This is a genomic window from Prevotella sp. KH2C16, assembly GCF_900113305.1.
GTDB lineage: Bacteria > Bacteroidota > Bacteroidia > Bacteroidales > Bacteroidaceae > Prevotella.
The window spans coordinates 1-115,343 of record NZ_FOOW01000003.1; the positions used below are offsets into that span (position 1 = coordinate 1).

A 115,343-nucleotide genomic window follows, 5' to 3' on the forward strand; every position below is an offset into this window, starting at 1 on the left:
TGCCGTCCTGCCTGAAGGACTTCACGGCGAATATCGTGTTGCCGGCCTTGCCCAGGGAGAGGTTACCGGAGGTGTAGGTCTTCTTCCTGACCTCGAGCTCGGCGATGCTCATCTGCCTGCGTACCTTGAGGTTGTCGACCTCGAGCGTGCCCGTGCCGTCCTCGCTCTCGTAGAGGGAGTAGCCCAGACCCTCGTCGCCAGCCGTGTAGCGGCTGCTCGTTACGGAGCTTGCCACAACACGGAAGAGCCGTGCGAAGCCGTCCGCGTCGAGGTAGTATTTCCCGTCCTCGCTGCCGAGGGCGATGCCCTCCAGGAAGGTTATCAGCCTCTGGGCCGTGTCGGGGATGTCCTTGCGGAGTGCATGGTCGTTGGTATAGGTCTCGGCAGCGTCCAGCGTCGCCGCATCCTTGCCATCGATGGTGTCCCAGTCCGACGAGTCCTGCGTGAGGTTGCGCGCCTTGTCCGCCCTGTCGGCGGTGGCGGCGCGACCGGCCTCCTTGGCATACTCCGCCGTGGATACCGTACCGACCTCACCGCCGGAACCCTGTACGAAGACCCCGGATATTGACGAGGTCGCGCCCTTCGGTATGTCTATCTTCCTTATCTTCATTTCTTCTCGATTAATACGATGTCCTGAACATCCCTCTTGTAGTCGACGCTATAGGTGTCGACGATGAACTTCCTCCCCGGCAGATGCGGGTCGGTATACAGGCCGTACGGCTTGTTGTCGTTACGCAGGGACAGGCAGAGCTTGACGGACGGCGTGGCATACTGGTTGCTGAGCCGATATACGAGGTGCTCCTCCTGACGGAGACCCGATGAGGCTTCCGGCGCGTCGTCGTCGGAGCCGCTCCACTCCTGCTCACCCTGATAGCACGCCCTGTTATAGGTTTTGTCAAGAAAATACATATCCGAGCCGTCAGAGTACGCCACGCACGAGTAGTTCGGGCTCTTGTCGTCCCATGTGCATATCTTGAAGGAGATGTCCTCCAGCTCCACGACATTATCGGCGGCGATGATGTTGGTATAGGCGGTGTCGCTGTCCATGTCCCTGCTGTAGGTGGGGTCGGCGATGCCCGCCTTGATGGCGAAGTCCTTGATAAACACATGTTCGGCATTGTAGTCGTGTGAGAACCTGTGCAGGTGGTACAGGGTGAATTCCGGCATGCCGCTCATCACGGGACCGTCGGCAGGTAGCGGTATCATATATCCCGCGTCGTCGGCACCGAGCCGCCATGAAACCGTATTCGGTATCTGGTGCGCCTTGAAGTACACATTGCGGACGAGGTCGTCCTGAAGGAGGAACGGTATGCGGAAGGTGGACTGCGCGGTCGACCACCGTGCGCCGTCCCAGTACTTCCCGCCCCATTTCAGCTCGGCCTCGAGATAGGCCTCGGAGGCATACGACTTGTCGTCGTTGGAGGCGATGAAGTGCTTGCCGTAGTCGCCCTCCGGGATGGGATAGAACGCCTTGTGCTCCTCGTGGACGATGACATCCCCGGAGATGACCAGGTACGCGTTCTCGCCACCGAAGAGGGCGGTGTTGTCCGCGTCGTAGTTCGTCGAGAACATCTTCAGGCGGCCGCCGCCGTCCTCGTTGACGGCGTCGCGGACGAGGTGCCCGTCGTAGTCCACCTGCGAGAGCATCATGAAGTTGGACAGGGACACCGACGACTTAGGGCTGCCCTGCCCAAAGTCGGAGAGCATCAGGTCGAAGACCTCCGCAGAGGTCAGCGTGCGCCCGTATGCCTTCTCGAACATCTCCTTTATCTTCGGGAATGAAAACAGGGACAGGATACCCGCCCCGATGTTCTTGCACTCGCACATTATCAGCGACGCGCCGACGACATCCTGGGATTTTCCGTAGTCGAGGCTGTCCGTGGAGTACTCGACGAACTTCCGCTGCGTCGTGTCGTATCGGTACAGGTATGTCCGTATGAGCGGGTTGCGGAAGTACTTCATGAACACGGAGAACACGAACGCGTCCTCCTGTCCCAGCATGCACTCCATGTGCACATTATCCCGGTTCGCGCCCTGACTGATGTCCGACTCCACGAACTCCTTGTAGGTGATGTCGCCGCGCGTCCCCACGGCTCTGTCGGGGTGCGTGTCGCTGCCTGCCGTAATGTTCTCGAGGAGCGACTTGTCGAACATGTCCGGAAAGACATCCTCGAAAGTGTACAGGTCGTCCTTGACGGTAATCTTGTTGTAGACCTCCGTCATGGAGAGCGTAGCCCCGGTGCCCGAGTAGTCGGTGCCGGAGACGGCCTTCTTGAATGCCGCCTCAACGCGCTGCCCTGACAATGCGCCTATGTCGTACCTGTAATATGTGTTCTGCCCGGCCCCGATGGCGTCGTAATCGAGAAAGTACACCTCGTCCCCGACGGCGGTGCACGACACGCCCATGTACCGGCATATCTCGTCGAGAACCTCGCGGTCTGTCCACGCCACATCGGTGTCGACATTACCGGCCTCTTTCTTTTTGAAAAACAGCTTTTCCGACAGGAACAGCCGCTCCAGCACGGGTTCCGTGGCATCCTTCCCCGTCAGCTGCGTGTTGTCGGGGAAGTAGAAGCGGGTGTAGCACCCGCACGCCGAGAGCACCCTGTTGAGCACCTCGAGAAACGACACGACGCGCTTCTCCTCGCACTCGTACTTGATGTAGGACAGCGTGGCGAGGCCGTCTATGCACTCCACCTGTATCGTCTCCCGGTCGTGGACATACGGCATGCTGTACAGGTTCGGCGTGGCGTAGCCCGTCCACACGACATCGTCGCCGCGGAGGAGCTCCACCCGCGTGCCCTGTGCCCGCTTGGAGTACACATCAAAGGCGTAGCCGCCGACGCGTATCTCCACCGTCGCACCGGTACACTTGCATGGCGCGTAGATGGTGTCCTTGCCGTCGTCCATGCGCGTACAGAACGGCGACGCGCCGAGGGTAACCTCCTGTATGCCGTCGCCCGTCTCCGTGGTAATCACCACCCTGTAGCGCGAGCGGCCGTGGATGTCGCTGAATTCTCCGGTGTATATCATCTTATCTTTCCTGTCTTAGAGTTCTGGTTCCTGAGCACGCCGACGAGCTTCGTTCCCTCTATCTCGAAGCGCACATCGCCGTTGATGCCGCCGCCGAGGGCATTGCTCTTGATGGCGCGGAACAGGTTCGCCGACTGCGCCGTCGTCAGCACCATCTCGCCGGAGTTGAGCATCGCCGGGACATGGTCGCCCGTATACGACGACCCCTGCACGACGCCGCCCGTGTTGAAGCTCTCGATGGTGGAAATGGCGACGGATGCCGCCGCAAGGCCTGCACCGAGAAATGCCAGCCAAGCATACGGGTTATGAGCTGCGGCCTGTGCCGACGCCGAGGCAAAACCGAGGATTATCTGGCCGATGGCAGCCATCACGGCACCCGCCTTGGCTATCGCGCCGTTGCTCCCGAGCTGGCGCAGCGAGTCGCCGAGCACCACGAGGCCGGATGCCGCGTTCGTCAGCGTGTCCCTGCTACTCTTCATCGTCTTGGCGAGTGCTATCCATGTGCCGGTGATGGCCGTGGCGTCGCCGCCGAGGTTGTCCTTGAAGCCGCGGATGGACTCCTGAAGGTCGTTCCATGCCTCCGCCTGCCGGTTCGTCTCCTCGCGGATGGCGTCCGTGATGTCGTTGAGCTTTCCCAGGTCAAAAGCGGGCACGGAGAGCGTGCCGATGTCGGACGGCTGCAGGCCGCCCATATCCTTCAGGACGGACTGCCGCTGCTTCCACGCGCTGTCGTCGATGATGCCCTGCACCTGCTTGCGGAACGCCTCCACCTCCTTCAGTTCCTTGTCGAGGCTCAGCTTCTTGTGGATGTCGGGCGTCTTGGCTATCGCCGCGTTGAGGCTCTCTATGAGGGCGTCGGCCTCGGCGAGGGTGCGTATACTGTCGGTGGCGTCCTTCTTCGTCCCGGACGCCTTTTCCTTCTTGGTTTTCTTCTTTTCGGCCTTGATTTCCTTGCCGGAGAGGCTGTCGAGGCGGTTCTGCGCGTCCACCTGGTCCCGTGTGATGGACAGCAGCTCCTTGCGCAGGTCGCGCTCAGCCTTGCCCAGCAGGTAGGCGTTGCGGGCACGCGCACCCTCTTCCGTCCAGTGCACGGTCTCACTGCCGCGCTCGCGGCCGATGTAGCCCTTGCCGTACAGCTCGCGACGCTGCTCTTTGGTAAACTCCTCGCCTATCTCCTGCCCGGCAATCACGGATTTTCCCTTCAGGGCGTCCATGTACTTCTGCTGCGCAAGGGCGGCCTTGGCGGCTGCCACGGAGCGGTCTATGAGGGCTTTCACGACCGCCCCGGAGTTGCTCACGAAGAGGCGCTCGGCGTCCGCGATGTCGTTGATGCGGATGCCCAGCTCCTTGAAGGCGGACTGGTTCTCCTTTATCCAAGCGGTCTTGGAGTGCTCGTCCCGGAGGACGCGGTACTGCGCCTGAAGGGCGAAGTACTTGCCGGTAACCTTGCCGACCTCCTCGCTGAGGCTGTCCAGACGCGACCGCATGGCCTCCGCATGCTTCGCGGCCTCCTCCTCCGCGGTCTTGTATCTCTGATACGCCTTGTATATGGCCACGCCGACGGCGGCGATGCCTGCCGCGGCGATGCCCCAGACGCCGCCCTTGGAGACCGCACGGAGTGCCACCTGTGCCGCCGTGGCACCCTTGGTGGCCTTGGCGAGGCCGTTCGTGGCCACCGTGGCGACCACCTCCCCCGCCGCCTGTGCATGCGCCGCACCGGCGATGGCGTTCTTGACGAGCAGGTAGCCCTTTCCGATAATCGTCGATTTCGAGGTGATGTCGGTGCCGAGCTTCTGCACCACATTGAGCAGCTGCTGCGCCGCCATCATCTTCTGGATGGCCTTGGCGGCCGTCTCGTTACTGCCCCCGAAGAGGCTCATCGCGCTCTGGTAGCCCTGTAGAAGGCTGATGCCGTCGCCGAAGGCTCCGAAGGCGAGCGTCATATTGCGAGTGTCGTTCGCCTGTGCCCGTATCTCCTCGTCGACATCCGCCATCGCGTCGCGGAGCTGGCCGGCACGCGCAGCCAGCTTGCGGTACTCGTCCGCCGTGGGGCTCACGCCGTTCGCGAGCATCGACGACATCGCGTTCTGTATCTGGCGGAGCTCGCGGCGCACGGGCATGCCGGTTCTCTTCACGGCATCGGCGACCTGCCGCGCGCTTCTCTCCGCGAGGCTCGCCGCGTCGCTGACCTCCTTCTTGAAGCCCGACGCGTTCGCGCTGATGTTCAATCTTGCATCCTTATCCATTGCCAGATATAGTCTTTTCCATGTTCCTCGCGGCCTCCGTCAGGCGGCGGCGTTCGTCAGCACTCACGCTGGTGTCTGCATCCTCGTCCCACGGGAACCGCATCCTGAAGGTGCCCTTGAAGAGGGCGTTGTGTATGTAGTTGCACACGAGCCGGGTCTGCTCCCAGCTCTCCCTGTCCCGGAGATACGCCTTGTCTATGAGCGGCTGCATCTCGTAGACCTGCATCTCGTCAAGGACATATCCAGGACTGAGGCCGAGCTCGCAGACAAGCACCTGATAGGCCTCAGTCCAGCTTAGTTTTTTCCGGAATCCTCCGTCTTCTTGTCGCCGAGGAGGCTGCGCTCCGCGTCGATGGCCGACTGCATGAACTCCGTGTACTGCACGAACAGCCCGGGCTCCTCGTCAAGGCAGTCAAGGAAGCGGTCGTAGCCGGGCACGCCGTCGCCGGAACCGGCAATCAGCATGCTGTAGAAGTATACGGTCTGGTCGGTGATGGTGTTCAGGTTCCACATCTTCCCCGTGATGGACTCGAAGATGATTCGGGCGCGGATGCAGTGCTTCAGGGTGTATTCCTTTCCGTCTATCTTGATGGTCTTTTTCATACTTTCGTGGCTTTAGGTTACCGGCACCCCGTGGGGATGCCGGTATGGTTTCCGGGCTTACGCGCCCGTCTTCTTGATGTGCTTCACATCCCCTGTGATGGTGAAGTCGGCCGTGAAGGTCGCCGTCTCGCCGTTCGGGGCGTTCGTGTCGAGCGAGGTCAGGAAGCACTTTCCGGAGAGGTAGTCGTCTATGGCGGCGCTCTCCTCCCACCCGTTCGCGGGAGCCACGCCGTCCTCGGTGGGCGTCGCGTCCTGATAGGTGAAGTCGATGGGCGTCTTCGCCTTCATCAGGTCGAAGAGGTCGAAGTACCCGAGACCCTTCACGGAGTCCCCGACCGTGAACATGTTCTCGGTGTGCAGGGTTCCGGAAATCGTCGTTACCTCGATGTCCGTCATCCCGTCCGCCGTATCCTTGTTCGTAACCTCCGTGGTGTTCGCGCTGAACGAATTCGTACAGGTGGTAGCTGCTGCGATGCTCTTACCATTGATAAAAAGCATCAGGTTCTTTCCTTTCTTGTAACTCATTTTTTATCTTATTTTTAAATTAAAAACCAAGGCCTGTGCATAGGTGCCGTTGATGTAGTCCTCCGTCTTCGAGTCGAACTCGATGGAGTCGATGTCGATGCCCTCGACGCTCGCGCCGTCGGGCTTCGCCAGCGCACGGAGAACATCCGTGGCGAGGGTGATTCCGCCCGCATACTTGTCCGTGCACACCACCACGCCCATCTGGGCGCGCTGGCTGTAGAAGTACGAGTCCTTGTCGCTGGCGGAGGTTAGGGACATGCAGGTGTATGTGATGTACGGGAATTCCGTGTTCTCCGGGGCTATGATGGGGTATATGCGCCCGTTCACGGCCTCGCTGACCGCCGTGCTGTCTGCAAGCAGCCGGCGGACGGCCTTCCCGATGTCTATGTTCTGTACTCTCATTGTCCAAGCTTTTTACCGAACTGCTCGAAGATGGCGTTACGCAGCATGTCGAAGACGACGGGCTCTACCTCCGCCTTGGCGGCCTGCATGAAGAACAGGCCGGAGATGCGGCCGCGGTACAGGCCTTCCTTGGTCTTGCGCTCCTTGCTCCCGGCGTTGAAGATATACAGCCATATGTGCGAGTCGAGGTAGGTCGTGAAGCCCACGCCGTAGGAAAACGGTTTCGACTTCACGCCGCGGACGGCGAGACGCGTGAGGCTCCCGTTGTACGGGTCCCGGTCAGCGACATTGCGCCGCACGGCGTTCTCGACGAAGGTCATCGCGCCGCGCATGGCGGGGGCTATGTCGGCCTTGATGTCGAGGTATCCTATCTGCCGGAGCGTGGGCGAGATGGTGTCCTTAATCTCGACCTTCACTGCATGGTTGTTGACGGTAATCCTGTTCTCCTGTGCCATTATTCGTTCACTCTTCTGACATTGATTGCAAGCTCGTTCCGCCGCGGGTTCCCCGCGATGGATGTGATGGCGTACAGATGACCGTCCCACCGCAGCAGGAAGGTCTCGTCTATCCTCGGCCTCATGAAGTAGTAGCAATAGAATGTCGCCTCGTAGGTCTGCACGATTTCATGCCGTTCCTCGCTCTTCGCGCCGCGCAGGGCGTCGACCTTCATGCGCAGGCGCATGACCTCTTCGTAGTCATGCTCCTCCTCGCCGAACTCGTTCCGCGTGCTGACGGCACGCAGCAGGACGACCTCCTCACGCAATTCTCCGCTGTTCATACTGACCAGGGCTTGTATTGGTATATCAGCCTCCGGAAGGCCTTGGTCTCCTGTGTGTTCGCGTAGACCTCGCTCTCCCTGTTGTTGTAAAGCGTGCCGACGAGCAGCAGGAGCCCCTCCTTCACCTGAGGCTTCTCCAGTATCTCCTCCCTCCTCGCGACCGTGGCGGCATCCGTACCGTCCAGCTCAAGGAGGGTGGCGGCGTATGCCTCCGCCACCGCTCCGAGGTGGACCAGGTACTCGTCATCCTCCGCGTAGTCCGCTGGGATGTTGAGATGCTTCTTCAGTATCGAGAGGTTCAGAGTCATTTCAGGATGATTTTCTCGAAAGGTACGATGCCGTCGCCCTTCTTGTCGTAGCCGCGGCGTACGAAGTAGTCGAAGTAGGCGTTGACGATGAGGCGTACTGTGCCGTTCAAAGCCTGAGTGTACGGGTCGACGGTAACCTCTATGCCGCCCCACTGGCCGATGGTCAGCTCGGAAAAGTCGCCGAGGATGAGACCTTTCGATGCGACATTGTTGCTGCCGTAGACGGGTCTGCCGTCGATGAGGCCGCCCTCGTAGAGGTATACGGGTTGTCCGGCCACCTTCTCGGTTTTCTTCAGGATGCCGAGGGCGTCATAGGCACCGACCCAATTCAGGCTCCTGAAGTTGTTCTTGTAGAGCACGGTCTCTGCGTCCACGAGCAGCCCGTAGGTAGGTGCTGCCGTCTGTGCCACCACGCCGTTGAGCAGACCGGCGGGCTTGTTGTCCGCAGCGTCGTCCGCGCTGAACATGGTACCCTCGAGGGTCTGCCGTACGGCCTCCACGAGGGAGCTCTGGATGTACGCCTCTATGCTGTCGTTGCTCTGGATGAGCAGCTGGCGACTGAGGTCTACATACCCCGTGATGCGTTTCGGCGACAGGGTCTTCTTCTTGAACTTGCCCGAGCCGTCGGCAGCAGCCTCCACCTCGCCTGCCCATCCGGCGGTGGTGCCGGTGTAGAACGGGATGTCGATGTTGCCCTGAAGGCCGGCGAGGAATGTAGCACCCGCACGGGCTGCGATGAGCTCGTTCTCCAGCGGAGTTACGAGGTCGAGAAGGTCGGTTGCAACATCCTCGATGCCCTGCTCCGCGAGCGTGGCCTGAAGGGCGGCGCGCTTCTCCATGGGAATGAACAGCGAGCGACCCTCGCCGGTGCGTACGGAAGACCGTGCGCCGACCTTGGAGACCTCTGCCTCCGGGGCTTCGAACTCACGGTTCTCGACGAGCGAGCGGATGGCCTGCACATAAGAGAACTTGCGGGAGGTCTTCTTCTGAGGCTTCTGCTTCGAGAGGAAGTCCTCGAGCTGGTCTATCCTGTCGGTCCACATGCGGACCTCTTCCTTCAGGCTCTCGAACTCGGCGGTCTCGTCGGCGTTCAGGGCCCTGCTTTCCTTCTTCGCGCCATTAAGCAGCTCCTCCATCTTCTTCTGGGCGGCTGCGCGCTTTTCTTTCATTTCAAGTGTAGTCATTTTTTTTCGTGATTGATTAGTAAATATTTTTTTTCAAATTCTCGTAGTATGCCTCGTCAGGGGCGGCGGGCGGGTTCACCGCCTTCAGACCTTCCAGCTTGTTCACCTCCACCGAGGTGGCGTCGTATGCCGGTGTTACCACCAGCGATACATCATACAGCTGCTCCACTTGGTCGATGGTGCGGACATAGCGGTCGTCGTCGGTATGTTCCCAGGTATCCTTGGACACCGTAAACGCAAAGGACATCCCGCGGATGTCGCCGCGGCGCACGGATTCCAGCATGTCGTCGCCGAGACGGGTGTGCGGGGCGTCGAACTCACAGCGCAGGCCTTTGTCGTCGACGGTGAGCCGCAGCGTCCCGTCGCCGTTCACCGACCGTGCCAGCACGCCCGGTTCCTCGCTGTGGTTGTACAGCGCGACCACATCCGACCGCTCTATCACGCCGTCGAAACAGCCGCTCGCAAGCCGCTCGGTAAATCCCATGTCTACGGAGTCGCTGTCGAAGACGGCGGCATATCCGGTGATGGTACGGCTCTCCTCGGAGCCCTCGGCGGCGCGTACCTCAAGGGGGACGCCGCAGTATCTCTTCTCTATCTTCGTAGTTTCCATATGCCTTTTCTTATAATACACGGTCGTCTATATTAGGAAACCGCATATATTTCCCATAAATCGCTTGAAATAAAAGATTTACGATAAAATTTTTATCCTTATTTAGACAGAATCTAAATAATTTTACTATATTTGCAGTAGGATACGAAAAATACGCGGATATGAAGAAGACCTATCAGACCATGCTCGACCCGCACGAGGCGCGGCTCGTGGAAGAGATTAGCCGGAAGACGGGGTGCTCGGCCTCCGCCGTCATCAGGTATGCCGCCAAGGACTTGTGCGACCGGTATGACAAGACGAGGAGATGAGCGATGCGCCGAACTGATGACGCAGCACTACAGGGAGCTCGCCTATCTGGCGGACATGGACGCGGACATCTTTCAGGACACCTACCTGTGGATGGCCGCCCATCCCAGTCATACCCGCGACTTCGTGCGGGAGTTCCGCATGCGCTTCCACTTCCTCAGGAGGAGTGCCGCGCACGGTGCCTTCTGCACCGGCACGCCGGACATCCCAGACGACCAAGAGCCGTACGCAGAAGAGTGTTCAGGAGAGATGGAAGAGGATTTCATAAAAAAAATAAAGGATGCCGTATATCAGGAGACACACGCCAAGAGAAGGGCGAAGAGAAAGGGAGCTCGCCGACATTAAGCGGCGGAAGAGACGGAAGGTGTACGCCTCGGCGCGGTGGAGGCGGATGAGCGCGGCCTACCTGCTGCGCCATCCCCTGTGCGAGCAGTGCATGCAGCGGGGGCTTACCGTCCCCGCCGTCGATGTGCACCACAGGGTGTCCTTCACCGCTTTCGACGGCATGCAGATGCTCGCCGTCGCCTATAATCCGGATAACCTCGTGGCGCTCTGTAAGGAGTGCCACACGAAAATACATTTACATGCAAAAGAAAAAGACGCTGTTTGATATGCCACGCGGCCTCAGCGAGCCGGTCATAGCATACATGACGGATGTGGTGGGCTATCTCGAAGCCAACGGAAAGTACTCAAGAATCGACGATGCCAGCCTGCACATGCTGGCACGGCAGCTCGATGTGTTCTATTGTGCGGCCGCCGCCGTCAATGTCGAGGGGCTGATGGTATACGACGACAAGCAGAAGCTCATCGCCAATCCGAAGATATTCATCATGAACCAGGCGGAGACGATGTGCGTGAAGGTGATGAAGGAATACGGCCTGATGGCTAAGGCGCGCAAGGAGCTCGGCGGCATGGCGGCGAGCATGAAGAAGTCGCCCCTCGAGCAGTTCATGGACAAGTAATGGCGAAGGCGCGTCCGTACATAGCATACGCAAGGGATGTCGTCTCGGGGAAACAGCCCGCCGGGACGCTCATCAAGCTGGCGTGCCGGCGGTTCCTCGACGACATGAAGCGGAAAGACCTCGTCTTCAGGCGGAGCGAGGTGGACAGGTGCATCGCCTTCATCGGCCTGCTCAGGCACACCACGGGCAAGTTCTCGGGGAAGCCGTTCGTCATGCAGCCGTGGCAGCAGTGGGTCGTGGCGAACATCGTTGGGCTGTATAAAAAATCCACGGGGACGCGGAAGTACACGCAGTCGTATATCGAGATGTGCAGGAAACAGGGGAAGACCGCCATGCTCGCCGCCCTGTCGCTGTACTTTCTCATCGCCGACGGCGAGGATGCCGCGGAGGTAGACCTCGCCGCAAATTCAAAAGAACAGGCGAAGATAGCCTTTCGCCACTCCAAGATGTTCTGCAAGAGCATAGACCCGGAGAAGAAGATGCTGCTCCCCTACCGCGACACCATCCGCTTCGACTCCACCGACAGCATCATGAATGTCTTCGCCTCAGACGACTCCACCCTCGACGGATACAACGCCTCGTTCGGCGTCATCGACGAATACCACTCCGCGCCGGACTCCTCGGTGCGCGATGTCATCAAGTCGTCCATGGGCATGCGCACGAACCCGCACCTGTGCACCATCACCACGGCGGGATTCGACAAGTCGCTGCCGTGCTACGAGCTGCGGACATACGGCGTGGAGGTGCTCAACAGACTGAAGAATGACGACGACTTCTTCGTCGCCATCTACGAGATGGACGAGGACGACGACTGGCGCGACGAGGCGAACTGGATAAAGTGCGCGCCCAACCTCGATGTTACCGTTACCAGGGAGTGGCTGCGCGCCGAGGTCAACACCGCCGTGAACTCGCCGCGCGAGGAGGTCAATGTCAAGACCAAGAACCTGAACATCTGGTGCGACACCGCGAAGGTCTGGATACCTGAGTCGAAGATTATAAAGTGCTCCCGTCCCATAGACTGGACGGAATTCAATCCGGACGAAGACCTGTGCTATGTCGGCGTAGACCTCTCCGCCGTCAGCGACCTCACCGCCGTCGCATACCTCATCATCCACGACGGGAAGTACTATGTGTATGTCGACTACTACTGTCCGCAGGAAGCCCTCGAGACCAAGACCGACAAGGACAAGTACCGGCTGTGGCACCAGCTCCACGAGCTGCATGTTACACCCGGCAATGTTACCGACTACGACTACATCACGCAGGACATCATCCGCCACAATCAGTTCGTAACGATCGTGAAGATAGGCTATGACAAGTGGAACGCCACCCAGTGGGCGATAGACTGCACGAACCTCGGCATGCCGCTCGAGGAGTATCCCCAGACCCTCGGCAACTTCAACAGGCCGACGCGGGAGCTCGAGAGGCTGATGCTGAAGGGCGACATCATCCTCGACGACAACGAAATCAACCGCTTCTGCTTCCGCAATGTGGAGCTCAAGAGCGACTGGAACGGCAATGTCAAGCCGATAAAGGATGTCAACAAGAAGAAGATTGACGGTGTCATCGCCATTATCGAGGCACTCGGCTGCATGCTCCTCAACCCGCGCCATGTCGGGCCGCTGCTGACGACATGACGGGTGCGCCCCATGGCAGCGATGTACATCCGCACTCACAGGTATTTCTTTTTTCGAGACAAAGAGGCTACGGTCAGCCTCTTACCCTATAATTTTCCTTTTGGGACAATTTGGGGACACCAAAAAAACCTATTTTCCATTTGTAAAATATTTTTAACCATGGAAAACTACCATCTTACCACCCCCCCCCTATATATATATATACTATACTTATCGCCCCCCTCTATCTATCTATAAATAGATAGAGGGGGGCAGCTTAATATATATATAGGGGGGTAGATATGGTAAGGGCGACGGTGTAAAGAAAACAGAAAATCATAATATAGCGAATCGTGTATTATAGAAAAAGACCATGCCGAATATTTTCAAGAGGCTATTCAGCCGCAAGTCAGAGAACAGGAGCAGCGACGGCACCACCACGGTGTCCTTCACGAACGGAATGCTGGGGGCGTTCACCGAGAACAGGAGCCTCCAGCTGTCAACGGTATACAGGTGCGTGGACTGCATCAGCGATGCGGTGGCACAGCTGCCTATAGAGATTATGAGGGTAAACAGTAACGGATACAAGCGTAACGCCTACGACCACCCGGCCTACTACCTCATCGCCAAGGAGCCGAACCGCCGCATGTCCCGGTACATGATGATGAAGGCTGCCGTGTCGGCGATGATACTCAAGGGCAACGCGTATATCTATATCAGCAGGGACGATGCGGGCAACGCTATAGGTCTCGAGTTCCTGAAGCCCGGGACGGTTACCGTCATCGACGACGAGCACGGGCACATCATGGCGTACGGCCATCCCGCCTACGGGTGGATAGAGCCCGACAACATGATTCACCTGATCAACTTCAGCACCGACGGCGAGCATGGCATGAGCACCATCAGCTATGCCGCGCAGGCCATAGAGCTTGCAGTCGATTCCGAGAACCATGCGAAGGGGTTCTTCAAGGGCGGTGCGAACCTCTCCGGCGTCGTTACCGTGAACAGCGTGCTGACGCAGAAGCAGAAGAAGGACTTCCTCGCCTCGTGGTATCAGAACTTCGACCCGAACACCGGACACCCGAACGGCGTCGCCATCATGGAGGCGGACATGGACTTCAAGCCCATCACCGTGAACCCCGCCGACGCGCAGCTCCTCGAGACGCGCAAGTACAATGTAGAAGACATCTGCCGCTTCTTCGGCGTGTCGCCCGTGAAGGCCTACGACCTCAGCAAGTCGAGCTATTCCACCATCGAGGCCACGCAGCTGGCGTTTCTCACCGACACCCTGCAGCCCCTTCTCGAGAAGATAGAGCTCGAGTTCGAGCGCAAGGTCTTCGTCCCTTCCGAACGGTTCCTCTATGATGTGCGCTTCGATACCTCGTCCCTCATCAGGACGGACAAGAACGCCCTCGCGGAATATTACACGAAGCTCTTCCAGCTCGGCGTGTTCACCACGAACGACATACGCCGCCAGCTCGACCTCGAGCCAGTCGAGGCCGGTAATCAGGCATTCATCCAGTCCAACCTCGTGCCCATAGACCGGCCGCTCGGAGCCACGCAGGCGCAGCAGCAGCCGGGCAACACCGTGAACGGCAGCAACAACCAGGACGAGGACGACATCTCCAGTCAGGGCGGGCAGGGATAGCCGTGTCCGTTAACAAAATCCACCCCCAAAATAGCCCCGTGCGCGAAAGCAACAGTTCCACGCGGTTTCGGGCGTGCCGCCCGCAGAATCCTGGGCCTATGGGGTCTGTCCCCTCACGCCGTTGAGATAGTCTATCACCTTCCTGTTGGCCTCGTCGATTTTTTTGTTGTCGAAGTCGATATAGATGTCCGCGGTCATGCTGTCCGCGTGTCCGAGAGCCTTTGCTATGGTATCCCGCGGTATGTCCAGCTTTGCCGCCGTCGTCGCCCATGTATGCCGTGCCCAGTATGTCGTGAGCTCCGGGAACAGCGGCGACCTTTCCACCTTCCTCATCTTCCCGCACTTGTCCTTGATTATCCGTGCCGGTCCGATTTTCTTCAGGGCTTCGTCCATCTGGTGCATGTATGTGCGGTACTGTCTTCCGTCGTCGAGGCATGCCAGCAGCCAGTGCCGTCCCTTGTATCTGTCTATTATCTCCTTTGCTTCCGGCTGTACGGCGATGTCATAGAGGCGTCCCGTCTTCTGTCGGTGGTATACGCAGCGTCCGTCCGTCAGTCCCCTGAGCTGTAGCAGGTCTGCCCCGTTGATGCCGATGAGGTACACCATCAGCACGAAGATGTCGCGGTACTGTACCTGCCACGGCTCGCACGGGTAGTCGCGCAGCGTGGCAAACTGTTCCGGCGTAAGTGCCCTCTTCCGTGTTGTCTCCGTCTTTATGCGATAGTGTCGGAACGGGTACCGTGTCGTCAGTTCCTTGTCTATCGCCCAGTTGAATACCGCCCGTATGTTCCGCAGCACTATTGATATGCCGTTCGTGTGCATGCCTGTCGTCCGGCAGTACTGTTCTAGCCGTGCGAGCCAGTCGGCATCCACGCTATTGAATGTCGCCGTCGCGTCGAACCTCCCTACCTTCCGTGCCGTCTGCTTGTACAGGTCTCGCGTACCTGGTGCCGTGCGTGTATTCCCGAACTCCTGTATATAGTCCGTTAGCCTCTTCGTGCGCGGCCTTCCGTGTATCTCGGCGAGGATGTATTCCTTCATCATGTGCGGTGGCAGGTCAGGGTTCCGCAGTCCTATCTCCTCAATCTTCAGCCATATCGCCATCAGGCGTGATGTCTTCGCCTGACTGTTCGGTATGCTATTCGGGAAGGCGGTACCGCTGAACTTCGTCGGCGACGACAGTCCCGTATTGACATAGAACCGCTTGCCGTTGTGGTTGACGGATATGTATACGCCGTATTCTCCGTGTCCGTTCTTTCTCGAGCCGTCCACATATACTTGCATTTTCATGAGCTGCTTGCGTTTTTACTTGCATTTTTGCATACTAATAAGTGCCGAAAAGCGGCAATAATGCGTATGTGTGCAAAGTGTATTGGTTGTTTTGTTTGTACCTGTCGGTTGTCGTGGTTTTCTGTAGTCCCTTTGTTTATCGTGGTTTCAGGGTGTTGAGCGGAATACGGGAGTCGAACCCGCCTCCCAGGCTTGGGAAGCCCGTGCACTACCGATGTGCTAATTCCGCGAATATGCCGTGTGTTTAAGCCGACCTTCAGAGCCGATACCGGGACTCGAACCCGGGACCTACGCATTACGAATGCGTTGCTCTACCAACTGAGCCATATCGGCGAATGCGGTTGCAAAGATAGCTATTTTTTTCTGTAGTAAAAAACAAAACCAGATATTTTTTTCTTTCCCGCCATTCTTTTATGGAATTTTTCCATTCTCATTCAACAAGGTTCCACCTATCTCACAGCATGATTCATGCGTCTATATAATATAATGTAGCAACTATCAGAAGAACATTTTACGATAAAAAATAAATTCAAAAAAAACGGGGAAATATTTGGTAGTTCTCTCAAATAGTAGTACCTTTGCACACGCAATTCGGAAACTGCGTTTCGAGGAACAACGACAGAATGCACCCTTAGCTCAGTTGGTAGAGCAACTGACTCTTAATCAGTGGGTCTAGGGTTCGAATCCCTAAGGGTGTACCACAACTGTCAAGACACAAGACCATTACGAGCACCCTTAGCTCAGTTGGTAGAGCAACTGACTCTTAATCAGTGGGTCTAGGGTTCGAATCCCTAAGGGTGTACACAGGCAAAGGCAATCGGGATATCCCGGTTGCCTTTGCTTTTTAGTTATTTTTGGCACAACTTTTGCCTATATTATTCAGGAAATAATTATATTTGCAATAACGATATCATAAAAAGAAAGGATAAAAGAGAGATATGACCAGTCAATTTTCACCTAAAGTTTCCGAAATCCTTGCGTTTTCGCGTGAAGAGGCAACAAGATTGGCCAGTCGGTCAGTCGGGCCGGAACATCTGCTGCTCGGAATTCTGAGAGAAAGAACAGGTATCATCCCCGGCCTCTTCGCCTGCATGAATGTAAATGTTCAGTCGGTCAAGACAGAGCTCGAGTTGCGCGTGCGCGAGGACGAGATTAACGAGCCTATTGTTACAGCGGAGCTTGTGCTTAACGAAAAGGCCAGCAACATTCTTAAACTGGCCGTCTTGGAGGCCCGGGTACAGCATACCCAGATGGTGGATGTCCACCACCTTCTCCTTGCAATCCTGCATGATCAGGTAAATAACGGTGCAAAGGAAATACTTGAGTTCAACAATATAAACTACGAGGACACCCTTGCGTATCTGCAAAAGCAGACGAGCACTCATGACGGAATTGGCTTGCCGGACGATGACGAGATGGACGAAGACGATAGATCTGCCGATAACGGCAAGACCCAACAGCGACAAACTGTCACACAAACAGGCCGACAAAATGGCAAGACCCCTGTATTGGACAACTTTTCTACCGATCTCACGCTGGCTGCCGAGCAAGATAAACTCGACCCTGTGGTGGGCCGCGAGAAAGAGATTCAACGGGTCATTGAGATTATCGGCCGTCGGAAGAAGAACAATCCGATTCTCATTGGTGAGCCAGGAGTCGGCAAGAGTGCCATCGTAGAGGGACTGGCTCAGCTTATAGCCAAGAAGAAGACTTCTCCAGCCTTGTTCAATAAGCGGTTGGTCAGCCTCGACATGACCGCCATCGTTGCGGGAACCAAGTATCGTGGCCAGTTCGAAGAGCGCATTCGTGCCCTGCTCAAAGAGCTGGAACAGAATCCTGACATTATCATCTTTATCGACGAGATTCACACTTTGATCGGTGCGGGAAGCACTCCGGGCAGCATGGATGCCGCCAACATCATGAAGCCGGCATTGGCACGGGGAACCATCCAATGCATCGGCGCGACTACTTTGGACGAATACCGCAATTCCATAGAGAGAGACGGAGCTCTGGAGAGGCGGTTTCAAAAGGTGCTCGTAGAGCCTGCTACGGCCGAAGAAACCTTACAGATACTCCGCAACATCAAAGACCGCTATGAGGGTCATCATCATGTGAGCTATACGGACGAGGCGTTGCAAGCCTGCGTGAAGCTTACAGACCGATATGTCAACGACCGCTTCTTCCCCGATAAGGCCATCGACGCAATGGACGAGGTCGGCTCCAGGATACACCTCCAGAATGCCGTTATTCCACCGGAAATTACGGAGAAGGAGAAGCAAATAGAGGATTTGAAACAGAAAAAGCAGCAAGCTGTAAAGAATCAGAACTTCGAACTTGCGGCGGGCTTCCGCGACAAACAGCTTGAATCCGAGGCCGAATTGGCCGAACTGCAGCAGCAATGGAAAAACGGAGATACGGCTAATCGTGTTGAAATCACGGACAAGGAAGTTGCTGATGTCGTCTCGATGATGACCGGCGTGCCTGTTCAGAAAATGGCACAAGCCGAAGGAATCCGTCTGAAGGGCATGGCCGATGAGCTTAAGAAAGCCGTGATAGCTCAAGACACGGCCATCGACAAGATGGTTAAGGCTATTCAGCGCAATCGTGTGGGACTGAAAGAACCGAATCATCCCATCGGCGCTTTCATGTTTCTGGGCCCCACGGGAGTCGGAAAAACCTACCTCGCAAAAAAGCTTGCAGAGTTCATGTTCGGTTCTCCTGACGCTCTCATCCGCATTGATATGAGCGAGTATACAGAGAGCTTCAATGTCTCGAGGCTCATCGGAGCACCTCCGGGATATGTCGGATATGAAGAGGGAGGCCAGCTTACGGAAAGAGTTCGCCGCCATCCCTACTCCATCGTGCTCCTTGATGAGATTGAGAAAGCACACGGAAATGTGTTCAACCTCTTGCTGCAGGTGCTCGACGAAGGTCGTCTCACCGACGGAAACGGTCGTTTAATTGACTTCCGCAACACGGTTATCATCATGACCTCAAACGCAGGAACCCGCCAACTGAAAGAATTCGGGCATGGAATCGGATTCAATGCGAGCGGTTCCACCGGTCTTAGTGTCAACGAGGAGGACAAGCAATATGCCCGCTCCATCATCCAGAAGAGCCTGAGTAAGCAGTTTGCACCGGAGTTTCTCAATCGTCTCGATGAGATTATTACCTTCGACCAGCTGGATATCAATGCCATCAAGCAGATTATAGATGTCGACTTGAGGGATCTCTTCAAGCGAGTTGAGGAAATGGGCTATCATCTCCAGATTACTGACAAGGCGAAGGAATTCGTGGCCTCAAAGGGCTATGATGTGCAGTTTGGAGCCCGTCCGTTGAAGAGAGCCATTCAGAACTATATCGAAGACGGACTCTCGGAACTCATCCTCTCAGGCGAGCTCAAGCCCGGGGACACGATATCCATCGGCAAGAATCCCAACAAGGAAGAGCTTACCTTCAAGTAAGCTGTCGTTTCAAGTATAGTTACGGGATATTTCTAAATAGATTACCAGTCGTTGGCAATGGTATTACAAGCAGCTTGTAACACCGTTACCAGCGGCTGGTAATTCTGTTACAAGCCGTTTGTAATTGCGCCGCGGGCATTCGTTCTTTCTCCTCAAGCTTTCTTCATTTGCTACTGTAGGTAGCCCCGATGCATCCGTCCGTTACCTTCAGCTTATACTGCCCGTTAGGCTTGGTTCTCTTCAAAGTGATGACGAGTTTCCCCTTAAACAGCTTCATCCGTGGCTTCGTGAAGGATTCCAGACTCGTGGCATCGCCGTTGCATACGGCCTTGAACTCTGCGTTGCCACTCACAAGGAAGCTTAAGTCATTGTCGGCTTCAGGTACTTCAATACCATTCTTGTCTATTGCACTGACCGTAAGATATATCAGGTCGCTGCCATTGTATGACGAAAGCTCTCGGGAAGCATCTATGCGATACCCTGCGACGGTGCCTGCGGTGCGGCGCACATCCTCGCCAATCTTGTTCCCATCAGAGTCATAGACCACGACGCGCAGTTCGCCGGGCTCATAGCGCACATTGTTCCAACGCAGGCGATACCTGTCCAGCAACGGCTGGACATTCACGCTGTCAGGCTCTATGTCCCATGCGTGCTTGGAAAAGTCTTTCTTGACCCGTCCCTGCGACTTGCCGTTGATGAACAATTCGCCCTCTACCCCATCCGTATAGCAATATACCGGCGTAACCTTTCCTTCCCTTCCCGGCCATGTCCAATGGGGAAGCAGGTGGACGGTATGGCTCTTCTTGTTCCATTGCGAGCGATAGAGGTAATACCTGTCCTTGGGAATCCCTGCCAAATCGCAGATTCCGAAATAGCTGGAACGCGACGGCCAATACTTGTCGTAGGGGGTAGGCTCTCCCAGATAGTCGAATCCCGTCCACACAAACTGCCCTATCGTCCATGGATAATCGTCCTGCATCATGAAGTCGGTCTCCGGCAGATTGCTCCACGGACAATACTGATTGTCATATCCGTTCACCTGTCCGTCAGGATAGGTTACATCAGCGTTTACCGCAACGGGGAACTTGTATACTCCCCGACTGCTGATCGTAGAGGCAGTTTCGGAGCCAAGGAGGAATCCTTGCGGCAGCATTTCATGCCCTTTGCCGTATCGGTGTACCCGATAGTTGAAGCCGGGCACATCCATCACTTGTGCAAATCCCGACTTCAAGGCGTTGTCCACCTGGTCTAATCCCTGGGTTACCATGTGCGCGGAATCCAGCTTGTGGCAGAGTTCCTGCAAATGCCGTGCATACTTCACACCTTCTTCGCTCCCTTGTTCCGGTATCTCGTTTCCGATACTGTACATTATCAGGGAGGCATGATTGCGATGATTCAGCACGAGGTTGGTAATGTCCTTATCAGCCCAATCCTTGAAAAAGCGTGCGTAGCCGTTCTTGCACTTCGGATAGATCCACATGTCGAAGCTCTCGGCCATGACCATCATACCCAGCGAATCATAGACTTCCATCTGCATCGTAGAGGGCATGTTGTGCGCTGTTCGTATGGCATCGCAACCCATCTCCTTTAGAATCTTCACCTGCCGAATGAGTGCGTCCTTATTGACAGCCGCCCCCAAGGGTCCCAAATCATGGTGCAGGCAGACGCCCTGGAGCTTCCGCGGCACCCCGTTCAATTGGAATTCCCGCTCCCGGTCAATCTTCACGGTGCGCACGCCCACTTTCTTCACCAGCTCGTCAAACAGGGTATTATCACAATAGAGCTGGCAGACAAGGGTATACAGGTTAGGAGTCTCTGGAGACCATAGCCGTGGGCTTGGCAACTTTATCCGTGTACCAGCCTTGTCTTTCTTGTCTAATGGTACATCCTGCAAAGCCACCTCCCGCCCCTTCTCGTCTAAAAGCATGAACCTGACAAACGCGGGCATGTCTTCAAACTGCAAGGCATTGACGGCCTGTATATCGACTGCCACGACCGCCTCGCTGGCATTCTGGCTTACGGTACGGAAATAAACGGACCAGTCATCCAGACGACAATTACTCGAGCTGACCAGCTGCACGGGGCGATAGAGTCCGGCTCCGGGATACCAGCGACTGCTTTCCTCCATGTTCCGCAAATGCACGAGCACCTCGTTCTTTTCCCCCGGCTTATTTAAATAAGGTGAGATGTCAATGCGGAAAGCATTATATCCATAAGGCCAATATCCCGCGCGCATGCCGTTCACATAAACTATGGGCTCGGACATGGCACCATCGAACCAAAGCTCCGTGTGTGCTCTGAAATCATAGACATCGTCATCTGCCGGTGGAATGACTACCGAGGTCCTATACCAGCCTTCTCCTATCCAGGGAAGAGCCCCCGAACGGCCGCTCTTCTCCGTGGCCACCGACTCTCCATTCTGGGTTATCGCCACCTTCTGCAAGTCCCATTTCTTGTCAAACGGGCCGTTGATTGCCCAGTCATGGGGCACTTTCACTGATTCCCAATGCAGACTGTCGCGGGAGAATTCCCAGTCCGCAAGATTTGCATTCCACCTTACCTGGGCTGAAACCGTGAGCCTGGAAACGGCAAGGCAAAAACCAAGTACTCCAACTTTAAAAATCTTCTTCATTCTTCTCAAAATATCTATATAGCGACAAAAATATAAAAAAAATAACGATTATTATTACTTCCATGAAGAATTGCACAAACAAAAAGCTGTTGTGCGGGCACACAGCTTGAATTTTCAAAAAAGTTTCTTTAAAAATTTGGAATTTTCAGAAAAACATATTACTTTTGTTCTCGTTATCCTGAAAACAATCTTTTTACCTTAAAGAAAGCTAATACCTATTGAATGTGGAGCGATTGACTGTGAAGTTCATCGCTTTTTTGTTTTCCCCCATTTTCATGAATCTGCGAAATGTCTGAACCTCTTCGGTTTCAGCTCTATCGGCTGTCTTCTGATGTTACGACAACTAACGCATTCGTCATTAAGTACATTCCCTTTTACAAAATCGCCGAAATCATTCGACAAAATCGCCGATTTTGTTCGACAACTTCGCCGATTTTGTCGCACTTTAAACGGCCTTTTACATGACTGCCTGATTTCCTTACCCCCGAGAATCATCACAAATCAGAGACGAAATCGATATGTTAATCTGTCTTAAAATTAAGAATTCTGATTAGCCGTCTCATCCTACTTTCAACTTTTATTATTAATTTTGCATCCGATTTAGTCCGTTTGGGCTCGAACAAGTGCCGACATAAGGTCGGACGCCTTGCGGAAAAACCCGTTTATAAAATTAAAATGTACGCAATTGTAGAAATTAACGGTCAGCAGTTCAAGGCTGAGGAAGGCAAGAAGCTCTTCGTGCATCACATTAAAGATGTTGAGGCTGGCAAGACTGTTGAATTTGACAAAGTTCTCCTCTTGGACAATGAGGGAACTGTCAAAGTAGGCGCCCCCACAGTAGAAGGCGCAAAAGTTGTAGTAGAAGTGGTGAACCCTCTCGTCAAGGGAGACAAGGTTATCGTCTTCAAGATGAAGCGTCGCAAGGACTATCGCAAGAAGAACGGTCATCGCGCTCAGTTCACTGAAGTTGAAGTTAAACAAGTAATCGCTTAAATCAAGGAGGATTAGAAATGGCACATAAAAAAGGTGTAGGTAGTTCTAAGAACGGACGCGAGTCAGCTTCTCAGAGATTAGGCGTTAAGATTTGGGGTGGTCAGAAGATCGTGGCTGGCAACATTATCGTTCGCCAGCGCGGCAACAAGCACTTCCCGGGAGAAAATGTAGCCCAGGGCAAAGATGATACCCTCTATGCTCTTGCCGATGGTGTGGTTTACTTCCACAGAGGTCGCAGAAACAAGAGCACGGTTTCAGTTCTCTCACCGGAGGCTTACGCCGAGAAAACCAAGAAAGCTGAAGCTTAACACAACAAACAAAATTTATTCCAAACAAACGAATAGGATGCCAATCTTCGACTCGAGGATTGGCATCCTTCATTGATAGATATTCCCCCAAGAAACTTTAAAGGAAACAAAAAATATTCATTATGGTTTTAAATATTATTTGTTATTTTGTTTGAAATATATTTTGTATCTTTGCAAAAATAAAAAGAATCTTATAAAATATAGCGACATGCTTACATTGAAACTCATCAGTGAGGAAACTGAACGCGTTATCCAAGGTCTGGAAAAGAAACACTTCGACGATGCCCGTGGTGCCGTAGAAAAAGTCTTGGAATATGACAAGCTCCGCCGCCTGACGCAGCAGAAGCTGGATGCCAATAAGCAACAGCAGAATCAACTCTCACGGCAGATTGGCAGCTTGATGAAGGATGGTAAAAAAGATGAAGCAAACGAGATAAAGAATCAAGTGGCAGACCTGAAGTCGGCCGACAAAGCCCTTCAGGAAATCATGGAGAAGGCGCAACAGGATATGACAGAAGTACTGCTCACCATCCCGAATATTCCCAATGAGGATGTTCCTGAGGGGAAAGACGCGACGGATAATGTGGTTGTAAAAGAAGGAGGCGCGATTCCCGACCTTGGTCCTGAACCTCTCTGCCACTGGGATCTCCTGAAAAAGTATAATCTGGTAGACTTCGACCTTGGCGTTAAGATCACAGGTGCGGGATTTCCGGTCTATATCGGTAAGATGGCGCGCTTCCAGCGTGCCTTAGAAGCGTTCTTCTTAGAGGAGGCTCGCAAGTCGGGATATCTCGAAATTCAGCCTCCCTATGTAGTAAACCAGGCCTCAGGACTGGGCACGGGGCAGCTTCCAGACAAGGAGGGACAGATGTATCACGCTAATCTTGACGACCTCTACCTCATCCCGACGGCAGAAGTTCCTGTTACAAATATATTCCGCGATGTAATCCTCGACGAAAAAGACCTGCCGATCAAGCGATGCGCCTATTCTGCATGTTTTCGTCGCGAGGCCGGCAGCTATGGCAAGGATGTAAGAGGACTGAACCGTCTCCACCAGTTCGACAAGGTTGAAATTGTGCGCATCGACAAACCGGAACATTCCTATGAAAGCCTGCGGGAAATGCTCGTACATGTGGAGGGATTGCTTCAGAAACTTGAACTACCCTATCACATTCTGAAGCTTTGCGGAGGAGACATGAGCTTTACCTCGGCAATCTGCTATGATTTCGAAACTTATAGTGCCGCCCAGAAGCGTTGGTTAGAGGTTTCCTCTGTAAGTAATTTCGAAAGCTATCAGGCCAACCGGTTGCATTGTCGCTATCGCCATACAGACGACAAGAAGATAGAACTCTGCCATACCTTGAACGGATCGGCACTGGCGCTCCCCCGTATCGTCGCTACCATCATCGAGAACAATCAGACGCCGGAAGGAATCCGCGTGCCCAAGGTGCTCGTTCCGTATTGCGGTTTTGAGATTCTTGACGACAAGAATTCTTGAGTATTTCGATAAGCTCTCTTCACTCTTTTATATAAGGTGAAGAGAGCTTATTATATTTTACAAAGACATTAATCTTTATATCATGTATAGAATCGTTTCCAAAAAGCAATATTCAGAGAAAGTTTTCAATATAGAGGTTGAGGCACCGCTGATAGCTAAGAGTTGCAAGCCAGGCAACTTTATCATCGTCCGTGTTGACCACAATAGTGAACGAGTTCCCTATACCATTGCCAAGTCTGATGCGGAGAAAGGTACACTCAGTCTGGTAATTCAAGAAGTAGGACTTTCTTCTACTAAATTCTGCAGTCTGAATGTCGGCGACGAGGTAAAGGACATTGTGGGACCTCTGGGCAATCCCTCAAGAATTGAGAACTATGGAACGGTTCTATGTGCCGGCGGCGGTATCGGAATTGCCGCCATCCTCCCTATTCTAACGGCTCTGAAACAAGCGGGCAACCGCATCATTTCCATTCTTGCCGGCCGCACGAAAGAACTTGTCATCATGGTAGATGGTGTAAGAAGGTATTCCGATGAGGTTGTCATTATGACAGACGACGGTTCTTGGGGAGAAAAGGGTGTCATTACGGTTGGCATGGAGAAAGTGATTAATCGGGAGCATATAGACAAGGTACTTGCCATCGGGCCTCCTATCATGATGAAATTCTGTTCTTTACTTGCCAAGAAATACAATATCCCTAATGATGTATCCTTAAATACCATCATGGTAGACGGTACCGGCATGTGCGGGGCATGCAGGCTCACCATCGGTGGAAAGACCAAGTTTGTGTGCATTGACGGTCCGGAATTTGACGGAGACTTGGTTGATTGGGACGAGATGTTCAAGCGCATGGGTACATTCAAAAGTGTAGAGCGCAACGAGATGGAACATTATGCGGAACACACAGCGAAGATAAGTTCTGAAGCTTCAAAGCCTCAAAAGGATGCAGAAGGAAAGATAAAAGTAACAGATTCTATTGCACAATTAACGGATCGTAACGCTCAGTGGCGCAAAAACTTGCGGACTTCCATGAAACCAAAGGAACGGATGGCCATTGAGCGCGTTAAGATGCCCGAGCTCGATCCAGCCTATCGTGCAACTACACGGCTGGAAGAAGTAAACAAAGGACTCACGGAGGAAATGGCCGTTATGGAAGCGAAGCGCTGTCTCGACTGTGCAAAGCCAACCTGTGTAGAGGGTTGTCCCGTGAACATCAATATACCTTCGTTCATTAAGAACATTGAGCGTGGGGATTTTCTGGCCGCTGCCAAGGTCTTGAAGAGCACCTCTGCCCTTCCGGCTGTATGCGGCCGTGTCTGTCCGCAGGAAAAACAATGTGAAAGCCAATGTATTCACCTTAAGATGAATGAGCCTGCGGTTGCTATTGGGCACCTTGAAAGATTTGCTGCTGATTATGAACGAGAAAGTGGAAGCATTTCGCTGCCAGAAATGGAACCTGCTAATCGCATCAAGGTTGCCGCTATAGGTTCTGGGCCAGCTGGGCTAAGCTTTGCCGGCGATATGGCAAAACACGGATTCGATGTTTATGTTTTTGAGGCTTTGCATGAAATTGGTGGAGTCTTGAAATATGGCATTCCCGAATTCCGTCTTCCCAACTATATTGTTGATGTCGAGATAGAAAACCTGAAGAAGATGGGAGTTCATTTCCAGACCGATTGCATTGTCGGAAAGACCATTACCATTGATGAACTTGAGCAAAAAGGGTTTAAGGGCATCTTCGTTGGTTCGGGAGCAGGACTTCCAAACTTCATGAACATTCCCGGCGAGAATCTCATCAACATCATGAGTTCCAACGAGTATCTCACTCGTGTGAATCTCATGGATGCTGCAAATCCGAAAACCGACACTCCCATCATACTTGGGAAAAAAGTCTTAGTAGTAGGTGGTGGCAACACGGCCATGGACTCTTGCCGCACAGCCAAGCGCCTCGGCGCCGATGTTACTTTGGTCTATCGTCGCTCAGAGGCAGAGATGCCCGCTCGTCTGGAGGAAGTCAAGCATGCAAAAGAGGAAGGCATCAAGTTCCTAACCTTGCACAATCCCAAGGAATATATCTCTGACAAAGACGGCAGGGTTGCTGCAGCAGTTCTCGATGTAATGAAGCTTGGAGAGCCTGACGCAAGTGGGCGTCGCAGACCAGAAGTTACCGGACAGACGCTTACTGTGGAATGCGACCAAGTGATCGTTGCAGTCGGGGTCAGTCCTAACCCATTGGTTCCAAAGTCAATTCCTGGCCTGGAACTCGGACGAAAGAACACGATCGTTGTCAATGACGAAATGCAAAGTTCACAGGCCAATATCTTTGCAGGAGGAGACATTGTCCGCGGTGGCGCAACAGTAATCCTTGCCATGGGAGACGGGCGACGCGCGGCAACCAACATGGCAAAAAAACTCCTGCACTCATGAATGGATTGTATACCATATTACTGCTTTTGCTTAGCAATGTCTTTATGACATTTGCATGGTATGGACACTTGCGCCTCCAGCAGGCGGGACTTTCCCGAGACTGGCCAATCCTCGGCATTATCCTGTTTTCATGGGAATAGCTTTTTTTGAATACTGCTGTCAGGTTCCTGCAAACAGAATCGGATTCTCCGGTAACGGCGGTCCATTCTCATTGGTGCAATTAAAAGTGATCCAGGAGTGTGCAAGTCTCGCCATATTTGCCATTATCACGAATATCATGTTTCAAGGGCAGAGCCTGCATTGGAACCATGTTCTGGCCTTCTTTCTACTCATCTGCGCAGTATATTTGGTTTTCATGAAATAGACTTTTCACATCCCAGATTTTGTAATATAAGATATTATTGCTATCTTTGCCGAATATGAAAAAAGTGAACATCGTTTTACTATTGCTTGTATTTTTCCTAATCAGTGCGTCGGCGCAAAGGAGAAAGGCAAGGGTAATGCCTAAGCCTGTTGTGAAGCAAGAGTCTCCACAGGATAAGCTATATAAGTCGATGCTGCCATCAACGGCAAAGGTGATGTTTATTGACAGCCTTGTTGTTGACAAGGACTCCTTCCTGACAAGGATTCCTCTTAATCGGGAGTCCGGTTACCTTTATGCAACCAAAGACGGTATCAATGGCTATACAAATGAGTTTGAGAATCGCACCTATTACTCTGCGGAGAAAGATTCAGCACGCTATCTCTACTCTGCCGACAAATTAGGGAAAGACTGGGGAAAGGGAACCATGCTTGATGGCATTGGAGACGATTATAGCACGCAGGACTTTCCCTTCCTTATGTCAGATGGTATCACTCTGTTCTTTGCAGCCAAGGGAAAATATAGTTTGGGAGGATACGACATCTTCACCACTATGTTTGACAGCCAGTCCGGCCAATTCTATGAGCCGCAGAACTACGGCCTTCCTTTCAATTCCCGTGCCAACGACTATCTGCTTGCCATTGATGAAGTAGATACCCTTGGCTGGCTTGTCAGCGATCGCTTCCAACCCGAAGGAAAAGTCTGCATCTATACCTTTGTCCCCACCACCCCACGGCAGAGCTTTGAGGACGAAGACATTACAAATGAAGAAATCTCTAAATATGCGAACCTGAATGCCATTGATGATACCTGGGAGTTTGGCAACCACAAGACGGCCATTGCCAGACTTGAGAGCATGAAGGCTCGAGAAGGGAAAAAGCATAATGCAAACGCAATTGACTTCGCCATAAATGATGATACGGTATATCATGACATCCATGACTTCAAGTCTGCGAGCAATCGGCAACTGTTCCTCGAGTGGAAAGGCCAGAAGGGCTTGATGACAAGTGAGGAAGAAAAACTTCATAAGCTGCGGGAAGCCTATGCCAAAGGGAGTGAGTCTATACGGCAACAACTTCAACAAGAAATCATCCGTACAGAAGAGAATATTGGACAGCTAAGGCAATCCCTCCATCAAATGGAGAAGAAAATCAGGAATAATGAAATTAGCATACTAAAATAACTAAAACCAGATGCCATATGAACAAGTATTTTGCTCCATCAGAGTTGATTATTAATGAGGACGGAAGCTGCTTCCATCTCCATTTGAAGCCAGAACAATTGGCTGACAAGGTAATCTTAGTCGGTGATCCTGACAGAGTATCTCTGATTGCCTCTCATTTTGAGAACATTGAAAACACTGTTCAGAGCCGCGAGTTTCATTCTGTTACTGGGACATATAAGGGTAAGCGCATCACGGCGCAAAGTACAGGTATAGGGTGCGACAACATTGATATTGTGATGAATGAGTTAGATGCCCTTGCCAATATTGATTTCAAGACCCGTACGGAGAAAGCTAAGCACCGTACACTATCTGTCTGCCGCATAGGGACTTGTGGCGGTCTGCAGCCTAACACCCCTGTCGGCACATATATTGCCAGTGTAAAGAGTATAGGCTTTGACGGCCTCATTAACTTTTATGCGAATCGCAATGGAATCTGCGACTTGGATTTCGAACACGAATTCAGAAACCAAGTCAAATGGAATGACCAACTTGGGAATCCGTATGTCGTAGATGCAGACAAGGAACTCATTAAGCGTATTGCAGGCGAGGAAATGGTATATGGTGTTACAATTGCATGCGGTGGCTTCTATGGTCCACAGGGGCGTGTGCTTCGTGTTCCATTAGCAGATCCTAATCTTAATGAGAAGATTGAGAGCTTTGAATACAAAGGTTTGAGAATCACAAACTTTGAAATGGAAAGCAGTGCCCTTGCCGGCCTTGCCAAGTTGATGGGACACAAGGCGATGACATGCTGTATGGTAATTGCTAATCGCCGTATTCTCGAGGCCAATACAGGCTACAAAAACAGTATTGATGGACTAATCAAATTAGTCCTTGAAAGAATTTAAACTGATTTAATGATACAAAATCCTCAAGATACTATTGCAGCAATGGCGACACCTGCGGGTGGCGCCATTGGTGTTATTAGAGTCTCCGGCTCTGAAGCAATTACTATTACCTCTAAACTTTTCAGTAAAAACCTTGCCGCCTCAAAGGCCAATAGTCTCCATTATGGAAACTTTCACACCCTACAGGGCGAGTTACTGGATGATGTTATAATAAGCGTCTATCGTGCGCCTCACTCTTATACTGGAGAAGATGCAACGGAAATTAGCTGCCATGGCTCTCGGTATATTATGCAGAGAATTCTTCAATCTCTTGTTGATGCCGGATGTCGGCAAGCTATGCCGGGCGAATATACAGAGCGCGCTTACCTAAACAACAAAATGGATTTAAGTCAGGCGGAAGCTATAGCAGATTTGGTATCTTCGACCAATCGTGCCTCACATAAATTAGCACTAAGCCAACTTCGCGGGCACTTCAGTAGTGAGCTTGGTCAACTTCGAGAACAGTTACTAAAGATAACTTCACTCTTGGAATTAGAGCTCGACTTCAGTGATCATGAAGAGTTGGAATTTGCCGACCGCACAGAACTGTTAGAACTGACGGATAAAATTCTAAATCACATCAATGCGCTAATTCATTCCTTTGAGACCGGGAACGCCCTGAAGAACGGCATACCGGTTGCTATTATCGGTAAGACCAATGTTGGTAAGAGCACACTGCTGAACAAGCTCCTTCACGAAGAAAAGGCCATTGTGAGCGATATCCATGGTACGACGCGGGATGTCATCGAGGACACCACGGAAATAGACGGAATAACTTTCCGTTTCATCGACACGGCTGGTATACGCAACACGCAGGATAAGGTTGAACAGCTCGGTATAGAGCGAACTTACCAGAAATTGGATGAAGCCATCATCGTTTTATGGATTATAGACAGAAGCACAACGGACGCTGAAGTTAACGAGATGAAGAAAAAGTGCAAAAACAAGAAACTTATCCTTGTGCGCAACAAGATAGACTTAGAACAAGAACACATGGATCCCATCGACTATAACCCCCTTGTTGAGATTAGTGCAAAATACGGCCAAGGTATTGCAGATTTAGAAACGGCATTGGTCAATAGTGCCGATATCCCGGAAATCAATGAGAACAGCGTTATTGTTACCAATGTGCGACATTATGAAGCCCTGACTAAGGCCCGCGAAAGTATTCTGAGAGTCATTGAATCTATGCAAATGGGAGTGAGTGGCGACCTCATTTCAGAAGATCTCCGCATTTGCATTGAGCAACTTGCAGAAATTACCGGTACGCCAATTACACCTAATGAAGTCCTCGGTAACATTTTCAAACACTTTTGCGTGGGAAAATAGATTTTGCATGGGAAGGAGTCAGCATAAGCTGATGCAAAAGCCCTTCGAGCATCGAAAATGACTCGAAGGGGCTGCTTACAATTTTAGTTAATCCCACTGCCCTATTCTATCATGTCATCCTTCCTGGATGTCGTCAGGCCACCAGAACTGTTGCAGTTCGTGGATGATGTCATCCCAATCTTTCATGGTGAACATACCTTCGCCTCTCATCATGATTGTCATGGTGATGTCGTTATAAGTGCGATAGAGTTTTGTGTCCCTAAATCCATTACGGATGTAGAACGCTTGGCGTTGTTTTCGTTGCTCCAGGTTATCGCAAACTTGGGTGGTACTCTCCATGTCCAAAATGAAAGGTTGACCCTTATATCGTTCAATCAGCTGAGTGAGAATCTGCTGGCCATAGTCTTTCCCTCGCAGTTCCTTACTGACAGCGAAGTACCAAAACCAGTTGAATTTCTTACATGGATAGACGATGGTGAAGCCGATGAAGGTTTGACCATCGTAGTAGGCGGTGAAATCCAGCGGCATTTCCCCAACAAGGCGCATCAGATCTACCCATGGAATCTGCTCTCCTTCGGGGAATGCCGTTTCATAGAGCTGTTTTATCTTTTCATCAGCATTGGCTGATGTTATCTGGATGGTTTGCATTATTTCTTCTTATATTTGGCTTTTACTATCTCATATGAGTTTCGAGTCAGTTCCTGTAGGAGTTCATCTGGAGCATTGCCTGGATCTATACCAATCCAATGCTTAGGTGCCATGTTATATGGTTTGCCGATGCAACTATGATTTGCACAGAGTTCTTCGATGCGGTCTGGTTGACATTTCAGTATAATGATGCAGAAATCATCGCAATCGAAGAATGAAAACATGTGGTCATGAATGTAGAAGACCAACACGCTACTGGCATGATGAAACGCTGTGAAAGGCAGCTTCTCTTCCACATCTTCGCCCAAAGAAAGACAATACTCACGATAGTCTTCTATGTTCATTCCGTTCTTTTATTTGCTTAATCGCTCCAATGCCGTAGCGTCAAGTCGGTAAATTGTCCATTCCTTCATGGGCACGGCTCAAAGTGAGAGATAGAAGTCGATGCTGAGCTGGTTCCAGTTGAGACATGTCCATTCCATGCGTCCGCAATGATGCTCGCGCGCTATCCTGACCAGATGCAGCAGGAGAGCCTTGCCATAACCCTTTCCTCGCTCTTCCGGCCATACGAACAGGTCTTCCAGATACAGCCCGGAGTGTCCGATGAATGTCGAGAAATTGTAGAAGTAGAGTGCGAAGCCCACTTCCCGGCCATCCACTACGGCAAACACAGCCTCCGCCCTGTGTTCATCGAACATTTCACGATCCAGCACTTCTCGCGAAGCAATCACCTCGTTCTCCATCTTCTCATACCGGGCTATACCTCGTATGAAATCCAGTAACAGCGGCACATCCTGCCGTTCTGCCCTACGAATCAATATATTGTCTTTAGTCATGCTATTCCCAACAACTCAATTTCAAATATCAATGTCGAACCACCGGGGATGCCTGGCTGGGAGAATTTTCCATAGCCCATGTCGGCTGGGATATAGACTTCCCATTTGTCGCCAATGTACATCTGCTGCATGGCGATGATCCAGCCCTCTATGAGGTCACAGAGCCTGCAAACTAATGGCACACCACCACGACTGCTGTCAAACATTTTGCCGTCGATAGTCTTGCCCGTATAGTGAGCCGTCACAATACTTCTTACACTGGGTGTCGCACTCTGGGCATTACCCTCTGCCAACACCTTATAGTAAATTCCCTTTGGAAGAGCCTTTATGCCTTCCTCCTGTGTGATTTGACTACCAGCCAATCCTTATTTTCTTGTATATATGCTCTCTTGTTCATATTTCTGATGTTCGCTAAATTGGAATTTACTTAATAAAGGATACAGGGATGAGTTCTGACCTTACGCTATGTTCTGGAGCCTCCAAAGACGGGCTTACCCGATGCCATGTAATCACGAAACTCTTGTATTGTCATTCTCAACAGAATTCAATAATAGCACTTACATCTTCTCCTATTGATAGGGAAACTATAATGTCATGAACCGCTTCTTGTTTACGACTATTTGTCTTTAATACACTCTGCCATTCTCTTTCCTGCATCGAATGCCTTCTGCAAGTCCTCCTCCCAATGTTCCTCACGATACTTCCGCTTGTCTGGTTCTGAGAAACCGCGCAACTCGTAGTTGTCGTAGTTCTTCACCTGATAGGTGTTGTAGGCAATCAGCTTCTCAGGTTCTCCGAGGGCTTGGGTGATGCTGTATTCCATCGTGCCGTAGCCGTTGCAGTTATTGAACTCCTTTGTGCCGTTCTGTGTCTCTACAAGCACCACCGGCATGCGTTTCGGTGCTGTCAAACTGTGGTCGTTGTAAGAGAGCCAGGCAAAGGCCAGCCGTTCCAGGAATGCACGCATCTGTGCCGTGATCTCTCCGAAATAGTTGGGTGACCCCAGCACCAGTCCGTCGGCTTCTGCCACTTCCTGCAGCACAGGAGTTAGGGCATCCTTGAACTTGCAAACATTCGAAACCTTGCCTCTGATCTTACAGACCATACACGACATGCAGCCCTTGTAGTCAAGGCCATACAAGCGCACGGTCTTTACTTCGATTTGGTCACTTACTGAAGTAGCACCTTCGGCGAACTTCTTCAGCATAGAGGCCGTATTGAATGTCTTTCTTGGGCCTCCGTCGATAATCATAATCTTTTTCATCGTATTTAATCTTCAATAATGTATGCAGAAACAATTTCTCCGTAATAGCAGAAGTGGTCGCCTGTTTCCATCGTATAGAACTGGCGGGTAATCTCGTCGTTGAACTTGTATGATTCCTGCTCTTGGCTATAGAGCACACGGCACTCCAATGTCAGGGGCAGTTCCTTGATGCCTGGCGTGTTGATGACCTCGGGGTCCACAGGCGTAAGCCCTGCCACTTCAATCTTATCCATATCCCGACCGCTCTTTGAGCCGCATATGCCCAAAATTTTCCTTCGATATTCACCAACAGGCACATTAATAGTAAATTCGCGGCACTTGTCAAGCATCTCCCTAGTATAACGCTGATGTCTCACATATGCCACAAATATAGGTCGCTCCCAAATGATGCCAAGTGTTCCCCAGCCGATGGTCATTGAATTAACCTTGTCACCAACCTTTGTGGTAAGTAGGATTCCTGGTCTCATGGCCTTGATAATCTCGCCCGCATAGTCGCGGATGTCAATCTTCTTCTTTGTCATGGCTTCTTTTTTTATAAGTGATTCTACTTTTATAAAGGTAACCTAACACCCACTTCCATCAATACTGCAAGAGGCACCGATGTTTTCGTCAGGCATCGGCTCCAAGCCTGCATCTTTGGAAGACAGGGTTACCGTTCCATCCTCCAGTACATAGCAAGGAATACCCACATCACCAATCTTTTTAGCTTCGTCGAAAGCAGGATGATTATCTCTCAAATCAAGGAACTGTTTCAGATTACGCACATGTTTACTTATATCTATCACCTCAAAATGAGGATTACCTTCAACCTGCTTCTCTATATACTCACAATACGGGCAGGTCTGCATTACAAACATCTTAATCATTGTATCTATTATTTTGTTTAACTTATATCTACTCAAAATTGACTTTGCCTGAACCAATCTCAAAGTGGTATTTGACAATGCCTAAATCTATCTGTGTGTAGCCAATCAGGGAAAATCCTTTCTTGGCTCGTACCCGATGACGATTGTTACTCATGTCGACATACTCAAACGAGAACTTTTGCTGGTTCACGGCTGTAGGAGCAAATAATGCTGCCTCCACTCCTTTCTTGAACCACGACGGAGTGATGTCAGACGCATTGCTCACTTGCTCTACGGTCTTGATCTTATGCCCGACACCTTGTGTCTCACCATAGCCGATGGCAATGTAACAGGCAATCTTTTCGCCCTCTTCAAGCACATATGTTCCTGGCACTTTCGAGTAGCTGAGTCCAACCCAGCAGGTGTTCAAACCAAGTGTTTGGGCGAGTAAGACGAGATGCTCGCCGTAGTAGCCTACACGCTCGTCTAAGTCATCGGATTTCTTTCCAGCCATGACAAGATAGTTGTTGGCATTGCGGAACTTCCCGTATTTGGCCATAGTCCCTTGGAATGCCTTTGGCTCATTGCATACCAACTGAATGTGAAGTTGGCCCTCATTGTTCAACTTCACAATTTCATCTTCAAGCAATTTGACGATTTCCTCGCTCAATGGCTGGTCTTTGTAAGCCCTCACACTATGCCGGGCTTCTATGGCTTCCTGTATTGTCATATTTTAGATGATATATTACTATTCAATTATTATATGTCTTCTTTGCTACATTAAGATACATACCGCTACATTTTCGCTATATTGAATCATTGTCGTTATAGCATGTTAGTCGTTGTGTATCAGTCCCGCTACATCATGCTATGTGTTTTCCTTTATTGAAGCGATCGTTGGAATACCTGTTCAAACACATCCACTTCTCGCTTGGCTATACCCAGGCGAGTGGCTATGGACTTCCAATGCTTCACACCAGCCTTCACTTCATCGATGATACGCACGGCTTCGTCTTTGCCTATCATATACTCCTCCGAGGAATCAAGCAACACCTGAAGGTCCGCATGATTCGTTGTGGAGTTGATGAGCAAAGACTGGTATTCATTCAGAGTCGGATTCATATCGTATGCCGGTGATAGCGTCCAGCCCCGTGGAGTCAGCAGGAATCCGTGGTTGCGGAAATGGTCATCGCTATTGCCGATGGCTATATTGAATGCCACTCGACGATAGAGCTGACGAAGGTTCTGCTCCACGTCACAACAGTTCTGGAGGATGAAGTCCACGATGTCCAGATAGCCGTTACCCGTTTTGGCATCACAGCCATCAGTCAAGCCCAGCAGGGTCATGGCTGATGCGAAATGCTTTCTTCGACCATCGGCTGTCCTGTCGAAACGCCTGGAAAGTAAGGCATGGTATTTCCCACCTGTCTCAATGACACTAGTCTCTGCAGCTATGACTCCAGCCTCTTTCGCCAACAGATGACTGTGGTGTTCCCAAAGACCTACATCATAGTCATCGTTCCTTGACGGGAACTTGGCTACGCAAAGCCGGCCTTCATCATTAATCACACCAGCCTTGGGACGGGCACCGCCAAGCGAAGTGCCAGGATGAACGAGTTGCAAGAGCCATTTCTTCTCAGGCAACTGGTTCTGCTCCTCACTCTTCTCTATCTCCATACTGGCTGCCACCAATGCCCGTATGTCGGTCAAAGGGGGAATACGAAGCGATTCCTCACAATTGATGTACTCTCCATCTTGTTTTTCCTTAAAGCGGAAACCACCCATGCGGGAGTAGTCATCGATACCCATGAGGTAATCAAACGACGAAAGCTTACGTACCGGGCGTTTCTCTTCCGTAGCAAGGATTTGTTCGCGACGGTTAAGCAGTAATCTTCCCCAACGGTCAGGCAAGGCATCGCTGAAGCAGCTGAAGATGTCCCTGTCCGGCTGGGTATATTGCTGACCAGGATAGTTGTTGATGTCGGCACTCAGAAAGAGGCTGCCATACTGACGGAGCCAGTCGTTATCATACTTGAACGAATAGGAGTCTGAGCCACGGAGGGATTCATAGCCAAGTTCACCGACCAGCATTGGTTCGTCAAGCCAGTCAAAATCCGCATATACATACAGTGTCTTCATACCTTATTGCTTTTTTGAAGCACGTTCACGATGTTTCAGTGCAAGATCCTGTAAGGCCCTTCCCATTTCATCGTTCTTCGCCAACAACAGGATGTCATCATCAAGCTGGAGGGCATAGAGCACACGGAGATAGATACCAATCGCTACTGTCGGAGTTCCTTTTTCTATCCTCGAAACGGTCAGAGGAGAACAAGTAGCCCGTTCTGCCACCTGCACTACACTAAGATTACGACGCAGGCGAGCCAGCTTTATTTGCTCACCTACCGTCTGCATCTTCTGTTCCAGTTTTCGGGGCAACTTATTGCCCATTGTTGTCTTGCTCATATTGTTGCTCAACTTATATTTACGAGCATAAAGATACAACAAATACTTTATTTTATGATATGTTATAACAATAAATATAGTTATTCAAGGCATTTTTAACAATTCAAGTCATCTTTTGGAACCAAAAGCATACTCCTGAGATAGAATATCGCATGGACATTGGGAATACCCAGTCAATGACAAAAATCGGCGATTTTGTCGCGCTGACAACGGCTTCTTACCTTACTGGGCGGAAGCAGCATGGCAAAATGCGACTTCCTTGTAATTCTCCAAGGGCTTACCGGAAGTTGCTCCTTTTCCACCTATTAGTCTTTTAATATATGTTTTCAAGTAGTGGGACATAATAGAAATTGTATATTTTTTAGAAATTCCCATCCCGCACAAACAGAAGGGATCATCTGTGAACTCTCAGATAAGTTGAACTTATGTAATTTGCCCAATATTCATTATGCAATTTTAAAAGTGCTACTAATTCTTGTATTTCCACTTGACAATGTGTTATATCCACATGATTGAGAATTTCAATATAAGACACAAAATCAAGATATGTTTGGGGATAGCGACCATTAGAGCATGCATGGAGAATGCTCTCTAATGTCTCTTTTTGTTTCATCGGGTCATGGAAAGAAGCTAATATCGTCCGTTGTTTAGAGCCGACTAATGACTTCTGTACTTTGTCATAATAATCAAAGGTTACGGAAAAATCATCCCATGTTGATTGGTCATAGGTTGCCCTCTTATACCTATACCAGTTCTGCAGTTTCACATCATAAGAATAGAAATCATATACAGCCTTAACCGTTCCCCCTGTTGTCATGTGTAAATATTTGATAATAATTCCTTGTTGGGGAGATATATAGGTTAGCTCTCCTCCCATTGACTCATCAAGGTCAGCATTGTCTGTGAAAGATAAAACCACCTTATTCCCCAATCGTATCTTTCCTTTTACATAGACCTCTGATGCATGCCAGTCATTACGATTCTCTTCGTCTCTGTAGAAAATAGTCTTATGAACTATAGACATCTTGTCAGCAAGATTATCCATGTCAAAGAGTCCTTCTATTGTCTGGTATTCTGTTTCAACACGCTGTGCATAGCATGGTACAGCTAACATTGTTAGAACAAAATATATAAATATGTATTTAAGATTTTCCATTATTATACTTGTTTTAATTGTTTTAATCTCTCTCGAGCACGGCGGATTCCATAAGCAAGTGCAAAGTTACGCTATTTTTTCTTTAATCATGTTTTTTGGCTTGCAAAATCCGTTTTTCTTTCTTGGCCTGTTGTTTAATTTTTCAATTATGTTCCTGATATACAGCCTTGATATACCCCTGAAGTCCGTCTTCTTCGGAATGTGTTGCCTGATGAGACCGTTCATGTTCTCGATGGCTCCTTTTTCCCACGAGCAGTACTAATCATTTGGAAAGAATAGATAACACTTTCAATATATCTAAAGGTCGCCTTTATATTTTTATAAACAAATATCATAATAACTCGAATATTTTTTATTTTTTCCTATATATTTTTTAATTATTAGCGTCTTTATTTTATACATTAACTAAAGAACCAATTGTATGAATCTTAAGATCTTACCCTGTTACAATTATTGGTATTACCACAATACAAAGATACAATATACTATCTCAATATCCTGCATTTCTCTGATATAATAAAGGGCTTCGTGAGTCGCAGTGATAATAAAATAATCAACCAACAGATAAATCTATATTTTTAAGTTATGATAAGAATTATAATCTTGACATTGGCTTTTTCACTTGCAACGGTAATTTCCGTAGCAAGTGAACCTCTCAAAGTTCTGGCCTTAGGTAACAGCTTCTCACAAGACGCAATAGAACAATATCTTCATGAACTTGCCCAAGCTGATGGTAAGGAACTAATTATTGGAAATATGTATATCGGGGGTTGTTCACTGGAGAGACATTATAACAATATGCTTAATAACACCGCAGACTATGCATACCGAAAAATAGGCCTTGACGGAGTGAAACATGAGACGGTCAATATGACAATTGATAATGCACTCATCGATGAGCAATGGAATTATATCAGTCTGCAGCAAGTGAGCGGTTTGTCTGGTGACTACAACACATACAACCCTTATCTACCCGCACTTATTGCATATATCAGGGCTAAGCTTCCATCTGTAAAGCTTATTCTTCACCAGACTTGGGCATATTCTATGAACTCCACACACAGTGACTTCAAACGCTACGATAATAGTCAGATAAAAATGTATCACAGCATCATTGAGGCTACAACCAAAGCCTTCAATGAAAATGCCATGGATTTACTTGTTCCTTGTGGAACAGCCATTCAGAATGCACGAACTACATTTATTGGCGACTATATGAATCGTGATGGTTATCACCTTAATGTCATTTATGGGCGCTATACCGCTGCTTGCACATGGTACGAAGCTTTATTCAAAACTAATGTAGTAGGTAATACATATTCTCCTGAAGGCATGAATGAATCTCTGAAACTCGCAACCCAGACTTCTGCACACGAGGCTGTAAAAAATCCCTATACAGTCACCGACTTGAGTTTCATACAAAATTCGGTAAATTCACATAAGTATTTTATCAATATAAAGGGTAAAGGTAAAAGAAATGGAAGCAGTTGGGATGACGCAATGTCATTCGACGATTTTTACGCCGATGTAAACCGTTTCGACGATGGCGACCAATTTTTCTTTACCGGAGGAGTTTACAAGCCTAATCAAATTACTGAGATTACGAAAGGTTATACTTTTGTTGGAGGATTTTCTCCAGAACTTACCGGAATGGATACTACCTTGCCAATTTATCCGTCGTCAACCCCTACGATTTTTTCAGGCGACAAGAATAACAATGAGATTGCTGACAATGGTGATGCTGTAGCTATTCTCAATTTCTCAACATCTACCGAGGATGGATCTATGCTTAAAGCTGTAACACTACACGGATTAGAATTTACTTGTGCTTACGATGCTACAGATGGAGAAAATCATGGAGCTTTATGGCTTAAACACTGTGGTTTTGTTAACATAAAGGACTGCCGTTTCTATGGCAATGTTGGTAAAGGTAAGCTTGGTGGTATGGCCATCACCTCACAGTATAGTCATCTTGTAGCAACCAACTGTCAATTTTTTGATAACGAAGCAAAAAGCCGAGGAGCAGCATTACGCTTCTCCTCAAACGATAAAAATCGTGGGGTAGGCATCATCAACCGTTGTGCTATATATAATAATAAGGTAGAAGACGGTGTGGGGAGTGCCATCCTCGTACAACATGGCAAGGCTCTATATGTTGTCAATTCCACCATAACAGGAAATAGTACAAAAACACAGTCTGGAGCAATTTACTCTAATGGATCTGGAACATATTCTAATAAGGTGATAGTCATAGGCTCCACCATATCAGGAAACCAAGGTGGTCCGCAAATACAAATAGCCGCGAATGCTGATTTGAGTATTGCGAACTCCATTGTCGTAGGCGATAAATTTCCGGCTTTTACCCTTGCTTCAGTTAAGAACTTTCTTTCTGGTGGTTTTAACTTAACTAGTGATACAACTCAAGAATGGATTTTCAGCGATGATGCCGATGAGCAGAACGATTTTAGCAAAATCTATGGCAATGTTCAGATTAATGAAAACTACCTTCTCGTACCACAAATAACAGAAGGAAAATATAACATGGAAACACTGGGCGACGCTGTCTCAACATGGAATATTCCTGTTGATATTACGGTTGACCAGACTGGCACTGTACGCACAAACAAGTCGCTTCCTGGTGCATATGCTTCTGTCTTAACTTCGGGTATAAAGCAAGTGAATCGGAACATGTCGATTAATAAGGTACAATATGGTATTGACGGAGTGCGTATAGGCGGTATTCATCATGGAATAAGCATTATCAACGGAAAAAAAATAATCAACAGATAAATATCAATGAAAGCAAAACAAACGACTCACAGCAGGTAAACGATAAGGAACAGGGTATGTCGTATATGCACAGTAAAACACCCCCATGCCCTTCGAATATTACATTTAACTCGAAGGGCTGTTTTCTATAGAGTTACTATCGATATCAGACAAAGCAGAAGTTTCACCTTTCTATGCGTAAGTACCTGTTTTTATATTACTGTTCAGATTCTAAAAGAAAAAAGCTGCGCCAATCAGTATGTATTGGACGCAGCTCTTTTATATCAAGGCTATTGGGAATCAGTCTTCAGGACTGAAATCCTCTTTCCCGACACCGCATTCCGGGCATACCCAGTCTTCGGGTAAGTCCTCGAATGCTGTTCCGGGCTGAATGCCGTTATCCGGGTCTCCTACTTCCGGGTCATAAACCCATCCGCAAACATTACATACATACTTCTTCATGATGTCCTTGTTTTAATAATTAGAAAAAATTAATCTACTACTATCTTTTCAGAATATATATTCCGACGATTTTTAGATTTGTCTACAAAAATAATAAATAATATCAAATAAGACAGGGTTTTTATATATAATTTTTATTAAAAGCTTTGTTATATGCTTCGCTTGAGAGAAAGAAGAAAATTGATTAATAAATCTTGAATGGCAGAACTTCGGAGGAAGTTTCTCAAAGAAAAATTTGGATTCCGCAAATGAATTTGCTATATTTGCATGCGTTTGGACATTATCATTGGGAAATATAGAATGGGGTAAGATGTTTTTATGTGTATGCGTTCTCTGTAGTTGTCAACATAACTACATCAAAGATAAAACAGAGACCTGCAATGACTCTCTCATTCAGGTCAAGTTTAATTTATCCCCTGAAAGATATCAAAAGAAAGGACTTTTCTTTGTTCTTGATAATGATACTGTCCATGTCTATAATAGATATTTCTCTGATAAGGGAAAGAACCGGCTGGTTTTACAATTCAGCATTTCCCTCGATTCTATCATTATACATGAATATCAGACCTGCGGAATAAAGTCTTTGCTGTCAAAATATTGCGAGATCATACAATATGATAAGAATACAGCAGACACCGTCCTCCGCAACCAAAAGGATTTTAATCGCAAATGGACAATAATCTATGTTTTATCTAAACATAATCTCAAATATTTCAAACATGACTTAACTGGGTATGAAGTATTCAGATATACTCATAATGCAGATCTGCATGAGGACAAGTAAAGACATGTAATTCGGAAATCCCCTGATAAAATAACTTCTTTGCATCACAAAAAAATAGACAATAGGCCTGTTGCACATAGTTTGGTCAAGCCTATTGTGCTATTAATTTCCCGCAAGGATATATGGGGCAAGAATCTACCATGCTCCTGCTATTACAATGTCAAAGGCTCATAAGTTAAGCCAAACACATCTGCTATGGCTTTAAAGACAACTTTTCCGCCAACGATGTTCAGACCTTTATATAGAGCAGCATCTTCCTTGCAAGCTTGCTTCCATCCTTTATCTGCCAGTTTCAGGGCATAACGAAGCGTGGCGTTCGTAAGAGCGATGGTTGAGGTGTTCGGGACAGCTCCTGGAATATTGGCAACCGCATAATGAACAATACCATCCACGGTATAAATCGGATTGCTATGGGTCGTCGGATGCGAGGTCTCGAAACACCCGCCTTGGTCTATTGCTACATCAACTAACACCGTTCCCGGTTCCATGAGTTTCAGCATATCTCGGGTAATAAGATGGGGAGCTTTATCCCCCGGGACAAGTACGGAGCCAACAACAATATCGACATCACTTAACTCTCGCTGTATATTATGAACTGAGGAATAGAGCGTATGTACATTCACGGGCAACTCCAGCTGCAACTGGCGCAATCTGGACAGGTTGATGTCCGTGATATATACTTCAGCTCCCATACCGGCAGCCATACGCGCTGCAGCCTCTCCTACTGTACCACCACCAAGCACAAGCACCTTGGCCGGCTTCACTCCGGGAACACCACTAATAAGCTTGCCCTTACCGCCATGCGTTTTCTGCAGATAGTAGGCACCTTCCATAACTCCCATTCGTCCTGCAACCTCGCTCATTGGGACAAGAAGGGGCAAACGGCCATCTGAAGTCTGAACCGTCTCATAAGCTAAACATACGGCTCCACTCTTTAGCATGGCATCTGTCAGCGGACGATCACATGCGAAATGGAAGTAAGTAAAGATTAGTTGTCCATCACGGACCAGTGAGTATTCTGGCATAATAGGCTCCTTTACTTTCAGAACCATGTCAGCTATAGCATATACATCTTCTATGCTCGGGAGTATTCTGGCTCCCACCTTCTCGTACATTTCATCAGTAAAGCCGCTCCCCTCTCCTGCCGTATGTTGTACATACACTTCATGGCCATGGCGGATCAATTCAGATACTCCCGCCGGGGTCATACCCACGCGATTCTCATTGTCTTTGATCTCTTTTGGAATACTAATTCTCATGATAGAATGATTTAAGAAGTTAAAAATTATCTGCGGTAAATATACAAAAAAATCCTATACAGTGTACAGGATTTAAATATTTTTTATCATTCGTAGTCGTCTATCACTGAATTTATGATGTCCATCATGGGTTTAGCTATCTTGAAGTAGTCTGTAATCTTCTTTATCCAGCCATCACCTTCAAAGAACTCCTCTGATACTATATGCCATGCAGCATAGTCTTTCATCTTCAGGTAGTCGAGAAATTCATAGTCAGAGGGAAATCCCTTAGGCGCGGTACGGAGAAAAGAAATGCCGAATCCTTTTTCAGAAATAGTCCCATCCTCTTCCCAATATCCTTTGCCTGGATAGCCATAGAGCTTTATGAACTTCCCGTTTTCTACCGCGTGTCGCCATCCGTCAATATTCCCCATTATCTCGTTTCGGCATGAAGTGAGGATGTTTGTTGGAAGCCAATAATTCCCAGTGCAAACGAAACATTGGCCTGGTTGGATATGAATATAATAACCACCACGCAATGCCTTACGCCCGTGGGAGCAGATAAAGGCTCCAAAATGTCTTTTATAAGGCGACTTGTCTTTTGAGAAACGGATATCCCGATAAAATCGGTAACAGCAGTCCTTGGCCGTAAGATGGGATATCTCCGGATCAAACTTGGATATTTCGGCTATCAGCCTCCCCACCCCGTCTTCAAAATCAGCCTTACACGCCTCGTATTCAGCCTTATGTTCTTGAAACCATGGGCGATTATTATTAGCTGCAATATCTGAGAGAAACTTCAATATTCTCTGTATGTCCATAATCTTTGATCTTTATAATTTGGAATTTTCCAATAGCTTCGGGCAAATTTCGTCAAAAGGACATGCTGCACATTTGGGGCGAGTGCTCTGGCAAATATAACGACCATGTAGCAAAAGCCAGTGATGCGCACTGGGAACATCACTCTCTGGGATATTCTTCATTAACTCCTGTTCTACTTTCAATGGAGTATTGGCTGCCTGAGAGACAAGTCCTAAGCGATGGCTTACCCGATAGACATGAGTATCAACTGCCATGGCTGCCCTTCCAAACCATACGGCTTGAAGCACATTCGCGGTCTTGCGACCAACTCCAGGAAGTTTAATCAGGTCTTCCATTACAGAAGGCACCTCACCTGCAAAATCATTTACTATCATACGGGACATCTCAACCAAATGACGCGACTTAGCGTTGGGATAACTTACCGACCGCACAAATTCAAAAACATCTTCCGGTTCCGCCTTTGCCATCTCTTCTGCTGTCGGATAGCGGCGAAAGAGTTCTGGGGTAACCTGATTGATACGCTTGTCGGTACACTGGGCACTAAGCACCGTAGCACAAAGCAACTGGAAAGCATTGGAGAACTGGAGTTCCGTAGTTACAATCGGTTCCTTTTCACGAAAGTATTCAAGTATGTATTGATAGCGTTGCTGACGGGTCATATAAGAATAAGAATAAGATTAAGGTACGCATACAATAATATATCTGGAAAATCCCTGTCTTCCTTTCGAAAGAGCAGGGACTTAAATCTACAAAGCCACGACAGATACTACTTTTTCTTTGCAGGAGCATTATTTTCTTCTACAGAAGTTTCCTTTTTAGCAGGAGCACCTCTATAAGCCTTATTCAGACCTGTAACAACTTCGTCGGTAATATTAAAAGCCTTATCAGCATAAAGGAGGTTATCTCCAGACTTGCTCAGAATGAGACTGTATTTCTTGTCTGCATTATACTTTGCGAGGAAATGTTGAATGGAATCCCTAAGAGCCTCGTTATATTTTTCTGTTTCTGCCTGAAACTCATTAGTAAGACGCTGGTTTAATGCCTGAAGGTCATTACCCTGCTTTTGAAGATTAGCCTGAATACCCTCAGCTTGTTCACGAGTATAGGCATTTTGCTGAAGCTTCTGCTGGAAATTGGCTGCAGCTGCTTGCAGTTGTTGTTGCTTGGCAGTTAGTGTATTTTGTATATTGTTACCCTTCTTCTCGAGAATCTTGGCATATTCCTTACAGAAGGCATATTGCGTCATGATAGAGTCCACCTCTACATAGGCAATCTTTAAATCTGAAGGAGCACTCTGTCCCGGAGTCTTTTGATCTACTTGTGGATTACTTTGGTTACATGATGCTACGGCACAAGCTATTGTTGCGACTGCCATTGCTTTGAAAATCATTTTTTTCATAATCTAATATTTTATTTTTTCAAATTCCGGTTCTTCCCTCTCTCCTCTCGATCCTGATCAATTACGCAATGAATACCGAGTTTACGGAGCGCAGGATTATCGTGAACATGCTGCGAAGAGAATCTTCCATTCTTTCTAACAATCACCTTTACGCAAAGTAAAGCAACTGCTATAGCAATTATTAACACGCTTAATAGCAATGTTCCAATCATTTTTGTTAAATTTGCAATGTCAACAATGACGATTATCGGAACAAAGGTAACATTTTAATATCAAAAGACAAAATAAAATATCACAAAAATGAGTAATGTAGAGTTAAAACCTGCTCGCGTCTTTGAGCAATTCGCAAAAATTAATCAGATTCCCCGTCCTTCGAAGCACGAAGAAAAGATGATTGACTATCTAAAAACTTTTGGGAAAAGTCATGGCCTTGAGACAAAAGTCGACGAGACGGGAAATGTACTTATAAAGAAGCCAGCAACTCCAGGTTATGAAAATTGCAAGACCACGATTCTTCAAAGCCATATGGATATGGTGTGCGATAAACTGGTAGATGTTGATTTTAACTTTGAAACCGACCCGATTCAGACTTATATAGATGGAGAATGGATGCATGCTAAAGGCACCACCTTGGGTGCTGATGACGGCATTGGTGTTGCCATCGAACTTGCCATACTCGATTCTGACGATATTGAGCATGGTCCCTTAGAGTGTATGTTCACGCGTGATGAAGAGACAGGACTTACAGGAGCCTTTGGGATGAAGCCCGGATTCATGAGTGGAGACTATCTCATTAATCTTGACTCGGAAGATGAAGGTGAAATCTTCATCTCGTGTGCCGGAGGTATCAATACCGCAGCTACACTCACATATACACGCGAATCTGCACCAGAGAATTATTTCTTTATGCTCGCATCCCTAAAGGGGCTGAATGGCGGCCATTCGGGGGATGACATTGAGAAGAAGCGGGCCAATGCCATCAAGATTCTGTCTCGATTCCTGTATAATGAATCCCAGAAAACTGACCTTCGCCTTGCACAATGGAATTCTGGACGAATGCATAATGCAATTCCCCGGGACGGAAAGATTATCTTCGCTGTCCCATTTGACAAGAAAGAAGAAATCAAGGCCGATTGGAATCAGTTTACGGTAGCGGTTGAAGATGAATACCATGTTACTGATGCAACAATGGTATGGACTCTCGAAAGTACCGATGTACAAACCGTCATGCCCAAGACAACAAGCGAAAAACTGATTCTTGCACTTCAGGCACTTGATAACGGTGTGTTTGCAATGTGCCAGGACGAAGCACTTGCATGGATGGTAGAGACATCCAGTAATGTGGCAAGCGTACAGAGCTCAGAAGATAAAGTTGTTGTCGTAACCAGCCAGCGTTCTAATGTTATGAGCAACCTCCGCAATATGGCCAATACCATCAAAGCTACATTTCAGTTAGCTGGTGCAGATGTTGTCCAGAATGATGGTTATCCAGCCTGGAAGATGCGTACCGACTCTAAACTTCAGGAAATCACAATTGAGGCCTATAAAAAACTTTTTGGCAAAGAACCTAAAGTCCTGGGAATCCATGCCGGGCTTGAATGTGGACTTTTCTCTGAAAAATATCCCAACCTCGACATGGTAAGCTTCGGCCCAACTCTTCGTAATGTGCATACTCCGGACGAGAAGCTTCTTATCCCCACAGTACAAATGGTGTGGAATCATTTATTGGAAATTCTGAAGAATATACCTAAATAAATGAAGCACAGTTTTGTTATTCTCATGTTTCTATCCGCAGCCATTTTTACAGGCTGCGGACAGAAACATTATGCCAAACAACTTATCTCTGACTTTCTTGACAAAAACCTGAACGATCCGAATATCGGAAGTATGTCGTATGGTGAGCTTGATTCAACAATCTACATTACCGACAGTATAATTCAAGTCATGCATCAACAGGCAGACACGATGAAGGCTTTCAGGCCGAAGATTCAATATAATGCAAAAGACAAACTTGCCGAGAAACTGCTTTTCATGACTGTGAAATTCAAGCAAGACAACGAAAAGCATACATATACATTCTACTTTGACTACGGACTTCAGGAGATTTTGGCTTTTAAGAGAAACTGAAATAGCATAACCTCATTATATTAAAAAGAGTTATAGCTATATATCAACATGTCTTTTTTACTTAAAAAGTAGTCTATTTAGTACATTTTAAAAATAAAAAACTCCAAAAGATTGGAGATTTCTATATTTGTCGTATATTTGCAACATAGTATTAGGGTAAGAAAAGATCAGCCTGTCCAGTCTGGTGGATTCCTTCTCATGTGAATGACGAGTTTCTCTGCTAAATTTATGTATTCCCTTTTAGTTGACTGTCCAACTGGTTATATTCAACTTACCCATGTAAATTATACTTTCATTTAAAGCAATTTAATAATCCTCAGCAAGTGATTTGTAGAGGATTATTTTTCATATGTCCTATTCATGGAGATGAAAGATAGATAATTTAAATGCTTAGCCAATAAAAAAAGAAAGGCCTCCAATTCAGGAGGCCTCACTTTTCAAATTCACTCTTTCCGCCTAAGGAAAAACAGAAAGGGCTTATTCATCTATTGGCTCAGCATCATCAAAACTTACAAGTGGAGCCTGGTTATCAGAAGAATTGTCTTCCAAGGCGTCAATCTCGTCGTCAGGTACTGTCGCAGAGGTGTTGTCGCTCTTGATTTCCCCGCTCTTCTTTGCCCACTCGGCACGACTTTCTTCTTCGACCGTAGCCTCGAGTTCAGAACTCATGACCTTGCAAACACTTGCAATTACATCATTCTTCTTGGCAAGGTTGATGAGCCGGACGCCCTGAGTATTCCGGCCCATTACACGAACATCGGCAACGGCAAGTCGGATTGCAATACCACTCTTGTTGATAATCATCAGGTCGTTTTCATCCGTAACAATCTTGATGGCAACGAGCTCGCCCGTCTTTTCCGTAACATTCAAGGTGCGCACCCCTTTGGAGCCGCGGTGAGTCTTGCGATACTCTACTACCTGAGAACGCTTGCCATATCCTTCTTCACTCACTACCATCACGGTTTCCTCATCCGGTTTGTTGACAACCACCATTCCTATCACGGCGTCGTCAGCGCCGTCAAGGGTCATTCCCTTAACACCGGTGGCAGTACGCCCCATAGTGCGCACCTCTGTCTCATCAAAGCGGCAGGCACGACCGTGCTTGTCGGCAAGAATCAACTCGTTCTCACCATTGGTCAGACGAACATCTACCACCTCGTCGCCTTCGGCAATGTTAATGGCAATCACACCCTTGGAGCGTGGGTTAGAATAAGCCTTCAGGGAGGTTTTCTTGACGGTGCCGTCCTTGGTTGCAAAGACTACATAATGACTATTCACGAATTCCTCGTCCTCCAAGCCACGGCCGCGAAGACGAAGGAAAGCGTTTACGGCATCATCGGCCTCTATGTTCAGCAAGTTCTGAATGGCACGCCCCTTGGAAGTCTTGTCGCCCTCAGGGATATTGTAGCACTTGAGCCAGTAGCAGCGTCCCTTCTTCGTGAAGAAAAGCAATGTCTGGTGCATGGTCGCGGGATAGATATACTCCGTGAAGTCGGTGTCCCGCGTATGGGCTCCCTTACTCCCGACGCCGCCTCGGGCCTGCTCACGGAAGTCCGCCAAGGGAGTGCGTTTGATATAGCCCAAATGACTCACCGTAATAACCACGGGATCGTTCGGATAGAAATCCTCGGCGTTAAACTCGTGTTCGGCGGGGATAATCTCTGTGCGTCGTGCGTCGCCGTATTTCTCCTTTACCTCGTTGAGTTCGTCCTTCATTACCTTCTTGCAGAGTTCCGGATCATCGAGAATAGACTGCAGATAGACAATCTGAGCCTGCAACTCGTCAAATTCTGCATGCAACTGATCCATGCGCAGGCCTGTAAGCTGCGAGAGGCGCATGTCTACAATGGCCTTACTCTGCAAACTGTCGAGTTCAAAACGCTGCTCCAAGTTTGTCTGGGCTTCTGCCGGCGTCTTGGAAGCACGGATAATGTGCACCACCTCGTCAATGTTGTCGCAGGCAATAATCAGCCCCTCGAGGATATGAGCACGCTCCTGGGCTTTCTTCAAGTCGAATTTCGTGCGGCGGATGGTTACATCATGGCGATGCTCTACGAAGTATTTGATGCACTCCCGCAAGCTAAGCAAGCGAGGACGGCCCTTTACGAGGGCGATGCAGTTGACGGAGAACGAACTCTGAAGTGCCGTCATCTTGAAGAGCTTGTTCAAAATCACATTGGCATTGGCATCTCTCTTCACATCGACAACGATACGCATGCCTTGCCGGCCGGTCTCGTCGTTGACATTGGAGATACCGTCGAGCTTGCCTTCCTTCACCAAGTCGGCAACATACTCTATGAGCTGCTGCTTGTTCACGCCGTAGGGAATCTCCGTAACGACGATCTTGTCGTGGTTGTCGCCGGCCTCGATTTCTGCCTTCGCACGCATTACGATGCGACCGCGACCCGTCTCATAAGCCTGCCGGACACCTTCCAGACCATAGATATACGCTCCCGTGGGGAAATCCGGAGCAGGAATATACTCCATCAGGCCGTCTATGTCAATCTCCGGATTATCAATATAGGCGCAGCAACCGTCAATGACCTCACCCAGGTTATGGGTCGGGATGTTGGTTGCCATACCCACTGCGATACCATTGCCGCCGTTTACCAGCAGGTTTGGAATCTTCGTGGGCATTACGACGGGCTCCTGAAGCGTGTCGTCGAAGTTGTTCGTCATGTCGACGGTATCCTTCTCCAGGTCGTCCATGATATGCTCGCCCATGCGGGAGAGGCGGCACTCAGTATAACGCATGGCCGCAGGGGAGTCTCCGTCAACGGAGCCGAAGTTACCCTGCCCGTCGACAAGTTTGTAGCGCATGTTCCAGTCCTGTCCCATACGCACCAGCGCCCCGTACACCGAACTGTCGCCATGAGGATGATACTTACCTAATACCTCGCCTACTACGCGGGCGCATTTCTTATAAGGGGTGTTACTGGTGTTTCCGATTCCAAGCATTCCGTAGAGAATTCGGCGGTGCACCGGCTTGAACCCATCACGAACATCCGGAAGGGCGCGAGCTACGATTACCGACATACTATAGTCGATGTAGGAGCTCTTCATCTCTTCCTCGATGTTAATCTTTTTGATCCTGTCCTGATCAATCGTCAGATCTTCATCCATTTTTCTTAATATTTATTTTTCTGATTAATTATAATCGTTTACTCTGCAGTTTAGAAACCTCGAAATCGCCACAGAGCCCCTTTAAACGCCCCAGAATCGATTTTCGCGTTTTCTAACAAGGTTCAAAATTACAAAAAAAAATCGACATGCGAAAACTTTTCAAGCTGTTTTTAGGGCATATATCACTACTTCGCCCACCTTTTTTAATAGATAGTTTAGGCAGAGGCCGCTTACTGCACGACAAAATCGGCGAAATCGTGGGACAAAATCGGCGATTTTGTAGTATAATCTCGCCGATTTTGTCAGGCTCGCAACGGCTTTTTATACTTGTCATTATATGTAGCTGTCAAACAAGAACTCGTCTCTGCCGATTCGATTCCTATTAAAAGGCACGATATACATACTTTTTATATAAAATAAAACGGGCATAAGGAGAAAGTCAAAAAAAAGTAGTATCTTTGCCATCGTAATCCAAATACCGGAAAGATGAATGTGTTCCCAATGGCAATCGGCATAGACGATGCGGGCTGCGCCCTACTCGTCTTAGTCCGATTCCTATACGACAACGAAAAACAAGCATACCTATGAACAAGAAGACTATCATTGCTACCCTGTTGGTTCTCAACAGCCTTAACCTTTGTGCTCAACAACCCGGAAGACTGTCGGCCTATGTGAACCCGATGATCGGCACGGGAGGCATGGGACATACCTTCCCCGGAGCCTGTGCACCGTTCGGCATCGTACAGCTAAGTCCCGAGACCGATACCATTCCACAGAACCTAAACGGCAAATACCAGCCGAAGGTCTATTCCTATTGCGCCGGCTATCAGTATGACGACACCTCTATCGTAGGCTTCTCGCACACGCACCTGAGCGGAACGGGGCACAGCGACCTCGGCGATATCATGGTGATGCCGCAGACCGGGAAGCTGGTTTTGAACCCCGGCACCAAAGACAATCCCGATGGCGGCTATCGGTGCCGTTATTCACACTCCACGGAGAAGGCTTTCCCCGGCTACTACGAAGTAACGCTAAGCGACAACCAGGTGCGCTGCCAGTTCACGGCCACTCCACGAGTAGGCATTCACAAATACACCTTCCCGAAAGATACGGAAGAACGACTTATCATCGACCTCCTGCATGGAATCTACAACTACGACGGCAAGGTTTTGTGGAGTTCCCTGCGGGTGGAGAACGACACCTTGCTCACCGGTATGCGCCTGACTAACGGATGGTCGCGCGGCAACTATACCTACTTTGCCATCTCCCTTTCAAAACCGATTAGGGATTATGGGTATAAAGACATGAGAGAGCCGAAATACAAAGGCTTCTGGAGGAAGTTCGACACCCATCACAACTTCCCCGAAATGGCGGGGCAAAGCATCGTAACTTACTTCAATTTTGAGAACGACGGACAGCCTCTCATCCTGAAAGTCGCGCTTTCCGGAGTAAGCACAGACGGGGCTTTAAAGAACTTGAAGTCAGAAGTTTCCGGAAAGCCTTTCGAGCAAATAGTCAGAGAAACCAATGATTCATGGGAACGGGAGCTAAGCATATTGGAATGCAAGGGAACCTCAGACCAGAAGACGATGCTCTACACCTCGCTCTATCACACCATGATCAATCCGTCGATTTACATGGATGTCGACCGCAAATACCGTGGCGTGGACGGCAATATACACACGGCAGAAGACTTCGACAACTATACCATCTTCTCCGTATGGGACACCTATCGCGCCGAACACCCGCTGCTCGGGTTGCTGAAGACCTCGCGCAACACCAATATGGTCAAGTCGATGATCAAGCACCAGCAACAGGAACGGCTCCACATGCTTCCCGTATGGAGCCTCATGGGCAACGAGGGCTGGTGCATGACGGGGTATCATGCCGTAACCGTAGTAGCAGACGCACTGGTCAACGGGGCTGCCCTTGACACGGAAGAAGCCCTGAAGGCCATGGTGGAAACCTCTAACTGCAAGTATTTTCCAAGTGTTGAGAAGTATCGCAAGCTGGGCTATGCCCCCTATGACAAGGATGCTACCGCAGCCTCCAATACCCTTGAATACTCACTTGACGACTTTACCATCTACGCAGCGGCACATAAGCTCGGCAATAAAACCGTCTCGGACGAATATGCCAAGCGCGCCCTGTTCTATCGGAACACATTTGACCGCAAGGCCGGATTCGCCTCTCCCCGTTACGAGAACGGCAAGTTCAAGGACAATCTGGACCCCTATCAGACCTATGACGAAGGTTTCATCGAAGGCAATTCCTGGAATTTCTCCTTCTCTGCACCGCAAGATGTCAAAGGCCTGATGAATGAATTCGGCGGCGAGAAGACCTTCCAGAAGAAGTTAGACCAGCTCTTCGAGATGAACCTTCCTGCCAAATACTATGAAGACAATGAGGACATAGAGGCGGAATGCTTGGTCGGAGGCTATGTACACGGCAATGAGCCGAGCCACCACATACCTTATTTATATGCATGGACATCGGCTCCGTGGAAGACGCAGAAATGGATGCGCACCATCATGAACCAGATGTACAGGAACGATATACGAGGACTGGGAGGCAACGATGACTGTGGCCAGATGTCGGCATGGTACATATTCTCAGCCATGGGCTTCTATCCAGTCTGCCCGGCTACCGGCCAGTATGTACTCGGGGCTCCCTACCTTCCCTATGCCAAGGTTGCGCTGGAGAACGGAAAGACGATAACCGTCATTGCAAAAGGCGTCAGCGACAAGAATCGCTATGTAAGGAGCGTGAAGCTAAACGGCCGTCCTTACAGCAAGCTCTACATCACTTATGAAGACTTGACAAAGGACTGTACGATAGAATTCACCATGGGGAGCAAGCCCAACAAGGACCGGGGCTTGAATCCGGAGGACAAACCTTTCTCGCTGGAGAAATAAAAAATAAAGGAAAAAAGAAATGAGGAAGACTGTTTTTTTATTGCTGTTGACCGTCGCCTTGTGTACACAAGCCCGACAAATAAAAGTATTGGCCATTGGCAACAGCTTCTCCGAAGATGCCGTGGAGCAGTATCTTTGGCAACTGGCAGCCGCCCAAGGTGATACCCTCGTCATCGGGAACGCCTATATTCCGGGGTGTCCGATTGAGCGGCACTATAATAACATCCTTGTCGACAAGAAGGAATATGAGTATCGGAAAGTGGTGGATGGCAAGAAAACCAATACCAAGAAGACAGGACTTAGACAGATTATCGAGGACGAAGCATGGGAAATCATCTCCTTACAACAGGCAAGCCACTTCTCCGGAGTGCCCCAGACTTATGAACATCTGCAAGGACTAAAGGCAGAAGTATTAAAGTTTACAACCAATCCAAAGGCTGAAATCATATGGCATCTCACATGGGCCTATGCCCATGATGCCACACATGAAGGCTTTAAGAGTTACGGCCGCAACCAGCGAAACATGTATGAGGCCATTCTGAATGCGGTACGCCGGGAACTTCCGAAAGCCGGAATCCGGCACCTTATCCCGTCGGGCATCGCCATTCAGAACGCCCGCAAAAAGATAGGCGACTACCTAAACCGGGATGGATTCCATCTTTCTTACTCTCTGGGGAGATACACGGCGGCATGCACTTGGTGTGAGTTTCTTACGGGAAAATCAGTTGTCGGAAACCCTTACCACCCAGAAACCTTCTACAGGAAAGAAGCCCGGACTGCCCAGAAAGCTGCTCATAAAGCCTTCAAGACTAAGGTGCTATAACGGCAGAAATCCCCTTTTTCGCTTTTGGAAGAAGGGGATTCCTGTTTTATTCATGCCCTCAATGTACGCATGGCATTGAGAACCGCCAAAACCATCACCCCCACATCGGCAAACACGGCCATGCCCATGGTGGCCAGTCCGAAAGTGGCAAGGATGAGTACAGCCACTTTTACAGAGATGGCAAACGCGACATTCTGGCGCGCGATGCCAATTGTCCGGCGCGCAATTTTTATCGCCGTAGCCAACTTGGACGGTTTGTCATCCATCAAAACCACATCGGCAGCCTCGATCGCGGCATCAGAACCTAAGCCTCCCATGGCTATTCCCACATCCGCACGCGCCAAGACAGGGGCGTCATTGATGCCGTCGCCGACAAAGACAAGGCTTTGGCCGGCCGGCTTTGAACGCAAGATTTCCTCAACCTTGGAAACCTTTTCCGTAGGAAGTAGCTCTGCCTGATACTCATCGAGCCCGAGCTGGCCGGCAACGGAGGCACCCACCTCTCGCCGGTCGCCGGTGAGCATAATCACTTTCTCTACCCCCAGGCCTTTCAGGCGGGAAATCACCTCACGGGAGTCAGCCTTTATCTCGTCGGATATTACGATGTGCCCGGCATATTCACCGTCAATAGAGACATGAATCGTCGTCCCAGTCTGTTCCTTACACTGCTCACACTCGTGGATTTGAACGCCCTGAGCCGCCATCAGCTTCGCATTTCCCACACCTACCAGCTTCCCGTTAATCATGGCGTGGATACCGTTTCCGGCAACTTCCTCGACATCCTCGACCGAGCAGTTGTCTGGCTCGTCCGGGTAAGCCTGGCGCAATGCTGCGGCAATGGGATGAGTGGAATATCGCTCTACATGCGCTGCCATATGCAAGAGTTCGGTGTCAGAGATTCTTTCGGGATGCACGGCGTTGACCGAGAAAACACCCTTGGTGAGCGTTCCCGTCTTGTCAAAGACCACGATGCCGGCCTTGGCAAGCGTATCCATATAATTGCCTCCTTTGACCAAGATGCCGCGACGGGCAGCCCCACCAATTCCCCCGAAAAAGGTGAGGGGCACCGAAATGACCAAGGCGCACGGACAGGAAACGACCAGGAAAGTCAATGCCCGATATAGCCAGACGGAGAAAGACTCGGTGTAACTGTCGGCAAAGAAGGGTGGAATGAATGCCAACGCAAGGGCAAGAAACACTACGATGGGTGTATAGACACGGGCAAAGCGAGTGATAAAGCTTTCGCTCTTCGATTTGTTTTTTCCTGCATTCTCCACAAGGGAGATGATTTTAGAGGCCGTGGACTCATTGAAGACCTTGGTAGTCTGGACTTTAAGCACTCCCGAAATGTTCACGCACCCGGACACAACCTCATCTCCCACGCTGACATCTCGCGGCAAGCTCTCACCCGTCAAGGCAACCGTATTCAGACTCGAACGACCCTCTATGACAACTCCGTCCAATGGAATACGCTCCCCTGGACGGACGATGATGCACTCTCCCACCCCAACCGTCTCCGGAGAAACCGACAATACCTCGCCGTTACGCTCCACATTGGCGGTGTCGGGGCGAATGTCCATCAGGTCGGAAATCGAACCGCGGCTTTTGTCTTCGGCATAGTCTTCGAACAGTTCGCCCACCTGGAAGAACAACATCACAAACACCGCTTCGAGGAACTGGTTTTCTGCACCGGGCAGAAAACCAATCAGCAATGCTCCCAAAGTGGCTATCGACATCAGGAAGTCTTCGTCGAAAGGGTCGCCCTTGCATATTCCCTCCCATGCCTCAGCCAGCACATCGTAGCTTATCAGCAAATAAGGGACGAGATAAACCATGAGTATCCCCCACATTGGAAAATTCAGATGTTCCTCCACAAGCCAAGCTCCGAAAAGGAGTATGGCCGTGAGAATAATTCGTAATAGCTTTTTGTTCATATCCTTTAGTTTTATTCTTTTTCCGATGCAAAGATACGAACTAAAAGATGCAACTCGGTTGCAAAGTCATCCATAGATCTGCCCGTAATTGATATTGGCCATCCTACCCCAACCTCCCAAAATGACTGTCTTAGTGTGCCCGTTATTAGGAGATTAGAAAGAGTATGAGAATCCAATTGACATATACTCTTTCAGCTGCCAATAGCCATGGTTGCCTATACGGGCAACGCCATCGTCAAAGCGGGGATAGACAAACAGCTTGGTCGAAATCCACTTGTTGAACTGGAAGGTAAAGGTGTTCTCCCATTCCAGTTCCGCACGCTCATAGGTTGTATATCCATAAAGGCGGGTCTTCCAACTGATGTTGTCGCTGAACTTCCAGTTTAGGTCTATCGTGAACTGCGAACCGAAATCGTGCAGCTGGTGCTTGTTCTCCTCTATGCCATAGCGGGTGGCAAGGATAGTCCTTTTTACATACTTAAAGTTATAAGCGATGGGGGCAAGGTGAATGGTTCCCGTGAGCCGCTTTTTCAGCCACAACACATTATAGTCCATACCGAGGGAGATGTTCATCACAAAGGGTCCCAAGAACTCAGTGGTAAGCTCGTCGGAATTGCTCTTCCACTGTCTCATGAATTGGGTATACCCCATCACCTGAGCAGTATAATACCATTTCTTTGAGGCCTGCAACCCGAGCTTGCTGGTAAGTCGGAGCAAGTTCTCACTGGTGCGGAAGCTGTGTCTGGTGTCCTCGCGCGATGTCTGAAAGCCGAGTTTCATTTCCAGCCGGTTGTCCCATTTCACTTTCTGCTTGTTGTTATAGTCGGCATTCAAAGTGATTGCTCCCACCATGGAATAGTTGCTCTCACCACCTTGGTACCAGTTCGACGAGACATAGTTCTGCAGGAATTGCAGATAATAATCTCCTGTGAATGCCCAGAAGTTCGGCTTCAGGATTACCACATCTACCGGCGCAACATCAGGCTCAATAGCCTTGGGAGCTACCTGATCTACGATTTCCGGAGCATGGTCTATGCGAATAGGCTCTGCATCGACCGTGCCCCCGATTCTTTCAAGTTGTGTCTCAGTCCTCACAACAAGGTCCGGACGACTCAGATAAAGGTTCAGCATGGCCTTGTCGAGCAGGGTCGGAGTCTTGTCCAAGGAGAAGTTCTTACGGGAAACGCTCTTATAGAAAGTAGGTGGGAGGAAGATGGAATTATATTCTATGCCCGGTTCGGATTCACCCAGCCTTTCCCGTAAAAGCCGCCGTTTGGCAGCACCTGAAAGCTCTGAATCTGCAAGCAGACTGTCTAATTTCTGTCGGAAAATATTGAGGGAGTCCTCGTATTGGAGCAAACGGAGATGATGCCTTTCCCTGCCAAAAGAGGATTGCGCAGAAACCGTAGAAACTCCAAAACACAGACTTAAAAATAGTAAATATTTAAACTTCATACAGTAAACTCAAAATTACGATTGCAAAGTTAAGAAAAAAAATGGAAGAATGAGCAAAAGCGGGGATTAAAAAACAGAAATAGCTTGTTCTTTTCATATTTTTATAGTATCTTTGCAACCTGAATTAAATATTTAAATATTGTGGCAGAAACAAAGTATATCTTCGTTACTGGCGGAGTGGTTTCGTCTCTTGGCAAGGGAATCATTTCCTCTTCTATCGGTAAGTTGCTTCAGGCAAGGGGTTATAATATTACCATTCAGAAATTCGACCCGTATATCAATATCGACCCGGGCACGCTGAATCCTTATGAGCACGGCGAGTGCTATGTTACGGCGGACGGTATGGAGACCGACTTAGACCTTGGACACTATGAGCGCTTTACGGGTATCCAGACCACTAAAGCAAATTCCATGACGACGGGAAGAATTTATAAAAGCGTTATTGACAAGGAGCGTCGTGGAGATTATCTCGGCAAAACAATCCAAGTGGTTCCACATATTACAGACGAAATCAAGCGTAACATCAAATTGCTCGGCCAGAAATATCATTACGATTTTGTGATTACTGAGATTGGAGGCACTATCGGAGATATTGAGAGTGCACCTTTCATGGAGGCCATCCGACAGATGAAATGGGAACTGGGAAAGAACGCTGTTAATGTACACCTCACTTATGTACCTTATCTCAAGGCTGCCGGCGAGCTGAAGACAAAGCCCACCCAGCATAGCGTCAAGGAATTGCAAAGCGTGGGTATTCAACCAGACATACTGATTCTCAGGACGGAAAGGCATCTTGAGGAGAATGTCCGCCGCAAAGTTGCGGCATTCTGTAATGTGGACTTTGACTGTGTCATCCAGAGCGAAGACCTCCCGAGTATCTATGAGGTACCCGTGAACATGCAGGATCAAGGGCTCGATGCGGCCATCCTAAGAAAGATGGGAGAACCCGTAGGCCCTACTCCTGAGTTAGGACCTTGGAAAGCCTTCCTTGAAAGGAGGAATAAGGCATCAGAGATTGTATGCATCGCATTAGTCGGGAAATACGATTTGCAAGACGCCTACAAAAGTATTCGGGAAAGCCTCTCACATGCCGCAACCTATAATGACCACAAAGTGAAGATTACTTTTGTAAATTCTGAAGAGATAACAGAAGAGAATGTTGCGGAAAAGCTCAAGGGACATGATGGAGTTGTCATATGTCCTGGATTCGGACAGCGAGGTATAGAAGGCAAAATCGTTGCCGCTCACTACACCCGCACCCATGATATTCCAACTTTTGGAATATGTCTCGGCATGCAAATGATGGTTATTGAATTCGCGCGGAATGTACTTGGATACAAGGATGCGAACTCCCGGGAAATGGATGAAAAGACTCCGCATAATGTCATTGACATCATGGAGGAACAGAAAAACATCACAAATATGGGAGGGACTATGCGCCTTGGCCAGTATGAATGTATATTAAAACAAGGGGCAAGGGTATTTGAGATTTATAAGAAAGAAAATGTTCGTGAACGCCACCGCCATCGTTATGAATTCAATAGTAACTATGAGCACGAGTTCGAGCGCAATGGTATGATGTGTGTTGGCCGTAATCCGGAAAGTGATTTAGTGGAAATCGTTGAGATTCCCGGGCTAAAATGGTACATAGGAACACAGTTCCATCCGGAATATCAGAGCACGGTGCTGAAGCCCCACCCACTTTTCGTAAACTTCATTGAAACAGCTATAAAGAATCACAAATAACAAATGGACAAGAATACCATTATCGGCATCATCCTGATAGCCGTAGTATTGATAGGCTTCAGCTGGTGGAATCAGCCTTCTGAAGAAGAGATCAAGGCTCAACAGGAACAGTTGGCTAAAGAAAAAGCAGCAAAAGCCAAAGCCGCCAAAACGGCGCAACTCCAAGCAAAGCAACAGCAAAAGACCAGACAAAAGGTGGAAGAAGATACCACCTCGCTTTTTCATCATGCACTGAAAGGCACTGCTCAAGACATCGTTCTTAAGAATGGGAAAGTAGAACTTACACTAAGTACGAAAGGGGCTACGGTCGAAAAGGTCATCATCAAAAACTATATTTCCCATGAGAAAACCATTAAAACAAAAAGTAATGATGATGACAAGATGGATGTTACTCTTTTCGAGGAGAAAGATCAATCCCTGAATTATACCTTTGCAACAAAGGAAGCCAACATATCCACACAAGATTTATTCTTCCAGCCATCAGAAGTAACCGACACAACGGTTCTCTTTACTGCTCAGGCAGGTGCTGATAAAACCATCCAGCTAAAGTATGTGCTCGGCAAAGACTACATGCTTCACCTGAAGATGAATGTCAAGAATATGGGTGATTTGTTTGCCCCAAACACATCTACGATGTTTGTAGACTGGTATGACAAATGCCGGCAGCAGGAAAAAGGATTTACATTTGAAAACCGCTATGCCACCCTCACCTATCATCAGACTTCCGGCGGTACGGATTATCTAAGTGAGACTTCGGAGAAAGTTGACGAGATGATTGATGATAAAATTGACTGGGTGGCCTTTAAGAACCAATTCTTTTCGGCAGTAATGATAGCCAAGAACGACTTTGCGGAAAAGTCGCTTATGACCTCAATCCCGCAAGAAAAGGAATCGGGGTATTTAAAAAGCTATCGGGCCAAGATGAACACCTTCTTCGATCCGACCGGCAAAACCCCGTCTGAATTTGATTTCTATTATGGTCCTAACGATTTCCGCCTCTTGCAGAAAGTTGAAAACGAAAGCACATTTGGGAAAAATCTGCAGATGCAACGCCTGGTTTATCTCGGCTGGCCGTTGTTCCGCATCATCAACCGGTGGTTCACCATCTATGTATTTGACTGGTTAAGCAAGATTTTCCCGATGGGCGTGGTGCTCATCCTTATCACGCTGCTCCTCAAGGCCATCACCTACCCCATGGTAAAAAAGAGCTACATGAGTTCCGCGAAAATGCGTGTCTTGAAGCCAAAACTCGACGAGGCGACCAGACAATATGACAAACCAGAGGATCAGATGCAAAAACAACAGGCCATGATGAGTGAATATGCCAAGTATGGTGTCTCGCCATTAAGCGGTTGCTTGCCGATGCTCATTCAAATGCCAATCTGGATAGCCATGTTCAATTTTGTCCCGAATGCCATCCAACTGCGTGGACAAAGCTTCCTGTGGATGGAAGATCTGAGCACTTACGACCCCATTTTTGAGTGGGGAAAGAATATTCCGCTGATCGGAGACCACTTAAGTCTTACCTGCATCCTTTTCTGCATTGCCCAGATTCTGTACTCTTGGATGACGATGCGGCAGCAAAAAGACCAGATGGTTGGGGCACAGGCCGACCAAATGAAGATGATGCAATGGATGATGTACTTAATGCCCCTGATGTTTTTCTTCATCTTCAACGATTATTCATCCGGACTTAACTTCTATTATTTCATAAGCCTCTTCTTCAGCGCTGCCATTATGTGGATTCTGCGCAAAACGACCAATGATGAAAAACTATTGGCTATCCTGGAAGCTAAATATAAGGAAAACCAGAATAATCCGCAGAAAATGAAGGGACTCGCAGCCAGAATGCAAGCCATGCAACAGCAGCAACTTGACATGCAAAGAAAGAGAGAAGAACTTGAACGCAAAAAGAGCAAGCTTTATGGCAAATAAAATCATAACGCTGTTCGCGGCTCTCCTATTGGGCTGCAGCAGCATGCAAGCACAGACAATGATAGGCAAAAACAATATTAAACTCTCGTCAGACCTTATGTCGCCGGAGGCATTGTGGGCTATGGGGAGAATCGGCGGAGCACAAGTTTCGCCCGATGGGAAGCATGTGGTTTATCAAGTTTCCTATTATAGCGTAAAGGAAAACAAGAGCCATACCATGCTTTTCATTCAGTCAACAAAGGCTGGCAAGCAAATCTCCAAACCTACTCAGCTTACTGTAGACGCAAAGAACGAGACAGATGCGGCATGGATTGAAGGAGGAGAAAAGATTGCCTTTCTCCGCGAAGGGCAGCTTTGGAAGATGAATCCTGACGGAACCGGCAGAGTGAAGCTCACTTCTTCCAAGATAGACATTGAGGGATTCAAGTTCTCTCCTGATGGAAAACGGGTACTCCTCATCAAAAGTCTGGAATCCCATCAATCCATCCAGAAGAATCCGGAAGACCTCCCGAAGGCAACGGGAAGGGTCGTTACCGACCTCAACTACCGGCATTGGGACCACTATGTAGAATCGGTGGCACATCCATTTATCGCAGAGGTTACAGGAAACAAGGTCGACGATGGAATTGATCTTCTGGAGGGAGAGCCCTATGAGTCTCCCACGGCTCCTTTCGGGGGTATCGAACAGTTTGACTGGAGCAGAGATTCCAAAGAGGTGGCCTACACCTGCCGCAAGAAGACTGGCGTTGACTATGCCGTCTCCACGGATGCAGACATCTACCTATATAATATAGAGACCAAGGTCACAAAGAACCTTTGCAAGCCGGGAAACTATGTAGAGCCAAAGATCGACCCGACCAAGAGCATGCGCAATCAGGCCGTAAACCATCAGTCAGGCGATATGAATGTGGGCTATGATGTCAATCCCAAGTTCTCTCCCGACGGACAATACATCGCGTGGCAGAGCATGGCCCGCAACGGATATGAAAGCGACCGAAACCGCTTGTGTATCTACAATCTGACCACGGGAGAAAAGAAGTATGTAACGGAGAGTTTCGATTCCAATGTAGATGACTATTGCTGGAACAGCGATTCGAAGTCTTTATACTTCATTGGTGTATGGCATGCGGTGGAAATGGTCTACCAAACCAACCTGAACGGAGAAGTAAAACAACTCACCGACGGCTGGTACGACTACGGCTCGGTACAACTATTAGGAAATACCAAGCAACTGCTTGTTACCCGCCATTCATACCTCCACCCGGACGACCTCTTTGTATTAACTCCCAACAAGAAGGAAAAGAAGTCGGAAGTGAGTCAGATTACAGACGAGAACAAGCACATTTTCGACCAGCTCGCAATTCCTACTGTCCAACAACGCTGGGTCAAGACAACCGACGGAAAGCAAGAACTTGTCTGGATAATTCTCCCTCCGCATTTTGACGCAAATAAGAAATATCCAACCTTGCTCTTCTGTGAAGGCGGACCGCAAAGCCCCGTCTCACAGTTCTGGAGCTATCGTTGGAACATGTCGATTATGGCAGCACACGGCTATGTGGTCGTTGCCCCTAACCGCAGAGGCCTTCCGGGATTCGGAATGGAATGGAACGAAGCCGTGAGCCAAGACTGGACCGGGCAGTGCATGGATGACTATCTCTCGGCCATTGACGATGCTGCCGAGAATCTCCCGTTCGTTGACAAGGAACGCCTGGGGGCAGTTGGAGCCTCTTTCGGCGGTTTCTCGGTTTATTATCTTGCCGGGCATCATGACAAGCGCTTCAAGTGCTTTATTGCCCATGACGGAGCGTTCAACCTCGAGTCGATGTATACCGATACCGAAGAGGCATGGTTCTCTAATTGGGAATATGACGATGCCTACTGGAACAAAGACCAGACCGAGGCGGCAAGGCGCACTTACGAGAACTCTCCTCACAAGGCAGTAGATAAGTGGGATACGCCTATCCTGTGCATCCATGGGGAAAAGGATTACCGCATCAATGCCAATCAGGGATTCGGAGCCTTTAATGCCGCACGCATGAGAGGTATTCCTGCCGAACTTCTCATTTATCCTGATGAGAACCACTGGGTATTGAAGCCCCAGAACGGCATCTTGTGGCAACGCACTTTCTTCAACTGGCTCGACCGTTGGCTGAAACAGTAAATTGCGCATGTAACGAATTATCATTTGAGAGAATAAAACATATTAAATATGACAGAACAAATTAAAAAAACACTGAGAGACTCGGCAGCCTTGCGCTGGACAGCCCTTCTCCTTCTGGCACTGGCAATGTTTTGTGCCTACATCTTTATGGATATACTGTCTCCTATCAAGGACTTGATGCTCAGTGAGCGCGGATGGAGTTCCACGGCGTTTGGCACGATGCAAGGGGCAGAGACCTTCCTGAATGTCTTCGTGTTCTTCCTGATTTTTGCGGGTATTATCCTCGATAAGATGGGCGTGCGCTTCACGGCCGTGCTTTCCGGTGTCGTGATGCTTGTGGGAGCTGTCATTAAATATTATGCCATCAGCGAGAACTTTATGGGCAGCGGGCTTGAAGCCTGGTTTACGAACAATCTTAATCATATTCCCGTATTTGAGCAGCTGGGAGTCTCGCCGTTCTACGAAGGCATGCCGGCGTCTGCCAAGCTTGCGGCCTGTGGCTTCATGATTTTCGGCTGCGGTGCAGAGATGGGAGGCATCACGGTTTCCCGAGGAATTGTCAAGTGGTTCAAGGGGCGCGAGATGGCTTTGGCCATGGGTTCAGAAATGGCCTTGGCTCGTCTCGGCGTAGCCACTTGCATGATATTTTCACCCTTCTTTGCAAAACTGGGCGGGCACATCGATGTTTCCCGTTCTGTGGCTTTCGGCGTGGTATTGCTGTGTATTGCCCTGATTATGCTCGTCGTCTACTTCTTCATGGACAAGAAACTGGACTCACAGACTGGTGAGGCAGAGGAGAAAGACGATCCGTTTAAAATCAGTGATATCGGTCAGATTCTCACCAGCAGCGGCTTCTGGCTGGTCTCCCTGCTCTGCGTGCTTTACTATTCCGCCATATTCCCCTTCCAGAAATATGCCGTGAACATGCTGCAGTGCAACCTCACATTCACGGAATTACCCGCGGATTCATTCTGGAACTCTACCTCCGTGACCATTATTCAGTATGTAATCATGCTCATTGTGGCGGTAACCGCCTTCATGTTTAATTTCATGAAGAACAAGGCGACGAAGTACAGTATACTCTGCCTCTCGGTTCTGGCTCTTGTAACTTACTGCTACATGGGCTACATGCGCCAGTCGGCAGAATCCATCTTTGCGGTATTCCCATTGCTCGCCGTGGGCATCACTCCTATTCTGGGCAACTATGTCGATCATAAGGGAAAGGCTGCGTCTATGCTCGTGCTGGGCTCACTGCTGCTGATTGCGTGCCATCTCACCTTCGCCTTTGTCCTGCCTGCGCCTGCGTTTAAGGGAAGTCAGATTGGCGGGGTAATCGTCGCCTATCTGACGATTTTGGTACTTGGTGCATCATTCTCATTGGTACCCGCTTCCTTGTGGCCAAGCGTGCCCAAGCTTGTCGACGCGAAGGTAATCGGGTCGGCCTATGCTCTCATCTTCTGGATTCAGAATATCGGCCTGTGGCTGTTCCCGCTGTTGATTGGCAAGGTCTTAGACAAGACCAACCCCGGCGTAACAGATGCCACCCAGCTCAACTACACGGCTCCCCTGATTATGCTTGCCAGCCTTGGTGTCGCCGCATTGATTATCGGACTGATTCTCAAGGCCGTAGACAAGAAGAAGAAACTTGGTCTTGAAGAGCCGAATATCAAGTAGTTCATTCACAGCATTAAGGCAGAACACGCTCTTTTAAACAGCAACACGAGGATGTGTCAAGGGTCTTTGGCAAAATTACAAGCCGCTTGTAACACGGTTACAAACCGCTTGTAATGCCATTACTCACGGCTTGTAACAGGATTACAAGCCGTGAGTAACAACATTCATAGACCTTCTGGCACATCTTTTTTATTACCATCCAGATTAACTTTTGCATGAAGACCAAGCCTAACGACTCCCCCATCAAGAGATGGGCCGTACTCATCCTCGTGGCCATCGTTATGATGATGGGGTATGTATTCTGGGATATTGTCTCGCCAATATCCACCCAGCTCAAGGCTTCCATCAGCGAAGGCGGCATGGGATGGACGGCTGCCGAATACGGATTCTATGCCGGCAGCTATTCCATCTTTAACATCTTTCTGCTGATGCTGTTCTTCGGCGGCATCATCCTTGACAGGTGTGGCATCCGACTTACCGGCCTGCTCGCAACCGGCATCATGCTCCTCGGAGCACTGATCAACTACTATGCCCTGACGAAGATTTCTCCGGAAACATACACCAATCTGTCCTTCACGCTGTTCGGATTGATTCCGGAACATATTAAGGTGCAGGTGCTCGTCTCTGCCTTGGGGTTCGGACTTTTCGGAATGGGATGCGACATAACGGGCATAACCATATCCAAGATTGTTACCAAATGGTTTACGGGCCACGAATTGGCGTCGGCAATGGGCATACAAGTGGCTTTAGCCCGCCTTGGCACTACCTCGGCCTTAAGCTTCAGCCCGCTCATTGCACAGTCGTTCGGGATTTCTGCGCCGGTCTTAGGCGGAGCACTTCTCCTGTTGTGCGGGTTTTCCCTCTTCGGTATCTATGCCTTTGTTGATAAGAAATTTGACAATTCCCTCTATGAATATGCCGAAGGCAATGAGAAAAAGGATATTACAAGAAGCGAAAGCTTCTCGTTCCGAGACTTTGTCATTGTGCTGAAGAACCCTGGTTTTTGGCTGATAGCCATTCTCTGCGTGTTTTTCTATAGTTCCATTCGCCCGTTTATGAAGTTTGCGACAGACCTGCTGATCAACAAATTCGGAGTCGCTGCTACTTCTGCAGGCTGGATTGTTGCCGCAATTCCATATAGCACAATCATCCTAACTCCTCTGTTTGGAAGCATCTATGACAAAATCGGACACGGCGCAAAGCTGATGCTCACAGGCTGTATCATCATCACGGTTTCACACTTCTGTCTGGCATTACCCGTTATCACCACAAGTTGGTTTGCGTTTGGAGTCATGATTCTCGTGGGCATAGCCTTCTCCATGGTGCCCGGCATCATGTGGCCCAGTCTACCCAAGCTCGTTCCATTAAGGCAGTTAGGGACAGCCTATAGCATCATCTACTATATCCAGAATCTTGGATTAATGCTTGTCCCAATGTGGGTGGGAAACATTATCAATGAGAATACGGATCCCGTTACAGGATATGTAGACTATCTCATGCCCATGCTGGTCTTTGCAGGGCTCGGAGTTGCGGCATGCGTTGTTGCGGCTCTCCTGTTATTTATGGACAAGAAAAAGCATTACGGGTTACAAAAGGCAAATATCAGCGTGAAATAATGCTCCTGTAAACACAACTCCCTGATATCAGATGATATCAGGGAGTCTGTTTTCTATATTGAGAGAGTCTTACTGGGTAACCCGTTCGAGCCACTTCACCATTCCAAGCATTATGCCCATTGAAATGAGGCATACTACAAGGAATACGCTCCAGCACTGCCACAACGGCATCTTGTTATACATCAACGGACCTATCCAGATAAGCAGGTTCCCGACAGCCGTTGCCCCGAGCCACAGCCCCTGGCATACGCCTTGTAAATGCTTGGGGGCCACCTTGGAGACAAAACTCAGGCCAAGCGGGGAGATGAAGAGCTCCGCAACGGTAAGGAAGAAATAGGTAACAATAAGAACCCACGGTCCTGCTTTGAGAGCCTCCTTAGCCGTAACATCCATGGCCTTGAACTCCTCGCCAGAGGGATAGCCGCTGACAGAAGAGTAAATTGCCAGGAACAGATAAGCCAGACCTGCAATAAACATGCCATAGGCAATCTTTCTCGGTGTGGAAATAGCATGCCCTGCCGCCGTCAGTTTAGAGAAAATCCACATGATGATAGGCGTAAGCACTATTACAAAGAATGGATTCACGGCCTGCCATATTTCAGGAGCAATGGAGTCTGTCTTCACAAAATCACGGGCAAAAACAGAAAGAGACTGACCGTTCTGGTGGAATGAGAACCAGAAGAAGATGGCAATGCCAAGCACGGCAAACAAAGCATACATACGCTGCTTGATTTCCTTTGCCATGGCTACTCTCTCTTCAGGGGTATAATTGACTGCTTCAGCCGCAGACTTCTTTGTAGGCGTCGGGAATATTTTCTTATAGCTTATAAAGATCGCAAGCGAGATAAGCATAGCTACTACAGAAGCAATGAACGAATAGTGGACGCCCGTATTGAAGGCCTCCAGATAACTGGTACAAGCATTAGCCATATCACCCACATTACCGCCGACATCAGTCATCAGCTTCGTCAGGTTGGCCGCCTCCTCGCCGCTCATGACCTTTCCTTCAATAAACTTATGGCACAAGGCAGGAAGCTCTGCATTATAAAGCAGGCCCTTGGTTCCCAGCCACCACTGGCGGAGATAAGGTGCTATGAATGGAGCGACAAGACCTCCAATATTAATAAATACATAGAAAATCTGGAAACCGCTATCGCGCTTTCCCTGAACAGCCTTCAAGGCTTCCGGACCTTTCTGCGCAGCCTCGGCTTCAAAGTTGTCGTACATCTGGCCGACAATTGCCTGCAGATTTCCCTTGAACAAACCATTGCCGAAAGCGATAAGCAACAATGCAAAACAGGTAAATGGCAGCAGCCAAGTGATATTGGCAGCCGTAGACATAATGGGGAAAGAAAGCAACACATAACCAGAAGCCATAACGAGAAGTCCCGCCATGATCGTGCCCTTATAATTCTGTGTGCGGTCGGCAATGATACCTCCCACAAGACTTAACACATAGATGAGTGCATAGAACACTGAGTAGATAATACCACTGGTTTCATCACTCAACCCAAACTTTGAGCAAAGAAAAAGCAGCAAGACGGCATTCATGATGTAATACCCGAAGCGCTCGCCCATATTACTGAGGGCTGCAGGAATTAATCCTTTTGGATGACTTTTAAACATAATATTATGATTTTAGTTAATGATTATTCTTCTTTGTCCTCGTGATGTCAAACAGATAAGTCAACTTGACGAGTATGTTCCCGAAATTTGAACTGCCGAAATAATCCTTCTTGGTGTCTCCATAAATGTTTCCCAATCCATAGTAGTAGCGTGCCTCAAGAAGAATGTGGCCAGCTCTGGGTATGCTGTATTCCGTACCAATACCAAGGGCTATACCGTAGTCAAATTTGTTTTCTACGGCCATGGTGTCCTGGGCTACTACCGAGGTTGCCCTATCTGCTATATTCCGTTGGGCAAGGTCGAAATTCATAGAGGTACTCTCGCTAAGATACATGCCGAACTGCGGACCCAGGTTGAGAAAGAAGTTGAATCCTCTATCCTCTTTTCCCCATGCCAGATGAGCCATCACAGGTATCTGAATATAGTTTATCGTGCGGCTATATTTCTCTGCGACTCCGGTGGCCGCATTGATTACGGGCTGGTCTTCCCGTGTCAGGATATTCTCCTTCCAACCTATAGACGCATAGTTCACTTCTGCATATACAGACGCTATAGTCTTAAAATATTTCTCGCAAACATAACGGAAAGAGAGACCACCCGTGATTCCCCCATGCATTTTCTGAGGAACTTCCGGGGTGAAACTGATATTGCTGAGCGCATATCCCCCGTTGACACCTATGGAGAAATCATTCCGATGCTCGCCGATTTGAGCGTTGACTGCCACAGGAAGCAAAAACAAAATATATAGTAATGCTCTTTTCATCTAATAAGTGAGGGATTCTATAGTTTTATTATGCTTATAATGGATAAGCTGAAAAAGCTCATTCTGCATGCCTCCGTTTCCTTGCCTTACAAAATAATACTGTGTCTGCACGGGCGTTGAGGGAGCCCTGCCCTTTTCTCCCTTAAACTCCTTGCCATATTTGTGCAGCCCCTGAAGGAAAAACTGAGCCTGGTCATATCCCGTAAGGGCAAAGCGAGGAATGGCATATTGCATTTCCACACCAAACCATTGATAAAATTTCTTTTCCAGCTGCTGCGTTTTCCATGACATCGGGTTATAATAGAAGGTGGTGGGAATATAAGTATCGAAAGCATAGAAATTATCAAGGTCATACTTTGTATACATCAGCCATTCCGTATATCCGAACATCGAGATTCCGACTTGTGGATTATTAGCCTTGAAACCATTTAATTTCTGAAATGCGATATTTAACTCAGGAGAGCGGCTGGTATTAAGCACTACGACATTAGGCTGAGTGCGAGAGAATGCCTTTGCAAACATTTCTTCAGAAGACTCAAGGTTAGTAATGCTGTATTTTATTCCTTTTTGTTCAAGTTGATTACGCAGACTGAATGTGAAAACTCCTTTTGTTGAATTCTTGTCATTGCAATCTATGAAAACAGGATGACAACTTTTAAAATGTTCCAGAAACGCCTGAATGGCATCATTATTCAGCTTGCTTCCTGTCTGATAAACCTGGAATATATTGGGGTTACGCGTAACCTCATCGCTTGCTATTGAAAATGGGATAACCATTCTAATATCATTCTGAGCACAAAAATCTCCCAATGCCTTTACCTGTGGTGTATAGAGAGGCCCAAAAATAATATCAAGATTCTTGGCCTCCGGATTCAGAAGAGTCTGGCGTATATCTGCATCAGCAGGCACATTCCATGTATGAATCTCCGCAGATATCCCCTGTGCCTTCATGTCTTCAACGGCAAGAAGAAAACCACGATAATACTCCACCATACGGCGGCCATCCCCGTCTACATCGTGTAAAGGGAGCATGATGCCCACACGAATCTCACGATTACGGACATCAGGCTTCACAGCTATAACCGGTATTGGCTTCTGGGACTCCTGCACCTGGGGCTTTGCGAATGGAATAAAGATGGTTTCGCCTTTCTTTAGGTTATAGTCTTCCTTCTTCATTTCTGGATTCGCATTCTTCAATTCATCAAGCGTAATGCCATATTTCTTGGCAATACTGTACATCGTATCTTTTTTCTTTACCTTATATAAATCTTGCCATTGATTGACCTGAGCATAAGCCATGCTACCGATGAATAGCATTACTCCCAATAACATATATTTAATATATCGCATCACCATTTCGTATAGAATTACATATATTCACTTGCAAAAATACAAAAAAATATCTAATCTCTCATCAATAATCAACATTCTTTTAGTAACTTTGCATGAATATATTGAAAGAAAAATAGAAATGAAACGAATATTGGTTTTCTGGATCAGTCTCTTCGCCATAGGAAGCATTGCCGCACAAACCCCAGGCATAGCCCCCTCAGCGACCTTTACCGATTCGGAAGGCAATGAGAGCAGCGACAACAGATTCAGCGGTTCTGCACCTGTAACGGCCCGTTTCTCGGCAAACCCATCTGAGGTAGGAGACTATACTCCCCATTATGAGTGGAGATTCTATACAGAGGGAAAGGCTGACGCCCCCTATCTTGTCCGCTATGAGGAAAACACCAGCTACACTTTCACCCTGTCGGGAGTGCACTATGTGATCTGCTATGCCACCTTCACGAAAGGAACTGACACCATATCCTTCACTCAGGAGTATTGGCAAAACACGGAACCGTTTCAAGTCTCCATTTCCGAAAGCAAGCTTGAAATGCCGAATGCCTTCTCCCCCAACGGCGACGGAATCAATGATATATACAAGGCGAAAAACGGATATCAGAGTATTATCGAATTTCATGGCTATATCTTTAACAGGTGGGGGCAGAAACTGTTTGAATGGACCGATATTAACGGCGGCTGGGATGGCAAGTATAAAGGAAAGGATGCGAAACAAGGAGTGTACTTCTGCCTGGTCAAAGCCAAGGGGGCTGACGGCCGTGAATTTCACATTAGACGAGATGTCAACCTACTCCGAGGATTCACCGAAGGAAGCACGACAAAATACTGAATTGTAAAAGGCGGCTTAAAGCCTTGCTTTTAGCCGTTAAAAGGAGAGTAAATAGCCGTTAGAAGGACGCTAAAAGACGGCCTTTTACTTTTCCAGTTAAGACAAGAGGAAAAATGGAAAGAGAAGACAAGAAGATAAATGTATGGGGAGCCCGTGTGCACAACCTTAAAAATGTAGATGTAGAAATTCCCCGCAACTCACTTACCGTGATAACCGGCCTGTCGGGTTCCGGCAAGTCCTCGCTGGCTTTTGACACAATATTCGCCGAAGGGCAGCGGCGATATATAGAGACTTTCTCGGCTTATGCCCGCAACTTCCTTGGCAATTTGGAGCGCCCGGATGTTGATAAAATCACGGGACTGAGTCCAGTCATCAGCATAGAGCAAAAGACTACGAACAAGAATCCGCGCTCCACCGTGGGGACGACCACGGAGATCTATGACTATCTGCGCCTTCTCTATGCCCGTGCCGGAACGGCATACAGTTATCTGTCGGGTGAGAAAATGGTGAAATATACCGAGGAAAAAGTCCTCGAAATGATTCTCAGCGAATATGCCGAAAAGGCAATCTATATTCTTGCACCGCTTGTCCGCCAGAGGAAAGGCCACTATCGCGAGCTCTTTGAGTCCATGCGCAGAAAGGGTTATCTCTATATCCGGGTGGATGGGGAAATCCTGGAAATCACCCGGGGGATGAAAGTTGATCGCTACAAGAACCACAATATAGAGGTTGTAATCGATAAGCTTAAAGTTCAGGGAAAGGATGACGAGCGCCTGAAGAAGAGTGTACAGATAGCCATGAAGCAAGGCGACGGGGCTCTCATGATTATGGACAAGGACTCCGGCGAAATCAGGAATTTCTCAAAACGGCTGATGGATCCCGCTACGGGAATATCCTATGGCGAGCCCGCCCCTAACATATTCTCCTTTAATTCGCCGGAAGGGGCCTGCCCGTACTGCAAGGGACTGGGCTATGTAAATGAAATAGACCTTAAGAAAGTGATTCCCAACGATGGCCTTGGCATCTACGACGGAGCCATCACGCCATTAGGAAAATACAAGAACCAGATGATTTTCTGGCAGATAGACTCCATCCTCCATAAGTATGAGTTGGACATCAAGACCCCTGTAAAGGACATTCCGAAAGACGCCATGGATGAAATCCTATATGGCTCGCTCGAGAATGTGAGAATCTCAAAAGACCTTATCAAAACCTCCAGCGACTATTTTGTTACTTTCGACGGTGTTGTAAAATATCTGCGCAATGTAATGGAAAGCGACGACTCCGCGTCAGGCCAGAAATGGGCAGAACAGTTTCTGGCCATGACAGAGTGTCCGGAATGCCATGGTAAAAGACTTAAGCGGGAGTCGCTTTCCTACAGGATATGGGATAAGAATATATCAGAAGTAGCCAATCTGGATATGAGCGACCTTAAGGACTGGCTCGACCATGTTGAGGAACACCTCGAAGTGCAGCAACGGAAAATCGCCGCGGAAATCGTGAAAGAACTTCGTTCCCGTGTCGACTTCCTCCTACAGGTCGGGCTGAATTATCTGGCACTCAACCGGCAGTCCGCCTCGCTTTCCGGAGGTGAGAGCCAGCGCATCCGCCTTGCTACCCAAATCGGAAGCCAGCTCGTGAATGTGCTTTATATACTTGACGAGCCTTCCATAGGCTTACATCAACGAGACAATGAGCGGCTGATAAATTCCCTGAAGGAACTCCGCGACATCGGCAACACCGTAATCGTTGTAGAACACGACGAAGACATGATGCGGGCGTCCGACTGGATAGTCGACATTGGCCCGAAAGCCGGCCGCAAAGGCGGGCAAGTCGTATTCCAGGGGAAGCCGGCTGACATGCTTGAGACCTCTACCATTACCGCTCAGTATCTCAATGGGGAGTTGAACATTGCTATTCCGTCGGAACGGAGAAAGGGGAACGGAAAGAGGATTGTACTTTATGGATGCAAAGGCAACAATCTCAAGAATGTCGATGTGGAGTTTCCACTTGGTAAGCTAATCGTAGTTACAGGAGTTTCCGGATCGGGAAAATCCACCTTGATCAACGAGACTCTCCAACCCATACTCTCCCATCATTTCTATCGCTCGCTCAAAAAGCCGATGCCCTATAAATCTATAGAAGGTATCGAAAATATAGATAAGGTAGTGAATGTAGACCAAACCCCGATTGGACGCACTCCCCGGTCTAATCCGGCTACCTATACAGGAGTATTCTCAGACATCCGCAGCCTATATGTGAATCTCCCGGAGGCAAAGATTCGCGGATACAAGCCCGGCCGCTTCTCGTTTAATGTAAAAGGCGGAAGATGTGAGGCCTGTGGGGGAAACGGGTACAAGACAATAGAAATGAATTTCCTGCCTGATGTGATGGTACCTTGCGAAGTCTGCCACGGCAAGCGCTATAACCGGGAAACCCTTGAGGTCAGGTTCAAGGGAAAATCCATTGCCGATGTACTTGACATGACCATCAACCAGGCGGTAGAATTCTTTGAGAATGTACCCAATATCCTTCAGAAGATAAAAACCCTGCAAGATGTTGGCTTGGGATACATCAAACTCGGACAGTCGAGTACGACTCTTTCCGGCGGAGAGAGCCAGCGGGTGAAACTGGCTACCGAACTGGCAAAAAGAGATACTGGCAAAACGCTGTATATTCTTGACGAACCGACCACAGGACTTCACTTTGAAGACATCCGCATCTTGATGGATGTCTTGCAGAAACTTGTAGACAGAGGCAATACCGTTGTCATCATAGAACACAATCTTGATGTGATAAAACTGGCAGATTATATCATTGACATGGGACCGGAAGGAGGGCGCGAAGGTGGCCGGATACTCAGCACAGGCACGCCTGAAGATGTTGCCAAAAGCAAAAAGGGATATACTCCGGAGTTTCTGAAGCGAGCCTTAAAAACAAGAGGACAGGCTCTTGTATAGGGGCATATCAAAGCAATTCAACCTTGCCGCCTATCCTTGCCTCAAAATAAGGAGGCTCATCCCGAAGGGAGATGTCTTCATAAATGAAGTCCGCAACCACCGTATCTTTCCCGTCTGGTATGATCAACCCCATTTTTCCGTTCTTTTCCGCTATAATCGGAAACAACTGGAGGTCGTCAACATATACATAGGGAGTCCGAAGAAAGTCGTAAAGGGCATGTACAAGAATGTTTCCCTCATGGTCTTTCATGCCAAATTTGCCGTTTTCTTCATATATCTCATGATACCGAATATACTTGTCTTTAATACGCCCGAGATAGTAAACCATGCGCTTCTTATCGTTAATAAGTGCTAACATATAGCTGAAGGTATCGCAATAATTGGCAATGGCTCTGGCAAGCACGATTTTAAAATCCAGTCCATCAAGCACTTTGCGATTAAGGTCTATATATAAAGCGATGGCACGCTCTTTCTCTGGCAGCGACAAGTCTTTGAGACGCTCCTCGAAGCGCTCCATGATAAGCTTTGAGCCCGACATACCTTTAATATAGCGATGGATTTGCCGGCTCATCTCCTTACATACGAATTTATCGATTTGCACTTCCTCTATCGGATCCGCAAACTCCTTGTCAAAGTTCTCCTGAGTAATCATAGGCATCCTCCATTTGCCTCAAAGGTAAGGCTTTTCCAAGAACTGACCAAATTATTTCTTCTTTATTTTCAGTTTGGGTATCTTTATTTTCTCTCCTTCTTTTAATTCCTTAGCACCACCATTCACGGCCTCGACATAGCATTCCATTCCCGGGCCAAGATAGTTTCTACTGATTGACTTCAAGGTCTGACCCCTGCGAACAGTAACTATCTGGTCGATCCCTATAATATTATAGGCACCCGTACGAACGCGCGGATCTTGATTGTATTGGGAAGTCCCCAAAGCATCTTCCTTCTCCCCAACAGGTTTTAAGGAGTTTTTTTGATTCTTTGCTGCAGTATTCTTGACTACCGCAGGCTTCTTTGCGGATGCGGTACTTGCTACAGGGGGCTGGGATACAGACTGGTGAGAGGCCTGCACTTCCTTAGACTGACTCGTTGGAGCAGCAGACTCTAACTGTTTTTTCTCCCTTTCAGCTGTCCAAGCGGAGCCATGGGGCTTTACAGAGTTCAAATGTATTTGGGTCAGCAAATGCTCTATTCGATTGTCTCGCTGCTTCAATTGATTAGATACATAGAAAGAAGCACCGATAAACAACAATAACAGGACAGCCGCCGCAATGCCAAAGATATTTGTAAGATGCTTAAACTGCGAGACCTGTTCTCTAAGCAATTCATTCGCAGATGAGAGCACTTTGTTCTCGGCATTCACCCGATCTTCAGTCCACCTTTCATAGATTTTGGATTCTGGCTCTTGTGGCTCCATTTGCTCTTCGGCATCGTTAGTATCGGCAAAATCTAATAGCGGAGTAGCCAGAGCTCTTTCTTCCATGCCCTCCCTATTCTCTTCCAAGACGGGATCTGCCGTTGGACTTACAGTAGCAGCTGGCGAAACATCTTTTTCTACTTGCCCATCAGGAGTATCATCTGGTTCTGATTCTATAATAGTGCTTTCTTTTTCTGCATTGACAGGTAAATTGTCTATCGTTATGATCTCATCGTCCACTTCATCTACAGAGTCTATTATTCCCGCATCAGCTTCATCCAAATCAGACAAGTCGACCTTATCGTCTAATACGATCGTCTCGAATGAGGCAAAAGGCCTGTTCACCAGGTCTCGCATTACTGCATCCGGGGTATAAGAAATCTTCTCGCGGCCTGCAATCTCTATTGGCTCTCCCGTATTCACATCTACACTCTTGCGGGCACTTACGCTCTGAACCTTAAATGTTCCCAGTCCCTTAATCTTCACGAGCTTCTCATAGCGGAGCCCGTCATTAAGAACCTCCAACATCAGAGAGAGAAACCGATCTGCCGCATCTTGACTCAAACTATGCCGCTGTGCAAGGACTGCAGCCAAGTCTTTTAATCCAACCTTACTCATCACTCCCCCCCTTTTGTTTCAGTTTATCCTTAATATAAGTATTCGGCTTGAAATTCAGCACTAACTTTGGGGGCACGAGCATCCGTTTGCCTGTTGAAGGATTGACAACTATCCTCTCAAGACGCTTCCTTACCTCAAATGTTCCAAATTGTGAAAATGACACAGAATTGCCTTCGTCAAAATTTCTCCCCATCTCATCGATAATCGTTGAAATCAGTTTCTGCGTATCTGCCTGCGTATAACCGCTTCTCTGAGACAAGTCGGCTATAAATTCCTTATTGTTCATACTACTTCTCCATATAAGTCGAACTCTTCCGAATCCGTTATTTTTATATTATAAAATGAACCCACACGAAGGGTGCGTGTCGCAGGAATAAGCACCTCTGGGTCGACATCAGGCGAGCAAAACTCCGTACGCCCGATATAATAGTCATCTTCCTTGCGATCGATAATCACTTTCATGATTTTGCCGACTTTAGCAGCTTCTATTTCTGAACTTATTTCCTGCTGAAGTGCCATCAATCGGTCAAGGCGTTCTTGCTTGATATATTGCGGTACATCATCCGGGTAATGCTGCTGACTGTAGGTCCCTTCTTCCTCTGAGTAAGCAAAAGCCCCCATCCGCTCAAACCGCTCATGCCTAATGAAATCCATCAATTCATTAAAGTCTTCATCTGTTTCTCCGGGAAAGCCAACCATCAAGGTCGTCCGCAGATGGATTCCTGGAACCTTCTCGCGAATTTTGGCTATCAAATCAAGCGTTTCCCGTTTGCTGACATGGCGCCGCATACGCTTAAGCATGTGGTCGCTTATATGCTGCAAAGCTATATCCAAATATTTGCAGATATTGTCATGACGAGCCATTACATCAAGTAATTCTATTGGGAACTGGTTTGGATAGGCATAGTGCAATCTAACCCATTTCACTCCTTGGATATTAGATATTTCTTCAATGAGTTCTGCTATATGAGGCTTTCCGTCAAAATCCATCCCATAATAGGTAAGTTCCTGCTCTATCACCTGGAATTCCTTTACCCCATTGGCTACCTGTTCACGGACTTCGGCCAAGATTTCTTCTTTTGGGCGGGATATATGTCTCCCTGTTATCAACGGAATTGCACAATAGGCACAATGGCGGTCGCACCCTTCGGCAATTTTCAAATAAGCATAATGGCGAGGTGTAAAGCGGGCATGTGCGGCGAACCGCTTTTTTCGGTCATCGATGAAACTGCTCTTAGCATCAGGAATATCTTCAAGGAGATCTTTAAAATTGAACTTGCCATAATACTTGTCCACTTCAGGAATTTCATTCTCAAGTTCTTCCTTATAGCGCTGCGACAAGCATCCCATCACATAAAGACGGCTTAGCTGGCCTTTTTCTTTTCGTCTAACAAATTCAAGAATCGTATTGATACTCTCTTCTTTAGCAGCCTCTATAAAGCCACAGGTGTTTATGACCGCAATCTCACCTTCTGGGTGCTGAGAGTCCGGGATACAACGGTAGCCTTTTTCTTCAAATCGCTTTGCAAGCCGCTCTGAATCGACCAGATTTTTAGAGCATCCCATTGTAATGATATCTATTTGATTCTTTCTCATTTCACTAAAAATGATTAGAACTATTTATTGCTAAAAAGAGAGTCTACAAACTCGCGACGATTAAAGAGCTGTAAATCTTCTATCTGCTCTCCGAGTCCTATATATTTCACGGGCACCTTCAACTGGTCGCTGATACCGATTACCACACCTCCTTTTGCAGTCCCGTCAAGCTTTGTAATGGCAAGTGATGTTATCTGCGTAACGGCGGAAAACTGCTTGGCCTGTTCAAATGCGTTTTGCCCAGTTGATCCGTCAAGCACCAGCATTACCTCATCAGGCGCTTCAGGAAGAACTTTTTTCATTACTTCTTTTATTTTCTTCAGCTCATTCATCAACCCGACCTTATTATGTAAGCGCCCAGCCGTATCAATGAGCACTATGTCTGCATTATTAGCCTTGGCACTTTGCAGTGTGTCAAAAGCAACAGAAGCCGGATCGGCACCCATCTGCTGTTTGATTACGGGAACCCCCGCTCGTTCTCCCCATATGGATATCTGCTCTACGGCAGCGGCACGAAAGGTATCTGCAGCACCCAAATAGACTTTTTTGCCAGCGCTCTTAAATTGATAGGCTAGCTTTCCTATGGTCGTAGTCTTTCCCACTCCATTTACCCCCACTACGAGAATCACATAGGGTTTATGATCTGTAGGAAGATCCCAGTTATCGTTATCTTCTGTATTGTTTTCTGCTAATAAAAAAGCTATTTCCTCCCGCAGTATGCTATTCAATTCACTTGTAGATACATATTTATCACGAGCGACACGCTCCTCTATGCGCTCAATAATCTTGATGGTAGTCTCTACCCCTACATCAGAAGTAATAAGAATTTCTTCTAAGTCATCCAAGACCTCGTCATCTACCTTTGACTTTCCTGCAACTGCACGGGAAATCTTATCAAAAACACTTTGCTTGGTTTTTTCCAAGCCATGGTCAAGAGTCTCCTTTTTCTTAGAATTAAATAATCCAAAAATCCCCATACCTATTTTGTTTTTGGCAAAGATATAAAAAAAAAATGAGAAAGTATCGATGAAATGGGCAAAAAACAGAAAACTATATTATTGTATGGATTTGATGGACAAACACATGGGACGACATGTTTAAATCTGCCACTGAATTTGGAAGTATCGAAAAATATAATTATCTTTGTACCCTTAATAATTTATAATATGATGAAAAAGCTACTTATACTTATTATTGGGTTTATGTTCTCTTCTCTATTGAGTGCCCAAGTCTACAAAAATCCCAGCATTCCTGTTAAAGACCGGGTAGAAGATCTGCTCAAACGGATGACGCTTGATGAGAAAATAGGGCAAATGAACCAATTTCTGGGATTGGAATATCTAAAAACCAATCGGGCAAATCTTGACAAAGGAGATGCAAAAAACAAAAATGAAAATGTTTTCTATCCACATACTCCTATTTCCCAAATTGAGGCTTGGACAAAACAAGGTATCATCGGTTCCTATCTAATGGTTTTTACAGCCGAAGAAGCGAACTACTTACAACGGCTTGCCATGCAAAGCAGATTAGGAATTCCTCTGCTCTTCGGCATTGATGCCATACATGGAAATGCAATGTGCGATAACATGACCACATACCCTTCAAATATTAATGCTGGTTGTTCCTTTGATCCCGAATTGACCTATAAGATTGCAAGAGAAACAGCAGAGGAGATGGTAACCGTCGGGATGAGATGGGCCTTCAACCCCAATGTGGAGATTGCTCGTGATGCTCGTTGGGGGCGTGTAGGTGAAACTTTCGGAGAAGATCCCTATTTGGTAAGCGTGATGGGAGAACAAATTGTGAGAGGCCTACAACGGAATCTTAATCAGCCGACCGATGTATTGGCCTGTATCAAACATTTTGTTGCGGGAAGTCAACCTCTTAACGGTAAAAATGTATCGCCAGCAGATATCTCAGAACGCACACTTCGAGAAGTATTCTTCCCACCTTTCAAAGCGGGTACCGATGCAGGAGCTGCAACCCTTATGGTTGCACATAATGAGGTTAATGGAATTCCTTGCCATACTAATCAATGGTTAATGCAAGATGTACTCCGTGGGGAGTGGAAATGGGCAGGATTCATTGTCAGCGACTGGATGGATTTAGAACATGTCTGGGAGGTCCACAAGACAGCATCAAGCATGAAAGAAGCATTCTGTCAAGCCATCAATGCAGGTCTTGACATGCACATGCAGGGAATTCATTGGCAAGACATGGTAAAGGAACTTGTCTTAGAAGGCAGAATTAGCGAGGAGCGCATCAACCAATCAGTACGCCGCATCCTCACCACAAAGTTCCAGTTAGGACTCTTTGAGCATCCATATACTGACGAAAAACTCCGTGGAAAGGTGTGTCAGAGTCAGCAACACATGCAGACTGCTCTTGAAGCTGCTCGCAACAGCATCGTGCTGTTGAAGAACGAAGGCAACCTTTTGCCGCTTTCTGAACAGAAGTACAAAAAAGTGCTGGTAACAGGAGTGAATGCAAACAGCCAGAATATCCTCGGTGATTGGAGTAACTGGATGGGTGATAAGACATCTACAGTACTCAAAGGTTTGGAGGAAGTTGCCAACCACACAGATTTTATATTTGTGGATCAAGGTACCAACCCTCGTTTCATGAAATACGAGAATGTGGCCAAGGCTGTGAATGCTGCTAAAGATTGCGACCTGAATCTCGTTATTGCAGGTGAATATATGCCTCGCAGCGATTGGAACAACCGCACAGACGGCGAGAATCTCGACCGCTCTGATCTCAATCTCGTAGGGTTGCAGGAAGAGTTGATAGAAAAGCTATATGCTACAGGAAAGCCAACCGTAGTGGTATTGATCAATGGTCGCCCATTAAGCACAGAGTGGATTTCTGAACATATTCCAGCTCTCATCGAAGCTTTTGCACCAGGTATTCAAGGAGGAAGGGCTATTGCTGAAATTCTCTATGGCAAGGTGAATCCAAGTGCAAAACTTGCAATTACGATTCCTCGTAATGTTGGACAAACGGTTAAAGTGTATAACGAAAAGCCCTCTGCATCTTTCCATCCCTTTACCTTGACCGACGACTCCCCACTCTATCCTTTCGGCTATGGACTTTCTTATACTAAGTTCAAATATTCAAATATGCATCTTTCAACCTCGGAAACCAGTAGGACAGGAAAGATTGAGGCCTCTATAGATATTTCAAACACAGGCTCTCGTGAAGGAACAGAAGTGGTGCAATTATATATTCGCGACTGCTACAGTAATGTTTCCCGCCCTGTAAAAGAATTGAAAGATTTCCGGAGAATTTTCCTGAAACCAGGAGAATCCCAAACCGTTTCATTCGTTATCCCTGCAGAGAAGCTTGCATATTACAACGAGAAAATGGAGTGGACTGTTGAATCCGGTGAGTTTGAAATCATGATTGGCAGCTCATCAGAAGACAGAGACTTGCTTAAAAAATCTATTATTGTCAAATGAAGGACAATCATCAAAAAAGGAATTTGGCAATTGTCAGAATGCTGGTGTTCTCTAATTAATGTGAGTTCTATGAATTATAATTGCTTGCAAATTTAGTGCTAAGCGGAAATTACTGCGACCTTAAGATGCCGACTTCCAAAGGATCATCACAAAAGGTCGCTATAATCACCCAGAGCAAAGTTACTGAAATATTTTGTATGTCGGATGATTTCTGAAGTTTTTTGATATACTGATGGAAAAATTTATGCCAAACCGGTAACAAGAGGAAATATCACCATGATTTCGCAATATCAAAGGCCGAAATCTCCTCCAATGACTTTTATTGCAGCCCATTGTCTGTTCCCAAAGAATCCGAGCATCAATGCACAAAGGACATTAGCCCACAGCTCGCATTGTTCTAAACTCGGCGAGCTCACATAAATTAATAATGGGATGCATAAATGCACCCCATCACTAATTAAGGATATATTAATGCGACCTCTAATTATTCACCGTACCGCCAATAATATCTAACAATTCACTGGTTATCGCAGCCTGACGACTCTTATTATATTGCAGACTGAGATCACGCAATAAATCGTCAGCATTATCAGTAGCCGTCTGCATAGCTACCATCCGGGCAGCATGTTCAGAAGCATTGCTATCAAGGAGAGCCGTGTAAATCATCAAGTTCAGTAACTTCGGCACCAAGCTTTCCATTACCGTAGCTAAATCCGGTTCCACTATGAAATTGTCATTCAACGGAACAGTAACCTCTTGCTGCCGCTGTTTCTTTTCTGCCTTTTTGCGTAAATACTCTTGCGCTTTGGCGGTAGCAATGTTCGATGTAAGGTCTCTATCATTCATCGCCCCAATACTCTCGGTAGACAAGTCAATAGGAAGAAACTGACGGCGTGTAAGAACCTGGCTGCCGGCACTTTTAAAATGATGGTAGATGAGTTCAACCTTATCTATTTCTCCTCTGGCATAAGCTTCGGTAAGCTTTTTTGAGATTTCAGCACATTCATGAGCGTTTGGCTTCTCCGCAAGCTCAAGGAAATCGCCGCCCGACGGGATTTGTAGCTTGGCGATTTTCTCCGCAACCTTGCGGCCGATAGGGTAAACGATTAGTTCCGTAATACCTTTTTCCTGATATTCATGAATAGCCTGTTCCATCATCTTAAGTATATTCGAATTAAATCCACCACAAAGAGATGAATTACTGGAATATACTACGAGCGCAACACGGCGTATTTCCTTATGAGACTCCTCGAATATAGTCTGCGCCTCGGGGGTTGAGGCCAAAAAAGATTTAAGTATATGCTCAAGAAGATTCTCATAGGGCAGCATGTTCTGAATGGCCACCTGAGCATGGTGAAGTTTAGACGACGCAACCATTTTCATAGCACTCGTAATCTTACGAGTACTATTTACACTGGCTATGCGAGTCTTGATTTCTTTCAGAGAAGCCATACGCTTTTAATTCTTATATTGTCCGACAATATTACCCATTACCTGTTCTATAACTGCCGTGCAATTCTCATCTATCTTGCCAGAAGCGAGAATGTCGAGGATGTCGCCATGCTGCGAACGCATCTGTTCTAAGAATAATTCCTGGCAACCACGCACCTCGCTTACCGGCACATCATGCATCAAGCCATGAACTCCACAATAGAGAATTGCAATCTGCTCGTCTACGGGCATCGGAGAATATTGCGGCTGGATAAGCAACTGGTTATTCTTGCGCCCACGGTCAATTGTCATGGCAGTTACCGGATCCATGTCGCTTGAAAATTTGGAGAAGGCTTCGAGTTCGCGATATTGAGCCATATCTATCTTCAAGGTACCTGCCACTTTTTTCATACTCTTGATCTGGGCACTTCCTCCTACACGAGAAACGGATATACCTACATTGATAGCTGGGCGGAAACCTTGATTGAAAAGATCACTTTCAAGATAAATCTGTCCGTCAGTAATGGAGATTACATTCGTCGGAATATATGCGGAAACATCGCCGGCCTGAGTCTCAATAATAGGGAGTGCCGTGAGTGAGCCTCCTCCCTTCACATGTCCTTTCATGCATTCTGGAAGATCATTCATCTGTTCTGCAACTTCCTGCTGATCATTGATTCGCGCAGCACGTTCAAGAAGGCGGCTATGAAGATAGAATACATCTCCGGGATATGCCTCACGACCAGAAGGACGGCGAAGAATCAGCGAAACCTCGCGATAGGCAACGGCCTGTTTGGAAAGATCATCGTATACAACCAGCGCACTATAGCCACGATCGCGGAAATATTCGCCGATAGCGGCACCTGCAAAGGGGGCATAATACTGCATGGCTGCTGGGTCTGCGGCCGTAGCACTAACAACAACCGTATATGGCAATGCCCCATGCTCTTTCAGGGTCTGCACAAGAGTAGCGACGGTACTTGCCTTTTGCCCAATTGCAACATAAATACAATATACCGGATTTCCCTGTTCGTAGAAGTTTTTTTGATTGATGATCGTATCAACAGCAATAGCCGTTTTACCGGTCTGGCGGTCTCCGATAATTAGCTCGCGCTGGCCACGGCCGATAGGGATCATTGAGTCAACGGCTTTCAATCCCGTTTGCAGCGGTTCTTTTACAGGTTGACGATAGATAACTCCTGGAGCCTTTCTGTCCAACGGCAATTCAAAACTGTCAGAGAGGTCTATATCCCCTCTACCGTCAATAGCCTGTCCAAGAGGATTGACTACGCGCCCGAGGAAATTATCATTCACGCGGATAGAAGCAATGCGATGCGTGCGCTTGACTTTCTGCCCTTCCTTGATTCCTGCCGTAGAGCCAAGAAGGATACAACCCACATTGTCTTCCTCCAGATTCATGACAATTGCCATTGTGCCGTTCTCGAATTCTAACAACTCGTTAGCCTCGGCATTACGAAGTCCATAGATACGGGCGACACCATCACTAACAGTAAGCACCGTACCTACTTCGTCAAACTTTTCACCCGAATTAATGTCCTCAAGTTGTCGTAACAGAACTTCTGAAACCTCACTTGGTTTAATTTTATCTGACATTTGTTCTTTCTTTTTATTTTTTTAATTCTACGAGTATGCTGTGCAATTTTGATTTCACACTGGCATCCATTCTATAAGTATCATACTCAAGGATAAAACCTCCAATAATTTCAGGGGCGACCTCGGTATTAAACTCCACAACCCCTTGAGTCCTACTTTCCACCATCTGCTGCATTTTCACCTCTACTTCACGAGAGACGGGTGTAGCGGTAGTCAGTTTACCGCGAGTGATATTCTTCTGTTTCCTATAGAGAGTTATATAAGAAGCGGCTATGAATTGCAAGGCTTTCTCCCTGCCCTCTTTCAGGACCAAAGCAATAAACTTCCTGGTCAAATCGCTGACATCATTGCCACAAGCCGTCTCCAAGAGCCTCTGTTTCTTGTCATTCGAGAGCATTGGATTCTCTATCGTAGTACGAAACTCGGGTATGTCAAGATAGCTCTCTGAAAGAATTTCCATCTCGGCATATACCTTTCCTTCGTTTTTCTGCACCATGGCACTTTTCAGGAGCGCCCGTGCATACCTGACAGATATTACACCTAAATCCATAACTTTTAATATTCAGTCTCTTTGTCAACAGAAATTTCATCCAGCAATCGGTTTACTAAATCCATCTGCGCCGCATCGTTGTTGAGTTTTCCCTTAAGAATTTTCTCAGCAATCAGAACAGAGAGTTCTGCAACTTGCGAGCGAATATCACGAATTGCATTTTGCTTCTCAATCTCGATTTGTGCCTTAGCCTCTGATATCAGCCGGGCACTTTCTGCCCTTGCCTTATCTTCGGCCTGTGCAACAATCATATCACGAGTTGCGGCAGCCTCCCTCAAAACCTCAGACTGCTGCTCCTGTGCTTTGCGCAGAATGGATTCACCTTCTTTTTGTATATTGGCAAGTCTCTCGTGGGCCTCGTGGGCCTTTTGGAGACTATCGTCTATATAAGCCTTGCGCTCATCCACCATCTTGATAATAGCGGGAAATCCCCACTTCCACAAGATGACGAAGACCAGGATAAAGACAAGAGTCATCCAAAACAACAAGCCACTATCTGGAAGTACCAAATCCATATTCTTCGGTTAATATCGTTTAAATTACTACAGCAAGGAGTGCTACAATAACCGCCAAGAAAGCCACACCTTCAACCAACGCAGCTGCAACGATCATGGAAGAACGAAGGTCGCCCATCTTCTCCGGCTGCCGAGCCATGGCATCCATAGCCTGACCACCAATACGACCGATACCAAGACCTGCACCGATTACTGCAAGACCTGCGCCCAAAGCGCCACCCATTTTCGCAACTTCTGCTGCCAATAACAATGATAACATAATCTTAAATTTTAATTGTTTATAATTTATTTTTTATCTTTCCTTATCAATCTATGCCTTTTGGGGCTCTTCCTTTGCATGAGCCATAGATATAAATATTGCACTCAACATGGTGAACACCATAGCCTGAATGAAGCTGACAAGAATCTCAAGCAGCATCATGAACACACTTAGGGAAACACTTATTACAGACATTCCAGAGCCTGCCAGGTTATTGACGGCATCACTTTCCGTAAGATGAAACGCAATGAAAATCATTCCTGCAAAAGCCAAGGCGATGGCATGTCCAGCCATCATATTGGCAAAGAGTCGGATAATCAATGCCAGGGGCTTCGTGAAAATGCCGACAATCTCAATGACAGGCATCAAGGGAACAGGTACTTTCAACCATGTCGGCACATCCGGCCAGAAAATTTCTTTCCAGTATTCTTTCGTTCCCGTAAGGTTTGTAACCAAGAAAGTGCACACTCCTAAGAAAGTGGTACAAGCAATGTTACCCGTCAGGTTACCTCCCCCAGGAGGGAAAGGTACTATGCCCATGATATTTGCCACGAATATAAAGAAGAAACAGGTAAGCAAATAGGGTGCATACTTAGGTGAATCCTCTTTCATAGCGGGTTGAATAATATCATCATAGACATACATGACGAACATATGCATCAATCCTGTAAAGCCCTTAGGGGCAGGATCGTCTACCTTGTGCCGCCTGCACCATCGAGCCGGCAGCAAGATGCACAGAAGTAAGATGAATGCGTCGATAAACAATACCACGACCGTCTTCGTAATGGATATATCCAACGGACGAACCTCCTGACCACTCACCAATTCGCAAATCTTATTCGGATTAATTTGTACGTCGGCATTCTTAATATAAAGACCATAAGGGCCGGGGCGATTACCCTTTGCATCCTTCTCTTCTGAAAACTGACTGCTGCAAAACAGATGCCACCCGGAGGAGCTTTTCACGATGACGGGAAGATGAATCACAATGGGTTCGCCCCCGATATCAGTAATATGCCATTCATAAGAATCCTTGATATGTCCCCACAAAATTTCCTTCATGTCTATGTCCTGTTTGCCTGCAAACGAAGGCAAGGCCGCCAGGCCCAAGAGCAACACAAGGAGATATTGTTTGATTGATTTCATACCTTTCTCTTATTTATAATTCTTTTTATTTTTCTCAACTCTTGCAAAAAACACGCTGTCGAAGATGAGCAATAGCAAGTAGAAACCCGCGAAAATGCCTACAAATCCCAACAGTTGCGGCTTGGAGGCACGCAATACGACCATTCCGACAAGTATGACAACCAGTGCCAATATCATCTTCAAGGTCGATGCTGCCATATAGAAACGCGTCAGCACATTCGGAGAACGAAGAGCCACGGATTTCCAGCATCTCCCGTAAACGATGGTAACCACAAGTGAATAAGCAGCAGTAAACAGCAAACTCTTCACCAGCCAGAAGCTCGAAACGACTTGTATAGCCAGTAAGCCGATCAACAATGCCGCAGCAATGAGCCATAACGATACCTTATTATATAATCGGTATATGGAGTTTACATTTTCTGGAGTTACCATGGCAAATACTCCCTACATTTCGACACACAGGGAAATCTCGTTCTGTTTCACTTCCACGAAACCACCCAGTATATTCAATTGTTGCTTTCCGCTGGCAGTTGCATAGACCACCCTGCCTTTTTCCAAGGTTGAAATGATTGGCGCATGATCATTGAGAATCTCGAATTCTCCGACCGTGCCAGGCACAAGCACACTTTCCACCTCGCCGCTGAAGAGTATCTTTTCAGGAGATATAATCTTTAAGTTCAACATAATTTGGAATCTTTGAGATTATCCCTTTGCGGCCTCTAACAACTTCTTGCCCTTGGCAATAGCGTCATCAATCGTCCCGACATTCAAGAACGCCTGTTCAGGAAGGTCGTCGACCTCTCCGTCCATAATCATGTTAAAGCCCTTGATGGTGTCTTCTATACTTACCATCACACCCGGAACACCTGTAAATTGCTCCGCAACGGCAAACGGTTGGGAGAGGAAACGCTGCACCCTGCGGGCTCTTGCCACCGTCAGTTTGTCCTCATCGGAAAGCTCGTCCATACCGAGAATGGCAATAATATCCTGTAATTCCGCATAACGCTGCAGCAACTGCTTTACACGCTGGGCGCAATCATAATGTTCTTTGCCTACGATTAACGGGTCGAGAATACGAGAAGTGCTTCCCAGAGGGTCTACCGCTGGATAAATGCCAAGTTCCGTTATCTTACGCGAAAGCTCTGTGGTCGCATCCAAATGAGTGAAAGTGGTCGCAGGAGCTGGGTCTGTCAGGTCATCTGCCGGCACATAGACTGCTTGCACGGAGGTAATGGAGCCTCGCTTTGTCGATGTGATTCGCTCCTGCATGGCACCCATTTCTGATGCCAGGGTAGGCTGATAACCTACGGCTGAAGGCATACGGCCGAGCAGCGCAGAAACCTCGGAACCCGCCTGGGTAAAGCGGAAGATATTATCGATAAAGAACATGATATCGGCCGGTTCGCCGTTTTTGCCTCCATGATCGCGGAACTCTTCTGCGACGGTAAGCCCGGAAAGGGCTACTGAGGCACGAGCCCCGGGAGGTTCGTTCATTTGTCCATAGACCAGTGTAGCCTGACTCTTTGACAATTCCTCCGGGTCGACCAGCGAAAGGTCCCACTTGCCCTCGTCCATGGCTTTTCTGAATTTCTCACCATAACGAATGACGCCTGACTCAAGCATATCCCGAATCAAGTCGTTTCCTTCACGGGTGCGTTCGCCCACGCCGGCAAATACCGAGTATCCTTCGTGGCCTTTGGCGATATTGTTGATAAGCTCCATGATCAGCACGGTCTTCCCCACTCCGGCTCCGCCAAACAGCCCGATCTTGCCACCTTTCATGTAAGGCTCAAGCAGGTCGATGACTTTAATACCCGTGGCCAGCATCTCCTTATGCGTGGAAAGCTCGTCAAACTTCGGTGCTTCACGGTGGATGGGATAAGCCCCCTCCATATTTAAAGGCGACATACCATCTATCGGTGCCCCGATGACATTCATCATGCGCCCCTTGATTTGCTCTCCAGCCGGCATAGTGATCGGACTTCCCATCGGAACGACTTCCAGGTCGCGCTGCAAACCGTCGGTGTTGTCCATTGCCACACAACGCACCGTGTCTTCACCTATGTGCTGCTGCACTTCAATAATCAAGTCGCGGCCGTCAGAGCGTTTCACCTTCAGGGCCTCATAAATCTTTGGGAGCACCTTCTCTGGATCTTCCCCTTTCGTATCGAAGTAAACATCGATGACAGGACCGATAATCTGAGAGATGCGTCCGTTAATTTGTGCCATAAGCTTTATTGTTAATATGTTTGTCTTTTCTATAATTCGTTCGTGGGCTTGCCTGCAAAGATAAAAAAATTAATCCAAGTGAGCAAAACCTTTCTCCACTTTTTCTAAATACTCAATTCATCAAGCACCTTAATCAGTTTTCTGTCAAACGGCTTGTCGGAGCGGATGGCCTCTGAAAGAGGAATGTATACTACCTCATTGTTTCTCACTCCTACCATGATATTGCGCTGTCCCTGGAGAATAGCCTCTATGGCGCCGACTCCTGTGCGGGACGCGAGTATGCGGTCGTGGGCAGACGGACGGCCGCCTCGTTGCAAGTGGCCGAGAATGGAAACTCGAACATCATATTCCGGGAATTCCTTTCTCACGCGGTCGGCATAATAAAGAGCCCCGCATTTGGGACTTTCCGACACGATTACGATACAGGAACGCTTACTCTTACGAATACCGCGCTCCATGAATTGTGCCAATTGGTCGACATCGGTGGAATCCTCCGGGATAATCGCAGCCTCCGCTCCCGACGCGATGGCACTGTTTTGTGCCAGATAGCCGGCATCACGCCCCATGACTTCCACGAAGAAAATACGCTCATGGCTCTGGGCTGTATCGCGAATGCGGTCGACGCATTCCACGATTGTATTCAAGGTGGTATCGTACCCTATGGTCGAATCGGTGCCATAGAGATCGTTGTCTATCGTACCCGGCAGTCCGATGCAACAGGCATCGAACATTGCCGCGAATTCCATCGCACCGGTCAGCGAGCCGTTTCCTCCGATAACTATCAAAGCGTCTATGCCCTCTCGCTGCATGGTGTCATACGCCTTTTGCTTTCCCTCGTCGGTCATGAATTCCTTCGACCGGGCTGTTTTCAGAATCGTACCACCCGACAAGATAATGCCGCTTACATTCTCCGTGGTAAAATCCTTCACTTCGCCATTTATCAATCCATCATAGCCACGATAGATTCCCTTGATCTTGAAGCCATTGCATATACCGGCTCTTGTTACCGCCCTGATGGCAGCATTCATTCCGGGAGCATCGCCTCCAGAGGTAAGAACTCCTATCGTTTTAATCTTTCCCATGTCTTAATCTATGTTTTATAAAATAAAGTACATTGCCAATAGCCCCAGCAGGCCTCCCACGAGGCACTTCTGCCCCACATGCATGAAATACCATCCCACATGCAGACGCTCTACCTTCAATAATGCCAGGCCGCTTATCGAACCGATGCAAAGCACATTTCCACCCATCGCCGAACAATATGCTATGATTTTCCAGTAGTCCGCATTCATCTCCGTAGACGGATTCAGGGTAATAAAGCTCAATGATGCCGCAAAACTATCGAGGACCGACGAGATGCATCCTGCGGCGATGCCGTATATCCAGGAGTTATGTATCTGTGTCTCAAGCTGCGCCCAAAGCCAGTCAACCGCACCGGTTTCATTCACCGCCCCCACGGCCAGCATGATGCCCATCACGAAGAGCATCATCTGGATGATTCCATACTGAAAGACCCTCGGCACCCTGCGTTGTATATTGGCATCAACCGCGAGGAGCTTCCTGTTGACGACTTCATTCACTATCCAGAGTACCGAAAGCACGCATAAGGCGCCGATAAACGGACTCAGTTTGGTGATGCTGTGAAACGACGGAATGAACCACAGGCCGCCAATGCCCACGAAGAGCATCAGCAGACGCTGCCAGATATTCAGCCTTGTGTCGTCCCCACGATAAGGCATCGTGGCAAAATCGGTTTCCACCCGTTCCGGCAGACTGCGCTCGAGCCACCATGTAGGCAACGCCCATGCTATCAGGCAGGGCAGCAAGAGCGACATCGAGAAGTTGGTCGCCGAGACCAGTCCGGAGTTCCACAGCAGCAATCCCGTCGAATCGCCGATAACCGTCAGGGCTCCTCCATAGTTGGCGGCAATCACGATGGCCGAGCCGTAGATCATCCTCTGCCTGCGATTCGGGATGATCCCATGCATGATGGTGAGCATCATCACGGTTGTGGTAAGGTTGTCGAGGTTCGCGGAAATGACAAAGGTAACGATGGCGATCGTCCACAACATCTTCCGGCTCTTTCGCGTCCGCAACAGCTGACGGATAAAATCAAAACAGCCGTTGTTGTCCAGAATCTCGACGATAGACATCGTCGCCAACAGGAAGAGGACGATTTCAGAAGCCTTTCCGACATACTTCAGGAAAACATTCCGCGCTATATATTCTTTGACAGCACTGCTACTGGTAACGGCACCATCCAAGAAACTTGAGTATTCAGAAGCATGCCGGGCCATCACGAAGTCTGTCCCGTAGGCAATATATATCATCCAACACACGGTTCCCGCAAAGATGGCAACGGCGGACTTGTTGATATTGGTAAGCCTCTCCGTGGCTATCAACACGAACGCAAATATCAGGATTGCAGTAATTACGAGTGTTATCATTTTCTATAATTTGCTCACAAAGATATTGAATTATCTTCTAATATGCAAGAGCAAGCCGCTTTTTTTAAACACGATTAACGCAGAGAAGTTTGACCGAACGGGGCTTTGCTGATTCCGACCGCCCCAAACCGGACTGTTACAAGCCGTGTGTAATCCTGTTACACGCTGCTTGTAATCGGATTACACACGGCTTGTAACAATCCTGCCGGCGGTTTTTAGAGATGTCCGATGAGTTTCCGAAGAGTGAAATAGACTTCCTCCTGCAGGCGGAACAATGGCCAGCAAGCGGGATGGCGCAGGGGAATATAACCAAACTTAACCCTGTTTCTGCAAGTGAGACGCCGTGTCTCTATCGACTTCCACGCGTGCTTTATTTCTTGAAGGCCATACTCGTTGTCCGCCTGCGACAACTGGCTCCGATACTTAAAATAAAACATGTAGACTCCTACTACATTCAGCCACCGCTCATTCTCATAAAGATTCAGGATGCGCTCCTCACAGTTCATCTCCTCCAGCATCGTCTTCATGTGGGCGTTCGCTTTCAGATAGTCATATCGGCTGATGTCAATCTTATGAGTGGAGGAATCCGAGTGCTGTCTGTAAAAATATTTACCTCCGCACAGGCGCACCTCTCTCGAGGCCAGATAGTGCAGCCGCGTCGTGTTGTCATCACTATAGTTGCGGCATGTTTCGTCATAAGGATACCGCCTGTGGATATCCGTCCGGACCATATAGACTCCGTGGATGCTCCACGAAAGGCTTTTCTCGAAGGCCTCCTGTCCGGTCATCATCTCGAAGGGAGGCATCGGATAAGCCTCCTGACAGGTCTCTGAATAATAATTAATTACATTAAATAACACACAGTCTGTCAGCAAGTTAGACTTGAGAACATAAATAGCCTGTTGAAGCGCGTCCACAGCCAGCCAGTCATCAGAATCCAAGAAGCATATATACTCGCCCTTCGCCACTTGCAGCCCGGCATTCCGGGCATGCGCCTGCCCCCGGTTTTCGCTCAGGAACAAGGGGCGGACGCAACGGTTTCCGGCAGCATATCGGGCGATGATTTCCCGTGTCCCGTCGGTAGACTTGTCATCAATGACTATCACCTCTATATCCTTCAATGTCTGATTCAGCAAAGAGTCAAGACATTTCGCTATATATTTCTCTGCGTTATAGGCCGCTACGAGTATGGTGCAAACGGGGCGGCTCATCGCTTTATCCTCCTCTTCAACGATTCCCACAAGTGTGTCTTGCTTTTCAATACTATGACGGAATAGCACAGGCTCGCGCCGAACAAAGCCCCTCCGAACAGCCAGTATACGACCGGATTGTCCTGACACACGACGACATACGACATCAGCCCCAACAAGAACTGTATGGAGGCATACTTCAACGCCAGACTCCCCAACCGATAACCATACTTCCAATGCATATAGGCACACAGCACCATAAGCTCGAGAACCGACGCTAAGGTGAGTGCAAGGCCGGCTCCCCAGAGCCCCCAGGCCTTAAATCCACAAATGACAAGCAAGACCACGGAAATGTCGTAGACCGCCTCCATCAGCAGATAAGAGACCGAATCACCTTTTGCCAATGGCAGATAGGCCATCGGGAGAGTGATGGCCCGCAAATACATGGCAAAGATTGCCACCTGTATCATATTCCTTGCGAAGAGAAACTCTCCGCTGTAAAGCAGCGGCAAGAGTATGGGGACGGCTATCATCAATGCCACGAGCAGCGGAGAAACCAGCAGGACGCTCACCTCTATCTGCCTGTTTACGCAGGCATTCAACGAATCCCCCACACTCTGGATAGAGGAAAGACGAGGAAAATAGTCGGTCTCCATCGCCGAGAAAACCATTCCCGCATAGGTCATGATAATCATATACCCCGCATTATAAAGACCCACGGTCTCAAGAGAACCGGCATTATTGAGGAACGAACGGATAATGAACTCCGCACCGCTGCCCATAATCCCTGCCAGGACAAAGGCTCCTCCCAACCGAATCATATTCATGCCTTTCTGCAGAAACTGTCTGCTGAACGACAAACGGGGCGGATAAAGCCTGTAGGAGGCCCCTATGGTAAGGAGCATCTGCACCAATGCCATTATAAAAAGAGAAGGCACTATTCCTGATTCTCCATAGAAATAATAGATGGGAACGCTCGTAAACAAAGCCCCGATGACATTATACACGGAAATCTTGGCAAGGCTTCTCAATTGTCGAAGCCCTTTCAATATGGCGGCTTCGCCTCCCGTTACGGCCATCAGCGCCACGACCGGAGAGAGAAACACGAAGTGCAAGGTGTGATCACCCCAATTGAAAGTCCATCCGTTGAGCAGCGGACTCAACACGACACACAGCACCATGCCAAGCAATGCGGTGAGAAAAGCCCACGAGCGAATCAGGGACACGGAGGTCTCCAGCCGCGCCTTTTCCTCCTGCTGGTCGTAGTTCTCCGAGATTTGCTTCACTCCGCTCATGGCAATACCAAAGTTCGTGGAATCGGAAAGGAGCTTAATCGTGGAATTGAAAAGGGAGACCAGCCCCATTCCGTTTGGTCCTAGAATCATTGCAACAAGCTTGTTACGAATGATTCCGACCATTATATTGACTCCTTCTACACCGCCAAAGATGCCGGTATACTTGAGTATATGGTGATAGCTGGTATCCTTATTCTCCATCTGAGACATCAACGAGGAATTGCATGTTTTATTATAAAAACCGCGAAGTGCACACCATATTCCCAAGATTTTCACTATCTTTGCATATATGAAGCTGACTGTCGTCATACCTGTTTTCAATACTGAGAAAACTCTTCGCCGCTGTGTGGAGAGTGTTCTGGGGCAGAATTATCCCGGCATGGAGGTGATTCTGGTAGACGACGAGTCTCCTGACGCCTGCCCACAGATTTGTAATGACCTCGCGGAAGCCAACGCCGGGATTCGGGTAGTCCACCAGCGCCACGGTGGACTGGGATGCGCCAGAAATACCGGGATTGTCTTAGCTAGGGGGGAATATATCACCTTTGTCGACAGCGACGATGCCCTTGCCCCCGGAACCCTTGCCGGATTAATGAAAATCATCGACACCCATCCGGAATACGATCTGCTCGAGTTTCCCATAGCAGAACGCATTGGGCATCCGAAAAAACAGCGCCTGCTCCGATTTCTCCAACGGGAATACAACGACATGGGAGCCTATTGGCTCAAGGGAAGAGCCTATCTCCATGCCTACGCCTGCAACAAAATATACAGGAGGACGCTGTTTGACGAGGTGAGATTCCCCGAGGGCAGGAACTTTGAGGATATGGCCACCCTGCCCCTGCTGCTGAAGAAATGCAAACTGGTTGCGACTACCCCTGTGGGGCTTTACAACTATTACTATAACGAAAACGGCATCACCGCACAAGCTGCGCCCCAAGACCTTGAAGCCCTCCTGGCTTCGCACAACCGGATACTGTCCCAATGGCACGACGAGGACTATTATGCGCATGTCCTCAACATCGCCTTGGATGTCTATGCGCTGTCGGGAAAAGTGCCCGACATGGTCTCTCTTCCGTATCACGGCAACTTGAAACTGAAACTGAAACAATTAATAGGATTAAAAAATCTATGCAGACTCCACAGAATATTTCAAAAAATCCGCTAATCAGCTTTATTATAACCGATTACAACATACCCGACAAGATGCTCGAGGAATGCCTGCAAAGCATCTTCAGACTCTCTTTAAGTCCTTCTGAAATTGAGGTGGTCCTCGTCGACGACGGGTCGGACATCTCGCCGCTGACCACCTTGGAGGACCTGACTGCCCACAAAAACGAGGTAATCTATATACGCCAGAAGAACCAAGGGCTTTCTGTCGCGCGTAATGTCGGACTCAAGATAGCCTGCGGAAAGTATATCCAATTCATTGACGGAGACGACTATCTGCTCCGCACCCCCTATGAACATTGCCTGGACATAGTGAGATATCACAATCCTGACATCGTTCTTTTCGACGAGACGAGCAAAGAGCTGTCCGAACTTCCGTTTGCCTTCGAGGGACCAGTAACGGGCACCTCCTATCTCCACAACCACAACATGAAAGCGGCAACATGGGGGTATATCTTCAAAAAGGACATTCTCGGCGGGCTTCGCTTTACCCCGAACCTCTTGCATGAGGATGAGGAATTCACCCCTCAGCTCATCCTCCGTGCTGACAAACTCTACAAGGCGGACGCGAAAGCATACTTCTATCGTATACGAAAAGACTCGCTGACCAACACTCAAAACCCTACCGTGAAGAAAAAACGGCTTGACGACACGATGTTGATTATAGCCCGCCTTCAAGAGTTGGCAGAACGACTGCCCTCGAGCGAAAGGATTGCCCTGGAACGAAGAGTTCACCAGTTGTCAATGGATTTGCTGTATAATACGATAAGGAATACCCACTCCGCAAGTCAGCTGGAGCACGCTATCGCCAAACTGCAGGAAAGGGATCTCTTCCCTCTGCCCGACAAGAAATACTCCAAGAAGTATAATACCTTCAGGAAAATGGTAAACTCCAGAGTCGGGAGACGACTCCTTTTAATAGGCATCCGATAAATGAAAATCTTGCTCATAGGCGAATACAGCAATGTGCACTGGACCCTTGCCGAGGGACTCCGAGCATTAGGGCACGAAGTCGTCGTTCTCTCAAACGGCGATTTCTGGAAAAACTATCCGCGCGACTGGAACCTTGAGCGGAGGCACACACCGTTAGGCGGATTAGAATATCTGTACCATCTACTCCGGTATCTGCCGCGGATGCGGGGATTTGATGTGGTCCAACTTATCAATCCCTTGTTTCTCGAGTTGAAAGCAGAACGAATAGTCCCCGTCTACAAATATCTTCGCAGACATAACAAGAGAATCTTCCTGGGGGCATTCGGCATGGATTATTACTGGGTAAACGAATGCTGCACCCGGAAACCTCTCCGCTACAGCGACTTCAACATAGGAGAAGAACTGCGCATGAATACGGATGCCGTGCAAGAGAAGGAAGACTGGATCGGGACTCCGAAGGAATCCCTGAACCGGAATATAGCCAGCGACTGCGACGGCATCATCGCCGGTCTATACGAATACTATGTGTGTTATAAGCCCAATTTCCCGGCAAAGACCACCTTCATTCCCTACCCGATACGATTAGAGAAAATGCCGTCCTTCACCCAACATGACAAGCTGAACCTATTCATCGGCATCAACAAGGGGCGCTCGGAGTACAAGGGAACGGACATCATGCTGAAGGCCGCAAAAGATATTGTTGCCAAATATCCCGACAAAGCAACCCTCAGGATAGCGGAAAGCATACCTTTCAGCGAATATCAGGCCATGATGGACGAGTCGGATGTCATTCTCGACCAACTCTACAGCTACACTCCGGCCATGAATGCTTTGGCTGCGATGGGCAAAGGTATCATCGTGGTGGGTGGCGGAGAGCTGGAGAACTATGAAATCCTACATGAAAAAGAACTCCGCCCGATTGTTAATGTACAGCCTACTTACGAGAGTGTTTTCCATGAGCTGGAGCAACTGGTATTGCACCCGGAATCCATCGTTCCCCTGAAAAAGCAGTCTGTTGAGTACATCCGGCGACACCATGACTACATCAAGGTGGCCAGACAATACATTAAGGCCTATGGCTTGGAAAAGGATTTATATCTGTAAGCAATGCGGATACGAAACGGAAGTCTATGAAGGGAAAGGCCTTTTCGGCCAGCATATCACTCCCATGACCTGTCCGGAATGCCATACTGTCCAGAATATCGTAGTAGGCGGGGTCATCGGAGATGTCGCCCCGTCGTATAGAACGGAGGCGGGCCGGCTCTGCCTGAGATGCGGAAGCGACAAGATCAAGGTCTGGAATCTGCACACATGTCCGAAATGTGGAGGCGAGATGAAGGTTACCAATGAGAAAGAATTCTGGACCTAAGCCAACTCAAGAACAAGTATCGTCCGGGTTTTTGCCGTGATTCGGAAACGGTTGTCCGGCCTTTCATTCACCACCCAGAGAATGTTACCACTTACATCTGTTACCACCAGCTGTTCCCGCTTCGACAAAATATCTTTCTTTAGATCCGTGAGGAAATCACTCACAAGTTTCGTTCCTTGCATCCCGAAGGGCATAAAACGGTCTCCGGCGATGGTATCCCTCACGATAAGAGGAAACTTCACGAGTCCTGCATCCAGCATGGCTACATTCTTCCGTTTGTCTACTTCAAAGCCTGCGGCCTTCTCTACGGAATGAATTTCCAGTTTCAAACCCCTGTTTGGGAGGATATAACAACCCTCTTCGATTATCTTCATAGACAAAGAATCTTGCTTTTTCAGTTCATCGATGATAAAGCCGTCTCTATCGGTAACCACGATATGCGAGTCGGAATGCCATTCCTTGCCACTCTGGGAATCAACGGCTTCAAGCATTTCTTTTATCTGAGATGCGGAGAAACGATAGTCCTTTAATATATACCAAAGGCTAAACTCGGGAGAAGGCATAGTCTTAAGCCGGTCAAAAGACAACTTCTTGCCTTCCAAAAGGTCATTTCTCACGGTACTGAGAGCCACTTTCTCCACCTCCCTTAAATATAAGCTACTTTTATGGATATTCTCCACAGCCTTTGGGTTGATTTCTTTCAAGAGGGGAATCACCTTTAAACGAATCTTGTTCCGCTGGACATCATCTATAAGATTGCTACTGTCCGTTACGAATTTCTGTCCTCTCTGGTTAAGATAATCTTCCAGATCCAGACGGCTGACACAAAGTAACGGACGAACAATATGCCCGTTTCTGGGATCAATACCGGTAAGACCTTGAATGCCCGTGCCCCTCACAAGATTCAGTAGAATCGTCTCCACGCTATCTTCGCGATGATGGGCTACACAGATATCATCGGCCTTTATATCCGCACGAAGTTGCTCAAAATACTTATATCGCAGTTCCCGGGCGGCCATTTCAATACTCACTTTATGTACCTCTGCATAGGTCTTGGTATCAAAATGGACAAGATGGAGCGGGATGCTCTCCTTTGCGCAGAGGTCTATGCAGAACCGTTCGTCCCTATCCGACTCCTCTCCACGGAGATGAAAGTTACAGTGAACGGCCTCAATCTGATAGCCTAAGGATTTTAAAATCAACAGAAGTGATACGCTGTCAGCACCGCCCGAAAGAGCCACGAGATACCTCCCGTCCTTCCGAAGAAGGTCGTTCTGACGAATGTATTTATCTATGATTCTATTCAACATAAAGAACTAAGCCTTTCAAATACTCTCCCTCCGGATGATAAATATTAATAGGATGGTCGGCAGGCTGATGCAACTGGTGCAAGATACGCACTTTCCTGCCTGCCTGAGCGGCAGCCGTAAAGACTGCATTACGGAAATTATCCTTTGTTACCACTTGCGAACAGCTAAAGGTGAAGAGGATTCCACCCGGCTTGATGCGTTCTAATCCTTTGACATTGAGCCGCGTGTATCCCTTCAAGGCATTGTGTAATGCACCTCGGTGCTTGGCAAATGCCGGGGGATCCAAGACCATCAAGTCATACTTGCCGTCATTGGCATCGAGATACTTGAAGGCATCCTCACAGAAGGCCTGATGTCGCTTGTCGTCCGGAAAGTTCAAGGCTATATTTTGTTTGGTGAGTTCTATTGCCTTTGCACTACTGTCTACGGAGTGCACGAGAGTAGCACCTCCACGCATCGCATAGACCGAGAACCCGCCGGTATAGCAGAACATGTTAAGAACAGAGCGGTTTTTGGCATATCTTTCGAGCAATGCCCGGTTTTCCCTTTGGTCTACAAAGAATCCCGTCTTCTGTCCTTTCAGCCAATCCACATGGAACTTAAGTCCGTTTTCCACGGCCACATCATTATTGCTACCGCCGTAAATAAAGCCGTTCTCCTGTCCTAACTCGGCCTTATATGGCAGCGTTGTCTCACTCTTATAATAAACATTCTGAATTCTTTCGCCCATCACTTGCGTCAAGGCATTGCATATTTGCTGACGACAGACATGCATTCCCACACTATGAGCCTGCATTACCGCCGTCTCTCCATAGCAGTCTATCACCAGTCCCGGCAGGTTATCGCCTTCACCGTGAACCAGTCGATAGGTATTGTTCGACGGGTTATCGGCAATACCGATGCCGACTCTCATCCGAAGAGCAGACTTTAGCCGGCTTTCCCAGAAGTCCTGATTGATTTCAATATCACGGAAAGATAAGACGCGTACGGCAATAGAACCGACTTGGTAATGCCCTACTGCGACAAAGTCGCCACGATGAGTAAAGATTCTAACGGGTTCACCTTCCTCTATTCCTTCATCCATTCTCTGGATTGCACCGGAAAAGATCCAAGGATGGAAACGCAACAAACTCTCTTCCTTACCTTTCTTCAATAGAATGGTCTTGTATATGGTCATTTCGCTATACTTTTAGTGTTGCAACTGATTCAGGGACTTTTACGAGTTCGTAGTCTCCCGTTCTTTTCAATCGGAGAATCTCTTCATAGAGATTGATACAGGTCCACGCATCTGTGGCGGCATACTGTTTCTGCTTGTCGCTCAGCACATCCGCCTCCCAGTTAGAAAGTCGTTGGCGCTTGTTTATCTTCTGATGGAAAAGGTTAGCGTAAAGTTTCTGTAAGGACAAGTCTTCTATTCCAAGTTCGCCCACTATGCTCTGAAGGTCTATGAAGTATCCAGGCGTAAACTTCGCCCTTTTATACAAGGCCAGCAAATCATCGTGCCAGGAGAGCCCTATCATAGGGACATCGGTATTCTCAAGTAGCTTTATCATGGCGGGAGTCAGTCCCGTACGGTTTAAGCGGAAAAGGAAACAAGTGTCTCTTGTGGAAACCTGCAGGAGCGATACCTTGAAATTATCTCCTTTCTTAAAGGAGGGACGCGTCTCCGTATCAACCCCCAGAATGTCTTTAGACAAGAGATAATCCACCGCCTTCTGGGTCTCGCCCGGACTTATGATTGTGATTATACGGCCGGGAAATACCACCGTGGGCATCTCTGTAATGGCTTTCTTGTCAAACTTATTATATATTATCTTTCTCATCACTCATCTATAACAATGTGCAAAATTAGAAAAAAGTTACGAAATTATGAACGATTCTAACTTTTTTCCACTATTTTTGCAAGTAAAAAGAATAACATCAAACACATGGCAAGAAAGAAAACTGAGCGTAAGCCGAAAAATGTAGGTGAAGCGGTCGGCTTTAGCAATATATTCAGCAACGAGAAAACTGACTTTATTTTAGGGCTTTTGCTCATGGCATTGGCAATCTATGCCATCATTGCCATGATTTCCTACTTCTCCACCGGACAAGCAGATCAAAGCCTGTTGGAAAGCCTTCGCCCGGGGGAATGGATGAATACGGACAAGACTTTTACGAATTATTGCGGGTCAATAGGAGCTATCATTGCCTACTATCTTATCACCGTGAACTTCGGCTTGTCGGCATTTATGATTCCGGCATTTGCCATTCTGGTATCCCTGAAGCTTATCAAGGCCTATCAGAAGATAAACCTATGGAAGTGGTTCTTCGGCACCATGCTCGTAATGATTTGGTGCTCTATCACATTTGCCAAGTTTCTTACTCCGCTCATGGGCGACCAGGTCTTCAATCCTGGTGGCAATCACGGGCTATTCTGCGTACAGCGGCTTGAGGATATGATTGGTCCCCCGGGACTTACGGCATTGCTCCTTATCGTTGCCATAGCGTTCCTCACCTATCTGAGTGCAGAAACCATAGAGGTCATTCGCAAGGCCTTGAATCCCATCGGATACATTACCTCCAAGATTAAGTTTACGGTTACCAACAACCACGGCAACCAAAACAACGAACCGGAATATGTAGACAGCACCGTGGAAAAAGTCGCCGAGCCAGAACCGGCTTCTTCTGTGATAGACCTTACACCGAATCCTGTCATACAAAAAGAGGATGCGGCAGGCACAAAGGCAAGCCCTGTGCCAACACCCAAGGAGCCACAGGCGGAAAGCGACGATAAGCTTACCGTGGAAGTTGCCAAGAACGAAGAAGGCGTAACGGGAAACCAAGTGGTCTCGGGCATAGACCTCAGCACCCCCATCGACCCTCGTGAGCCTTTCCTAAGATATAAATTTCCCACTCTTGACTTGCTCAAGAAATATGAGGCTGACGGCAAGACACAGGTTGATATGGAAGAAATCAAGGATAACAATGCCCATATCGTGCAAGTCCTGAACAGCTTCGGGGTTACTATCAAAGAAATAAAAGCGACCGTCGGCCCCACCATCACCCTCTATGAGATTACCCCGGGAGAAGGTATGAGAATCTCCAAAATCCGCAATCTGGAGGATGATATCGCCCTAAGTCTCTCGGCTCTTGGCATTCGCATCATAGCTCCCATCCCGGGGAAAGGCACTATTGGTATCGAGGTTCCTAACAAGAAGAAGAACATCGTGTCGATGGAGAGTGTTCTTGGCACCAAGAAATTCAAGGATACCAAAATGGATCTGCCGCTCGCCTTGGGCAAGACTATCACCAATGAGGTTTTCATGGTCGATCTTGCGAAGATTCCTCATCTACTCGTGGCGGGTGCAACGGGTCAGGGTAAGTCTGTCGGCCTGAATGCCATTATCACCTCACTCCTCTACAAGAAACATCCGAATGAGCTGAAGTTCGTCCTCATCGACCCTAAGAAGGTTGAGTTCTCCGTATACAACAAGATAGCTCCCCACTTCATGGCATCACTTCCAGAGAACGAGGAGGAACCCATTATTACGGATGTGCAGAAAGTAGTGCGCACCCTGAACTCACTATGCAAGCTGATGGACTATCGCTACGACCTCCTTAAGATGGCTGGGGTAAACAAGATAAAGGACTATAACGAAAAGTTCCTGAACCATCAGCTCGATCTCACCAAAGGCCATGAATACATGCCATACATAGTCGTCGTCATCGATGAGTTCGGCGACCTGATCATGACTGCAGGAAAGGAGGTTGAGCTTCCTATTGCCCGTATTGCCCAGCTGGCACGCGCCGTGGGCATCCACATGGTAATAGCCACTCAGCGTCCGACGACCACGATCATCACGGGTAATATCAAGGCCAACTTCCCCGGCCGTATGGCCTTCCGGGTTATGGCACAAATCGACTCCCGTACTATCCTCGACACAAAGGGCGCCGACCAGCTGATAGGCCGAGGCGACATGCTCTTCCTGAACGGCGGAGAGCCCGTCCGTGTGCAGTGTGCATTCGTAGACACTCCCGAGATAGCGAGAATTAACAACTTCGTGGCCGACCAGCCCGGACCAATCGAACCAATGGAACTTCCGGAACCGTCGGAAGAAGGGGCTGGCGGCAATGGCGGCGGTGGAGCCAACATGAATAATGTGGATCCTTATTTTGAGGAAGCCGCCCGGGCAATCGTGCTTACCCAACAGGGCTCTACCAGCATGATTCAGCGCCGCCTCGCAATCGGCTACAACCGTGCCGGCCGCCTGATGGATCAATTAGAGGCCGCAGGAATCGTAGGATCTGCCATGGGCAGCAAGCCGCGTGATGTACTTGTACAAGATGAGAACACATTGAATGATATATTAGCAAAATTGAAATCATGATGAAAAAATTAAGTATATGCCTGCTCCTGATGATGGCATGTCTCACCTCGGGAGCACAAAATGCCACCCTGGCACGAAAGGTGCTTGACAAGACGGCCGCTGTCGTCGGCAGTAAGAACGGTGCAAGCGCCAACTTCTCCCTGACAAGCAAGAAATATGGAAGCGTTACCGGTACCATCGCCATTAAGGGCAACATGTTTCATGCGACGACGCCCGAAGCCATCGTATGGTATAACGGCAAGACCCAATGGAGCTATATGAAGAAAACCAACGAGGTGAATGTAAACAATCCCACCGAAGCTCAGCAGATGAGGATGAACCCCTATAAGTTCATTACCATGTATAAGACAGGCTATAACATGGGTATCACCGATAAGGGAAGCAACTACTGGGTGCACCTGATTGCACAAAACAAGTCGAGAACGGTACAAGAACTCTACATCCTCGTCAATAAGAAAAGCTATAAGCCAAGCCAGATCCGCATGCGGCAAGGTTCTGACTGGACGGATATAAGCATCTCTAATTTCAAGACGAAGAAACTGTCGAACAGCCTGTTCACATTCAATGCCAAGGACTTTCCTACCGCGGAAGTAATCGACTTGAGGTAAACGCAACCCTTACTTATCCATGAAGAGGCTGGCATTATTCAAGGAATTGCGCAGACACCGCAAGCTTGCGGAGAAGAGAGCGCTAAGCTATCAGCAGAACAAGGCGGCAAAGGTGATGATTTACATTTCCTCTTCCCTCGTATTCCTGTATCTGATTTTCATCGCGATCATGTTCTCTCTCGCTGCAAACGACAGCACCAGCGTTACGCCGCTGGAGTTCATCTTCGGTCAGGCACCTTTCATCCTCCTCATTGACTTCAGTTTCCGATTCATGGCACAGCAAACGCCGGCACAGCTGGTGAAGCCCTATATTTTGCTGCCCATCCATAAATTTGCCTGTGTCGACACCTTCTTAGGCACATCCATGCTCAACACCAGCAACCTCATCTGGTTTACCTTGCTGATTCCATACGCACTGATGTCGCTCATTTTCAGCTACCCTATCTGGACAGTCCTCATGTTCCTGCTCTTCTGGTGGCTGCTCATTGTTGCCGACAGTCAATGGTATCTGATCTGCCGGACCAAGATAACCGACAGCCTGCTATGGTGGCTGCTGCCCGTCGCGGTATATGCCATCATGGCTGCACCCATTCTCCTGGAACTTGGCAAAGACAAAGGATGGGAAAACTTCTTTGAACTTTATGCCGGCATCGGCACCCTCATGGAACGGGGCAACCCGCTTCCCCTCCTCGGGGTCATCGCCCTGCTTGCCGCCCTTCTCGCCGTCAACAGGAAGCTTCAGTATTCCCATGTATGGAAAGAACTGGCAAAGGTCGAAACCACCAAGCTGCACAGCGTTACCCGATTCTCGTTCCTTGATAAATATGGAGAAATCGGCGAGTACCTGAAACTTGAGATCAAGACCATCCTCAGGAACAAGAATCCGCGGAAAACCTTTATCTCCAATGCAGCCGTCGTTCTCTTTTTCGTCTTGCTGATAGCATTTACAGATATGTATGACGGCGACACCTTTTCCAATGTCTGGTGCATTTACTGCTTCGTCATCTTAGGAACCACGAACATCATCAAGGTGATGTGCAACGAGGGCAACTACATCGACGGCCTCATGGTGCATAAAGAAAACATCCTGAGCCTGCTGAAGGCCAAATACATTTTCAACAGTGCCATGCTGATATTCCCGTTCCTACTGATGCTTCCGACGGTCTTTGCCGGGAAATGGGATATCGCCATGCTGTTTTCCTACGGGGCTTTCACGGCTGGATTCCAGTTCTTCATCCTCTTCCAGATGGCCGTCTACAACAAGCAGACGATGCCCCTGAACGAGAAATTCATTGCCAAAGGTAATGTAGACAATAACTATTTTGCCATAGCTGCATCCATTTCCGCATTCGCCATACCCATGATGCTGATCAGCATCCTCCAGAGTCTGCTCTCCAAGAACATGTCTTATTTCATCATGTTCATGATTGGCCTGATCTTCATTGCGACCAGTGGACTATGGTTGCGCAACATCTACAATCGCCTGATGAAGCGCCGCTATGCCAATATGGAGTCCTTCAGGGCTTCCAGATGAGGGCTTCCTCACCTATCTCGGTCAGAAGCCGGCGAACATAACTCCGCCTCCAGTCATCCTCGTGATACTTCTTGTCGTCGAAATAGAGTATGTCGAGGTCTATGCGCACTATTCCTTTGCCGCGCTCGCCCTTACCGCTTCCCATCGTTTTCTCTATGTGCCGCAACGCCCGGTGTACCTGAACATAGTTATGGACACAGGTTCCCACCGCGATGCAATTAAGAAAGTCGTCCGACTCTATGCCAATCGGCTCAGTGGAGATGACTGTCGAAAAGGTCATTCCGGGAAACAATTTGACCAAATGAATCTTAGCCAAGTCGATATTCGCGCCAGCATCCGTATTAGCTCCAAGAGCTATAATCAATTTATGTTGTTTCATAGCCATGACAGTATGTGCTTTTGGCAAATTTAGCAAAAACATCCAATTATGATACTTTTATTCACATTTTTTAAGTGTAAAGGCAAGATTTTGGAGGTGTTTCAACGACTGAAACAGAATGTTTCAATAGTTGAAGCAAGGTGTTTCTATTACTGAAACAAAGTTTTTCAGCGACAGAGAGTCTCCCAGATGACTACTGTCTCAAATTTAAAATAGCACCTTTTCATAATAAGAATATAGCATTTCATCCTGGGAACCGCTGTTTGTATGGTCACTATCAGCAAAAACTATCGGAGTATGGGCATGGTGCTAATCAGAGAAGATTCCATATAGATTGTTATTATGAGTTAAAAGTAACGAGGTGAACCATGGCTTTTCAACATTATTAAGTAAATTTGCGATAAGAAGCTTAATTCATGAAGAAAGAACTATCTATCGCCTTCCTGGCTATCTGCATAAGCATCCAAGCGCATGCCCAGATGAAATGGAACCAGGCTTACCAGACCTATATCGACCAATATAAAGACCTTGCCATCGAGGAAATGCTGAGGTATGGCATACCGGCAAGCATCACCCTTGCGCAGGGAGTCTTCGAAAGCGGTGCCGGAAAGAGTGATTTGGCCGTCAGGGGCAATAACCATTTCGGCATCAAATGCCATGACTGGACAGGAGCGACGATGTATCACGACGACGACGCGAGGGGCGAATGCTTCCGCGTATACAATAACGCACGGGAAAGCTACACAGATCACAGCCGGTTTCTTGCCAACAACATCCGCTATCGCCGCCTCTTCTCGCTGAAGAGGACGGACTATCAGGGCTGGGCGCGAGGTCTCAAGGAGTGTGGCTACGCCACCAATCCGCAGTATGCGAGCAAGCTGATCCAGCTCATTGAACTCTATCGCCTGCATGAATATGACTACGCAAGGAGCTACGATAAGTTCATGGCAAAGCACACGGAGGACAATCCCGTCTCCAAGGTCCTGGGCCTGCACCCCATCTATCTGTATAACCAGAACTACTATATCTATGCCCGCGAAGGCGACACTTTTAAGGCCATAGGAAAAGAAATAGGAATCAGCTATCGCTCAATAGCCAAATATAATGAGCGCGACCATAAGGATGTGCTCCACGAGGGAGAAATCATCTATCTGAAAAAGAAGCAGAAGAAGGCACTGAAAGAATTCAAGAACCGTCCTCACACCGTGCAACCGGGAGAGAGCATGTATCTCATCGCCCAGAAATACGGCATCCGTCTGAGCAACCTCTACAGGATGAACAAGCTCCCGGAAGACTATGAAATCAAGGTGGGAGACCAGCTTAAAGTTCGCTAACCCCGGAATATAATAAGGTAAAGGCTATGAAAAAAATGATCCTGATGCTGTTCTGTCTGGCATGCGGAGCGGCAAATGCACAGAAATTCGAAGACTATTTCGTGGACAAGACCCTGCGAATCGACTATAACTTCGCGGGAAACAAGCAGGAGCAGGCTATCTCGGTAGACCAGCTGAATGTGTCGCCGCGATGGTATGGAAAGACCCGAAACCTTGCCTCCCTTCCAGTTGAGGGCAACGGGCAGATAACCGTGCGCGATCATAAGACGCAGAAGGTGATTTATCGCAACTCCTTCTCCACCCTCTTCCAAGAATGGCTCTCCTATCCGGAAGCAGCCTCCGGCATCCGCAAGTCGTTTGAGAATGTGTTTCTCGTGCCGTTCCCGAAAGACACCGTTGACATTACCCTCAATCTGAGGAACAACCGCCGTGAGGTCATGGCCTCGCTCACCCACCAGGTCGTGCCCACCGACATTCTGATCCGCCACATCGGCGAGCAGGATGTAACGCCCTATGTAACGCTGCAGCAAGCCAGGGATACCGCCCGCTGCATCCACATTGCATTCCTCGCAGAGGGCTACCGGAAGGACGAGATGCAAACATTCATACAAGACGCGAACATCGCCGTCGAGGCTCTCTTCAGTCATGAGCCTTTCAAAAACAACCGTGAAAAGTTCAATATCATTGCCGTTGAAGCACCCTCAAAGGACAGCGGAACCAGCGAACCGTCGAAAGGAATATGGAAGAACACCGCCCTTCATTCCCACTTCGACACATTCTATAGTGAAAGATACCTCACGACACTGCACCTGAAAGACATGCACGACTGGCTTGCAGGCACCCCATACGAACACATTATCGTACTTGTGAACACAGAAAACTATGGCGGAGGAGGAATCCTGAACAGCTACAACCTCTCCATGACGCACCATCCGGCCTACCGTCCGGTAGTAGTACATGAATTCGGGCATAGCTTCGCCGGGCTCGGCGACGAGTATGCCTATGAGAACGAGCAGATTCCCATGTATCCGACGGATATCGAGCCGTGGGAACCGAACCTGACCACAAAGGTAGACTTTATCGGTAAATGGGAGAATCTGATTGGCAAGAAAGACAAAAAAGTAGGGCTTTATGAAGGTGCGGGATATTCCCTGAAAGGTGTCTACAGAGCCTATCCCGACTGCAGGATGCGCACCAATCAGCATCCGGATTTCTGTCCGGCCTGCCGACAAGCCATCCAAAGGCTCATCGACTTTTATACGAAATAAGGTTGAAAAAGGCTCTGCTCATAGTCATCATTCTTTGTGCTGCACTTGGGAAGCCGCAAGCCCAGACATCAGACAGCGAGAAACTGGGAATGGCACTTGAATACTTCCAGACCGGGAAGTATCACGAATGTATGCTCCTCCTTGAAAAACTCGACAAGCAATATCGCCTGAATCCCCGCTTCAGGGCCTATTTAGGGGTGTGCTACTACTATGAATGGGACTACGAAAAGGCTTACAAGCTGCTTGATGCGTTGATTTCCGAGCTCAGGAACTTCGCCCCCCATGAGCGTTCCGTCTACTACTGGGCCTGTGCTGAGAGCCATTTCAACATGAAGCAATTCGCAGCGGCAATACCCTTATATGGCGATATGCTGAAAGTTTGCCATGAGAACGAGAAGCCCGATGCCCTATACAGGCTGGGATTCTGCCACATGTTTCAGAAGGCTTGGCAACCAGCATACGATTGTTTCAACGGAGCCCTGGCTCTCTATCGCAAGTACAGGCAGGAAGACCAGAAACCACGAATTGCGCAGATAGAGAACATGATGGTAGGTATCAAGGAGCACCTGCCGAAACCAAAGTCAATGGCGGACAATACAAGAGCGGCCCTCTCGCCCCAAATCCTTACCGTTCAGAAAGCCCCGATACCCGCAATGGCAATCCCAAGGTTCTCCATAAAGATGGATAGTATCAAGACAAAGTCAGTGGTAAAGTTTTCTGCAGTAAGAGATACCCTAAAAGGCAAAGAGACGAAAGATATCAATCTTGACAACCTGTTCAAGTCGCGTGTAGAGGTGAAATAAAGCCCTGACGATTTGAAAAACAACCTTCGAGAAAGCCAAGGCAACTGTGGGCAAGAAAAAAGGCCATTAGAAACACAGTCTCTAACGGCCTTTCTGCATTCAATTCAATTTCCCTGTGGAGAGGCTGGTCGGCCTGCAGCCTTCTTGAAGGCCTGCCGATGGAATCTGTTCTCAGCCTTGATGATCTCAAGGACCTTGTTTGCCGGAATCACATTCATGAACTTAAGATGGTATTCCTGCTGAATCATTTTCATCTGAATGTCAATTTCATCCATGCGTTTCACGGCCTTACTACAAGCTTCGACATCGTTCGCGTCAATATGGCGGCACCGCCTCATCTCCTGGAAATACACTCTTTGCTTCTTCTGCATCTCCCGATAGAGAGGGAAAAACTTGCTTGCCTCAACTGGAGTAAGCGCAGCCTGCCGGGTGATATACTGTTCCATCTCGGCCTCAAACTTCTTCGGGTCAAAATGATGTCTGCTTCTCTGCTGTGCACTTAGACTAAGAGTGAACACCAAAAGCATCAATATGGTTACACCTTTCTTCAATTTCCTATACCTTAATTATTATTGATTATCTGAAAGAGACGCATAGATAGCCTCATTGTCCATCATGACATAATCCGCCATCTCATCCATGGTATTGTCAACACTCTCAACGGGAGCACTGGCAAGTGATGCCTGTCGGGAATCCGAAGACCCGAGATAGACACCTATACTGAAAACTACGGCACAGACACAGGCGGCAGCAAACATTGATGCCCGATAGCGATGCCACCATGGACGCATGGAGACCACCTTGGTTTCCTGCGCCGGCAACTGGGCCATCATCCGTTCTGCGAAGTCTTCAAAATAGCCTTCCGGCACCCGAAAGGGTGCTTTGTTGCCGAAGTCTTGCTTCAAAATTTGTTCCTCCTTGTATGTGTTCATCCGTTCCATTTTATCTATTTGACGCTATCAATGCAAAAAGGTTTAATTCTTATGCTTAAAATAGTCAGAAATCTTCTGTACCGCAATATGGTAACTTGCCTTCAGCGAGCCTTCCGAAGTATTAAGAATCCTGCTTATCTCGGAATACTTCATTCCCTCATAATATCTCAAATTGAAGACTGTGCGCTGTACATCAGGAAGATGCGCTATGGCCTCCTGCAACTGTGCCTGCATCTCGTCTCCGTCAAAATATTCATCCGCCATCAGGAGGGTGGAAACTCCTTGTTCTGCATCGGTACTGATTTTATTAACGGCCTTCTGCTTCCTGAGAAAATCCAGAGACTCGTTGATGGCTATTCGATAAAGCCATGTGGAAATCTTCGCATCACCTTTAAAGCCTCCCAAATTAACCCATGCCTTGACAAAAGTGTTCTGAAGAACATCATTTGCATCTTCATGGGTAAGCACGAAATGACGAATTTTCCAATACAGAGGCTCGCTATATTGGCGCACCAGCATCTCAAATCCCCGGCGCGAAGTCGCAGGATCTTTCAGCAGTAACATTATTTGGTCGTCGCCCGTGCTCATCTGTAATTTGCGAAATATCGATAAATCACTTTGTCATAGCCATATACATCACTGAATTCCTCAATCTCTCCATCCTTGTTCGGATAGAGCGTGTAGTATGTAATGAAAACTGGAACCTGAGGTTCTACAGAGACAGAACCTATGACTTTGCGCCTGTCCAGCGTGTCGGGCTGAACTTTATCCTTTCGCCCGTTCATGCCTAAGCCGCTAACATCCGCATGCATCGAATAATGGATGCGTTTGATAATATTTGGATCCTTATCTTCAAGAAGGAATACGGCTAAATCAAACGGCCGCTCTACCCGGACACAACCATGCGAAACCCCTCTGTCTTCACGGGAGAACACTCCTCTGGAGGATGTGTCATGAAGATATATGGAGAAACCGTTATCGAAGCGGAAGATGATTCGTCCCAACGAATTGCCTTCTCCCCCTTCTTGAATAACCAGAAAATTACGGTCTTCCAGAACGGCCCGCGATATTCGATTTGGCGATACGGTCTTGCCCGTGCGCCTGTCTCTGACAAAATAACGATGACGGGCAAAATAACTACTGTCGCCGGCATGGTTAAGAATACTTTTTTCAATGATGCTCCTCGGAATAATCCATTGTGGATTGATATCCATCCGTTTGATGCGGCTGCTCAACAGAGGAGTCTTTGTTTCCAGGGTACCACAACCTATCCTCATGCTCAAAACGGAATCCCCGTCTATCGCCCTAAGCCTGAACGAGGGCACATTTACCAAAACATACTTGGCATATTGCTGCGGATATTCGTTCAGTCGCCATCTGCAACGCTCCATATTCACCATGATCTTAGGTTTCTCCGCCATATTGGTCTCTGGATTATTGAGCCTTGCAAGAAGCCTTTTATACAATGGACTCCGAGGCTGAACGGCATGCAGGAACTCCGAAATGCTGTCATTATAGACCTTTCTAAGGGCACCGTCAAAGAAAGAAGCCTTCGGATGTTGCATGGGAATGGCAAACAGACCGCGATAAGAGACATGGACGCTGTCGCTGTCGTGCACATCCAACTTGTTGAAAATATACTTGGGATTGATGAAACCGAATCTTTGTCCCGTGGCATAACGGAGATATGCCTTCGTCAGATTGTATTCCAAGCGCCCCAAAACTTTATTGATCTCATTATCCATGGTGTCAAAATCCAGATTGCGAAACCGCTGTAAGTCAGCCGATATCTTCTGAACCCTGAACTTTGACTTGGAAAATCCTAATTCATCTACCCTGTCGAGAAAGGAGAGCAAAGTGTCAGCCCTGTGGTCTACGCCCATACGATTGATCCACAGCCATGGTTTTTTGCGAAGATAATAGCTTCGAGCCCTGAAATCGGCAGTAAGACTATCCACATCGGAACGAATCTGCCGGTTGATTTCCTCTTGAATCTTTGTGGAATTCAATTTATATTCCGACACCTTAATATCAGAATAACTGTCAAGCGTGAGACTCTGATAAGGATGGCCGGCATGATCGCGGCATGAGGCAAAAACGGCTGCCACGACAACCATGGGCAGAAAGAACTTTGGTAATTTCAAGGTATTAGCGGATAGACACCTTACGAACCATCTTGCCTACCTTCACGATGTAACAACCCTTAGGCAGATTCAAGTCATAATTCCTCTCGTCGCCGTCGACCTTTACACTCATCACCCTGATTCCTGCAACATTATAAATCTGAAGCGTCTGACCATTGGCGCCACTGACTTTCAACACAGAACCTGACAAAGTTATCGCAATGGTGTTAAAATCATTGTCAACTATCTCAATGGACTGGCTGGCATATACTTCTGTGGGAAGCCCCATTAGGAATGCTACAGAGAAAAGAATAGAAAGTATATATCTTGTCATATGCGCACAATATTAATATTGCAAAAATAAGGAATAATTTCAAAAGAGGTTCCCCGAGATATGCGTTTTATTGCATTTTTAGAGTTATTTAACATCAAAAGTCTTCCCCTCACAAGCCAAATAAGTATTGGGGAACAGAACTTTAGCCTCATTCAGGATCTGCTCCTCGTCATTGTATCTTGCACTAAAATGCCCTAACAGCAACTGTCCGGCACGGGCATCCCGTGCAACCATTGCCGCTTGTTCGGCGGTACTATGATAATAAAGCTTGGCTCTTTCCGCACAAGTCTTGTCATAGGTGCTCTCATGATAGAGCAAGTTTACGCCCTCCACTAACTTATGCAGGGATGGAATATAGCGAGTATCGCTACAATAGGCATAACTGCGCACCGGGCTCGGGTCGGCAGTCAACCGGCTATTGGGTATAACCTGACCGTCGGAAGTCGTCCAATCCATTCCGCTTTTTATATTGTCTATCTGGCTAACAGGAATCTCATAGCAGTCTATCATATCACGAAGGATATGCCTCCTGCCCGGCTTTTCACGAAAGAGAAAGCCGCAACACGGCACCCTGTGCTGAAGGGGAATCGTTTCCACGGCGAGGCTTTTGTCGTCGAAAATCACCTGATTCTTAGTTGTATCAACAGCGTGAAACACCACTTCGAATTCAAGGCCACGACAAAACATTTCCATCTGTGCATGCAGCATAGGTTCTAACTCCTTCGGTGCATAGACATGGAGAGGAACGGTGCGTCCCAACATGCCAAATGTGGAAATCAAACCTATCAGTCCGAAGCAATGATCGCCATGAAGGTGGGAAATAAATACACAGCCGATTTTGGTAAAACGAAGCCGTGTTTTGCGCAACTGGATTTGAGTCCCTTCTCCACAATCCACCATAAAGAGCTTTTCCCGAACCTCCACAACCTGTGAGGAAGAGAAATGTTTTAAAGTCGGCAAGGCGCTTCCGCAGCCGAGGATATGTACTTTAAACGGTTCCATTATCAGAGTTCGAGTATTCTACTTCTGTCGTTTGAATGCAAAGATACCCTGTTTGTTCTCCAAATAAAGACTGTCTGCACCCAATTCATCTATCAGGAAAGTGTCTTTATTCAGTAATAATTGACCATTATAAATCTTCCAGGAGGCCCATGGATTCGTTTCTGCCTTAATGTTAGATTTAACGACTCCTCCCTCTTGAATTTCAAAGTTCTTGTCTATACTCATCCACTTGCCCTGCAGCGTGGTGAGATTGATCACCTTACTGGCAATGTGCTCTTTCTCTCCATTTACATACCCGACAACGGCAAGCCGGTCGCCGGCAAGCAGACCGCCGACCACGAGGTTTTCTTCCGAACCTTCATCCATCACCTCATAAGTGAGAGTATCACCGCCATCAGTAACTAACTCCAGAGAATGCATAGATGTGCCCTCACCGCACACTCCATAGACCGTACTGTCGGGAAGAACCTCTTCTTCCATGGCAACGCTGTCCGTTTCTGCCACCTGATTACTGGTCTTATTACCAAAACAGCTTGCAAACACCATTATGACTGCCATAAAGACAGCTATATATCCAACCTTTTTCATAACTAAAATTTATTTCTTTTCTAAATTCTTTGCTTCATTCCAAAGTTCATCCATATCGCCTAATGTCATATCTTTCAAAGCTTTACCCATTTCTTTTGATTTCTCTTCTACATAATTGAAACGACGGATGAACTTCTGATTCGTATGCTCCAGCGCATTATCTGGGTTCAGATGATACAACCTTGCGGCATTAATGACGCTGAAGATGAAGTCTCCCAATTCTCTTGTTGAATTTTCTTTATCTTCCTTCTTCAGCTCAGCTTCCAGTTCCGCAAGCTCTTCCCTCACCTTGTCCCACACATCTTCTTTCTTCTCCCAGTCAAAACCCACATTACGGGCTTTATCTTGGATACGATAAGCTTTTATCAGAGAAGGCAGTGAATCAGGGACACCGGAGAGAACGGTCCTGTTCCCATCCTTTTCTTTCTGCTTGATTTGTTCCCATGTAACCTCAACGCCAGCCGCATCGTCAGGTGTCTCCTGCAGGTCTGCCTTTGGGTCGTCAGGCCATCCTGTCCAGTCTATGAAAGGATGGCGGAACATGAGCTTCCGGGCTTCCTGATTACAGACATCGGCTATATCGAACTCTTTTTCTTCGCTTCCGAGGATAGAATAGAACACCACATGCTCCATCACATCCCCCAATTCCTTCATCACATCATGCAGATCATGCTTCATCAGGGCGTCTGCCAACTCAAAAACCTCTTCTATCGTGTTCGGGCGAAGACTCTCGAAAGTCTGCTTCCTGTCCCAAGGGCACTCCTTGCGCAATCGATGCTGGACATCGAGCAGGCGGCCGAAAGCTGCCAGTTTTTCCTCTCTTGTGTGCATAACAGCATTTTATTTATTGCAAAAATAATCATTTTCCACGAAAAATTAGTAACTTTGCACTGTTTTTTATAAAATAGAAACTTAACAAGGTAGACAACAGATTTTTACATATATGGAGTTAGCGAGTAAATATGATCCCAAGGAGGTAGAGTCAAAATGGTATCAATATTGGCTTGACAATAAGCTTTTCAGCAGCAAGCCTGATGGCCGTGAACCGTATACGGTGGTGATTCCGCCCCCAAATGTAACCGGTGTCCTACACATGGGACATATGCTCAACAATACCATTCAGGACATCCTTGTACGCCGCGCCCGCATGGAAGGTAAGAATGCG

The 115,343-nt window shown here is 48.1% G+C and carries 104 protein-coding genes, 4 tRNA genes and 3 pseudogenes (1 of these 111 running past the window's edge); 42 read left to right on the plus strand and 69 right to left on the minus strand.

The window, feature by feature from the left end:
- The coding region (locus tag BM114_RS14260; RefSeq protein ID WP_177207026.1) for a hypothetical protein at positions 1 to 568 on the plus strand (568 nt) is incomplete at its 5' end.
- Between the two features lie 38 nt (positions 569 to 606).
- On the opposite strand, the gene BM114_RS02800 is transcribed toward BM114_RS14260, so the two are convergent.
- The 11 genes from BM114_RS02800 to BM114_RS02850 form a co-directional block, all read right to left on the minus strand.
- Positions 607 to 3,033, minus strand: a complete 2,427-nt coding sequence (locus BM114_RS02800) for a hypothetical protein (protein ID WP_092110202.1) — start codon at positions 3,031 to 3,033, stop codon at positions 607 to 609.
- On the minus strand, positions 3,030 to 5,168 hold the full coding sequence (locus BM114_RS02805) for a hypothetical protein (protein WP_143089233.1): 2,139 nt from the start codon (positions 5,166 to 5,168) through the stop codon (positions 3,030 to 3,032). Before BM114_RS02805 ends, BM114_RS02800 begins: the two co-directional genes overlap by 4 nt.
- Positions 5,169 to 5,271: 103 nt before the next feature.
- Entirely contained in the window at positions 5,272 to 5,553 is a 282-nt protein-coding gene (locus BM114_RS02810) for a hypothetical protein (protein WP_092110206.1), read from the minus strand.
- A gap of 20 nt (positions 5,554 to 5,573) precedes the next feature.
- On the minus strand, positions 5,574 to 5,882 hold the full coding sequence (locus BM114_RS02815) for a hypothetical protein (protein WP_092110208.1): 309 nt from the start codon (positions 5,880 to 5,882) through the stop codon (positions 5,574 to 5,576).
- Between the two features lie 57 nt (positions 5,883 to 5,939).
- Positions 5,940 to 6,407, minus strand: a complete 468-nt coding sequence (locus tag BM114_RS02820) for a hypothetical protein (protein ID WP_092110210.1) — start codon at positions 6,405 to 6,407, stop codon at positions 5,940 to 5,942.
- A gap of 3 nt (positions 6,408 to 6,410) precedes the next feature.
- Positions 6,411 to 6,809, minus strand: coding sequence for a tail completion protein gp17 (locus tag BM114_RS02825; protein WP_092110212.1), 399 nt, complete (start codon positions 6,807 to 6,809; stop codon positions 6,411 to 6,413).
- Positions 6,806 to 7,264, minus strand: coding sequence for a hypothetical protein (locus BM114_RS02830; protein ID WP_092110214.1), 459 nt, complete (start codon positions 7,262 to 7,264; stop codon positions 6,806 to 6,808). Before BM114_RS02830 ends, BM114_RS02825 begins: the two co-directional genes overlap by 4 nt.
- Positions 7,264 to 7,587 carry a phage head completion protein gene (locus BM114_RS02835; RefSeq protein ID WP_092110216.1) on the minus strand — a complete coding sequence of 108 codons (324 nt, stop codon included), beginning with the start codon at positions 7,585 to 7,587 and terminating at the stop codon, positions 7,264 to 7,266. The genes BM114_RS02830 and BM114_RS02835 overlap by 1 nt, the downstream gene beginning before the upstream one ends.
- Positions 7,584 to 7,895 carry a head-tail connector protein gene (locus tag BM114_RS02840; RefSeq protein WP_092110218.1) on the minus strand — a complete coding sequence of 104 codons (312 nt, stop codon included), beginning with the start codon at positions 7,893 to 7,895 and terminating at the stop codon, positions 7,584 to 7,586. Before BM114_RS02840 ends, BM114_RS02835 begins: the two co-directional genes overlap by 4 nt.
- Positions 7,892 to 9,079, minus strand: a complete 1,188-nt coding sequence (locus tag BM114_RS02845; protein ID WP_092110220.1) for a phage major capsid protein — start codon at positions 9,077 to 9,079, stop codon at positions 7,892 to 7,894. The genes BM114_RS02840 and BM114_RS02845 overlap by 4 nt, the downstream gene beginning before the upstream one ends.
- Before the next feature lie 16 nt (positions 9,080 to 9,095).
- Entirely contained in the window at positions 9,096 to 9,689 is a 594-nt protein-coding gene (locus BM114_RS02850; RefSeq protein WP_092110601.1) for an HK97 family phage prohead protease, read from the minus strand.
- Between the two features lie 161 nt (positions 9,690 to 9,850).
- Here BM114_RS02850 and BM114_RS14265 point away from each other — a divergent pair, with 161 nt between their 5' ends.
- From BM114_RS14265 to BM114_RS02875, 6 genes are all read left to right on the plus strand, one after another.
- Positions 9,851 to 9,997 carry a hypothetical protein gene (locus BM114_RS14265; protein WP_177207027.1) on the plus strand — a complete coding sequence of 49 codons (147 nt, stop codon included), beginning with the start codon at positions 9,851 to 9,853 and terminating at the stop codon, positions 9,995 to 9,997.
- Positions 9,978 to 10,340, plus strand: a complete 363-nt coding sequence (locus BM114_RS02855) for a hypothetical protein (protein WP_143089234.1) — start codon at positions 9,978 to 9,980, stop codon at positions 10,338 to 10,340. Before BM114_RS14265 ends, BM114_RS02855 begins: the two co-directional genes overlap by 20 nt.
- Positions 10,341 to 10,359: 19 nt before the next feature.
- Positions 10,360 to 10,605 carry an HNH endonuclease gene (locus BM114_RS02860; RefSeq protein WP_177207028.1) on the plus strand — a complete coding sequence of 82 codons (246 nt, stop codon included), beginning with the start codon at positions 10,360 to 10,362 and terminating at the stop codon, positions 10,603 to 10,605.
- Entirely contained in the window at positions 10,580 to 10,957 is a 378-nt protein-coding gene (locus BM114_RS02865; RefSeq protein ID WP_177207029.1) for a P27 family phage terminase small subunit, read from the plus strand. Before BM114_RS02860 ends, BM114_RS02865 begins: the two co-directional genes overlap by 26 nt.
- Positions 10,957 to 12,594, plus strand: a complete 1,638-nt coding sequence (locus BM114_RS02870; RefSeq protein WP_092110226.1) for a terminase large subunit — start codon at positions 10,957 to 10,959, stop codon at positions 12,592 to 12,594. The genes BM114_RS02865 and BM114_RS02870 overlap by 1 nt, the downstream gene beginning before the upstream one ends.
- A 352-nt stretch (positions 12,595 to 12,946) precedes the next feature.
- Complete coding sequence (locus tag BM114_RS02875; RefSeq protein ID WP_092110228.1) at positions 12,947 to 14,221, plus strand: phage portal protein; 1,275 nt, start codon at positions 12,947 to 12,949, stop codon at positions 14,219 to 14,221.
- Positions 14,222 to 14,317: 96 nt separating this feature from the next.
- Here the strand turns inward: BM114_RS02875 and BM114_RS02880 are convergent, their stop codons facing one another.
- The 3 genes from BM114_RS02880 to BM114_RS02890 all read right to left on the minus strand — a co-directional run bounded on the left by BM114_RS02880 (position 14,318) and on the right by BM114_RS02890 (position 15,844).
- On the minus strand, positions 14,318 to 15,511 hold the full coding sequence (locus tag BM114_RS02880; protein WP_092110230.1) for a tyrosine-type recombinase/integrase: 1,194 nt from the start codon (positions 15,509 to 15,511) through the stop codon (positions 14,318 to 14,320).
- A gap of 158 nt (positions 15,512 to 15,669) precedes the next feature.
- A tRNA-Gly gene (locus BM114_RS02885) sits at positions 15,670 to 15,740 on the minus strand.
- Between the two features lie 31 nt (positions 15,741 to 15,771).
- Positions 15,772 to 15,844 (minus strand) — tRNA-Thr (locus BM114_RS02890).
- Between the two features lie 292 nt (positions 15,845 to 16,136).
- On the opposite strand from BM114_RS02890, the gene BM114_RS02895 reads away from it, so the two are divergent.
- The 3 genes from BM114_RS02895 to BM114_RS02905 all read left to right on the plus strand — a co-directional run bounded on the left by BM114_RS02895 (position 16,137) and on the right by BM114_RS02905 (position 18,975).
- Positions 16,137 to 16,212 (plus strand) — tRNA-Lys (locus BM114_RS02895).
- Positions 16,213 to 16,240: 28 nt separating this feature from the next.
- Positions 16,241 to 16,313: transfer RNA gene (locus BM114_RS02900), tRNA-Lys, on the plus strand.
- Between the two features lie 136 nt (positions 16,314 to 16,449).
- Entirely contained in the window at positions 16,450 to 18,975 is a 2,526-nt protein-coding gene (locus tag BM114_RS02905; RefSeq protein ID WP_092110232.1) for an ATP-dependent Clp protease ATP-binding subunit, read from the plus strand.
- Between the two features lie 163 nt (positions 18,976 to 19,138).
- Here BM114_RS02905 and BM114_RS02910 read toward each other — a convergent pair whose 3' ends face one another.
- Positions 19,139 to 21,607, minus strand: a complete 2,469-nt coding sequence (locus BM114_RS02910) for a DUF4982 domain-containing protein (RefSeq protein WP_092110234.1) — start codon at positions 21,605 to 21,607, stop codon at positions 19,139 to 19,141.
- A 675-nt stretch (positions 21,608 to 22,282) separates the two neighbouring features.
- On the opposite strand from BM114_RS02910, the gene rplU reads away from it, so the two are divergent.
- From rplU to mnmE, 8 genes and pseudogenes are all read left to right on the plus strand, one after another.
- The gene (gene rplU, locus BM114_RS02915) at positions 22,283 to 22,600 is read left to right on the plus strand and encodes a 50S ribosomal protein L21 (protein WP_092110612.1); all 318 of its coding nucleotides are present in this window, start codon (positions 22,283 to 22,285) and stop codon (positions 22,598 to 22,600) included.
- Positions 22,601 to 22,617: 17 nt separating this feature from the next.
- Positions 22,618 to 22,908, plus strand: a complete 291-nt coding sequence (gene rpmA / locus BM114_RS02920) for a 50S ribosomal protein L27 (RefSeq protein ID WP_092110236.1) — start codon at positions 22,618 to 22,620, stop codon at positions 22,906 to 22,908.
- A gap of 208 nt (positions 22,909 to 23,116) precedes the next feature.
- Positions 23,117 to 24,406 carry a serine--tRNA ligase gene (gene serS, locus BM114_RS02925; RefSeq protein ID WP_092110238.1) on the plus strand — a complete coding sequence of 430 codons (1,290 nt, stop codon included), beginning with the start codon at positions 23,117 to 23,119 and terminating at the stop codon, positions 24,404 to 24,406.
- Between the two features lie 82 nt (positions 24,407 to 24,488).
- Positions 24,489 to 26,831 carry a bifunctional dihydroorotate dehydrogenase B NAD binding subunit/NADPH-dependent glutamate synthase gene (locus BM114_RS02930; protein ID WP_092110240.1) on the plus strand — a complete coding sequence of 781 codons (2,343 nt, stop codon included), beginning with the start codon at positions 24,489 to 24,491 and terminating at the stop codon, positions 26,829 to 26,831.
- Positions 26,828 to 27,195, plus strand: a pseudogene (locus BM114_RS02935) (DMT family protein). Before BM114_RS02930 ends, BM114_RS02935 begins: the two are co-directional and overlap by 4 nt.
- Positions 27,196 to 27,331: 136 nt before the next feature.
- Positions 27,332 to 28,375: a hypothetical protein gene (locus BM114_RS02940; protein ID WP_255406409.1), complete on the plus strand. Its 1,044-nt coding sequence runs from the start codon at positions 27,332 to 27,334 to the stop codon at positions 28,373 to 28,375.
- A gap of 17 nt (positions 28,376 to 28,392) precedes the next feature.
- Positions 28,393 to 29,265, plus strand: a complete 873-nt coding sequence (locus BM114_RS02945; protein WP_092110245.1) for a nucleoside phosphorylase — start codon at positions 28,393 to 28,395, stop codon at positions 29,263 to 29,265.
- A gap of 9 nt (positions 29,266 to 29,274) precedes the next feature.
- The gene (gene mnmE / locus BM114_RS02950) at positions 29,275 to 30,633 is read left to right on the plus strand and encodes a tRNA uridine-5-carboxymethylaminomethyl(34) synthesis GTPase MnmE (RefSeq protein WP_092110247.1); all 1,359 of its coding nucleotides are present in this window, start codon (positions 29,275 to 29,277) and stop codon (positions 30,631 to 30,633) included.
- A gap of 114 nt (positions 30,634 to 30,747) precedes the next feature.
- On the opposite strand, the gene BM114_RS02955 is transcribed toward mnmE, so the two are convergent.
- The 12 genes and pseudogenes from BM114_RS02955 to BM114_RS14270 all read right to left on the minus strand — a co-directional run bounded on the left by BM114_RS02955 (position 30,748) and on the right by BM114_RS14270 (position 38,070).
- On the minus strand, positions 30,748 to 31,281 hold the full coding sequence (locus BM114_RS02955; RefSeq protein WP_092110250.1) for a GNAT family N-acetyltransferase: 534 nt from the start codon (positions 31,279 to 31,281) through the stop codon (positions 30,748 to 30,750).
- Complete coding sequence (locus BM114_RS02960) at positions 31,281 to 31,625, minus strand: MmcQ/YjbR family DNA-binding protein (protein ID WP_092110252.1); 345 nt, start codon at positions 31,623 to 31,625, stop codon at positions 31,281 to 31,283. The genes BM114_RS02955 and BM114_RS02960 overlap by 1 nt, the downstream gene beginning before the upstream one ends.
- A 78-nt stretch (positions 31,626 to 31,703) precedes the next feature.
- Positions 31,704 to 32,117: a GNAT family N-acetyltransferase gene (locus BM114_RS02965; protein WP_177207030.1), complete on the minus strand. Its 414-nt coding sequence runs from the start codon at positions 32,115 to 32,117 to the stop codon at positions 31,704 to 31,706.
- Positions 32,114 to 32,514, minus strand: a pseudogene (locus BM114_RS02970) (FKBP-type peptidyl-prolyl cis-trans isomerase). Before BM114_RS02970 ends, BM114_RS02965 begins: the two are co-directional and overlap by 4 nt.
- A 219-nt stretch (positions 32,515 to 32,733) precedes the next feature.
- Entirely contained in the window at positions 32,734 to 33,381 is a 648-nt protein-coding gene (locus BM114_RS02975) for a flavodoxin family protein (RefSeq protein WP_092110254.1), read from the minus strand.
- 5 nt (positions 33,382 to 33,386) lie between these two features.
- The gene (locus tag BM114_RS02980; RefSeq protein WP_092110256.1) at positions 33,387 to 33,902 is read right to left on the minus strand and encodes a flavin reductase family protein; all 516 of its coding nucleotides are present in this window, start codon (positions 33,900 to 33,902) and stop codon (positions 33,387 to 33,389) included.
- A 42-nt stretch (positions 33,903 to 33,944) separates the two neighbouring features.
- Positions 33,945 to 34,247: a glutaredoxin gene (locus tag BM114_RS02985; RefSeq protein WP_092110614.1), complete on the minus strand. Its 303-nt coding sequence runs from the start codon at positions 34,245 to 34,247 to the stop codon at positions 33,945 to 33,947.
- 28 nt (positions 34,248 to 34,275) lie between these two features.
- Positions 34,276 to 34,956, minus strand: a complete 681-nt coding sequence (locus BM114_RS02990) for a nitroreductase family protein (RefSeq protein WP_092110259.1) — start codon at positions 34,954 to 34,956, stop codon at positions 34,276 to 34,278.
- Between the two features lie 152 nt (positions 34,957 to 35,108).
- A complete protein-coding gene (locus tag BM114_RS02995) occupies positions 35,109 to 36,365 on the minus strand; it encodes a type II toxin-antitoxin system HipA family toxin (RefSeq protein WP_092110261.1) in 1,257 nt (418 codons plus the stop codon).
- Positions 36,366 to 36,368: 3 nt separating this feature from the next.
- Entirely contained in the window at positions 36,369 to 36,689 is a 321-nt protein-coding gene (locus tag BM114_RS03000; RefSeq protein WP_092110263.1) for a helix-turn-helix domain-containing protein, read from the minus strand.
- A 394-nt stretch (positions 36,690 to 37,083) separates the two neighbouring features.
- Complete coding sequence (locus BM114_RS03005) at positions 37,084 to 37,845, minus strand: class I SAM-dependent methyltransferase (RefSeq protein WP_143089235.1); 762 nt, start codon at positions 37,843 to 37,845, stop codon at positions 37,084 to 37,086.
- Between the two features lie 66 nt (positions 37,846 to 37,911).
- Positions 37,912 to 38,070, minus strand: coding sequence for a hypothetical protein (locus BM114_RS14270; protein WP_177207031.1), 159 nt, complete (start codon positions 38,068 to 38,070; stop codon positions 37,912 to 37,914).
- Between the two features lie 360 nt (positions 38,071 to 38,430).
- Between BM114_RS14270 and BM114_RS14700 the strand changes: the two are divergent.
- Positions 38,431 to 39,258 (plus strand): annotated as a pseudogene (locus BM114_RS14700) (DUF4886 domain-containing protein); the annotation flags it as partial.
- 1,656 nt (positions 39,259 to 40,914) lie between these two features.
- Here the strand turns inward: BM114_RS14700 and rd are convergent.
- The 6 genes from rd to BM114_RS14585 form a co-directional block, all read right to left on the minus strand.
- Positions 40,915 to 41,076, minus strand: a complete 162-nt coding sequence (rd, locus tag BM114_RS03020) for a rubredoxin (protein WP_092110272.1) — start codon at positions 41,074 to 41,076, stop codon at positions 40,915 to 40,917.
- 936 nt (positions 41,077 to 42,012) lie between these two features.
- Positions 42,013 to 43,119, minus strand: coding sequence for an alanine dehydrogenase (gene ald, locus BM114_RS03030; protein ID WP_092110276.1), 1,107 nt, complete (start codon positions 43,117 to 43,119; stop codon positions 42,013 to 42,015).
- 86 nt (positions 43,120 to 43,205) lie between these two features.
- Complete coding sequence (locus BM114_RS03035) at positions 43,206 to 43,919, minus strand: DUF2461 domain-containing protein (protein ID WP_092110278.1); 714 nt, start codon at positions 43,917 to 43,919, stop codon at positions 43,206 to 43,208.
- Between the two features lie 12 nt (positions 43,920 to 43,931).
- Complete coding sequence (gene nth / locus BM114_RS03040) at positions 43,932 to 44,579, minus strand: endonuclease III (RefSeq protein WP_092110280.1); 648 nt, start codon at positions 44,577 to 44,579, stop codon at positions 43,932 to 43,934.
- Between the two features lie 107 nt (positions 44,580 to 44,686).
- Positions 44,687 to 45,319, minus strand: coding sequence for an OmpH/Skp family outer membrane protein (locus BM114_RS03045; RefSeq protein WP_092110282.1), 633 nt, complete (start codon positions 45,317 to 45,319; stop codon positions 44,687 to 44,689).
- Positions 45,320 to 45,330: 11 nt separating this feature from the next.
- Positions 45,331 to 45,531, minus strand: a complete 201-nt coding sequence (locus tag BM114_RS14585) for a hypothetical protein (protein WP_092110284.1) — start codon at positions 45,529 to 45,531, stop codon at positions 45,331 to 45,333.
- Between the two features lie 88 nt (positions 45,532 to 45,619).
- Between BM114_RS14585 and BM114_RS03055 the strand changes: the two genes are divergently transcribed.
- Both BM114_RS03055 and BM114_RS03060 read left to right on the plus strand, forming a co-directional pair.
- Positions 45,620 to 47,074, plus strand: a complete 1,455-nt coding sequence (locus BM114_RS03055) for an aminoacyl-histidine dipeptidase (RefSeq protein ID WP_092110286.1) — start codon at positions 45,620 to 45,622, stop codon at positions 47,072 to 47,074.
- Positions 47,075 to 47,446 (plus strand): hypothetical protein, encoded by a 372-nt coding sequence (locus BM114_RS03060; protein WP_092110288.1) that lies wholly within the window; start codon positions 47,075 to 47,077, stop codon positions 47,444 to 47,446.
- A 477-nt stretch (positions 47,447 to 47,923) separates the two neighbouring features.
- On the opposite strand, the gene gyrA is transcribed toward BM114_RS03060, so the two are convergent.
- Complete coding sequence (gene gyrA, locus BM114_RS03065; RefSeq protein WP_092110290.1) at positions 47,924 to 50,569, minus strand: DNA gyrase subunit A; 2,646 nt, start codon at positions 50,567 to 50,569, stop codon at positions 47,924 to 47,926.
- A gap of 584 nt (positions 50,570 to 51,153) precedes the next feature.
- Here gyrA and BM114_RS03070 point away from each other — a divergent pair.
- Both BM114_RS03070 and BM114_RS03075 read left to right on the plus strand, forming a co-directional pair.
- Positions 51,154 to 53,484, plus strand: coding sequence for a GH92 family glycosyl hydrolase (locus BM114_RS03070; protein WP_092110293.1), 2,331 nt, complete (start codon positions 51,154 to 51,156; stop codon positions 53,482 to 53,484).
- Between the two features lie 19 nt (positions 53,485 to 53,503).
- Positions 53,504 to 54,307: a DUF4886 domain-containing protein gene (locus tag BM114_RS03075; protein ID WP_092110296.1), complete on the plus strand. Its 804-nt coding sequence runs from the start codon at positions 53,504 to 53,506 to the stop codon at positions 54,305 to 54,307.
- Between the two features lie 50 nt (positions 54,308 to 54,357).
- On the opposite strand, the gene BM114_RS03080 is transcribed toward BM114_RS03075, so the two are convergent.
- Together BM114_RS03080 and BM114_RS03085 are read right to left on the minus strand one after the other, a co-directional pair.
- Positions 54,358 to 56,241 (minus strand): heavy metal translocating P-type ATPase, encoded by a 1,884-nt coding sequence (locus BM114_RS03080; RefSeq protein ID WP_092110299.1) that lies wholly within the window; start codon positions 56,239 to 56,241, stop codon positions 54,358 to 54,360.
- A gap of 153 nt (positions 56,242 to 56,394) precedes the next feature.
- A complete protein-coding gene (locus BM114_RS03085) occupies positions 56,395 to 57,696 on the minus strand; it encodes a DUF3078 domain-containing protein (RefSeq protein WP_092110301.1) in 1,302 nt (433 codons plus the stop codon).
- A gap of 141 nt (positions 57,697 to 57,837) precedes the next feature.
- On the opposite strand from BM114_RS03085, the gene BM114_RS03090 reads away from it, so the two are divergent.
- The 5 genes from BM114_RS03090 to BM114_RS03110 all read left to right on the plus strand — a co-directional run bounded on the left by BM114_RS03090 (position 57,838) and on the right by BM114_RS03110 (position 66,828).
- The gene (locus BM114_RS03090) at positions 57,838 to 59,442 is read left to right on the plus strand and encodes a CTP synthase (protein ID WP_092110302.1); all 1,605 of its coding nucleotides are present in this window, start codon (positions 57,838 to 57,840) and stop codon (positions 59,440 to 59,442) included.
- 3 nt (positions 59,443 to 59,445) lie between these two features.
- A complete protein-coding gene (yidC, locus tag BM114_RS03095) occupies positions 59,446 to 61,377 on the plus strand; it encodes a membrane protein insertase YidC (RefSeq protein ID WP_092110304.1) in 1,932 nt (643 codons plus the stop codon).
- A complete protein-coding gene (locus tag BM114_RS03100) occupies positions 61,367 to 63,538 on the plus strand; it encodes a dipeptidyl-peptidase Dpp5 (protein ID WP_092110307.1) in 2,172 nt (723 codons plus the stop codon). The genes yidC and BM114_RS03100 overlap by 11 nt, the downstream gene beginning before the upstream one ends.
- A gap of 48 nt (positions 63,539 to 63,586) precedes the next feature.
- Positions 63,587 to 65,212: an MFS transporter gene (locus BM114_RS03105; RefSeq protein ID WP_092110308.1), complete on the plus strand. Its 1,626-nt coding sequence runs from the start codon at positions 63,587 to 63,589 to the stop codon at positions 65,210 to 65,212.
- A gap of 215 nt (positions 65,213 to 65,427) precedes the next feature.
- On the plus strand, positions 65,428 to 66,828 hold the full coding sequence (locus tag BM114_RS03110) for an MFS transporter (protein WP_255406411.1): 1,401 nt from the start codon (positions 65,428 to 65,430) through the stop codon (positions 66,826 to 66,828).
- A 69-nt stretch (positions 66,829 to 66,897) separates the two neighbouring features.
- Here the strand turns inward: BM114_RS03110 and BM114_RS03115 are convergent, their stop codons facing one another.
- From BM114_RS03115 to BM114_RS03125, 3 genes are read right to left on the minus strand one after another with little or no spacing between them, the layout of a single operon-like run.
- Positions 66,898 to 68,454: a peptide MFS transporter gene (locus BM114_RS03115; protein ID WP_092110314.1), complete on the minus strand. Its 1,557-nt coding sequence runs from the start codon at positions 68,452 to 68,454 to the stop codon at positions 66,898 to 66,900.
- A gap of 16 nt (positions 68,455 to 68,470) precedes the next feature.
- Positions 68,471 to 69,217: a porin family protein gene (locus BM114_RS03120; protein ID WP_092110316.1), complete on the minus strand. Its 747-nt coding sequence runs from the start codon at positions 69,215 to 69,217 to the stop codon at positions 68,471 to 68,473.
- Positions 69,218 to 70,549: a PBP1 and LysM peptidoglycan-binding domain-containing protein gene (locus BM114_RS03125; RefSeq protein WP_255406414.1), complete on the minus strand. Its 1,332-nt coding sequence runs from the start codon at positions 70,547 to 70,549 to the stop codon at positions 69,218 to 69,220.
- Between the two features lie 139 nt (positions 70,550 to 70,688).
- Between BM114_RS03125 and BM114_RS03130 the strand changes: the two genes are divergently transcribed.
- Complete coding sequence (locus BM114_RS03130; protein WP_092110320.1) at positions 70,689 to 71,396, plus strand: T9SS type B sorting domain-containing protein; 708 nt, start codon at positions 70,689 to 70,691, stop codon at positions 71,394 to 71,396.
- Between the two features lie 113 nt (positions 71,397 to 71,509).
- Entirely contained in the window at positions 71,510 to 74,356 is a 2,847-nt protein-coding gene (gene uvrA / locus BM114_RS03135; protein WP_092110322.1) for an excinuclease ABC subunit UvrA, read from the plus strand.
- Between the two features lie 7 nt (positions 74,357 to 74,363).
- Here uvrA and BM114_RS03140 read toward each other — a convergent pair whose 3' ends face one another.
- From BM114_RS03140 to ftsY, 5 genes are read right to left on the minus strand one after another with little or no spacing between them, the layout of a single operon-like run.
- Complete coding sequence (locus BM114_RS03140; RefSeq protein WP_092110324.1) at positions 74,364 to 75,014, minus strand: hypothetical protein; 651 nt, start codon at positions 75,012 to 75,014, stop codon at positions 74,364 to 74,366.
- Between the two features lie 45 nt (positions 75,015 to 75,059).
- Positions 75,060 to 76,391: an HU family DNA-binding protein gene (locus BM114_RS03145; protein ID WP_092110326.1), complete on the minus strand. Its 1,332-nt coding sequence runs from the start codon at positions 76,389 to 76,391 to the stop codon at positions 75,060 to 75,062.
- Entirely contained in the window at positions 76,384 to 76,677 is a 294-nt protein-coding gene (locus BM114_RS03150) for an HU family DNA-binding protein (RefSeq protein ID WP_092110328.1), read from the minus strand. Before BM114_RS03150 ends, BM114_RS03145 begins: the two co-directional genes overlap by 8 nt.
- A complete protein-coding gene (gene rimO / locus BM114_RS03155; RefSeq protein WP_092110330.1) occupies positions 76,674 to 77,987 on the minus strand; it encodes a 30S ribosomal protein S12 methylthiotransferase RimO in 1,314 nt (437 codons plus the stop codon). The genes BM114_RS03150 and rimO overlap by 4 nt, the downstream gene beginning before the upstream one ends.
- Before the next feature lie 20 nt (positions 77,988 to 78,007).
- Positions 78,008 to 78,964 carry a signal recognition particle-docking protein FtsY gene (ftsY, locus tag BM114_RS03160; protein WP_092110332.1) on the minus strand — a complete coding sequence of 319 codons (957 nt, stop codon included), beginning with the start codon at positions 78,962 to 78,964 and terminating at the stop codon, positions 78,008 to 78,010.
- 192 nt (positions 78,965 to 79,156) lie between these two features.
- Between ftsY and BM114_RS03165 the strand changes: the two genes are divergently transcribed.
- Positions 79,157 to 81,445, plus strand: coding sequence for a glycoside hydrolase family 3 N-terminal domain-containing protein (locus BM114_RS03165; RefSeq protein WP_092110616.1), 2,289 nt, complete (start codon positions 79,157 to 79,159; stop codon positions 81,443 to 81,445).
- Positions 81,446 to 81,925: 480 nt separating this feature from the next.
- On the opposite strand, the gene BM114_RS03170 is transcribed toward BM114_RS03165, so the two are convergent.
- From BM114_RS03170 to BM114_RS03230, 13 genes are all read right to left on the minus strand, one after another.
- Positions 81,926 to 82,897: a F0F1 ATP synthase subunit gamma gene (locus tag BM114_RS03170; RefSeq protein ID WP_092110336.1), complete on the minus strand. Its 972-nt coding sequence runs from the start codon at positions 82,895 to 82,897 to the stop codon at positions 81,926 to 81,928.
- Positions 82,898 to 82,903: 6 nt separating this feature from the next.
- Positions 82,904 to 84,490 carry a F0F1 ATP synthase subunit alpha gene (gene atpA, locus BM114_RS03175; protein ID WP_092110338.1) on the minus strand — a complete coding sequence of 529 codons (1,587 nt, stop codon included), beginning with the start codon at positions 84,488 to 84,490 and terminating at the stop codon, positions 82,904 to 82,906.
- Positions 84,491 to 84,503: 13 nt separating this feature from the next.
- Positions 84,504 to 85,040, minus strand: coding sequence for a F0F1 ATP synthase subunit delta (locus tag BM114_RS03180; protein WP_092110340.1), 537 nt, complete (start codon positions 85,038 to 85,040; stop codon positions 84,504 to 84,506).
- A 5-nt stretch (positions 85,041 to 85,045) separates the two neighbouring features.
- Positions 85,046 to 85,555 (minus strand): F0F1 ATP synthase subunit B, encoded by a 510-nt coding sequence (atpF, locus tag BM114_RS03185; RefSeq protein WP_092110342.1) that lies wholly within the window; start codon positions 85,553 to 85,555, stop codon positions 85,046 to 85,048.
- Positions 85,556 to 85,574: 19 nt separating this feature from the next.
- The gene (gene atpE / locus BM114_RS03190) at positions 85,575 to 85,814 is read right to left on the minus strand and encodes an ATP synthase F0 subunit C (protein ID WP_092110344.1); all 240 of its coding nucleotides are present in this window, start codon (positions 85,812 to 85,814) and stop codon (positions 85,575 to 85,577) included.
- 51 nt (positions 85,815 to 85,865) lie between these two features.
- The gene (gene atpB / locus BM114_RS03195) at positions 85,866 to 86,960 is read right to left on the minus strand and encodes a F0F1 ATP synthase subunit A (RefSeq protein WP_092110346.1); all 1,095 of its coding nucleotides are present in this window, start codon (positions 86,958 to 86,960) and stop codon (positions 85,866 to 85,868) included.
- A gap of 9 nt (positions 86,961 to 86,969) precedes the next feature.
- Positions 86,970 to 87,392: a hypothetical protein gene (locus BM114_RS03200; protein ID WP_092110348.1), complete on the minus strand. Its 423-nt coding sequence runs from the start codon at positions 87,390 to 87,392 to the stop codon at positions 86,970 to 86,972.
- Between the two features lie 12 nt (positions 87,393 to 87,404).
- Entirely contained in the window at positions 87,405 to 87,644 is a 240-nt protein-coding gene (atpC, locus tag BM114_RS03205; RefSeq protein ID WP_092110350.1) for an ATP synthase F1 subunit epsilon, read from the minus strand.
- 18 nt (positions 87,645 to 87,662) lie between these two features.
- Positions 87,663 to 89,189, minus strand: a complete 1,527-nt coding sequence (atpD, locus tag BM114_RS03210) for a F0F1 ATP synthase subunit beta (protein ID WP_092110352.1) — start codon at positions 89,187 to 89,189, stop codon at positions 87,663 to 87,665.
- A gap of 104 nt (positions 89,190 to 89,293) precedes the next feature.
- Positions 89,294 to 90,271, minus strand: coding sequence for a 6-phosphofructokinase (gene pfkA / locus BM114_RS03215; RefSeq protein ID WP_092110354.1), 978 nt, complete (start codon positions 90,269 to 90,271; stop codon positions 89,294 to 89,296).
- Between the two features lie 15 nt (positions 90,272 to 90,286).
- Positions 90,287 to 91,633, minus strand: a complete 1,347-nt coding sequence (gene nhaD, locus BM114_RS03220; RefSeq protein WP_092110618.1) for a sodium:proton antiporter NhaD — start codon at positions 91,631 to 91,633, stop codon at positions 90,287 to 90,289.
- 218 nt (positions 91,634 to 91,851) lie between these two features.
- Positions 91,852 to 92,877, minus strand: coding sequence for a glycosyltransferase family 2 protein (locus BM114_RS03225; RefSeq protein ID WP_369808392.1), 1,026 nt, complete (start codon positions 92,875 to 92,877; stop codon positions 91,852 to 91,854).
- Positions 92,844 to 94,331 carry an oligosaccharide flippase family protein gene (locus tag BM114_RS03230; protein ID WP_092110358.1) on the minus strand — a complete coding sequence of 496 codons (1,488 nt, stop codon included), beginning with the start codon at positions 94,329 to 94,331 and terminating at the stop codon, positions 92,844 to 92,846. The genes BM114_RS03225 and BM114_RS03230 overlap by 34 nt, the downstream gene beginning before the upstream one ends.
- A gap of 79 nt (positions 94,332 to 94,410) precedes the next feature.
- Here BM114_RS03230 and BM114_RS03235 point away from each other — a divergent pair, with 79 nt between their 5' ends.
- From BM114_RS03235 to BM114_RS03250, 4 genes are read left to right on the plus strand one after another with little or no spacing between them, the layout of a single operon-like run.
- On the plus strand, positions 94,411 to 95,289 hold the full coding sequence (locus BM114_RS03235) for a glycosyltransferase family 2 protein (protein WP_092110360.1): 879 nt from the start codon (positions 94,411 to 94,413) through the stop codon (positions 95,287 to 95,289).
- Positions 95,253 to 96,224, plus strand: coding sequence for a glycosyltransferase (locus BM114_RS03240; RefSeq protein WP_092110362.1), 972 nt, complete (start codon positions 95,253 to 95,255; stop codon positions 96,222 to 96,224). The genes BM114_RS03235 and BM114_RS03240 overlap by 37 nt, the downstream gene beginning before the upstream one ends.
- Positions 96,225 to 97,328, plus strand: a complete 1,104-nt coding sequence (locus tag BM114_RS03245) for a glycosyltransferase family protein (RefSeq protein WP_092110365.1) — start codon at positions 96,225 to 96,227, stop codon at positions 97,326 to 97,328.
- Positions 97,300 to 97,593, plus strand: coding sequence for a hypothetical protein (locus BM114_RS03250; RefSeq protein WP_092110367.1), 294 nt, complete (start codon positions 97,300 to 97,302; stop codon positions 97,591 to 97,593). Before BM114_RS03245 ends, BM114_RS03250 begins: the two co-directional genes overlap by 29 nt.
- Here the strand turns inward: BM114_RS03250 and tilS are convergent.
- From tilS to BM114_RS03265, 3 genes are read right to left on the minus strand one after another with little or no spacing between them, the layout of a single operon-like run.
- Positions 97,590 to 98,903, minus strand: a complete 1,314-nt coding sequence (gene tilS / locus BM114_RS03255) for a tRNA lysidine(34) synthetase TilS (protein ID WP_092110369.1) — start codon at positions 98,901 to 98,903, stop codon at positions 97,590 to 97,592. The two genes, BM114_RS03250 and tilS, sit on opposite strands and share 4 nt — an antisense overlap.
- Entirely contained in the window at positions 98,893 to 100,074 is a 1,182-nt protein-coding gene (locus tag BM114_RS03260; RefSeq protein WP_092110620.1) for a class I SAM-dependent rRNA methyltransferase, read from the minus strand. Before BM114_RS03260 ends, tilS begins: the two co-directional genes overlap by 11 nt.
- 10 nt (positions 100,075 to 100,084) lie before the next feature.
- On the minus strand, positions 100,085 to 100,726 hold the full coding sequence (locus BM114_RS03265; RefSeq protein ID WP_092110371.1) for a 3'-5' exonuclease: 642 nt from the start codon (positions 100,724 to 100,726) through the stop codon (positions 100,085 to 100,087).
- 105 nt (positions 100,727 to 100,831) lie between these two features.
- Here BM114_RS03265 and BM114_RS03270 point away from each other — a divergent pair, with 105 nt between their 5' ends.
- From BM114_RS03270 to BM114_RS03280, 3 genes are read left to right on the plus strand one after another with little or no spacing between them, the layout of a single operon-like run.
- On the plus strand, positions 100,832 to 103,273 hold the full coding sequence (locus BM114_RS03270) for an FtsK/SpoIIIE family DNA translocase (RefSeq protein ID WP_092110373.1): 2,442 nt from the start codon (positions 100,832 to 100,834) through the stop codon (positions 103,271 to 103,273).
- A complete protein-coding gene (locus BM114_RS03275; protein ID WP_092110375.1) occupies positions 103,270 to 103,881 on the plus strand; it encodes an outer membrane lipoprotein periplasmic chaperone LolA1 in 612 nt (203 codons plus the stop codon). The genes BM114_RS03270 and BM114_RS03275 overlap by 4 nt, the downstream gene beginning before the upstream one ends.
- Positions 103,882 to 103,900: 19 nt before the next feature.
- Positions 103,901 to 105,415 carry a DUF5687 family protein gene (locus BM114_RS03280; protein ID WP_092110377.1) on the plus strand — a complete coding sequence of 505 codons (1,515 nt, stop codon included), beginning with the start codon at positions 103,901 to 103,903 and terminating at the stop codon, positions 105,413 to 105,415.
- On the opposite strand, the gene BM114_RS03285 is transcribed toward BM114_RS03280, so the two are convergent.
- On the minus strand, positions 105,399 to 105,794 hold the full coding sequence (locus BM114_RS03285; protein ID WP_177207032.1) for a 2-amino-4-hydroxy-6-hydroxymethyldihydropteridine diphosphokinase: 396 nt from the start codon (positions 105,792 to 105,794) through the stop codon (positions 105,399 to 105,401). The two genes, BM114_RS03280 and BM114_RS03285, sit on opposite strands and share 17 nt — an antisense overlap.
- Positions 105,795 to 106,210: 416 nt before the next feature.
- On the opposite strand from BM114_RS03285, the gene BM114_RS03290 reads away from it, so the two are divergent.
- The 3 genes from BM114_RS03290 to BM114_RS03300 are packed head-to-tail and all read left to right on the plus strand — an operon-like array spanning position 106,211 to position 109,199.
- Positions 106,211 to 107,128: a glucosaminidase domain-containing protein gene (locus BM114_RS03290; RefSeq protein WP_092110381.1), complete on the plus strand. Its 918-nt coding sequence runs from the start codon at positions 106,211 to 106,213 to the stop codon at positions 107,126 to 107,128.
- A 26-nt stretch (positions 107,129 to 107,154) separates the two neighbouring features.
- Positions 107,155 to 108,396 carry a M64 family metallopeptidase gene (locus BM114_RS03295; RefSeq protein WP_092110384.1) on the plus strand — a complete coding sequence of 414 codons (1,242 nt, stop codon included), beginning with the start codon at positions 107,155 to 107,157 and terminating at the stop codon, positions 108,394 to 108,396.
- A 2-nt stretch (positions 108,397 to 108,398) separates the two neighbouring features.
- Positions 108,399 to 109,199 (plus strand): tetratricopeptide repeat protein, encoded by an 801-nt coding sequence (locus tag BM114_RS03300; protein ID WP_177207033.1) that lies wholly within the window; start codon positions 108,399 to 108,401, stop codon positions 109,197 to 109,199.
- Between the two features lie 104 nt (positions 109,200 to 109,303).
- On the opposite strand, the gene BM114_RS03305 is transcribed toward BM114_RS03300, so the two are convergent.
- From BM114_RS03305 to mazG, 8 genes are all read right to left on the minus strand, one after another.
- Positions 109,304 to 109,750: a hypothetical protein gene (locus BM114_RS03305; RefSeq protein ID WP_255406412.1), complete on the minus strand. Its 447-nt coding sequence runs from the start codon at positions 109,748 to 109,750 to the stop codon at positions 109,304 to 109,306.
- Between the two features lie 18 nt (positions 109,751 to 109,768).
- Entirely contained in the window at positions 109,769 to 110,131 is a 363-nt protein-coding gene (locus BM114_RS03310) for a hypothetical protein (RefSeq protein ID WP_143089236.1), read from the minus strand.
- A 42-nt stretch (positions 110,132 to 110,173) separates the two neighbouring features.
- Positions 110,174 to 110,719: an RNA polymerase sigma factor gene (locus BM114_RS03315; RefSeq protein WP_092110390.1), complete on the minus strand. Its 546-nt coding sequence runs from the start codon at positions 110,717 to 110,719 to the stop codon at positions 110,174 to 110,176.
- The gene (locus BM114_RS03320; protein ID WP_369808393.1) at positions 110,716 to 112,275 is read right to left on the minus strand and encodes a L,D-transpeptidase family protein; all 1,560 of its coding nucleotides are present in this window, start codon (positions 112,273 to 112,275) and stop codon (positions 110,716 to 110,718) included. Before BM114_RS03320 ends, BM114_RS03315 begins: the two co-directional genes overlap by 4 nt.
- 4 nt (positions 112,276 to 112,279) lie before the next feature.
- A complete protein-coding gene (locus BM114_RS03325) occupies positions 112,280 to 112,588 on the minus strand; it encodes a T9SS type A sorting domain-containing protein (RefSeq protein WP_092110395.1) in 309 nt (102 codons plus the stop codon).
- A gap of 84 nt (positions 112,589 to 112,672) precedes the next feature.
- Positions 112,673 to 113,590 carry a ribonuclease Z gene (locus BM114_RS03330; protein ID WP_092110397.1) on the minus strand — a complete coding sequence of 306 codons (918 nt, stop codon included), beginning with the start codon at positions 113,588 to 113,590 and terminating at the stop codon, positions 112,673 to 112,675.
- Between the two features lie 18 nt (positions 113,591 to 113,608).
- Positions 113,609 to 114,178: a lipocalin-like domain-containing protein gene (locus BM114_RS03335; protein ID WP_092110399.1), complete on the minus strand. Its 570-nt coding sequence runs from the start codon at positions 114,176 to 114,178 to the stop codon at positions 113,609 to 113,611.
- 9 nt (positions 114,179 to 114,187) lie between these two features.
- On the minus strand, positions 114,188 to 115,009 hold the full coding sequence (gene mazG, locus BM114_RS03340) for a nucleoside triphosphate pyrophosphohydrolase (protein WP_092110402.1): 822 nt from the start codon (positions 115,007 to 115,009) through the stop codon (positions 114,188 to 114,190).
- 112 nt (positions 115,010 to 115,121) lie between these two features.
- Between mazG and BM114_RS03345 the strand changes: the two genes are divergently transcribed.
- Positions 115,122 to 115,343, plus strand: the start of a protein-coding gene (locus tag BM114_RS03345) for a valine--tRNA ligase (RefSeq protein ID WP_092110405.1). The gene runs 2,463 nt beyond the window's last position; 222 of the gene's 2,685 nt are visible here — the first part of the coding sequence; its start codon is at positions 115,122 to 115,124; its stop codon lies beyond the right edge, outside the window.

Coding starts and splice junctions, on each gene's coding strand:
- BM114_RS02800 (WP_092110202.1), bottom strand. CDS start 3,033: ATGATATACACCGGAGAATTCAGCGACATCCACGGCCGCTCGCGCTAC.
- BM114_RS02815 (WP_092110208.1), bottom strand. CDS start 5,882: ATGAAAAAGACCATCAAGATAGACGGAAAGGAATACACCCTGAAGCAC.
- BM114_RS02820 (WP_092110210.1), bottom strand. CDS start 6,407: ATGAGTTACAAGAAAGGAAAGAACCTGATGCTTTTTATCAATGGTAAG.
- BM114_RS02825 (WP_092110212.1), bottom strand. CDS start 6,809: ATGAGAGTACAGAACATAGACATCGGGAAGGCCGTCCGCCGGCTGCTT.
- BM114_RS02830 (WP_092110214.1), bottom strand. CDS start 7,264: ATGGCACAGGAGAACAGGATTACCGTCAACAACCATGCAGTGAAGGTC.
- BM114_RS02835 (WP_092110216.1), bottom strand. CDS start 7,587: ATGAACAGCGGAGAATTGCGTGAGGAGGTCGTCCTGCTGCGTGCCGTC.
- BM114_RS02840 (WP_092110218.1), bottom strand. CDS start 7,895: ATGACTCTGAACCTCTCGATACTGAAGAAGCATCTCAACATCCCAGCG.
- BM114_RS02845 (WP_092110220.1), bottom strand. CDS start 9,079: ATGACTACACTTGAAATGAAAGAAAAGCGCGCAGCCGCCCAGAAGAAG.
- BM114_RS02850 (WP_092110601.1), bottom strand. CDS start 9,689: ATGGAAACTACGAAGATAGAGAAGAGATACTGCGGCGTCCCCCTTGAG.
- BM114_RS14265 (WP_177207027.1), top strand. CDS start 9,851: ATGAAGAAGACCTATCAGACCATGCTCGACCCGCACGAGGCGCGGCTC.
- BM114_RS02855 (WP_143089234.1), top strand. CDS start 9,978: ATGACAAGACGAGGAGATGAGCGATGCGCCGAACTGATGACGCAGCAC.
- BM114_RS02865 (WP_177207029.1), top strand. CDS start 10,580: ATGCAAAAGAAAAAGACGCTGTTTGATATGCCACGCGGCCTCAGCGAG.
- BM114_RS02870 (WP_092110226.1), top strand. CDS start 10,957: ATGGCGAAGGCGCGTCCGTACATAGCATACGCAAGGGATGTCGTCTCG.
- BM114_RS02875 (WP_092110228.1), top strand. CDS start 12,947: ATGCCGAATATTTTCAAGAGGCTATTCAGCCGCAAGTCAGAGAACAGG.
- BM114_RS02880 (WP_092110230.1), bottom strand. CDS start 15,511: ATGAAAATGCAAGTATATGTGGACGGCTCGAGAAAGAACGGACACGGA.
- BM114_RS02905 (WP_092110232.1), top strand. CDS start 16,450: ATGACCAGTCAATTTTCACCTAAAGTTTCCGAAATCCTTGCGTTTTCG.
- BM114_RS02910 (WP_092110234.1), bottom strand. CDS start 21,607: ATGAAGAAGATTTTTAAAGTTGGAGTACTTGGTTTTTGCCTTGCCGTT.
- rplU (WP_092110612.1), top strand. CDS start 22,283: ATGTACGCAATTGTAGAAATTAACGGTCAGCAGTTCAAGGCTGAGGAA.
- rpmA (WP_092110236.1), top strand. CDS start 22,618: ATGGCACATAAAAAAGGTGTAGGTAGTTCTAAGAACGGACGCGAGTCA.
- serS (WP_092110238.1), top strand. CDS start 23,117: ATGCTTACATTGAAACTCATCAGTGAGGAAACTGAACGCGTTATCCAA.
- BM114_RS02930 (WP_092110240.1), top strand. CDS start 24,489: ATGTATAGAATCGTTTCCAAAAAGCAATATTCAGAGAAAGTTTTCAAT.
- BM114_RS02940 (WP_255406409.1), top strand. CDS start 27,332: ATGCCTAAGCCTGTTGTGAAGCAAGAGTCTCCACAGGATAAGCTATAT.
- BM114_RS02945 (WP_092110245.1), top strand. CDS start 28,393: ATGAACAAGTATTTTGCTCCATCAGAGTTGATTATTAATGAGGACGGA.
- mnmE (WP_092110247.1), top strand. CDS start 29,275: ATGATACAAAATCCTCAAGATACTATTGCAGCAATGGCGACACCTGCG.
- BM114_RS02955 (WP_092110250.1), bottom strand. CDS start 31,281: ATGCAAACCATCCAGATAACATCAGCCAATGCTGATGAAAAGATAAAA.
- BM114_RS02960 (WP_092110252.1), bottom strand. CDS start 31,625: ATGAACATAGAAGACTATCGTGAGTATTGTCTTTCTTTGGGCGAAGAT.
- BM114_RS02965 (WP_177207030.1), bottom strand. CDS start 32,117: ATGACTAAAGACAATATATTGATTCGTAGGGCAGAACGGCAGGATGTG.
- BM114_RS02975 (WP_092110254.1), bottom strand. CDS start 33,381: ATGAAAAAGATTATGATTATCGACGGAGGCCCAAGAAAGACATTCAAT.
- BM114_RS02980 (WP_092110256.1), bottom strand. CDS start 33,902: ATGACAAAGAAGAAGATTGACATCCGCGACTATGCGGGCGAGATTATC.
- BM114_RS02985 (WP_092110614.1), bottom strand. CDS start 34,247: ATGATTAAGATGTTTGTAATGCAGACCTGCCCGTATTGTGAGTATATA.
- BM114_RS02990 (WP_092110259.1), bottom strand. CDS start 34,956: ATGACAATACAGGAAGCCATAGAAGCCCGGCATAGTGTGAGGGCTTAC.
- BM114_RS02995 (WP_092110261.1), bottom strand. CDS start 36,365: ATGAAGACACTGTATGTATATGCGGATTTTGACTGGCTTGACGAACCA.
- BM114_RS03000 (WP_092110263.1), bottom strand. CDS start 36,689: ATGAGCAAGACAACAATGGGCAATAAGTTGCCCCGAAAACTGGAACAG.
- BM114_RS03005 (WP_143089235.1), bottom strand. CDS start 37,845: ATGGAAAATCTTAAATACATATTTATATATTTTGTTCTAACAATGTTA.
- BM114_RS14270 (WP_177207031.1), bottom strand. CDS start 38,070: ATGAACGGTCTCATCAGGCAACACATTCCGAAGAAGACGGACTTCAGG.
- rd (WP_092110272.1), bottom strand. CDS start 41,076: ATGAAGAAGTATGTATGTAATGTTTGCGGATGGGTTTATGACCCGGAA.
- ald (WP_092110276.1), bottom strand. CDS start 43,119: ATGAGAATTAGTATTCCAAAAGAGATCAAAGACAATGAGAATCGCGTG.
- BM114_RS03035 (WP_092110278.1), bottom strand. CDS start 43,919: ATGGACATACAGAGAATATTGAAGTTTCTCTCAGATATTGCAGCTAAT.
- nth (WP_092110280.1), bottom strand. CDS start 44,579: ATGACCCGTCAGCAACGCTATCAATACATACTTGAATACTTTCGTGAA.
- BM114_RS03045 (WP_092110282.1), bottom strand. CDS start 45,319: ATGAAAAAAATGATTTTCAAAGCAATGGCAGTCGCAACAATAGCTTGT.
- BM114_RS14585 (WP_092110284.1), bottom strand. CDS start 45,531: ATGATTGGAACATTGCTATTAAGCGTGTTAATAATTGCTATAGCAGTT.
- BM114_RS03055 (WP_092110286.1), top strand. CDS start 45,620: ATGAGTAATGTAGAGTTAAAACCTGCTCGCGTCTTTGAGCAATTCGCA.
- BM114_RS03060 (WP_092110288.1), top strand. CDS start 47,075: ATGAAGCACAGTTTTGTTATTCTCATGTTTCTATCCGCAGCCATTTTT.
- gyrA (WP_092110290.1), bottom strand. CDS start 50,569: ATGGATGAAGATCTGACGATTGATCAGGACAGGATCAAAAAGATTAAC.
- BM114_RS03070 (WP_092110293.1), top strand. CDS start 51,154: ATGAACAAGAAGACTATCATTGCTACCCTGTTGGTTCTCAACAGCCTT.
- BM114_RS03075 (WP_092110296.1), top strand. CDS start 53,504: ATGAGGAAGACTGTTTTTTTATTGCTGTTGACCGTCGCCTTGTGTACA.
- BM114_RS03080 (WP_092110299.1), bottom strand. CDS start 56,241: ATGAACAAAAAGCTATTACGAATTATTCTCACGGCCATACTCCTTTTC.
- BM114_RS03085 (WP_092110301.1), bottom strand. CDS start 57,696: ATGAAGTTTAAATATTTACTATTTTTAAGTCTGTGTTTTGGAGTTTCT.
- yidC (WP_092110304.1), top strand. CDS start 59,446: ATGGACAAGAATACCATTATCGGCATCATCCTGATAGCCGTAGTATTG.
- BM114_RS03100 (WP_092110307.1), top strand. CDS start 61,367: ATGGCAAATAAAATCATAACGCTGTTCGCGGCTCTCCTATTGGGCTGC.
- BM114_RS03105 (WP_092110308.1), top strand. CDS start 63,587: ATGACAGAACAAATTAAAAAAACACTGAGAGACTCGGCAGCCTTGCGC.
- BM114_RS03110 (WP_255406411.1), top strand. CDS start 65,428: ATGAAGACCAAGCCTAACGACTCCCCCATCAAGAGATGGGCCGTACTC.
- BM114_RS03115 (WP_092110314.1), bottom strand. CDS start 68,454: ATGTTTAAAAGTCATCCAAAAGGATTAATTCCTGCAGCCCTCAGTAAT.
- BM114_RS03120 (WP_092110316.1), bottom strand. CDS start 69,217: ATGAAAAGAGCATTACTATATATTTTGTTTTTGCTTCCTGTGGCAGTC.
- BM114_RS03125 (WP_255406414.1), bottom strand. CDS start 70,549: ATGTTATTGGGAGTAATGCTATTCATCGGTAGCATGGCTTATGCTCAG.
- BM114_RS03130 (WP_092110320.1), top strand. CDS start 70,689: ATGAAACGAATATTGGTTTTCTGGATCAGTCTCTTCGCCATAGGAAGC.
- uvrA (WP_092110322.1), top strand. CDS start 71,510: ATGGAAAGAGAAGACAAGAAGATAAATGTATGGGGAGCCCGTGTGCAC.
- BM114_RS03140 (WP_092110324.1), bottom strand. CDS start 75,014: ATGCCTATGATTACTCAGGAGAACTTTGACAAGGAGTTTGCGGATCCG.
- BM114_RS03145 (WP_092110326.1), bottom strand. CDS start 76,391: ATGAGTAAGGTTGGATTAAAAGACTTGGCTGCAGTCCTTGCACAGCGG.
- BM114_RS03150 (WP_092110328.1), bottom strand. CDS start 76,677: ATGAACAATAAGGAATTTATAGCCGACTTGTCTCAGAGAAGCGGTTAT.
- rimO (WP_092110330.1), bottom strand. CDS start 77,987: ATGAGAAAGAATCAAATAGATATCATTACAATGGGATGCTCTAAAAAT.
- ftsY (WP_092110332.1), bottom strand. CDS start 78,964: ATGGGGATTTTTGGATTATTTAATTCTAAGAAAAAGGAGACTCTTGAC.
- BM114_RS03165 (WP_092110616.1), top strand. CDS start 79,157: ATGAAAAAGCTACTTATACTTATTATTGGGTTTATGTTCTCTTCTCTA.
- BM114_RS03170 (WP_092110336.1), bottom strand. CDS start 82,897: ATGGCTTCTCTGAAAGAAATCAAGACTCGCATAGCCAGTGTAAATAGT.
- atpA (WP_092110338.1), bottom strand. CDS start 84,490: ATGTCAGATAAAATTAAACCAAGTGAGGTTTCAGAAGTTCTGTTACGA.
- BM114_RS03180 (WP_092110340.1), bottom strand. CDS start 85,040: ATGGATTTAGGTGTAATATCTGTCAGGTATGCACGGGCGCTCCTGAAA.
- atpF (WP_092110342.1), bottom strand. CDS start 85,555: ATGGATTTGGTACTTCCAGATAGTGGCTTGTTGTTTTGGATGACTCTT.
- atpE (WP_092110344.1), bottom strand. CDS start 85,814: ATGTTATCATTGTTATTGGCAGCAGAAGTTGCGAAAATGGGTGGCGCT.
- atpB (WP_092110346.1), bottom strand. CDS start 86,960: ATGAAATCAATCAAACAATATCTCCTTGTGTTGCTCTTGGGCCTGGCG.
- BM114_RS03200 (WP_092110348.1), bottom strand. CDS start 87,392: ATGGTAACTCCAGAAAATGTAAACTCCATATACCGATTATATAATAAG.
- atpC (WP_092110350.1), bottom strand. CDS start 87,644: ATGTTGAACTTAAAGATTATATCTCCTGAAAAGATACTCTTCAGCGGC.
- atpD (WP_092110352.1), bottom strand. CDS start 89,189: ATGGCACAAATTAACGGACGCATCTCTCAGATTATCGGTCCTGTCATC.
- pfkA (WP_092110354.1), bottom strand. CDS start 90,271: ATGGGAAAGATTAAAACGATAGGAGTTCTTACCTCTGGAGGCGATGCT.
- BM114_RS03230 (WP_092110358.1), bottom strand. CDS start 94,331: ATGTCTCAGATGGAGAATAAGGATACCAGCTATCACCATATACTCAAG.
- BM114_RS03235 (WP_092110360.1), top strand. CDS start 94,411: ATGAAGCTGACTGTCGTCATACCTGTTTTCAATACTGAGAAAACTCTT.
- BM114_RS03240 (WP_092110362.1), top strand. CDS start 95,253: ATGCAGACTCCACAGAATATTTCAAAAAATCCGCTAATCAGCTTTATT.
- BM114_RS03245 (WP_092110365.1), top strand. CDS start 96,225: ATGAAAATCTTGCTCATAGGCGAATACAGCAATGTGCACTGGACCCTT.
- BM114_RS03250 (WP_092110367.1), top strand. CDS start 97,300: ATGGCTTGGAAAAGGATTTATATCTGTAAGCAATGCGGATACGAAACG.
- tilS (WP_092110369.1), bottom strand. CDS start 98,903: ATGTTGAATAGAATCATAGATAAATACATTCGTCAGAACGACCTTCTT.
- BM114_RS03265 (WP_092110371.1), bottom strand. CDS start 100,726: ATGAGAAAGATAATATATAATAAGTTTGACAAGAAAGCCATTACAGAG.
- BM114_RS03270 (WP_092110373.1), top strand. CDS start 100,832: ATGGCAAGAAAGAAAACTGAGCGTAAGCCGAAAAATGTAGGTGAAGCG.
- BM114_RS03275 (WP_092110375.1), top strand. CDS start 103,270: ATGATGAAAAAATTAAGTATATGCCTGCTCCTGATGATGGCATGTCTC.
- BM114_RS03280 (WP_092110377.1), top strand. CDS start 103,901: ATGAAGAGGCTGGCATTATTCAAGGAATTGCGCAGACACCGCAAGCTT.
- BM114_RS03285 (WP_177207032.1), bottom strand. CDS start 105,794: ATGAAACAACATAAATTGATTATAGCTCTTGGAGCTAATACGGATGCT.
- BM114_RS03290 (WP_092110381.1), top strand. CDS start 106,211: ATGAAGAAAGAACTATCTATCGCCTTCCTGGCTATCTGCATAAGCATC.
- BM114_RS03295 (WP_092110384.1), top strand. CDS start 107,155: ATGAAAAAAATGATCCTGATGCTGTTCTGTCTGGCATGCGGAGCGGCA.
- BM114_RS03310 (WP_143089236.1), bottom strand. CDS start 110,131: ATGAACACATACAAGGAGGAACAAATTTTGAAGCAAGACTTCGGCAAC.
- BM114_RS03315 (WP_092110390.1), bottom strand. CDS start 110,719: ATGAGCACGGGCGACGACCAAATAATGTTACTGCTGAAAGATCCTGCG.
- BM114_RS03325 (WP_092110395.1), bottom strand. CDS start 112,588: ATGACAAGATATATACTTTCTATTCTTTTCTCTGTAGCATTCCTAATG.
- BM114_RS03330 (WP_092110397.1), bottom strand. CDS start 113,590: ATGGAACCGTTTAAAGTACATATCCTCGGCTGCGGAAGCGCCTTGCCG.
- BM114_RS03335 (WP_092110399.1), bottom strand. CDS start 114,178: ATGAAAAAGGTTGGATATATAGCTGTCTTTATGGCAGTCATAATGGTG.
- mazG (WP_092110402.1), bottom strand. CDS start 115,009: ATGCACACAAGAGAGGAAAAACTGGCAGCTTTCGGCCGCCTGCTCGAT.